The sequence below is a fragment of the Paraburkholderia lacunae genome, assembly GCF_003353175.1.
Lineage (GTDB): Bacteria > Pseudomonadota > Gammaproteobacteria > Burkholderiales > Burkholderiaceae > Paraburkholderia > Paraburkholderia lacunae.
Genome location: NZ_QHKS01000016.1, coordinates 1 through 115343, shown reverse-complemented (window position 1 = coordinate 115343; position 115343 = coordinate 1). Strand labels below are relative to the sequence as shown.

Below are 115343 nucleotides of genomic sequence, written 5' to 3'. Positions count from 1 at the left end.
ATCGTTCGACAAAGGTTTCGGTGAGCGGCGCAAAGGATTTGGACCAGCGTGCGGCCTCACAGAGCTTCAGCGACTGGAGTTGCGCACTCAGCGCGAGCAGCCACGCCCACCCATACGGACGCTCGAAGCCTCGGTTGTGCGGCAGGTCGAGATACGCGCGTTCGCCGGCCACGTTCGCGTCGGTGAAGTGCTCGTCGACCACCGCGATGATGCGCGCCGCTTCGGGAAGATCGGGAAAGCGGTCGAGCAGATGCAGGATCAGCCAGTAGCCGTGCACGCATGAATGCCAGTCGTAGCTGCCGTAAAAGATCGGATGCAACGCACGCGGACTCTGCACGTCCTGCGGACCGGCGAGGGAGTGAGTCAGCTTGTTCGGATACTCGCGTGTGAGGTGATCCAGCGCGAGATTGGCAAATTTGGACGCGAGTTCGGGAGTGAGTTGAGCAATCATCGAGCGGCCCCTCAAAAGCGGAATACGACGAGATACATCAGATCAGTATGGTATCGATCATCAACAATAGCAAAACCGCCGGCCGTCGGGCTTCGTTGGGCCTTCCTTGCTGCACTCGATTTGAACTCAGGTAAAGGGAGCAGAGCTTATGCGCTGCTGGTGCGCTGTTTTAAACGAGAATGGGGCAGCAAATCCAAAGCCGACGGCAAGCTCACAACGGTCCCAACATTTCGACAACCGCCGATTTCTCGAACTCGGGACGATTATTCTATGTCGGTACGGCGACCGGTGCCCACTCGCCGCCGGCGTCGAGCATGCGCACCGCAAAACCGTAGCAGCGCTCGATCAGTTCGGGCCGCATCATTTTGTGTGGCGTGCCCTGCGCGATTATCGTGCCTTCCGCGAGCAAAGCGATCGTGTCGGCATGGCGCGCCGCCAGATTCGGGTCGTGCACGATCGCCAGTGCGCCTATGTTCCAGCGGCGCGCCACGTCCCGGACTGTCGCCAGAAGATGGTGCTGATGCGCAAGATCGAGGGCGGCGGTCGGCTCGTCCAGCAGGAGATATCGAGGCATTGTCCCAACGTGCTCCGGACAAATATCGGCAACAGGCCAGAGCTGAGCAAGGACCCTCGCAAACTGGACGCGCGCCAGTTCGCCCCCGGACAGTGTCGTGATGTCGCGCCCGGCGAGTCCAACGGCCTCCGCAAGTGCCAGCGCCTCGCCGACAATCTCCCGATCGCGTCTTGAAGGCGCGCCGCCGCGTACATGAGGGTAACGCCCAAGCAGCACGATTTCCTCGACGCTGAACGGGAACGCGGGCTGGGAAGATTGAGGCAACACGGCGCGCAGCAGGGCGAGGCGTTGAGGCGGGATCGCACGCAGCGGTTCGCCGTTGAGCGTCAGATCGCCGCTGATGCGCAAACCACGCATTGGGCCCGCGGTGTCGAACTCTCCGGCCAGCGCCTTGAGCAGCGTACTTTTGCCGACGCCGTTGCGGCCGAGGAGCGCCGTCAAGGCACCTGGCTTCACGGCTAGCGAAAGGTTCCGTAAAATCGTGCTTGCGCCTCGCGTCACGCTCAAATGGCTCGCGATCAACATCTTATGTCTGCTCCATCGGATTCACTGAAGTGCCGCTCACAAGCCGAGTTGACCGCGGCTACGCCACAACAGCACGAGGAAGAAGGGCGCGCCGAGCAACGCGGTGAGGATGCCGAGCGGGACTTCTGCCGGCGCGGCCACCGTGCGCGCAGCGAGGTCGGCCAGCATGGTCAGGGTTGCCCCGAGCAACATGGCGCCGGGGATCACCACACGCTGGTTCGGGCCGCATGCGAGCCTCACGCAATGAGGCGCCACCAGCCCGATAAAACCGATCACACCGGTGCATGAGACTAAAGCGCCGACGCTCAGCGCGGAAGCGGCCAACATCGTGCGCTTGACCCGCTGCGTCGGCACGCCCAGGTGCTGCGCCTCGGTCTCGCCAAGTTGCAGCGCGTTGAGCGCATGACCGTTGCGCGCGATCAGGACGATGCCTGCCAGAACGAAAGGCATCACCGCGGCAAGCATCGGCCACTGTGCGCCGCCGAGGCTGCCAAGGCTCCAGAACGTCAGGGAGCGAAGTTGGGCGTCGTCGGCAACGTAGGTGAGCAGCCCGATGGCGGCGCCCACTAGCGCATTGATCGCGATGCCGGCGAGCAGCAATAGCGGCAACGCAAGCCGTCCGCGAGCGGCGGCGAGTCGGTAGACCAGCGCGGAAACCGCCAGTGCGCCGATGAACGCCGCAGCCGGCAGGACGTACAGGCCGGCTGCGGCAAAAGACACACCCAGAAGCGGCCCGAGCACGATCAGCGTGGACGCGCCCAGCGCAGCGCCGCTCGAAATGCCAATCAGTCCCGGGTCGGCCAGCGGATTGCGAAAAAGCGCCTGCAGGGCGCTGCCGGCAGCGCCGAAGCCCGCGCCGACGAGCAGGGCAAGCACCACACGCGGCAACCGGATGCTGAACAGCACAGCCTGCGCTTGCTGGAGCGCAGGAGCATTCAGCACAGCGTCCGAGCGCACCGTGAGTGCGGACCAGACCATCGCGGGTGTCATCCCGTACGCGCCCATGCAAACGGCGGCAAGCGTCGCCCCGCAAAGCGCTGCGGCGAGGCTGCACAGCAGTACGGCTGCGTTGCGACGCCGCCGACCGGCCAGGGTCGACGATTCCGCATGAGAAGCAGGGTCTGTAGGCATACGGAGATGCGCCGCGCTCGATGCGTTCATCGGATTCGCTGAAGAACCTGTGTTCGTCAAGCCTGCCCCAGACGCTGGTTGAGCGTCGCCACGGCAGCGGGCAACCGGGGACCAAAGCCGAGCATGAACAGGGTGTCGAGCGACGCGACCCTTTTCGCCCGGCCAGCAGGCGTGGCGCCGAAGCCGGGACTCGCGAGCATTTTGTCGGCACCGCCCGTTGCGCTCAGCGCTTCGTCGGTGGTAAGCACGATGTCGGGCGCCGCGCTGACCAGCGCTTCGGCCGACAACGGCCGGTAACCGTTGAAGCCCTGCATCGCGTTGCGCGCTCCGGCATAGGCGAGCATGGCATCGGCGGCGGTACGCTGCCCGGCGACAAACGCCTGATTGCCGGTGTTGTTGAGCACGAACAGCACGCGCGGCGGTTGCGTTCGCATGGCGAGTGGCGATGCGTCGACTGTCTGGCGGGCCGCCTTCCATTGCTCGTCAAAGCGAGCCTGCAGCGACTTGCCCGCCTCGCCCGCGTCGAGCGTCCGGGCAATGCCGGCAATCTTCTCGCGCACAGAGTCGACGTCGTGGCGCTCAGCAAACGTCACCACTTCTACACCCGCCTGCTTCACCTGGCTCAGTACGTTCGGCGGTCCCGCTTCCGAAGACGCCAGAATCAGGTCGGGCCGCAACGATAGCAGTCCTTCCGCCGATAGCGCTCGCTGATAACCGACCTTCGGTAAGGCGCCTGCAGCGGCGGGGAACGTGCAGGTCGTATCGGTTGCGACCAGCACGCCGCGTGCATTCGCTTGCGCGTCGAGCGCATAGACGATTTCGGCCAGCGCACCGCCGACAACGATGACTCGCCGCTGCCGCCCTCGAGCATTCGCACGTAGGGGCATTCCAGTAAACAGGAGCGCACCACTGCCGAGCACGATGGCGCGGCGAGCTCCATTCACGCGCCCGGAATTCATGCCGAAGCCTCATCGCGCAGCGCCTCGATCTCCGCGATCAATTCGCGCCACCCGTCGAGTTCAGGCGTGCCGGGTTTGCGCGTGCCGAACAGCATCGCGATGTTTTCGCCCCGCGAGTCGAAGAGCTCCAGCGACGTGACTATGCCGTCGGCCGTCGGCTTACGAACCACCCAGGCACTCGCAATCAGGTCCGTGCGCAGATGCAGGTTGAAATCCGGGTCCAGCACATTGAGCCAGGCGCCCATGACACGGATGGTCTTGATCGGGCCGCTGTGAATCTGAATCATGCCGCGATTGCCCACGAACACCATGATAGATACGGCACTTTCAGACGCGCGGACCAACAGGTTCTGCAACACTCCGGTGGCGACGGGCTGCGCATAGCGCCGTTGCGCGAGGCGCAGCGCCTGCGTGCGGGCGAGCCCGAATTTACGCAGTATGCCGAAGAATTGATGCGTGTCGCTCATCGCGTCCCACGCCGCATGAAATGCCGGCACGTCGAATTCGCTATCGTCCTTGATGACCGGGGGGGCTGCCAGTTCGCCCAGCATCAGACCCGGCACCTGCTCGGCCGCGCCCCAGCGCTCGACGAAAGCGTCGAACGCCGCGTGATCGCTGTGTTCGCGCAGGAAAATCTTGTGTACCGCGTGGCCTTGAGCATCGAAAAATTGCAGACTCTTCTGTTCACCGTGAGCCGTCGCCTCGCGCACGGCGAAGCCCGATGCCCAGTGCTGGTAGAAGACCCGCAGGTCAATTGTGCCGCCCAATACAAGGCCGATGTCGCCGTTGTGGCTCATGTTCCCGTACTGCCCGTCTTTTTCATGGACGGCAGCTTCATTGCGCGTGAGCGCCATGACTGGACCGAGCTGTGGCACTTCTTCGAACAGCTCGATAAAGCGCGGCGTCAGGCGCACGACATGCTCGCCGGCAAACGCGGCGAGTGCCTCGCCTTCGCTGATGCCGAGCGCGAGCGCGGCATCGCGATTACGCAGCTTCTTGTCGGTCTTGAGGGCGACGAAGGCATGACGCAACTGTTGCAACGAAGTGGCGTCAAGGCGAGCGGTGTTTTGCATGGCAGGCTCCTGAGATTGAGGATGGCGCAATGAAAATCGGAGAGGCCGAAGCGCTCGCCGTTACATGTCGATCTTCATGCTGACGGAGACGTTCCGCCCCGGCGCGGTATACGCGTCCTTGATCGACGAGCTGTCGGCGATGCCCCGCACGTCCGACCAGTTCCAGTATTTCCGGTCGAACAGGTTGAACACGCCGAGATACGCGGCCACGTGCTTGCTGAATCGATAGCCGCCGCGCAAGTCGACCACGAACGATGACGGTGGTGCAAAGCACGTTGCCGAACTGCAGCTTTTAGGCGTGATGTCGCTGGATCTCTTGGCCGCCTGGAACAGCAGGTCTGCCTGTGCGAACCATCGTTCGCCCGGCTCGTAACGCACACCGAATACGGCGGAGAACGGGTTGATGGTGTCCAGCGGTTGATTCGCGGCCCCGGTGTTTTCGACGCTGCCTTTGGTGAACGCCATAGCTGTCTTCACGGAAAAGCCCTTCGGCAGGAACCATTCGGCGCGACCTTCAAGGCCGTGAATGCGAGCCTTGCCAAAATTGACGTACTGGAAGACGAGAGGGTCGGTCGGCCTGCCGGTGCCGCCAACGGTCTGCTGCGAAATGAAATCCCGATAGCGGCCCGCGAACACCACCGCGCTATAACTGAGCGGTCCGAAGCCGGTGCCGAGTTTGCCGCGCAGCCCAGCTTCAATGGTGTCGCTGGTTTCCGGCTTGAGGTTCGGATTGCCGATCGACGTGTAGCCATAGAGCGGGTTGGCAAAGCTGTTGTTCACCTGGTCCGGCGACGGCGCACGAAAACCATGGGCATACTGGGCGTACGGAATGAGCGCCGGTGACACTTCGTAGAGCACGGCAAGCCGCGGCGACAGCGCGTTGTCGCTCGACGAAACCGGCGTGCCCGTGTACTGCGGGTCACCTGTCTTTGCGCTGAGCCGGTAGCTATCGAAGCGCAGGCCTGGCGTGACCGTCAACGCGCCGAAACTGATCTGGTCCTGCAGGAAGGCACCGAGAAGCGTGTAATCGGTATCCGGAAAGGCCTTGTTGGGGAAGGGCGCTTCGCCCGCACCTGGAACCGTGCCATTGCGCAGGTTGGTGATTCGGTCGACACTGCCGTCGCCGCCGTACAGGAGCTTGTGCGTGAGGACGCCCGTGTGAAAGGTGCTCTCTGCAAACGCGGAACCGCCTATGATGCGTTCGCTGTAATTGTTGTCGCGGCTTCGCGACGGTTGTGACCCGCGTGTCTCGTAGGACTTCTGGTCCTGCGAAGCGTCCTGGTAGTAGAACTGGACGTGCGCGGTCTGGAAGAATCGCGCAGCGTCGTTACTGAAGTCGTAGTCGAGGCTGTAACGGTTGCGCTCGAGGCGGTCGTTTGCCGTCAGCGCGAGCGTGGCCGGTGGATTCACCGCGGACAGCACATGGCTGTCGATACGCTGCCTGACGGTTTCGGCCGTGAACTTGAACGTGTCGCGTGCCGTGGGCTTGATCACAAGCTTGCCGAGTACCGATTCAGAGTAGGTGTCCTGCGGATTCGCCGTTCCGCGGTTCGGACCCGCCGAATTGTTCGAGCCGGTGCCGTCCAGTTCGTGGCCGCGCCGGCCATCGGCTATCACCATGCCCTGGATCATGTCGTTGCCGCCCGCGGCCTGAACGGTCGCGCCGAAGCTGCGGCCGGCCGATTCGTAACTTGGCCGTACCGAAAAGTACGTTTTTTTGCCGTAGATGTTGAGCAGATCCTGCGGGTCTTTGGTGATGAAGTTGACGGCACCGGTCAGGCCATCGCTTCCATACAATGCCGAGGCCGGACCTCGCAGAATTTCGATGCGCTTCAAGGTGCCGATGTCCGCATAGTCGCCGCGACCCGCTTCCAGCGGACCAAAGCTGAACGAATTCGGCAGACGGATACCGTCCTCCATCAGCAGGATGCGGTTGCCTTCGAGACCACGGATATTGATGCTCGAGTCGCCGTCGCGCCCTCCGGCTGCGGCTGACGAGGTCGGCCGATAGGGTGTGCGCCGGACAGTAACTCCCGGCTCGTAGCGCAGCGCGTCCTTGATGTTCTCCGCCTGCTGTTCTTCCAGTTCTTCGGCCGTGATGACGGAGACGCTGGCTGCGGTGTGGCTTGCTTTCGTTGCAGTCCGGGTCGCGGTGACCGTTACCGGGTCGAGCACGTCCGAGGTACCGCGCAACTCGGCATATTGCGCAGCGGCTTGATTGATCGCGGTAGCAGACGATTCGGTTGCCGCATGAACATGAGGCCAGAAGCCAACGACGCCATAAACGCCAGCAAGCATGGCGGACAGCGGACGCCGCGCGAGACGAGAAGGATGCACGTGAAAATCCCCGACGAAGAGACCCGACAAGCTCGCTGGGTGATTCACGGCACCTGGCTGGCAGCCCAATAGAGGTTGGGCTGGGCGTAGTTAACAGGTAAAAAAACAGGTAAAGCTAAATCAATAAAATCGTTAGCTTTACGAAAGACTGACTTTAATGGTAATGAGAATCATTGTCAACAACAATCGGCGCGTGACTTGGGGCTAGAACAACTCGCGAATCCGGTGATACATCATGCCGAGTTCGAGTGCCGGTCCGCGCAATGCCGGGCCGCCCGGAAAGCGCGCGTGGCGCAGCTGGGCGAACAGGTCGAAGGCCGCTGTTTCGCCCGCCATCGCTTTCGCCACGATGCGCCCGGCGATGCCGGTCAACGCGACGCCGTGGCCGGAAAAGCCCTGCACGTAGAAGTAGTTCGGATCGATCGAGCCGAAATCGGGCGCGCGATTGCGCGTCACGTCGACGAAACCGCCCCACGCATAGTCGATCCGCACGTCGGCCAGTTGCGGGAACACGCCGATCATGCGTTTGCGAATCTCTTCGCCGAGTTGCACGGGCGATGCGCCGGTCGAGCTCGCTCGCCCGCCGAACAGCACGCGATGATCGGCCGACAGACGGAAGTAATCGAGGAAGAAGTTGTTGTCGCAAATCGCCTCGCGTCCAGCGATCAGCGCGTCGGCACGCGCTTGACCGAGCGGCTCGGTGGCGACGATGTACGACGCGATCGGTGCGATGCGCGCAGCGACCGGCGCGGGCAACACATCGCCGATGGTCGCATTGCCGCAGGCCGCGACGAAACGGCAGCGCACTTCGCCGGTCGCGGTACGCACAATGGGTTTCGCGCCGCGCACCACCTCGATCACCGGCGAATGTGCGAACAGTTGCGCGCCTTCGCGCCGCGCCGCATCGGCGAGACCGAGACAGTATTTGAGCGGATGCAGGTGGCCTGAAAACGGGTCGTAGACGCCGGCCAGATAGCGTTGCGAAGCGACGCGCGCGCGCACTTCGTCGGTATCGAGCCACGCGAGTTTCGTATAGCCCCAGCGCTGCGCGGCCGACTCCATCCACGCGCGCAAGTCCGGCACGCGTTTCGGTTTGGTCGCCACCGTCAGATAGCCCGCGGTGAAATCGCAATCGATCCCGTAGCGTTCGATGCGCTCGCGCACCAGCGCGACGCCTTCCACCGACATCGCCCACGCGGCGCGCGCTCCGTCGAGGCCAAGTTGCTTCTCGATGATTTCGTCTTTGGCGAAGCCCACCAGCGTCTGCCCGCCGTTGCGGCCCGATGCGCCCCAGCCCGGGCGATGCGCATCGAGCACGACCACCGACAAGCCGCGCGCCCGGCATTCGAGCGCCACCGACAAACCGGAAAAACCCGCGCCGATCACGCAGACGTCGGCCTCCAGCGTGCTGTCGAGCATCGGATCGTCGACGAGAGGCCGGGCGGCGCTCGCTTCATAGTAGGAGTTGGCGATCAGCGCATCGGCGCGGCGGTCGAGCGTGTTGACAGTAGCGTTCATCAAAGCAGGTCCTTCATTCGATACCAGGCCATCGCGAGTACGAGGGCGGGGGTGCGCAGTGTAGCGCCGCCGGGGAAGTCGCGGTGACGAATCTTGCCGAACAGATCGAAGCGCGACGCCTGGCCGTCGATCGCCTCGGCGATCAGTTTGCCCGCGAGACCCGTGGTGTTCACGCCGTGGCCCGAGAAGCCCTGCGCGAAATACACCGTCGGCGAGAGGCGGCCGAAATGCGGCGCGCGATTCATCGTGATATCGACGAAACCGCCCCACGCATAGTCGATTTTGACGTCGTCGAGTTGCGGGAAGGTTTTCAGCATGTCGCGGCGCATCGCCTCGCCGAGCTTGCGCGGCGCGAAGGTCGAATAGCTGACCTTGCCGCCCCACAACAGACGGTTGTCGGGGGCAGGGCGGAAGTAGTCGAGCACGAAGCGGCTGTCGCAGACGGCGGCCTTCGCGGGCATCAGCGCTTCGGCGCGGTCGGGGTCGAGCGGTTCGGTGGCGATCACGTAGGTGCCGACCGGCATGATTTTGCTCGCCACGTCGGGCGCCAGTTTGCCGAGGTATGTGTTGCACGCGAGCACGACGAATTGCGCGTGCACCTTGCCGCGCGCCGTGTCGGCCACATGCCGGCCGTTTTCCTCGCGCAGCACGGTGACGCAGCTGTCTTCGAAAATCTTCACGCCGGCCGCGCGTGCCGCGCGTGCAAGACCCAGCGTGTAATTCAACGGGTGCAGATGGCCGCTGTCCGGATCGAACAGCCCGCCCAGGTAGCGCGACGATTCGACGTATTCGTCGAGACCTTCGCGCTCGACGTAACGGAAGCGGTCGTAGCCGAAGCGCGTGTGCGCTTCGTCGCGCCATTTGCGCAGCGCGTCCGTATCGCGCGGTTTGTTCGCCGCGGTCAGATAACCCAAAGTCAGATCGCAGTCGATTTGATGTTTCGCGACGCGTTCCTTGACGATATCCAGTGTTTCGAGGCCCATGTCCCAAACACGCTTCACGTCATCCGCCGGCATGAACTTCGCAAACGTATCGATATCGCACGCAAAACCGCCGATCAACTGGCCACCGTTGCGGCCGCTCGCCGCCCAGCCGACTTTCGAGGCTTCGAGCACGGCGACCGAATGGCCGCGTTCCGCGAGGTTCAGCGCGGTCGAAATGCCGGTGAGCCCGGCGCCGATCACGCAGACGTCGACGCTCAGCGTGTCTTCGAGCTGGGGATGGCGGGTGGTGTCGTTGGCGGTTGCTGCGTAATACGAGGCGACGTGAGGCTGCTTCGAGAATGGGAGCATAGGCAGAGCTTGCGGAAGACGCCCGAACGCGCGGCCTTCGATAAGACCGGGCCGCTCGTTCGGGCGATGCGGATTAGAACGAGTAGATGAATTGGGTCGCCAGCAGGTCGTTGGACTTGCCGTATGAACCGTCGTTCTTCAGGAACACCTGTTTGTTGGCCCAGTCGTGGCGGTATTCCACCTTGACCGTAATTTGCTGGGTCGGGTAGAACAACAGATCGAGCGAAACGTCCTGACGGGTGGCGCCCTTGCACTCGAAGCCGAGACCGCCGTTCGCCTTCGAATTGGCCAGGCAGTCCGCGCCGATACCGAAGCCGTCCGCCGTGTCCATGCCGTTCGAATTCAGCGCGATGCCACCGCCGCCGCCGCCGTTCTTGCTGTCGACGAGCAGGTCGTAGCGCACCGTGGCGCCCATTCGGCCGACCACCGGCAGATTGAACTTGCGGTGCGCGAGCAGCGACAGGCCGTACCACTGCGCCTGGCCGCCGTTGAACGCAGCGTTCTGCGCCTGGCCGTAGTCCACTTCGGCGTTGTACTGCACGTCGGCGAGCGTGTAGGCCAGGTCGGCTTCGGTGAAGAAGAACGTGCTGCCCGCGCCCGGCGCGTTGCCGCCTACGCCGTAGGTGACCGCACCGGTAGTCGCGTTGGTCGCGCTCGGCAGCGTCTGACGGCCGATGTTGAACGAACCGCCGATATCGAGTGCGCTCGACCACGTGTAGTCCGTTCGCGCCGTGAAGGTCGGGATCTTGTTGCTGGTCGTGATCGGATCGCCTAGCGAGTTGGTGCCGATCTGCGTCGTCGCGCCGTACGTGCGGTACTGCTCGTTGCCGAGGAAGAACTTCCACGCCCAGTTGCCCGACGTATAGTTCGCACCCACGCCGATGTAGCTGCCCGGATCCGAGAAGTCATACAGCAGGTTGTGCGTGAGCGTCAGCATCTGGTTCGATTGCTGCACTTCGTAGCCGCCGAAGCTCGGAATCAAACCGGCAACGAACGTCGTGGTCGCCGTGATCGGCACATTGACGACCGCCGTGTTCAGGAGGTTGTTGCCGATGTTGCCGTGCTCGTTCGTCAGCAGCGTAATACCGTTGCCGCGGTTCGGCATCAAGGTGATTTCCGCCGACGGCGCCATCGGGCCGACACCGAAGGTCTTCTTGATGTCGAGGTAGAGATCGCCGAACGTACTGTTGAAGTAGTTGTAGGCGCTCTCATGGTTCGCGAACAGGAACGACGAGCTGCTTTGTGCGCGGTTATAGATGTAGGTCGGGTCGATATAGCCCGTCACCGACAGACCCGCGATCGGACCGGTATTGGCCGCGTCCACCAGCGAGTCGACCTTCAACTGCTGGTTGGCGATCTGCTGCTTCATCGTCGTGACTTCGTCGTTGGTCAGCGTCGCGCGGGCGCTGCCGTAATCAGGCGATGAAATGTCGACCGGCGTGGCAGCCACTGCCGGGGCAGGGGCAGGGGCCGCCGTCGCCGCCTTGGGCTTGCTGGCGACTTCCGCGCGCAGTTGCTTCACCTCCTTTTGCAGCGCGTTCAGCTGGGCCTGTAGCGCCTTGATCTGGTCGCTGGTGGCATCCGCCATGGCAAAGCCCGGCAGACTCCCCGCCACCAGCAGGCAGATGAGCTTCTTTCTCATGCAAATTCTCCTTGTTGGTCGTATTGCAATGGACTTCTTATGCCCGTGCCGTATCGAGAGACTTTCGTACGGTGGCTTGTTGTGGCACGGCAGGCAATGGGTCGGCGGCTTCGGCGAGCGCGAAAGCCATCTGCATGTCGCGGTTGCGTTTGCGTTCGCGCAGCTGCATCCAGCGGTTCACGGCGATCACGCCGATCGTCACCGTGGTGATGAAGATCGTTGCCAGCGCATTCATTTCCGGATTCAGGCCGAGGCGCACCCGCGAAAACACGACGAGCGGCAGCGTGGTCGAACCCGGTCCGGACAGAAAGGCGGACAGCACGAGGTCGTCGAAAGACAGCGTGAACGACAGCAGCCAGCCGGACATCAGCGCCTGCGAGATCAGCGGCAGCGTGATCAGGAAGAACACCTTGAGGGGTGTGGCACCGAGATCGAGTGCGGCTTCTTCGAGCGACTTGTTGAGCTCCTTCACCCGCGATTGAACGATGATCGCCACGTAGGACACGCACAGCATCACGTGGCCGATCCAGATCGTGAAGAGGCCGCGGCCCTTCGGCCAGCCCAGCATCTGTTCGAGCGCGACGAACAGCAACAGCAGCGAGATGCCCTGAATCACTTCGGGAATCACGAGCGGCGCGTTGATCATGCCGGCAAACAGCGTGAAGCCGCGAAAGCGTCCGAAGCGGGCGAGCACGAAACCGGCCCACGTGCCGATCACCACCGAAGCGCAAGCGGTCAGCAGACCGATCTTCAGCGACAGCCACGCGGCGCTGAGCAGTTCGCCGTCATGCAACAGCGCGCCATACCATTTCAGCGAGAAGCCGGACCAGACGGTGACGAGCTTCGACTCGTTGAACGAATACACGATCAGGCTGAGGATCGGGATATACAGGAACAGAAACCCGAACGACAGCACGCCGACGGAAAGAGGTTTATTCGGCTTGATCATTTCGAGCCCTCCAGTTCCTTGACCTGGTAGTACTGGAACACGGCCATCGGCACGAGCAGCAGCAGAACCATGGCGACGGTGACGGCGGATGCCATTGGCCAGTCCATATCGTTGAAGAATTCATCCCACATCACGCGGCCAATCATCAGCGTGTCGGCGCCGCCGAGCAGCTCAGGAATCACGTACTCGCCGACCGCCGGAATGAACACCAGCAAACTGCCGGCGATGATGCCGTTCTTCGACAGCGGCAAGGTGATGCGCGTGAACGCGGTCCACGGTTTGCAGCCGAGGTCGTAAGCGGCTTCGAGCAGCGTCAGGTCCATCTTGACCAGGTGCGCATACAACGGCATCACCATGAACGGCAAATACGAATAAACCATGCCGATATACACGCCAATATCAGTGTGGTAGAGACGCAACGGCGAATGAATCATGCCGATCGCCATCAGCGTGTGATTGAGCAGGCCGTCGTCCTTCAGAATGCCGATCCACGCATAGACGCGAATCAGAAACGACGTCCAGAACGGCAGCATCACGCCCATCATCAGCAGGTTGCGGGTGCTCGGCTCCGAACGGGCGATGTAGTACGCGATCGGGTAGCCGATCAACAGGCAGCAGATCGTCGAGACCGCGGCCATCTTCAGCGAGCTGATATAGGTGGCGACGTACAGGTCGTCCTGCAGCAGGAACGCGTAGTGGCTCAGCTGCATCGCGAAGTGCACCATGCCGTCCTTGACCGTCACGAGATCCGTGTACGGCGGAATGCCCAGGCGCAGATCGGCGAAACTGATCTTCAGCACCAGCACGAACGGCAACGCGAAGAACACCGTGAGCCAGAGGAACGGCACGCCGATCACGGTCGAGCGGCCCGACGGCACCAGTATCGACAGGCGTTTTTTCAGCGAGCCGAGCAGGCGGCTGCCGGACGGCGCGCCGAGCGCCGCGGGGGAGGTGGTGGCGGGATTTCTCATTGCGTCAGCACCACGCCGCTAGCCGGCGACCAGTAGACGAACACGTTGTCGTTATAGGACGGCGCACCTTCGCTCATCAGGTGCGAGCTGGAAAGATTCGACACCACGGTCTTGCCGCTCGGCAGACGCACGTGATACAGCGAATAGCTGCCCATGTACGCGACATCCGAGACCACGCCGCGCGCCCAGTTGTGCGGCGTGGCGGGTTTGTCGAGCGACACCTTCACGCGTTCGGGGCGCACCGAGATGCCAACCGGCATGCCGAGCGGGCCGGTAACGCCGTGGCTCACATACATGCGCGCTTCGAGGTCGTCGCTTTCGACGAAGATATGGTCCGGCTCGTCCTCGACCACCGTGCCCTCGAACAGATTGGTCGAGCCGATGAATTCGGCCGAGAAGCGGCTATTCGGAAACTCGTACACCTGGCTGGGCGAGCCGATCTGGACGATGCGGCCTTCGCTCATCACCGCGAGGCGCCCGGCCATCGTCATGGCTTCTTCCTGATCGTGCGTGACCATCACGCAGGTCACGTCGACCTTTTCGATGATGTTGACCAGTTCGAGCTGGGTCTTCTGGCGGATCTTCTTATCCAGCGCCGACATCGGTTCGTCGAGCAGCAGCAGCTTCGGGCGCTTCACCAGCGAGCGGGCCAGCGCCACACGCTGCTGCTGGCCGCCGGAGAGCTGATGCGGCTTGCGCTGCGCGTACTTGCTCATCTGCACGAGATTGAGCGCGTCGGCGACGCGTTCCTTGATCTCGTTCTTCGGCGTGCCTTCCTGCTTGAGGCCGAAGGCGATGTTCGCTTCGACGCTCATGTGCGGGAAGAGCGCGTACGACTGGAACATCATGTTGACCGGCCGTTTGTACGGCGGCATCGCGGCGAGGTCTTCGCCGTCGACGAAGATGCGCCCGGACGTGACCGTCTCGAGCCCCGCGAGCATGCGCAGGAGCGTGGACTTGCCGCAGCCGGAGCTGCCGAGCAGCGCGAACAGTTCGTTCTTCGCGATGTTCAGGTTGACGTTGTCGACAGCGGTGCTGTCGCCGAATTTCTTCACGACGTTTTCGATGCGGACAAATTCATCCGACTTCGATTTCGTCGTCGGTGCGGTGCGGGCCATCTGGGTGGCGCCGGCGGCGCTTTGTGAGATCGTCGAGTTCATGATGTAACCATTCCTTGCGGATCGCGGGCGCAAGTGTCTCCGTACGAGGCGCCTGAAGCGGCTCGCAAGATGCGCTGCGATCGGAAACATGGGACTGCGCGCCGGTGGGACCCAATAGCACGCAGGCTGACTACAGTAGCTGCCATTCAAGCGCTCAGGGTTCGAGCGATCCCTGAGCGCGGGATCAATAATGCTTCGTCGGGTTGGCTAAAATCAGTGGCCGGTCTTGAGCTGTGCCCAAAGGCGGTTTTCGAGGCGCAGGATGTCGGTCGGCATCGGCTTCATCAGCGTCATCTTGCCCAACACCTCGTCGCCCGGATAAACGGTCTTGTCCTCGGCGACGGCCGGCGTGACGAATTGGCGCGCGGCCTTGTTCGCGGTCGGGTAGAACACCTCGTTAGTGATCGCCGCGTTGACCTTCGGGTCCGAGATGTAGTTGATCCACTTCAACGCGGCTTCAGGATGCGGCGCGTCTTTCGGAATCACCATCACGTCGAACCACAGCAGGCCGCCTTCCTTCGCGTTCGAGAATTTGATCTGATACGAGCGTTTTGCTTCAGCAGTGCGGCGGCTCGCGATGCCGACGTCGCCGGACCAGCCGAGCGCGACGCAGATGTCATTGTTCGCGAGGTCGTTGATGTAGCCTGACGAGTTGAATTGGGTAATGTACGGGCGGACTTTCTTCAGCACTTCGAAGGCGGCCTGATAGTCCGCGGGGTTCGTGCTGTTCGGGTCCTTGTGCATGTATTGCAGCGTGGCGGCGAACACGTCGACGGCCTGGTCGAGGAACGACACGCCGCAACTCTTCAGCTTCGACAGATTGGCCGGATCCAGCACGAGTGCCCAGCTATCCACCGGCGCGTTGTCGCCGAGCGCCTTCTTGACGGCCTGCACGTTATAGCCGATACCGTCGGTGCCGTACGCCCAGGGCACACCGTACTGGTTGCCCGGATCGGCGTCGGAAATCATCTTCATCAGCACGGGGTCGAGATTCGCGAGATTCGGGATCTTCGACTTGTCGAGCTTCTGGTACACACCGGCCTGGATCTGCTTGGCCATATAGTTCGACGTCGGCACCACGATGTCATAACCGGAACTGCCGGCAAGCAGTTTGGCCTGCAACGTGTCATCGCTATCGTAGTTGTCGTATTTGACGTGGATCCCGGCTTGTTTCTCGAAGTTCGGAATCGTGTCCTTCGCAATGTAGTCCGACCAGTTGTAGACGTTCAGTTCCGTGTCGGCCGCAAGGGCCGGCGTGACCGACAGCGCCGCAAAACCCGTGAAGGCGAGAAGCGCGGCCCCCGCGACCGCATGACGAAGATGACTAACGCTCATGGTTTTTTCCCTTGATGTGAAGAACCGGCATGAACATGGATCGTGGGTGTGCCCATGCCGGAACGAACTGCCGTTACGAAATTCCGAGTTGTTGTGCAGTCGCGTCGATGGCCTTTTTGGCCTTCGAAACGATTTCGTCGATTTCCAGTTTCGTGATCACGAGCGGCGGCGACAGCAGCATCCGGTCGCCGGTGGCGCGCATGATCAGGTTGCCGTTGAAGCAGAAGTCGCGGCAGATCGTGCCGACGTCGCCGCCGTTGGCGAAACGCTTGCGCGCCTTCGGGTTTTCCGCGAGTTGCAGGCCGGCCACGAGTCCCGCGCCGGAGATTTCGCCGACGATCGGATGGTTAGCGAAGGTGTCGCGCAGCTTCTTCTGGAAGTACGGACCCGTATCGCTCTTGACGCGCTCGACGATTTTTTCGTCGCGCAGCAGCTTGAGGTTGGCAATCGCGACAGCGGCGGCCACCGGATGCCCGGAGTAGGTGAGGCCGTGATTGAAGTCGCCGTTCTCGATGATCGCTTTGGCGACACGGTCATGCAGGCCGACCGCGCCCATCGGGATATAGCCGCTCGTCAGGCCTTTGGCCAGCGTGATCAGATCCGGTTCGAAACCGAAGTGCTGATGCGCGAACCACTCGCCGGTCCGGCCGAAGCCGCCGATCACTTCGTCGGCGGCCAGCAGAATGTCGTACTTGCGGCAAATGCGCTGGATTTCCGGCCAATACGTCGAGGCCGGGAAGATCACGCCGCCCGCTCCCTGGAAAGGCTCACCGATAAACGCGGCCACGTTGTCCGCGCCGATTTCGAGAATCTTCGCTTCGAGTTGTTGCGCGCGGGCCAGTGCGAATTCTTCCGGCGTCAGATTGCCTTGTGCTTCACCGAAGAAATACGGTTGGTCGATGTGCACGATATTTTCGACCTTCGACGGCATCTGTTCGTGCATGTAGCCCATGCCGCCCAGCGTGCCGCCCGCGATCGTCGAGCCGTGATAGCCGTTCTTGCGCGAGATCACGACCTTCTTCGAATGCTTGCCTTGCGTCGCCCAGTATTGATGGACGATGCGCAGCACGGTGTCGTTGCCTTCCGAACCGCTGTTGCAATAGAAGAAGTGATTGAACGGTGCCGGCGCAAGCTCCGCGAGCAGTGCCGACAACTCGATCACCGGCGGATGCGTCGTCTTGAAGAAGGTGTTGTAGTAGGACAGTTCCTGCATCTGCCGGTACGCTGCGTCGGCCAGTTCCTTGCGGCCATAGCCCACGTTCACGCACCACAGGCCGGCCATGCCGTCGATCACCTTGTTGCCTTCCGAGTCCCACAGGTACACGCCCTGAGCCTTGACGATCACGCGGCTGCCGGCGCGATTGAGCGAGCCCATATCCGAAAACGGATGAATGTGGTGCGCGGCGTCGAGCGCGCGGTATTCGGCGGTGCTGCGTTGCTGCTGTGCGGCCTGAGCCGACTGTGCCCCGGCGGCGGGCTGCGCCGGTTGCACGTAAGCGACTTCTTCTGTTCTATAGCTCATACTGCCTCCAATAGTTCTGCGTTTGCTTTTTCTTCGACGTCCATGACGGGCTTAAACCCGTCTTAGACGTGCAGCAGCAAATGCCGGCGCTCCCACGAACTGATTACGCGGAAGAACGCTTCGTATTCGGTTTCTTTCAGTGCGAGATAGGCTTTGACGAATTTCTCGCCGAGCACCTCGGCGATCGGTTCGCATGCACCCATCAGCGTCAGGCCCTCTTCGAGGTTGCGCGGCAACTGGTACGGCAATTCATAACCGTCGCTGAGCAGCGGCTCGGTGGCTTCGAGGTTCTTCGTCATGCCCAGGTAACCCGCGGCCAGTGTCGCGGCGATCGCCAGATACGGATTGCAATCCACACCCGGAATGCGGTTCTCGATGCGGCGCGCAGCCGGGCCCGAATGCGGAATCCGGAAGCCCACCGTGCGGTTGTCATAGCCCCACGCCACGTTGATCGGCGCAGCCATGAAGCGCGACAGGCGGCGATACGAGTTGATGTACGGCGCGAAGATCGGCATCAGCGCGGGGGTGTATTTCTGCAAGCCCGCGATGTAGCTCGTAAACAGGGAGGTGGGCTTGCCGTCCGCGCCGGTGAACAGGTTGTGGCCGGTTTCTTCGTCCACGAGGCTCTGGTGCATGTGCATCGCCGAGCCGGGTTCGCCTTCCATCGGCTTGGCCATGAAGGTCGCGTACATCTTGTGACGCAGCGCGGCTTCGCGCACCGTGCGCTTGAACAGGAACACGCTGTCGGCGAGCTTGAGCGGGTCGCCGTGCATGAAGTTGATTTCCATCTGCGCGGCGCCGACTTCGTGAATCAGCGTGTCGACTTCCAGTTCCTGCACCTCGCAGTATTCATAGATGTCTTCGAACAGCGGATCGAATTCGTTGACCGCTTCGATCGAATACGCCTGGCGTCCGGTTTCCGGACGGCCGGTCCGGCCGATCGGCGGTTGCAGCGGCAGATCCGGGTCCTTGTTCATGTCGACCAGGTAGAACTCGAGCTCGGGCGCGATTACCGGCTTCCAGCCTTTGGCCCTGTAGAGTTCGAGCACGCGCCGCAGCACCCGGCGCGGCGAGATGGCGACCGGCGTGCCGTCGAAGTGAACGCAATCGTGGATCACCTGAGCGGTCGGGTCGACGGCCCACGGAATGATGCGGATGGTGCTCGGATCGGGGACGCAGACCATGTCCGGATCGGTGACGCCGGTGAGCGTGCCGTCTTCCGGATAATCGCCCGTGACGGTCTGGATCATCACCGCCTGCGGCAAGCGCATGGACTCGCCGGATTCGAATTTGCTGCGCGGGATGATCTTGCCGCGCGCGATCCCGGCCATGTCCGGAATGATCGCTTCGATTTCGGTGATGCGGTGTTTCTTCAGAAAATCGTCGATGTCATGCATGATTGTTCTCTCTGTTTTGGTGCGCGACCGGCTCAGGCATGCGTGGCGGCGGCGGATGCCGCGCCATAGCCGGCCTTGGTGCGCATTCGATCGCGGCAGGCGTCGCCGAAAGCGCGGAAGATCGCGGTGGACAGCGCGTCGTTCGCGTGCTTCCACTCCGGGTGCCACTGCACACCCAGAGCGAAGGCGCGCGCGTCTTTCACGCTGACTGCTTCGATCAATCCGTCCGGGGCTGTGGCTTCGGCCACGAGCCCGGCGCCTAACCGCTCGACGCCCTGACCGTGCAGTGAATTCACACGCGCTTCACCCGTGCCGCCGGCAAGACGCTGCAACAAGCCGCCCTGCGTCAGCGTGATCGGATGCGACGGTGCGTATTGCACGTCGAGGTCGTCTTCCTTGTTCTCGCGGTGGTCATTGAAGCCCTCCACCGCGTGAACGCTTTGATGCAGTGTCCCGCCGAAAACCACGTTCATTTCCTGGAAGCCGCGGCACACCGCCAGCACCGGCACGCCGGCGTCGATTGCGGCGCGCAGCAGCGGCAGCGTCGTCGCATCGCGTGCGGCGTCGTGCAGCGTGCCCGGTGCGCTGGGATGACCGCCGTAGCGATGCGGTTCGACATTCGAATAGCTGCCGGTAAACAGCAGGCCATCGACGGTGGCGAGCACGTCGGCGGCGGACTGGCGCTCGCCGAGCGCCGGCAATAGCATCGCCAGCGCCTGTGAGCCGTCCACGATCGCAGCGATGTACTTTTCGCCGACCACGTGCGACGGGTGGACTCCCATCATCGTTCTGTCGGCGCTGATGCCGACTAGAGGTTTGGTTCGCATAACGAATAGACGTGTGTGTTCCCGCGGGACGCCGCATGAACAACGTTAAACACGGCGCGGCACGATTCCGCAGCCAGGCGCCGAGCGCCGGACCGCCGGGGTAGTGCTGGCGGTCGCCGACGACGGAGCGTACCGCGCGTGGTAATCAGGCAGGCTGTTCGATTCGATCCGCTGCGGTGCGCAACCAGTCTGATCCGCGTGAAGCGTGCAGGCGGCAGACGGCACCGCACATGCACGAACGCATGGCTCAATAGAGCGCGTTCACGCAAACGGACGAATCGAACAGCGAAAAGGGGGGAGGCGCTACGGCAGCAGCGATGCGACTTCGTCCGTGCGCACGGCAATGAAGGCGCGCGCGGAGACAGAGTTGTGACGTCGAACTGAACGGCGGGACAGGATCGTGAAGACGGACAGAAAGCGGCGAAACGCAAGGCTGCCGTTGCTGCCGTCGGCGATGGCGCCGTCAGCGCGAAGACATCTCGCCTGACTACGATTCCATCTCACCAAAGGGCCTCGGACTCTCACGATGACACTCGACTAGCGACGTTGAAAGTATTGAACGGCCTGCTCGAAAAACACACCGGGCGTTTAAATAAACAGGACGCTGGGTTGATCGCCTGAAGCGGAAGCGAAGCTGAGTCGCTACATCGCAAAACACTTTTTCGTGCTTCGTGACGTCGGCATGACGATCGCCTGAGAACCATCGTATACGAGCCAATAAAGCCGTCAAATCATTTTTATAAAAGATTTATAAGGGCTTTCCCCAAGGCGTGGCTAGAATCTCGCCCAGTGGGAACGTTCGTTGCGTCATTCATATTTCGGAATGCTTTCAGGGTTTTCCCCAAAGGCGCGACGATTAAAGTGATTAGAATATTCAACACTCGCGCACAGCGCATTGTCTCGATCCAGGCGTTCCCGATCGTCTTCCTATGTCAGAGAACTTAGCGATGTCCTTAGAAGTAGCGACCCGCCTGCAGTACATCCGTAAGAAGAATGGTCTGTCGCAGCGAGAACTGGCCAAGCGGGCGGGAGTGACCAACGGCACGATCTCGCTGATCGAGCAGAACCGCGTGAGCCCGTCGGTCGGCTCGCTGAAGAAACTGCTCGAATGCATACCCATGAGTCTTGCCGAGTTCTTTACCTTCGAAGTCGAAGTGGAGCGCTCAGTGGTGTCGCGCCGCGCGGACATGCCGAACCTCGGCAACGAGTCGATCGAGTTCTATCTGGCGGGCGCGAGTGTGAAAGACCGCAACATGGGCATTCTGCGCGAGGTCTACCAGCCTTTGTCGGATACCGGGCCGGAAATGCTGGCACACGCGGGGCACGAGGGCGGCGTAGTGGTCAGCGGTCAGATCGAATTGACCGTGGACGGCACCACGTGGCTGCTCGATCCCGGCGACAGCTACTACTTCGAAAGCCGCTTACCGCATCGTTTTCGCAATCCCAGCGCGGAGCACCTATGCGAGATCGTGTCGGCCAATTCGCCGCCCACTTTCTAAAGACTCCGCGCCAACGCGCCGCGACGCTGTTCAATGCCGCATGAAGTCGATGCCGATAGGCGTCGTGCGCACAACATTGAGGCATCCTGATGGACAAGAAAACTCTCGCCTTCTGGCAAGACAAGGCCGCTGCGCTTTCAATCGAAGGCCGTGCGTTTATCGATGGCGAATACCGCAACGCTGCCGGCGGCCGCACGTTCGACTGCCTGAGCCCGATCGACGGCAAGCTGCTTGCCAAGGTCGCCGATAGCGGCGCGGCGGACGTCGACGCCGCCGTGGCGGCCGCGCGCCGAGCATTCGATGCGGGCGTGTGGGCCGGCCTGAATCCGCGCAAGCGCAAGGCGATTCTGCTGCGCTGGGCGGCGTCGATCCGTGAGCATCTCGACGAACTGTCGCTGCTGGAAACGCTGGACGCCGGCAAGCCGATCGCCGACACGACCAGCGTGGACGTGCCGGGCGCGGCCTATTGCGTCGAGTGGTTCGCCGAGGCGATCGACAAGGTCGGCGGCGAAGTGGCGCCGGCCGATCATCATCTGGTGGGACTCGTCACGCGCGAGCCGATCGGCGTGGTCGCCGCGGTGGTGCCGTGGAATTTCCCTATCCTGATGGCGTCGTGGAAATTCGGGCCGGCGCTGGCCGCGGGCAACAGCGTGGTGCTCAAGCCTTCGGAGAAATCGCCGCTCACCGCGATTCGCCTCGCGCAACTCGCTTTCGAGGCCGGCATTCCCGCCGGCGTGTTCAACGTCGTGCCGGGTGCGGGCGAGCCGGGCAAGCTGCTGGCGCTGCATCAGGACGTGGACTGTCTCGCCTTCACTGGCTCGACCAACGTCGGCAAGCTGATCATGCAGTACGCAGGGCAATCGAACCTGAAGCGTGTGTGGCTCGAACTCGGCGGCAAGTCGCCGAACATCGTGATGCCGGATTGCCCCGACCTCGACCGCGCTGCGAATGCCGCTGCCGGCGCGATCTTCTACAACATGGGCGAAATGTGCACGGCGGGTTCGCGCCTGCTCGTGCATCGCGACATCAAGGACGTGTTCCTCGACAAGCTGATCGCGGCGGCCCGCAACTACACGCCGGGCAATCCGCTGGATCCGCAAACCTCGATGGGTGCGATCGTCGATAACGTGCAGCTCGAACGCGTGCTCGGCTATATCGAAGCGGGCCGCGCCGAAGCGAAGTTGCTGCTCGGCGGCTCGCGCGTGAAAGAAGAGACGGGCGGCTTCTATATCGAGCCGACCATCTTCGAGATTCCGGTATCCGGCGCGAAGGTCGCGCGCGAGGAGATCTTCGGGCCGGTGTTGTCCGTGATTACGTTCGACACCGTTGAGGAAGCGATCAGGATTGCCAATGACAGCGAGTATGGTCTCGCCGCCGCGGTCTGGACCGCGAACCTGACCACCGCGCACGAGGTGTCGCGCAAGCTGCGCGCGGGCACGGTGTGGGTCAATTGCTACGACGAAGGCGGGGACATGAACTTCCCGTTCGGCGGCTACAAGCAATCGGGCAACGGCCGCGACAAGTCGTTGCACGCGTTGGAGAAGTACACCGAGCTGAAGTCCACGCTGGTGCGGCTGCGCTAAAGGATTCGCAAGCCAGCGCGGCGGCGCGGGGATAACGCGCCGTTGCGTTCCCAATGAATCCGAGGCCGGACGCTGCACGTATCACCTGGAAGCACCGCGTGTGGCTCCGGCATGTTTTTCAGGTATCAGGTCCTCTATGACTGAACTCGTCTACGGCGACGGCGCGATCCGCCGGTCGTCGCTTTATGGCTCATCGATCGAAAACACCTATGCGGGTGTGTTGTCGTTCATGCGCCGCAAGTACACGCGTGAGCTCGACGGTGTCGATGTCGTCGTCTCCGGCGTGCCGCTCGATCTGGCCACCACGTTCCGCTCGGGCGCGCGTCTCGGCCCCGCGGCGGTGCGCGCGGCCAGCGTGCAGCTGTCGGAGCTGCATCCCTATCCGTGGGGCTTCAATCCGTTCGACGATCTCGCTGTGACCGACTACGGCGACTGCTGGTTCGACGCGCACAATCCGCTGACGGTCAAGGCATCGATCGTCGAGCACGCGCGCACGATCCTGCGCTCGGGCGCGAAGATGCTGACCCTCGGCGGCGATCATTACATTACCTATCCGCTGCTGATCGCGCATGTGGAGAAGTACGGCAAACCGCTCTCGCTGATCCATTTCGACGCGCATTGCGATACGTGGGCGGACGACAGTCCGGACAGCCTGAACCACGGTTCAATGTTCTACAAGGCGGTGAAGGACGGTCTGATCGATCCGAATACCTCGGTGCAGGTCGGCATCCGCACGTGGAACGACGACTTCATGGGCATCGATATTCTCGATGCCGCGTGGGTCCACGAGCACGGTGCGCGTGCCGCGGTGGAGCGGATCACGTCGATTGTCGGCGAGCGGCCCGCGTATCTGACCTTCGATATCGATTGTCTCGATCCGGCGTTTGCACCGGGCACGGGCACGCCGGTGGCGGGCGGTTTGTCGTCGGCGCAGGGGCTCGCCATCGTGCGTGGGCTCGGGGCGTTGAATCTGGTGGGCGCGGATGTCGTGGAGGTGGCGCCTGCGTATGACCAGAGCGAGATCACCGCGATCGCCGCCGCGCATATCGCGTGCGATCTGCTGTGTCTGTGGCGGCAACGCAAGGTTGCCGAGCGCTAGGCGCTTTCTATCGGCTTTACGCGGAACCGGCTCAGCCCGTCGACGACGATCGTTCGGGCTGACGCTGGCCTTCGCGCAAGCCCAGTGTGTAGGCGGCGAGTGCGCCGCTCATGATGGCCAGTTGCCACATCAGCATGTCGCTGCCCAACGCGTTCATTGCGAAGCCGGCGACGAGCGGGCCCGCAATCGAACTCCCGGTGAAGGTGAGCGAAATCAGACGCATGTTGCGTGTGAGCGCGGCTTTGTCGCTGCATGCCGCCGCGTACATGCCGAGCGTGATGAACGAACTGTTCATGCCGCCGAGTAGCAGCGCGCTGGCCGCGGCGAGCCACGAGGCGGGCGCCGTCATCGCGAAGCCGCAGATCGCCAGGGTGCTGAGCGTGGCGCAGACGATCACGGCGGCGGCCAGTCCCGCGCGGTCGGCGAACCAGCCGACCGGGAATTGCAACGCCATCCCGCCGAAGCCGAACAGTGTGAGCAAGGTCGCTGTTTGCGTAGCGGTAAGACCGTGCGCGTCGGCGAATAGCGGGAAGAGACCGTAGAGCGCGCCGTCGCCGATGCCGCCGGCCGCGACGACCACCATGCCGAGGCTCACCAGCGGGCCGATCGATTCGCTTCGTGTGAGCCGGTGCTTGGGGCTATTCGGCCGTACCGGCCGTGCTGCGCCGACAGGCGGCTTGTCCGACGCGGTCAGCCACAGCGGAAGCGCCGCGGCGAACGTGAAGGCGGCACCGGCCGCGAACGTGGTGCGTCCGTCGACTGCGCACCACGCGGCCAGCGCGGGGCCGATCACGCCGGCGGCGGCGATCAGCGCTTCATGCACGCCGACCACGCGTCCACTCGATTCAGCGGGGACGAGGCGATAGAGCCATGTTTCGTTGGCGATCCAGCGCAGGCCGATGCCGAAGCCGGTCAACACGCCGGGCACGAGCCACAGCGGCCACCACAGCGCGCTCATGGTGGCGAACGCGACGAGCGTGGCGGCAAGGCCGAGCGAGACAGTACGCTTCGCGCCGATGCGCTCCATCAGCCACGGCGCGATCAGCAAGCCGGCCAGCATGCCGGTCCACTGCGCGGCTGAAAACAGGCCGGCGCGCGGCGCGTCGAGTCCGCGATGGGCCAGCCATACCGGCAGCACCATGAAGCCGATGCCGAACTGGCCGATCTGCGACAGCGCCGACACCCCGGTCAGCGCGGCGATCGCGGGCCAGCGCGCCGGCGCGGCGGCATTCATGCGCCGCTCCGCGCGGGCATGGGCAGACCCTGTTCGTGGCATTCGACCGGGCAGCCGGCCTTCAGGCAAGGGCCGTCGTCGCAGAGGCGGCACAGTTGCATGGCGTGGGCCGGATCGCGGGTTTCGTTCCAGAGGATCTTGATCAGCAGGCTTTCGAGCACGTCGCGCTCGCTATCGTCGAGCCGGCCGACGATGCGTTGCAGGATCCGGTCGCGCGCCGCTTGCAGGCGTTTGCCTTCGCGCTTGCCGGAAGTGGTCAAAGCAAGCGCGACCGAGCGTTTGTCCGCGCCGGATTTCTTTTCGACGAGACCGGCCTCGACCAGTCCCGCAACGGCACGCACCGCGGCCGGGTGCGAAAGGTCGACCGCCTCGCGCAGTACTTCAATAGACGAGTCGGGATATTGACCGATCGCGTTGAGCATGGCGCGAGCCGTGGGGCCGGAGAGCGCGTCGACCGAAGCCTGCGCGTTCATCTCGTCTGTGACCAGCAGAGCCAGCACGCCGAGTAGATTTTCTGTGCGCTGCGTCATGGAAACACCTTAATGTGTGCAACATGCATATATGCATGTTGCACACATTAAGCGCGAAGCGCAAGGGGTTTTTTGTGACGGCAATATTCTTGGTTTCTTTGTCTTTAGCGGCGTCCTTGCGAGCGCGTCGCCAAGGCGAAGCCGATGGCTGTCGCCAGGCAAAATCGGAGCGGGCGGTTTGGGATGGACCTTGCCGGCGAGCGCGTAGCGCGAGAAGGGGCGGATGACTGCCTTGTCACAGGCACTCATGGACCACGGTGTGGTCCGGCAGGTTTCCACTACCGGTGGTTGACCGAGGTGCCCGCTTCAGAATTGGCGGTTCTAGCCGCTTTCTTTTGCCTACTTTTCTTTGCGGCCGGCAAAGAAAAGTAGGTGCCGCCCCGCACAGGGGCAACGCTAATAAACCAATAACAAAAGATAAACCCACCGCCGCAGGCGAACCAAAACAAACCAAGGCGCCGCAGGCAAAACTACTATCAACGTCCTGCAATACCTCCCACGCGCAAGCGCTCCTTATCCCCAAGCAAAGCAGCCCGCAACCTCGGCACGGCGAAGTCGATGAAACTGCGCGTTTTCAGCGGCAATGGCCCTTGCCCCGCATGCATCAGGCTGACCGGAATCGGTTCGGGTTCGAATTCCCGCAGCACCAGTTGCAGCTTGCCTTCCTCCACAGCACGCGCAGCCTGATACGACAGCACGCGCGTGAGCCCCACGCCGGCGATGGCCGCGTCGATGGCGGCTTCCGCAGTATTGACGGACAGGCACGGCTGGATCGGCACCGACTGCTGCTGCCGTGCGCCGCGCGCCGCGAAGGTCCAGATCGGCCCGGATGGCAGCGCGTCGAAATCCACACAGGCGAAGCCGGCAAGATCCCCAGGCGTCTTCGGCGTGCCGTTCTCTGCGAGGAAATGCGGACTGGCGCAGACCACCCGGGACAGGGTGCCGACCTGGCTGGCGACCATGCTGCTGTCGGGCAGTTTGCCAATCCGCAAGGCCACGTCGATGTGCTCGTCGAGCAGATGCAGCGTTCGGTCCGCCAGCATTAGCCGCACCGCGATTTCCGGAAATGTCGCGAGGAAATCGTTGACGATGGGCAGCACATGCAGGCGCCCGAACACCATTGGCGCGGTGACGACCAGATCGCCGCGCGGCGTGCTGTATTCGCCCGATGCCGCGCTTTCCGCGTCGGTCACCTGCTCGAGGATCTGCTTGCAGGCGGCAAGGTAGGCGGTGCCTGCGTCGGTCAATGTCAGCCGGCGCGTGGAGCGTACCAGCAGCCGTGCGTTCAGATGGGCTTCGAGTTCCGCCACCTTGCGGCTGACGGTAGGCAGCGGCGTGCCGAGCTTGCGGCTGGCGGCGGAAAAACTGCCGGTTTCCGCCGCTGCCACGAAGATTGACATTGCCTCCAGACGATCCATAGAGCCTCTCGATCTTCGAGATTTGATCAGTCGAAAATACAGGATTGTCAGTGCTTCTGGAAGGGCCGGCCAGATACCGGCATGGACGATGCGACGCGAGCGTCGATCGGGCGCGAGCATCGCGGCGGCGCCGGCCGGCGAGGCAGCGGCCCGGTTGCTACAATCGTCGTGCACCTACATATACAACGGAGACACGCCATGGCAAACCTTCAGCCGATCAGCCGCTACCCCGTGCCGGCGCCAGGTGAATGGCCCGACGACGTCCGGGCCCGCATCCTTGAAGTGCAGGAGAAAGCCGGCTTTGTCCCGAACGTGTTCTTGACGCTGGCGCATCGCCCGGACGAATTTCGCGCGTTTTTTGCGTATCACGATGCGCTGATGCTCAAAGAAGGAGGGCTCACCAAAGGCGAGCGCGAAATGATCGTCGTCGCAACCAGCGCGGTGAATGATTGCCTGTACTGCGTGGTCGCGCACGGCGCGATTCTGCGCATTTACGAAAAGGCGCCGCTGCTCGCGGAACAGGTCGCCGTCAATCATCACAAGGCGGACATCACCGCGCGTCAGAAGACGATGCTCGACTTCGCGCTGAAGGTTTGCCGCGAGTCCGGTGCGGTCGACGACGCCGATTTCCAGGCCCTGCGCGAGCACGGTTTTTCCGACGAAGACGTCTGGGATATCGCTGCGATTACTGCGTTTTTCGGCCTGTCGAACCGGATGGCGAACGTCATTTCCATGCGCCCGAACGACGAGTTCTATCTGATGGGCCGTGTGCCGAAAACCACTGCCGACGCGCTGCAACAGTAGCTTCATCGCTTGCTTCGGACATCTGATCGCGCGGGCACAGCACGTAGACTGCTAGCGTGTTCGCGCCGTGCTGCGTTCATGCGCTAGTCGTCCTCGCGCGCAGCGTCGGCGAGCTCACCGTGCGGTCGTCGATCGGGAAGCGCAGCATTGCCGCTACGAGTCCGGCCACGACCGTGGCCTCCCACAACAGCGAATAAGAGCCGCTCAGATCGGACACCAGACCGCCTGGCCACGCGCCTAGCCACGCGCCGAGAAACGAGCCGAGAAACGAGCCGAGAAACGAGCCGAGAAACGAGCCGAGAAACGAGCCGATCTGGTGGCTCAGAAAGCAGACGCCGAACAGGCTTCCCAGGTGGCGAGTGCCGAATCTTCGCCACCAGTCCGCTCGTCAGCGGCACGGTCCCGAGCCACGTCAGACCGATGACGGCCGCAAAAATCACGACCGAAGCGGATGATTTCGGCAGCAGAAAGAAGGCGCCGATCGTCACGCTTCTGACGTCGACCGCGTGAATGCGAAAGCCACCTACGCCGGGTACGAATTCCGAGTCGGCCGCAAAAAAATTCGCGTAGGTTGTCGATTTGCGGGAGCATCGTTCGTCGTGGCTATAGGGCGAACATGCAGTGGCAAAAACGCAGGGGAGGAAATGCGCTAACCGATCGGTCGGCCCTGCATCGCGCCCTATGTCCCTTTTCTGCAAGAGGAGATCGCTGATGACTGACGTACACGCATCCGCACAACCGCTGAAGCCGGCCAGGCTGCTGGCCGAATTGCCCGACGGTTTCCCGGGGAGAGCGCGGAATATCGCAGCGCGCGCAACGAACTGCTGGCCGAAGAAATCGAATTGCGGCGCCACATTGAACGAGTGGCCGCGCAGCGCCACGCGCTGCCGCCTGGCGGCGTCGTGCCGCAGGATTGCCGCTTCGAGGGCGAAGAGGGCGCGGTGACGCTGCCGGACATGTTCGGCACGCACGATACGCTCATCACCTACAACTGGATGTTCGGCCCGAAGCGCGCGCGGCCTTGTCCGATGTGCACCTCGTTGCTGAGCGCTTACGACGGCGAAATGCCCGACATCCTGCAACGCGTGGCTTTTGCGGTGATTGCGCGCTCGCCGATCGAAAAACTGGTCGCGTTCAAGAAGGAACGAGGCTGGCGCTATTTACGCCTGTATTCGTCGGGCGGCAACAGCTTCAACCGCGACTACGCCGCCGAAGATCCCGATGGCGACGACTACGCCGCCTTCGACGTGTTTACGCGTTCGGGCGGCACCGTGCGGCATTTCTGGGCTGAGGAGATGGGACCGTCGACGGCGGACCCCGGTCAGGACCAGCGCGGCGCACCCGACCCCATGCCGATATGGACCCTGCTCGACATGACGCCGGCGGGACGCGACAGCAACTGGTATCCGAAACTGGAGTACGGCGTCACGCGTTGACGAGTTCTGCCGTGCCGGATGGTTAGCACAGCTTCGATTTTTGCGGCCGCGTTGCGGCGCGCGCGGCCATTGCTTTGCGCATCGCAGTGCGGATGCGTTCGGTAACCCGTGCCTTGCGTAAAAGCGCAGGATAACTGAGCGGCTTGACTCGACGCATGTCGTAGGAAAATCGATCAGCAAGCGTTATCGCGTCAGAGCGCCGGACAAGACAGCACGCGCTGGGGTGCGAGCGTCGTTCCAGGTTCGCCATTTTTTGCCGGCGTGCCCTGAGTAGGTGCAGAGATCAAACGGACGCTGTTCAGACCTGCATTCGCCAGCACATATTTTTCAGCGCTATTTTCGGGCTGCCAGTACGCACGATATGTGCCGCCGTCGGCGAAGACCAGCAGCCTGCCATGCACGGTTTTTGTGCCGCCAACGAGGTCGACCGGCTCGCCGTCACGCAGCTGAAAGCTTGGCGGCATGGCTGAATTTGCCGTGCCGACCAGCGTGGCGCACGCGCCGTCGTCGGTCGCCGCGAGTGCGCAAGACGACGCGGCGAGCAGAGCCCATGTTGCAATTTCGCGAAATTTCATCTTTTTTCACTCACCAATCTTTAATGGCCACGCGCGCTGTCGACGGCGAAAACAGGCTGTTTGCGTTTTCGCCATAACATACGGGAAAAGCCTGCCAGCCGTGGCCAGCCCACGCTAAAGCACTGAAATTGCAACGGATTGTGATGCGCGGCGGCGCTTTGTAGGGCGACATAAAACCGTAAGCTCGCGATTCTTATGGCGCTTTGCGGCAAAAAAACGTCAAATTGCCGCTGGGCGGGTGATACAAGGCTTACACCCAAGGTTTGCGTGAACCCGCGCCTATGCGTTAGTGTGTCGGTCCCGGCGCAACAGATGTGGCGCCGGTTCCATGATTACCAAACGGGAAGTGCTATGAACAAACAGGAACTGATTGATGCAGTCGCCGCAGCGACGGGCGAAAGCAAAGCGGCCACCGGCCAAACCATCGACGCAATCGTCGACGCGGTAACCGCAGCAGTGGTGGGCGGCGATACGGTGCAACTGGTCGGTTTCGGTTCTTTCTCGACCGGCGCGCGTGCTGCACGCGTGGGCCGCAATCCGTCGACGGGTGCCGAGATCCAGATCGCGGCAGCCAAGACGGTGAAGTTCACCGCCGGCAAGGCGTTCAAGGAAGCCGTCAACGCTTCTTAATGCAACGCGCCTCGCGCCGGCGCATCGACGCCCGCCGCAGGAACGTGCGGCGAGCGATGCATCGGGCGTGAGGAACAACACGCAGCCCAACCCCGGTGACACACACAATCGGCGGTTGGTGCGGCGCGTGCAGCGCCTCTAGTGCGCTTACTGCGGCTTAGTGCGCTCGGTGCGCCTGGCACGCTTGCGATACGCACCCTGCCGCGATCAGCCCGCGCGCCGTTGCCGGGTAGCTTCAGCGAGCGCTTCGAGCACCGGTTCGGTCTGCGCCCAGCTCACGCACGCATCGGTAATCGACACGCCGTAGCGCAGCGGCACGCCAGGTTTCAGATCCTGACGGCCTTCTTCCAGATGACTTTCGAGCATGACGCCGATGATGCGGCGCTCGCGCTGCGACAGTTGCCGCGCGATATCCTGCACTACCTCCAGTTGACGCAAGTGAGACTTGCCCGAGTTCGCGTGCGAACAATCGATCATGACCTGCTCGCGCAGTCCGGCTGACCTGAGCGCGGCGCACGTTGCCTCGACCGACGCGCTGTCGTAGTTCGGTCCTTGCTTGCCGCCGCGCAGAATCACATGCGCGTCGTCGTTGCCGCGCGTTTCGAAGATCGCGGCCATGCCCATCTTGGTCATGCCCATGAACGCGTGACTTGCGCGCGCCGCGACGATGGCATCCGCGGCGATTTGCACGCCGCCGTCGGTGCCGTTCTTGAAGCCGATCGGGCAGCTCAGTCCAGATGCAAGCTGCCGGTGACTCTGGCTCTCGGTCGTGCGCGCGCCGATCGCGCCCCACGCGACCAGATCCGCGATGTATTGCGGGCTCAGCAAGTCGAGAAATTCGGTGGCCGTCGGCAAGCCGAGACCGTTGATGTCCAGCAGCAGTTGTCGTGCGAGGCGCAGACCCTCGTTGATACGGAAGCTGCCGTCGAGACGCGGATCGTTGATATAGCCCTTCCAGCCCACTGTCGTGCGCGGTTTTTCGAAGTAGACCCGCATCACGATCAGCAGATCGTCCTTGTAGGTGTCGGCGGCTTGCTTGAGCCGGTGTGCGTATTCGATTGCCTGATCGTGATCGTGGATCGAGCAGGGTCCGACGATCATCACGAGGCGATCGTCGCGCTCGTGCAGGATCTCGGCAATCGCCACGCGGCTTTCTTCGACGAGAGTCTGTACTGCGGGCGGTACCGGCAGTTCATCCTGCAACAGGGCAGGGGAAATGAGCGGACGTACCGCGCCGATACGAACGTCGTCGATGCGCGTGGTGTCCTGGGTGGCGTCGGCAGAGCCGACTTCCTGATCGTGCAGAGGATTGTCGATGGCGCTCAAAATGTTCTCCCGGGCCGTGATGATGAAATGGCCTCGATGGATGAAGGCCTGCTTGCTGGCTGGTTGGTTTGCCTGCCTGCTTGCTGGTTCGCTGCCGGGATTATGACACTCGCGTGGTGTTGCCGAGATGACGATGGTTCTCAGAGGCGTTTGATCAGTGCCATGGCGGCGGCCGGATTGCGTTCCTTGAAGCCGCTGATGACATACAGAAAGACGTCGCGTGCGGACGTTTTAGCGGGCGCGGCGGCAGCTGTTTGCAGGTCTTCGGGTGTTTTGCCGGCGGCAAGCTGGCGGGCGCGCTCGGCCCATGCGTCGAGGGCTTGGGTCGAATAGCCTTTGGCCTGTTTGTCTGTCGTGCCCATGATGCGGGCGTAGACGAATGGCGCGGTGATGTCGGCGATTTGCGGGTAGTCGCTGTCGCCGGACAGCACGATTGCCACCTGGTATTGTCTGGCTAGCGCAATGAACTCCGGGGTCTTGAAGCTTTCGTGGCGGACTTCGATTGCGTGCCTCAGTTTTTGACCTTCGATGCTTTGCGGGAGCAGTTTCAGGAAAGCTTCGAAGTCTTCTGTGTCGAATTTTTTGGTTGGCGCGAATTGCCAGTTGATGGGCCCTAGTTTTTGCTTGAGCAGCAATACGCCGCTGGCGAAAAATCGTTCTATGGTTTCATTGGCTTGCGCCAGGACTTTTCTGTTGGTCGCATAGCGGGGGGCTTTCAGGGAGAAGACGAAGTCTTCCGGCGTTTCCTGGTACCACTTCTCGTAGCTGGACGGCTTTTGCAGGCCGTAGAAGGTGCCGTTGATTTCTATCGATGTCAGGTTCTGGCTCGCGTATTGCAGCTCGCGGGTTTGGGCCAGGTCTGACGGGTAGAAAGTGCCGCGCCAGGGTGCGTAGGTCCAGCCGCCTATGCCGATCTTAATGGTTGGATTTTTGGCCGTTGGCATTGAGGCGCTCCTGGTGTTCTGGCTTCGCTGGGGAGGGATAGATTAGCGGATTTTTTTGCCTTTGCGACGCTGGTTTGTCAGTTTGCCAACGCCCCGGGCACAACTCTAATCCCCCGGCGTGCGCTCACCGCGCGCACCACCAGGTGCCTTCCTTGAAGACTCTTCGAACCGCCGGGTAGCTTCATCCACCTCAGCCTTGAAGCGCTGCAAAGCATTTGCTGCGACATCCGGCGGTATCAGCGCGGCCCACAAAACATCGATCAACTGATCCGCGGTCGCGTCGATATCGATATGCCGATTTGCCAATGTCGCGTCCCAAAGCACGTGTTCCATCGGCCCAAACACCATTGAACGCAATAACCGCAACGGCATGTCGGAGCGAATCTGTCTGGTCTCCTGCCCCTGCGCCAACACACGCATCAACGGCGCGGTATACCGGCGCTGCAACTCGGTCAGCGCCTCGCCAAGCTCATGATGCCGCGCCCGGCCCTCCGACAACACCAGGGCGCACAGGTCGGTGCCGTTGACCAGCATCAACCGCAAATGCGTTCGCACAATGAAAGCAAACTGCTGACGCACACTGCCGTCACGCGGCAACCCGGATTCGATCGCCGCGATGATCTCGTCATACCAGTCGCCGATCACCCGTGCGCACAACTCCCGCTTGCCGCGGAAATAACTGAATACGGTTGCCTCGGAAATGCCCAGACGCTGGGCAATCTCCGAGGTCGTCGCGCGCTCGTAGCCCCGCTCGGAGAACACCTCGCGCCCCGCCTGAAGAATCTCCTTCACGCGCTGCTGCGACTTGCGCCCGGCTGGCTGGCGGCGTGAGGCAGGCAACTCGGCTTTCAAGGCAACCGTCATATGAGTCAAGTTCAGATTTGTGAGGCAGATAACCCCGGTGACGTCGATCCTATCACGCCTGAGCAGTAGAAAAAGCACAAACACGAGTTTCTGAGTAAAACTCAAAAATACCTATTGACGTATACGTAAATCTAGCGTGAAATGCGCCTTGAACGGTTTCGCGTCTCGTGCGGGATGATGGGTGCGGCCCACAAGGCCACGCTGTCCGCTGAGCCGCACTCAGACAAGCCGGCGCCTGCCATGGCTGACCGGCCGCCAATGAACTCTGGAGACACAGTAATGAGCATCCTGCCCGGTTTGCAATTCCCGCTCGGTGAAGAAATCGAAATGCTGCGTGACAGCATCGCAGGTTTCGCGGCCAAGGAAATCGCCCCGCGTGCCGCGGAAATCGATCGCACGGATCAATTCCCCATGGACCTGTGGCGCAAATTCGGCGACCTGGGCGTGCTCGGCATGACGGTCGCGGAAGAATACGGTGGCGCGAGCATGGGCTACACCGCGCACATGGTCGCGATGGAAGAAATCTCGCGTGCCTCGGCGTCGGTCGGCCTCTCGTACGGCGCCCATTCGAATCTGTGCGTCAACCAGATTCATCGCAACGGCACGGAAGCGCAAAAGCAGAAGTATTTGCCGAAGCTGGTGTCGGGCGAACATATCGGCGCGCTCGCCATGAGCGAGCCGAACGCGGGCTCGGACGTGGTCAGCATGAAACTGCGCGCCGACAAGAAGGGCGACCACTATGTGCTCAACGGCACCAAGATGTGGATCACCAACGGCCCGGATTGCGACACGCTGGTCGTGTATGCCAAGACCGATCCCGAAGCGAATGCGCGTGGCATCACCGCGTTTATCGTCGAGAAGGGCATGAAGGGTTTTTCGGTCGCGCAAAAGCTCGACAAGCTCGGCATGCGCGGCTCGCATACCGGTGAACTGGTGTTCGAGAACGTCGAAGTGCCGGAAGAAAATATCCTCGGTCAGCTGAACGGCGGCGCGAAGGTGCTGATGAGCGGCCTAGACTACGAGCGCGCGGTGCTCGCGGGCGGCCCGACCGGCATCATGGTCGCCGTGATGGACGCGGTCGTGCCGTATATCCACGACCGCAAGCAGTTCGGTCAGCCGATCGGCGAATTCCAGCTGATTCAAGGCAAAGTCGCCGATATGTACACCACGCTGCAGGCCTGCCGCGCATATCTGTACGCGGTCGGCCGGCAACTCGATACGCTCGGCAAGGAACACGTGCGCCAGGTGCGTAAAGACTGCGCGGGCGTGATTCTCTATACCGCTGAAAAAGCGACGTGGATGGCCGGCGAAGCGATCCAGATTCTCGGCGGCAACGGCTACATCAACGAGTACCCGGTCGGACGTCTGTGGCGCGATGCCAAGCTCTATGAAATCGGAGCGGGCACGAGCGAAATCCGTCGCATGCTGATCGGTCGCGAACTGTTCGCCGAAACGGCCTGAGTCACAACGCTGCGCGTCGTGCTGCCTCGCGGATCACTGCGGGAGCACTGCGCGCTGCGGACCACTGCAGCCTGCAGCGCACTACGACGCACGACCCAATGCAGCGCGTCACTGCAGGGCTACCGAAAGCGACGATAGCAACCACCTTGCATGGGATCGGAGTAAGCGCTAAGGGACCAGAGTAAGCGCTATGGGACCAGAGTAAGCGCTGAAGCGCTAACTCTGGTCGACTGCTTTGCATGGGACCAGAGTAAGCGCTAAAGCGCTAACTCTGGTCGACCGCTTTGCATGGGACCAGAGTAAGCGCTGAAGCGCTAACTCTGGTCGACCGCTTTGCATGGGACCAGAGTAAGCGCTGAAGCGCTAACTCTGGTCGACACAGGAGAAGCCAAGCAATGCCGATCATCGAATCAAAGCTGAATCCGCGCTCGGACGATTTCCGCGCCAACGCGGCGGCGCTCGAAGCGCTGGTCGCCGATCTTCGCGCGAAGATCGACAAGCTCGCGCTGGGCGGCGGCCAGGCGGCGCGCGACAAGCACACGGGCCGCGGCAAACTGCTGCCGCGCGAGCGCATCGAGAAACTGCTCGATCCGGGCACGCCGTTTCTCGAGTTCTCGCAGCTCGCAGCCTATGGCATGTACCACAACGACGCGCCGGGCGCGGGCGTGATCACCGGCATCGGCCGCATTGCAGGGCAGGAGTGCGTGATCGTCTGCAATGACGCAACCGTCAAGGGCGGCACCTACTATCCGGTCACCGTCAAAAAGCACGTGCGCGCGCAGGAAATCGCCGCGGAAAATCATTTGCCTTGCGTGTATCTGGTCGACTCGGGCGGCGCCAATCTGCCGAATCAGGACGAGGTGTTCCCGGATCGCGATCACTTCGGCCGCATCTTCTATAACCAGGCGAATCTGTCGGCGGCAGGTATTCCGCAGATCGCCGTCGTAATGGGCTCGTGCACCGCGGGCGGCGCCTATGTGCCGGCCATGAGCGACGAGTCGATCATCGTCAAAAATCAGGGCACGATTTTTCTCGGCGGGCCGCCGCTCGTCAAAGCCGCAACCGGCGAAGTGGTGAGCGCGGAGGACCTCGGCGGCGGCGACGTGCATACGCGTTTGTCGGGCGTGGTCGATCATCTCGCGCAGAACGACGCGCATGCATTGGCGATTGCGCGCAGCATCGTCGGCAATCTGAATCGCACGAAGCAGGTACCGGTAGCGTTGCAGGAACCGAAGCCGCCGCGCTACGACGTGAAGAGCATGTACGGCGTGATTCCGGTGGATACGAGGAAGCCGTTCGATATCCGTGAAGTGATCGCGCGCATCGTCGACGATTCCGCGTTCGACGAATTCAAGGCCCGTTACGGCACCACGCTCGTGACCGGCTTCGCGCATATCTGGGGCCATCCGGTCGGCATCATCGCGAACAACGGCATTCTGTTTTCGGAATCGGCGCTCAAGGGCGCGCACTTCATCGAACTGTGCTGCCAGCGCAAGATTCCGCTGGTGTTCTTGCAGAACATCACGGGCTTCATGGTGGGCCGCAAATACGAAAACGAAGGCATCGCGCGTAACGGCGCGAAGATGGTGACGGCCGTGGCGACGGCGAAGGTGCCGAAGTTCACGGTGATCATCGGCGGCTCGTTCGGGGCGGGCAACTACGGCATGTGCGGCCGCGCGTATTCGCCGCGCTTCCTGTGGATGTGGCCGAACGCGCGCATCTCGGTGATGGGCGGCGAGCAGGCCGCATCGGTGCTGGCCACCGTCAAGCGCGACGGTATCGAAGGCAAGGGCGGTTCGTGGAGCACCGACGAGGAAGAGGCGTTCAAGCAGCCGATCCGCGATCAATACGAACATCAAGGCCACCCGTACTACGCGAGCGCGCGGCTGTGGGACGACGGCGTGATCGATCCGGCGCAAACGCGCGACGTACTCGGTCTCGGCCTATCGGCCACCATGAACGCGCCAATCGAAGACACGCGTTTCGGCGTGTTCAGAATGTGAAGCTGTGCTCAGCGCAGGAGCTCATAGCATGCAATACGAAACGCTGAATGTCGCGATCGACGGACAGATCGCCACGGTCACGCTGAATCGCCCGGACGTGCGCAACGCGTTCAACGAAACGATGATTGCCGAAGTGACCTCGGCCTTCACCGCCCTGAACGAACGCGACGAGGTGCGCGCGGTCGTGCTCGCCGCGAACGGCAAGGCGTTCTGCGCGGGCGCCGATCTGAACTGGATGAAGAAAATGGCCGGCTACTCGGACGACGAGAACCGCGCCGATGCGATGTTGCTGGCGACCATGCTGGCATCGATCTATCGCTGCAGCAAGCCGGTGATCGCGCGCGTGAACGGCGATGCCTACGCAGGCGGCATGGGATTGATTTCGGCGTGCGATATCGTCGTGGCGGTGGAGAGTGCGCGCTTTTGCCTGTCGGAAGCGCGTCTGGGCCTGATCCCGGCCACCATCGCGCCATACGTGATTCGCGCGCTGGGCGAGCAGGCGTCGCGCCGCTACTTCACGACCGCCGAGCAGTTCGATTGCGCAACGGCATGGCGGCTCGGTCTGGTGAGCGAAGCGGTCGCCGCGGAGCAACTCGATGCAACGGTCCGGCAAATCGCGGAAACGCTCTGCGCGAACGGCCCGCAAGCGGTGCGCGCGTGCAAGCAGCTCGTGCAGGACATCGCGGGCCATGAACTGAACGACGCGATGATCGAAGACACGGCGGCGCGCATTGCGCGCACGCGAGCCGGCGCGGAAGGCCGCGAAGGCGTCGCGTCGTTCCTCGAAAAACGCACACCGTCCTGGCGAAGCTAGCTCGCCTTACGATCGCCTCACGAGAAAACCCGGGCGCTTGCAGGCCTCCCACAGAACACCAGCCCCGCAACGGGACACCTCACCGAGACATCTCATGTTCAACAAGATTCTGATTGCGAACCGGGGCGAGATTGCCTGCCGCGTCGCGGCAACCTGCAAGCGGCTCGGCATCGCGAGCGTGGCCGTGTATTCCGATGCGGACGCCAACGCGAAGCACGTCACGGCCTGCGACGAAGCGGTGCATATCGGCGGTTCGACGGCGGCGGAAAGCTATCTGCGCATCGAGCGCATCATCGAAGCCGCGCGCGCCACCGGCGCACAAGCGGTGCATCCCGGCTACGGCTTCCTGTCGGAAAACGAAGACTTCGCGCATGCGTGCGAACTCGCGGGTATCGTCTTCATCGGACCGCCGGTCGAAGCGATCGCCGCGATGGGCTCGAAGGCCGCCGCGAAAGCGCTGATGCATGCGGCGGCCGTGCCGCTCGTGCCTGGCTATCACGGCGACGATCAGGACGCGCAACTGCTGCACCGCGAGGCTGACGCGATCGGTTACCCGGTGCTGCTGAAGGCAAGCGCGGGCGGCGGCGGTAAAGGCATGCGTGTCGTCGAGCGCAGCGAAGATTTCGCTGCCGCGCTGGCGTCGTGCAAGCGCGAAGCGGCGAGCAGCTTCGGCAACGATCGCGTGCTGATCGAAAAGTATCTGACGCGGCCGCGTCACGTGGAAGTGCAGGTGTTCGCGGACCGTCACGGCGGCGCGGTCTATCTGTTCGATCGCGACTGCTCGGTGCAGCGGCGTCACCAGAAGGTGCTGGAAGAAGCCCCGGCGCCGGGGCTGTCCGCCGAAATCAAACGCGAGATGGGCGAAGCGGCCGTGGCCGCGGCGCGCGCGGTGAATTACGTCGGTGCGGGCACGGTCGAATTCATCATGACCGTTACGGGCGATTTCTACTTCATGGAAATGAACACGCGCTTGCAGGTCGAGCATCCGGTCACGGAAATGGTGACGGGGCAGGACCTGGTCGAATGGCAACTGCGCGTCGCCTCGAACGAACCGCTGCCGCTTACCCAGCAGCAAATCAGGATCGACGGTCATGCGATCGAAGCGCGTATTTACGCCGAGCATCCGGCGCGCGGCTTCTTGCCGTCGACGGGTACGCTCAAGCATCTGCGCATGCCGGAAGGCGTCGAGTTCAGCATCGACGCGGCCGGCCTGGGCACGGCCGGTTTAGGCGCGGCCGGCCTGGGCGAGTCGGGACGCAAAGCGCCGGTACGCATCGACAGCGGCGTGCGCGAGGGCGACACGATCACGCCGTTCTACGATCCGATGATCGCGAAGCTGATCGTCCACGGCGCGACGCGCGACGAAGCGCTGGCGCGCATGAATCGCGCGCTGCATGCATGCGAAGTGGTCGGCCCGCATACCAACGTCGAGTTCCTGCAAAGCATCGTCACGAGCGAGCCGTTTGCGACAGGCGACCTCGATACGGGTTTGATCGAGCGTCATCATGACGCGCTGTTCGCGCCCGTGACGAAGCCGTTCAAGGAAGCGCTGGCGCTCGCCTGCGCTGCATTGCTGACGCGCGAAGGCGGCACCGCGCACGGCGCTTCGCCGTGGGATGCGCTGTCGCACTGGCGCCTGAACAGCGGCTACACGCAAACACTCGGCTGGCGCGATGTCGAGAACGACACCGCTTTCACGGTGAGCTTCGCGCGCGACGGCAGCACGCAAACGCTCGAACACGACGGCGTGCGCGAGGGCTTCAGCTGGTCGGGCGGCGCGGGCCGGCACGAATTCCGCGCGACGATCGGCGATGCGCGAGCGACAGGCCGCGTATTCGTCGACGGCGATACGTTCCACGTCTTCTGCCTGGGCGAAGCGCTCGCGTTCGAATGGCAGAATCTGCTCGCGCACGCGGCGGATGCCGAAGGCGGCGAAGGCCGCCTGACCGCGCCGATGCCCGGCAAGGTCATCGCGGTGCTGGTCGAACCGGGCGCCGTGGTGAAGAAGGGCGAGCCGCTGATCGTGATGGAAGCGATGAAGATGGAACACACCATTGGCGCACCGGCGGCCGGTACGGTGTCGGAAGTGCTGTACGCAGTCGGCGATCAGGTTACCGATGGAGCGCAGCTTCTGGTGCTGAACGTGGAATAGGGGACTTCAGGCGAGGCGCGGATAACCCAAGGCCCGCGCTTCGTTTTCCAGTTGCGTGATGCGCTCGTAGTCGACAAAAGGGAGCGCGGAAAAGCCCTTCAAACGCAGGCGTTTTGCGCGATCGGGTTGTGCGGCGAGCGCCTGGTTCAGCGACTCGCATAGTGCTTCGATAGTTGCTGAAGGCACGGTGCCGGAGGCAATCAAAGGCAAACCCGGTGACGCGGCCGTCACACCGATCTGCCGAACTTTCTCTGCCAGTTCCGGCAATTCATCGCAGACAAAGGCGAACGTCACGCAATCGATCGTGGCGACGTCAGCTTCATTGTCCACAACTGCTCGCAACGAGCCGAGATGCGAACCGGTGCGCACGATAGCGCTAAAAAATACCCCGCTAAGCGCAAGCGGCGCCACCGCATGCCGGAACACATTCATGCCGCTATTCGAATCGTCCTGATTGTAGGCGGCGCGCGCGCCACGGCAGTCCGCCAGCGAATCGAACGGCGCGTCCGCTCGCGTCACCAGCACGCTTGAATAAAGCGCGCCGTCGCAGCCCGGTGCGTCGAATTGCGGCGTCGCGATCAATTGCACCTGCTCGCGCAAGCCATGCATCAGCGGATAACCGCAAGTCTGCGAGATCAGCAGATCGGCGCGTCGCCACAGCGCGTGCAGTTCGCCATCGGGCTCGACGATACGGCACGCCGGTTCGACCGTCCGCAACACATCACCCAGCCACTCGCGCCAAACAGCGGCGAGGGCGGGCGTCACGTTATACATCGGCAGGGTGGCAATCCAGGTCATGCCCGCGATTCTGACATATCGGCCGCGCGCTATATATCCCCTGGCGCGAAGCCGGCCCCGGGCGGAGACCGCCGTGATGGCACGGTTTGGGTGCCGGCACAGCAGTGGATTCGCGCTCCGCGTCACAGGTTCGCACTCTGCAATGGCCCTGCGCGAGCGTGGTTTTATGATTGGCGCACCCCACGCTTCCGACGGATCTGCATATGGTCATTCGAACGACCGCGCTTCTGACGACGCTGCTGTGTCTGACGCCCCCCGTCCACGCCGACTGCTTTTCCGCAGCGGCTTCGTATCAGCATGTCAACGAGACGATCCTGCGTGCGCAAGATCGAGACGTCGCTGGCGTCCGATCCAGAGCGCGTCGGCGCCGCGCTCGAATCGAACAAGGAATCCGACGGCCGGCCCGATGACGGCGACGTGCGCGATATGCGATCGGTCCTGCGCCGCCACTGATATCCGCTTACTCAACTCCCCACCGGCGACGCAAGATAATCCCAGTCGTGCAGGAAGATCTGCTCGAAATAAGTCGCGGCATCGGCGTTATAGATGATCAGGCCCGCGTCGCGATTACGCAGCGTGCCGTCAGCCGACCAGTTCTGGCTGCTGACCATCACGACGCTCCCGTCGACCACGATGCCCTTGTTGTGAACGTTCGCCTGACGCCGCAGCACGGATGACGGAATGCCCGCCGCGACCAGTTTTTCTACCCATGCGTCGTTCTGGAACTGACTGGTAATCAGACGCACGTCGAGCCCCCGGTCGATGAGCGCCTTTACGGCCGCGATCAACGCGTCATGCTGCGCATCGTCGGGACGTCCGCTCGGATGGATATATTGAGTCTGCATGTAAAAACGTCGCTGGGCGGACTCGATGAGCGCCTGAACATGCGGCTGATAGTTATCGGGAGTCAGCAGCGGCTGAATCCTGATGTTGTCGGCGAGCGTCTTCGGGGCGAAGAACTGGCGCGGCGCCTTGCCGGCCGCGAGCGCTTCGATCGGCACCTCGAGGGCGGCGGCGCCGTTCCCGCCAAGCGCCGCGCCTTGTGCACTGGCCGCGACGATCGCGTCGTGAGAGACCGTATAGTCGTGCTGCAGGAAAGCCCGGAACGTGTCCGCCAACGCCTTGCTGGTGACGATGACATGCCAGTCGCGATCGTGTGTCGTGGCGAGCTTGCGCGCGGCCGTCACGTCCGATAGATCGATTTCCGGCTGATTGCTGTTGTTCCAGTTGCCCGAAGAGAGCCACAACGTATCGTCTTCGCGCACCGCCACCTTGATGTGATACGCGTTCGGATAGATCCAGACCGGGGCTTTCGGGTCGGCGTTGGTGAGCGCCCAGGTGCCGGTGAAGTGATCGCCCAGATGTTCCAGAAGATCAGCCTGCGTCTCTTCGTCTGTTTGATCGGCGGACGGGTTCTTCGCCGGATGATCGAGCGTGAGCGTCAGTTTCTTGCCGCCGGCAAGCGCATTGTCGAGGGCGGTGAGAATGTGCGCCGAGGTGAAGTCGTACATGCCGACCACCAGTTCCTCGCGAATGCCCTCGATAAAATTCGATAGCTCGGCCCATCCCGCATCGGGGCTCGCGTGCAGTACGAGCGAGACCTGTGCGGTGACAGCGTCGAGACTTGCTCCGGGAGCCGGTGTGTACGCGATCTCTTCCTTCTGTGCGCGTGCGGTGGCAAAGGCCGTCAGCGGCATCGGCGGATTCGCGTGCTCGTTGCCTTGTCCGTCGAAAAAGACTTGATCCGCGAAATCCGGTTGCCGGAGTTCGTGACGTGCTTCGGCCAGCGCGAAATATTTCGCCGGATCGAGCGCGCGCAGCGATTCCATCGGACCGGCGGCGCGCACCTCGACGGGTACACCGTCGAAGACCTTCGGCAGCGAAGCTTCCGCGGCGGCACGTTGGTCCGGCTCCGTCGTCACGACGATGGCGCGCGTGACGCCGCTCGTCAGCGTGGGCCATTGCAAGCCGCTCCGTACCGACAGGATGCCTGGTTGCCTGAAGGACTCGGCGTGCGCGTCGAGCATCGTCCGAATGTCGATCGCCTGCATGTCATGCGGTGCAGCGCTTGCGCCGGCCGCAGCGCTCCTGACGTTGGCGAGCGCCGCCGCAAACAGTGCCGCACCGGTGGGCAAGGCGCTGGCGAACATCGAGCGCCGTGCGTCGCGCCGGATCACGGCCGGCGTGCTCGCCTTGAGATGCGACAGCGAGTGCGGAAACGGCGAGAGACTGTCGACGAAGCTGCGCAGAGAACGCCCGCCCGTCAGCGATCCACCGCCGGGCTGGCCGGTCGCCAGGTCGACGATCTCGGGCGCGCCGAAATGCCGGACTTGCTGGAGTTTGTTGTTCTGCGGATTGAACCAGGTGAGGTAGCCGTTCGGCAGCACCTGGCGCGGGCGGCTTATCCGGCCACTGAAACTGTAGCGCGCGCCCGCCGTGCCGGCGGGATCGAAATAGTGCGGCGTGTAGAAGTCCGAGACGAGCACGTCGTCGATGAGATAGGCGTTGCTGGCGTCTTCGGATGGATCGCAGATCTCGACCAGGAATTCGACTTTGCCGTTGCCGTCCTGGACCTCGTTGTCGATGATCGCGACGGCGTTCGCCGCGGTGAGCCGGTTACCGCTTGGATCGACCAGCATTTCCATGACTTCGTGACTCGCCGACAGAGACCAGGTGTCGCCGGCCAGCACCACCGCGAACGGCTGATTGTGCTCGGTCAGATGAAAGCCGGCCGCGCCCGACTGAACTTCGTCCACGATATACACAGGCCAGATGCCCGGATCGAGGTGGTCGGCGGATTCGAGAGCGACGACGGCGCCCGACACATTCCAGATGGGCCCGAGGTCGCGGCTGATCTGGAGGTTGAGCGCTTGTGCGACGCGCACGACGTCGGTGTAAGGCACAGCGGCGGATTGCGAAACGATTCCAACGCGAGCAGTCAGCATGGCGTGTCTCCCTGGCGGGTTGTGGGCTGAGACTACTCAGCGTGCCGGGCTGATATGGCGTGGCAATGACAGCGAGGTCGGTATTGCGGTGCAGACAGCGCCGCGACTCGGGGTGACAGTTGGCCCGCTTACGCCGCAGGAGCAGCGAAGTGCCGTTGTGGGTCACGGCCTGCTGGTCCTGCAAGTAAGCGGGGCAGGCGCGCGCACTGTCATCCCACGCTAGCCGCTCAGGTAGTATGTCGCGTTCGCTCTTGGCCGATCTGTCGCTTACGTGAGCATTGCATGAACACCTACACCTTGCGTCTGCTGAACGTGTTCGCCGAATCGACTTTTGGCGGTAATCCGTTGTGCGTGTTCGACGACGCGCGGGGCCTGGACGATGTGACCATGCTGGCTCTTGCGGCACAGTTCAATCTCACGTCGGCGACCGAGGCAATCGCTCATCTGCGCGCGCCTATCCAGGGAGCCGGCATTTGGCGGATAAGCGGTCATACATTCTTGTCTCAGCGACAGGACAGAGCGCTTCTCACGAAAGAAAGCTGAGGCCCGCGCCAAGGGCGCCGGCTGCACACACTACCGCTGCAATGCCGCAGACAAGCCACAAGTAAGCGCCGCGAGGCCGATGCCGATGAGGTAGGGCGGTGACGCTAAGCGCGATGAGCAACCCAACCACAAGCGGCAGCATTAACGCGTTGACTACCTGCGCAGCGACGTTCAACGAAACGAGGTTCGGCGCCAGCCAGACGACGTAAGCGCTGCCGGCGACGGAGGCCACATACACCCCGTAGAACCACGGCGCACTCGCGGGCCGGTCTTCGAGCGAGCGCCTGTATCCCGCCACTTCGCCCAGCCCCCACGCCAGAGACAGCGAACAGACAATGGCCGCCACCATCGACGCGCCAAGAACTCCGGCACTGAAGAGGACGCGTCCAGCGTGTGGGCCCACTACTGTCGCGAGGGCGACGCTAATCTCGCCCACGCTTTGTAAGGCGCGTGGTTGACCATTTCCCGATAGCGTTGCTGCCGCGGCGACAAGGACCGCTGCCGTCAGTAGCTGCGTGAGGACCGCACCGATGGCCGTTTCGACCCGAGCCGCCGTGTAGTCTCGCGGAGTGAGTTTTTTATCCGCGACCGCCGCCTGCTGATAGAAGACCATCCATGGATTGAACGTCGCGCCAATCAGCGCAGCGGCAAGGTATCCGAACTGACGATTGCCGAGCGGGAGGTCAGTCATTTGCGGGAACAGGTCGTGGATGTCCGGGTGCGCCTTCCACGCCACAACGAAAAAGGTCAATTCGAAGGCCCCGATGACAATTGCGGCCTTGTCCACGCGTCTATGCGAGCCGGTGAGCACGACGGCTGTCAGCGCGACAACGGCAAGCGGCAAGGTGACGGACCGCGAGACACCATACATCTCGCCCACGCCGGCGACTCCAGTGAACTCGGTCACAAGCGAACCGAGCACGGCAATGACCAGTCCGATTGCCGATATCCATGCCCACAACGGACCGAAGTTCGAGCGGATGAGTTCACCGTGGCCTCGCCCGGTGAAAATGCCGAGTCGGACGGTGAGTTCCTGGACCATGTAAAGCAGCGGAATGAGCCCAGGAAGCACCACCAGAAGATGAAGACCCCATTGCGCGCCGGCATGCGCCGCCGTGACGACATTCCCGGCATCGCAGTCAGCGAGCATGACGAGCAGTCCAGGTCCCCATGAAGCAACCCAGCGCAGACGGGGCGAGACCTTCGGTTTTGGCAGCGGGGAACCAGTCATGCGTTCTGAAAGGAAGTGAAGGTAGTATCCGGCGACGGATTGTAGCGCGCACGGTGCCGTCGACGGGCATGCAACAGCATGAATGATCCACGCTATTGTTGCGGCAAACCATTCCCACGAGGCAAATCATGGTCCCGAGTTCCGACATTCATCTGCTCCCAGCGAAACTCACCGCATTGCGTCCTACACAGATGACGGTGGGTTACCGCGAGGTCACCGAAAAGCGCGACCACTGGAAGACACTCAGCAAGAAGGCGCGCAGTGAGGCCATTGCTTCGCACTGGTTTCCCGCCGTGCTGGGCCCGGAGCAGCGCTATTACATCGTCGACCATCATCACCTTGGGCTTGCGCTGCTCGAGGAAGGTGTCAAGCAAGTGAAGGTGATGATGCTGAAGGACCTGTCGTGGCTGGATAACACAATCTTCTGGCGCATGATGGAGCACAACCAGTGGGTCCATCCATTCGGTGCCGATGGCTCGCGATACGACTACGAACACCTGCCCAGGACCGTAACCGGACTCACGGACGACCCCTATAGGAGTCTCGCCGGCGAACTGCGCCGGGTGGGCGGCTATGCGAAGGATGCGACGCCGTTCAGCGAATTCCTGTGGGCCGATTTTCTGCGCCCACGCGTGCCGGCTGGCAAGATCAGCAAGAACTTTGCGAAGGCGGTCGATCAGGCGAAGACCCTTGCCCACACACCTGAGGCCCGGTATCTGCCCGGCTGGTCCGGGATGACGGACGGCCGTTGACGCGTCGTCCGTCTTCGCCGCCGCAGGTGTCCGGTATCCGCACAGCTACGTCGGCGCAAAGGGCGGGCAAGCGGTGCTGGCACTGTTGCGTATCAGGCGCGACGATGCGCAACGGTCCAGCGACGGGGATCCGCGATCTAGTGACGGGCGTAGAGGCTGTCGCCCGGAGTCGCGGCGGCACGGTTCGCCGATTGGGAGTGGCCGGGGACTACGCCGCCATACGACTCTTGCGAGCCGGTAGCGTCGTCGCGCTCGGCGGCGAGGGTTTGCACGCTCGGACCGCGTTGCGACGCGGGTGCGCCAACCGAGGGCCGGTAAGAGGGGGCTGGACCATAACCGCTGGCGAACGCGGGAACGGCGGCGGAAGCCGAAAGTGCGACGAGCAGTGCAACGATGAGTTTGGTCTTCATGATGGAATTTCGCTAAAAGATGTTCAGAGGGAGGCGCATGCCTTGCCGGATTGCGCCCCGCATGTCAGTTCAGTTACCGGTTCGGGCTAAACCAGGTTGACGGCGACGTCGATGTTGCCCCGGGTGGCTTTCGAATACGGGCAGATCTCGTGCGCCGCGTGCGCAATAGCCTCGGCGACCTCGCGCGCCACGCCCGGCACGCTGACATTGAAGCGGGCCTGGAGGAGGTAGGCCTCGCCCTTCTTGCCCAGATCCACCTCGACCTCAACGGAAAGATCGGACGGAAGCTTCACCTTCTTCTCCTTGGCCACGAGCCCGATGGCAGAGATGTAGCAGGCCGACCACGCACCGGCGAACAGCTGTTCCGCGGTGGGATGCGCCTGGACGGCCGCAAACGTCATGTCGCCGCCGGCGTTACCGGGCGACGAGAGCTTGAGGTCGACGCGGCCGTCACGGCCGCTTGCCGTCGTGTGGGTCTTGCCTGTGAGGAGGACAGTTTCGATCCTGGTCATGATGAATTCCTTGATGGATAAGGGGTGTTGGGTGGTTTTGCTCGTATGCGTTTAGATCGCATGCGATGCATATTGAAGGAAGCGATGCGACATGTCAATCGTATAAGATTTAATCGCATACGATTTTTAATAGGGAGAGGCAGGAATCCGGCGAGGATCAGCGTGACGCCGCTGCTCGGTCCGCTCGGGACCATCGTCGGCATGATGCACTCGTCCCAGCTGTTCGGCGGCAACGGTCTCGTCGACCCGCGCGCCGGGCTGGAGCGGCACGCTTTCTGATTGCCGTGCATCGTGAATAACCGGACCCTCCGGGCGGATCCGGACCGTTGTGGGTAGTGTCCGGGCGGCTCAATTGGGGCGGCATCAATTGCACATCCGGCCGCAAGCGCGCGCGATACATTGCGCATGACCGCATCACACTAGGGAATGCCTACGCTTGAGCCGCTGCGGCTGAGCGTCGTAAAATGGTGGCACATCGGTTTTGGGGACCAGCAATGTGCCTGGCTTCTCGTTGCGATTTCAGCCGCGCTGTCTGGCGACTCCCAGCACTTTTTCGACCCGCTCCTCGTCATGAGGCCAGCGGCCGTCGCGGCTTTGCCGTTGAATCCGCGCCATGACTCCGCTCATTTCCGTGAACAGGCTCAGCAAGAGCTTTCCCGGCGTGAGGGCGCTTCACGAAGTCCAGTTCGATCTCGTGGCGGGGGAAGTCCATACGCTGGTGGGCGAGAATGGCGCCGGCAAGTCGACGCTGATGAAAATCCTCGCCGGCGTGTACACCCGCGATTCCGGCGAAATCCTCCTCGACGGCCAGCCGGTCGAGTTCCCGAGCCCGCGTGAGGCGCAGGCCATGGGCGTGTGCATCATTCATCAGGAACTCCAGTTGATGAACCATCTGAGCGTCGCCCAGAACATGTTCATCGGCCGCGAGCCGCGCGGACGCCTCGGCCTGTTCCTCGACGAAGACAAGCTCAACGCGCAGGCGCGCGACCTTCTCGTCCGCATGCATGTGAATATCGACCCGCGCGCGGTGGTCGGCACGCTCACCGTCGCGAGGCAGCAGATGGTCGAGATCGCGAAGGCCTTGTCGTTCGATTCGCGCGTCCTGATCATGGACGAACCCACCTCGGCGCTCAACGACGCCGAGATCGCCGAGCTTTTCCGCATCATCCGGGAGCTGAAGAGCCGGGGCGTGGGAATCATCTATATCTCCCACAAGATGGACGAGCTGAAGCAGATTTCCGACCGCGTCACCGTGCTGCGCGACGGCGAATATGTGGCCACCGTCGCCGCCGCGGACACCAGCGTCGAAACGATCATCGGCATGATGGTCGGGCGAACCTTGACCGACGTCGCGCCTTCTCACAGCGTCGCGGACAAGGGCGAGGTCGCACTCGAAGTGAAGAATCTGAACGCCGGTCCGCTGGTCAGAGACGTGAGCTTCACGCTGCACAAAGGCGAGATATTGGGCTTTGCCGGCTTGATGGGCGCCGGCCGCACCGAGGTCGCCCGGGCGGTGTTCGGAGCCGATCCGGTCGAATCCGGCGAAATTGTCGTGAGAGGCGTGAAAGCGACGATCAGGCAGCCGAGCGACGCGGTGGCGCGTGGCATCGGCTATCTCTCGGAAGACCGCAAGCGCTTCGGCCTCGCGACCGGCATGGACGTCGAATCGAACATCGTGATGTCCAACTTGCGCAAATTCCTGTCGCTCAACTTTTTCTTGCGCCGCGCTCAGATACGCCGGACAGCCTCCCATTTCATCAATGTGCTCGCCATTCGTACACCGTCCGCGGCGCAGCAGGTGCGGCTTCTGTCGGGCGGCAATCAGCAGAAAATCGTGATTGCGAAGTGGCTCGAGCGCGACTGCGACGTGCTTTTCTTCGACGAGCCGACGCGCGGCATCGACGTCGGCGCCAAGAGCGAAATCTACAAGCTGCTGCGCGCGCTCGCCGAACAAGGCAAGGCGATCGTGATGATCTCGTCGGAATTGCCGGAAATCTTGCGCATGAGCGACCGCATCGTCGTGATGTGCGAGGGGCGTATCACCGGCGAACTCTCAGCTGCGCAGGCGACGCAGGAGCGCATCATGCACCTGGCGACGCAGCGCGAAACCTTGAAAGCGGCGTGAGCCTCGAGGAGCGATCCAATTTATGACACAGCCATCGGATACGTCGGCGCTGGCCAATGAGGGACAGCCGTCCGGCCTTAGAGCCCGCATCTTCGCGCCGGCCGCTCTGCAAAAGCTGCTGGCCTTCGCGAGCCTGATCCTGCTGCTGGCCTTTTTCAGCTTCGCCTCGCCCGCTTTCATGCAGACGGTCAATATTCTCGGGATTCTGCAGGCAACGGCGGTCAACGGCGTGCTGGCGATCGCCTGCACGTTCGTCATCATCACCGGAGGCATCGATTTGTCGGTCGGCACGTTGATGACCTTCACGGCGGTCATTTGCGGCGTGTTTCTGACCTTCTGGCATTTGCCGATGTGGATCGGTGTCGTGGCTGCGATCGGCACGGGCGCGATCTGCGGCACCGTTTCGGGAACCCTCACGGCGAAAATGAAGATACCGCCCTTCATTGCCACCTTGGGCATGATGCTGCTGCTGAAAGGGCTTTCGCTGGTCGTCTCGGCCGACAAGCCGATCTATTTCAACGACACCGAAAACTTCTACATGATTTCTCAGGATTCGCTGATCGGCTATGTCCTGCCGAACTTGCCTATCCCGAACGCGGTCCTGATCCTGTTTTTCCTTGCGGTCGTGAGTTCGATCACGCTGAATCGCACGGCGCTCGGCCGCTATACATTCGCGCTCGGCAGCAATGAAGAAGCCGTCCGCCTTTCCGGCGTGAATGTCGATCGGTGGAAGATCGCGATTTACGGGCTGGCCGGGGCAATTTGCGGCGTCGCGGGGCTCCTTATCGCGTCGCGCCTGAATTCGGCCCAGCCGGCGCTAGGCCAGGGTTATGAACTCGAAGCGATCGCCGCGGTCGTGATCGGCGGGACCTCGCTCAGCGGCGGTGCGGGCACGATTCTGGGCACGATCATCGGCGCGTTCATCATGAGCGTGCTGACCAATGGCCTGCGCATCATGTCCGTCGCGCAGGAATGGCAAATCGTGGTGACGGGCCTCATCATCATTCTCGCGGTGTATGCCGATATTTTGCGGCGCAAGAAAAGCTGAAGCTGGACGAACCGGACAAGAATCAGGAAAGGGAGCGCCAAGGCTCCCCCAACGGCTGAAGGTTGATGGCCACCTTAGGAGGAGCTACCCATGTTGAAAAGAAAACTAATTGGTGTCGTGGTTGGCGTCGGCGCGCTCATCGGCGGGACGAGTCTTGTCCGCGCGGACGAAGCCTACATTCCACTCATCTCGAAAGGCTTCCAGCACCAGTTCTGGCAGGCCGTCAAGGCCGGCGCTGAACAGGGGGCGAAGGAGCACAAGGTCAGGATCACGTTCGAGGGACCGGAAACGGAGGCCATGGTCGACAAGCAGATCGATATGCTTTCGGCCGCGCTGGCCAAGAAACCCCAGGCGCTCGGCATCGCAGCGCTCGACAGCAAAGCGGCCATTCCGCTGTTGAAGCGGGCGCAGGCCGCCAAAATACCGGTCATCGCCTTCGACTCCGGCGTCGACAGCGACATTCCGCTGACGACGTGCGCGACGGACAATCTTGCCGCGGCCGCGCTCGCCGCCGACAAGATGGCCGAGGCGGTCGGCAATGCCGGTGAGGTCGGCGTGATCGTGCACGACCAGACCAGCCGCACCGGCATCGATCGTCGCGACGGGTTCCTGAACGAGATGAAGGCGAAGCATCCGAACATCAAGATTGTCTCGGTCCAGTATGGCGGCGGCGACCATCTGAAGTCGGCGGAAATCGCCAAGGCGATGATCCAGGCCAATCCCAATCTCAAGGGCATTTTCGGCGCTAATGAGGGCTCGGCGGAGGGTGCCGCGATCGGCGTCAAGGAGTCGGGCAAGAAGCTCGTCCTGATCGGCTACGACTCCGGCAAGGAGCAGAAGGAGGACATCAATTCGGGGCTGATGGCCGGCGCTATCACGCAGAATCCGGTCGGCATCGGCAAATGCGTTGTCGACTCCGCGGTGAAGGCGCTGAAGGGCGAGAAGCTGCCCAAGAAGGTCGACACGGGCTTCTACTGGTACGACAAGAGCAATATGAGCGATCCGAAGATCGCCGCTGTGCTCTACGATTGAGCGCTGCCGCCAGGACGCGGCGGGAGAGGAGGGCGCGCGGCGCCTCCTCTTCTTTTCGCGACCTGCATCGCGGGGAGAGACTGTGGCCGCGCAGAGGCCATACGGAAGCCGATAGCTGTCGCCCAGGAGGGTGTTCAGATGTCCACGATTACAAAACTGTCCGTCCGGGACATTCGGTTTCCGACCTCGCGTTCACTCGACGGCTCCGATGCGATGAACGCCGCGCCGGATTACTCCGCCACCTACGTGACGCTCGCCACCGATTCGCCGGAGGCGCTCACCGGTCATGGCCTCACCTTCACTATCGGGCGCGGCAACGAGATCTGCGTGACTGCGGTACAGGCGCTTGCTCCATTGGTGGTCGGCAGAACGCTCGAGGATATCGCGGCGAACATGGGCGCTTTCTGGCGCTCGCTGACGTCGGACAGCCAGCTGCGCTGGATCGGCCCGGACAAGGGCGCCATTCATCTGGCGACGGCGGCTGTCGTGAATGCGGTTTGGGACCTGTGGGCCAAAGCGGAAGGCAAGCCGGTGTGGAAGCTGCTCGCCGACATGAGCCCCGAAGAACTCGTGCGCTGTCTCGACTTCCGCTATGTGACCGACGCGATCACGCCGCATGAAGCCATCGCGATGCTGCATCGCCATGCCAAGACCCGGGACGAGCGCGAAAAGGACATGCTGGTGCGCGGCTATCCCGCCTACACGACTTCGGCCGGCTGGCTCGGTTACGACGACGACAAGATCCGCCGGCTCGCGCGTGAAGGCGTCGCGCAGGGCTGGACGCATTTCAAGCAGAAGGTGGGCGGCAATCTCGACGAGGATGTGCGCCGGGCCCGCATCCTGCGTGAGGAAATCGGCGAAGACCTGAAGCTGATGATGGATGCGAACCAGGTATGGGATGTCGACGAAGCGGTCGCCAACATGCGGCGCCTGGCGCAATTCGATCCGTGGTGGATCGAGGAACCCACGAGTCCCGACGACATTCTCGGCCACGCGGCCATCCGTCGGCGGATTCAGCCAATCGGTGTGGCGACGGGCGAGCACTGCCATAACCGTGTGATGTTCAAGCAGTTGCTGCAGGCGCATGCCATCGACTTCTGTCAGGTGGACAGCTGCCGCCTGGGCGGTCTGAACGAGGTGATCATCGTCCTGTTGATGGCGGCGAAATTTGGCGTGCCCGTGTGCCCGCACGCAGGCGGCGTCGGCTTGTGCGAGTACGTGCAGCACATTTCGATTTTCGACTATATCTGCGTGTCGGCGTCGCTGGAAAACCGGGTGCTCGAGTACGTGGATCATCTGCATGAGCATTTCGTCGATCCGGTCGTGATCCGCCACGGCCGTTACATGCCGCCGCAACGTCCCGGCTATAGCATCGAAATGCATGCGGCGTCGCTCGATCAGTACGCCTTTCCCGATGGCCCGGTCTGGCGGCCCTGAAACAGCGAGCGCGGGAGCATGACCGATGGCGGGCAGCCGTCGGCCGTCAACGGACTGGCGCTCTCGGGCCGTGTCCCGGTCGATCATCCAGCGCAGGCTTTGCAGCCTGCTGCATGACCGCTTGCAGCGCGGTATGAGCGCTATCGAGCGGATGCCGTCCCTTGCCGACGAGACGCGCGGCCGGTGCCATCCACGGGTGAGCAAACGCGACAACTGTTGCGCCGGCTTGGTAGGCCTCATCGGCGGCCCGCCCCGTTGCGGCGAGGCATGCGTCGAGATCTCCGCTTTTGAACAGCTCCCAAACCTGGGCAACGTGATTGATCGACACTGAAGCACGCTCTTTGTTTGCGTACTGCTCGAACAGGCTTCTCGTAGGCTCAACGGCACTTTCCGCGGCACACAACACGATGATTTTTCCGCCAATGCTTGCGGCCGCGGACGCTAACGCAGCATCCGCCCTAACAATCGGAACCGGAGGATGCTCGATGTCGCTCACGGCCGGTCCAAGCGTGGCGCAGGTCAAGATGACAGCGTCGGAGCCGGCGGCCAATTCGAGGAGACAGTCGTTTGTCTGTGCCTTCAACTCGCGGGTGAATGTTCCAGCCTGATCCACTGACAGACGGAGGTCCGATCGCACTTCATGATGAAGGTACTCGATTGGCAGTCCAAGATCTTTTGCCGCTTGCTCAAAGACGTTCTTGTTGCCTTCTATCGTGTGCAAAAAGGAAATTCGCATTGCTGGTTACCCCGATTCAGTTGCATGGTTGATGGTCAGTATCGACACAAATTCATCGCGCCCGGGTCGACCGCTTCGCCGGATGACTCACTAGCATTGTTGCGATGCCGTTCGGGCGTAACAAGACAACTTCAAGTAACGGTATAGCTGGTACCACCCTCGTTCCAGGTACACCAGGGTCGGATTCTCTCCGCAGTGCGGAGAGAATTGAGCTGGACCCATCTCAAGAGCCTCCTGTATATCGACGATCCGCTCAAGCGGGATTTTTATCTCGAGTTGTGCCGACTCGAACGCTGGTCGTCACGCGTCACGGTCATGCGTGCCTTGAAGCGGCTGACGGAGCTCGGCGCGATCGAGCTCAGGCAGCGTCGGATCTGGGTCATCGACCCGTCCAGGCTTCCTGGGTGATTTGGTAACTCGCTATACAGACGGCAGTCCAGTCGCTCGAGTAGAGTGGGGTCGTTGGATTCACATTCCCCGTGCTACAGCTGATTGAAGGACTGCCATGAGCCAGATCGAGCGTCTGCGTCTTCCCGAAGACGACGCCACTTTCGGAAGCAACCGTATTTTCGACCTGTTCCAATACTCGCCCGCAGTGACGGCCAGCGGGTTGGTCTTCATCGCTGGTCAAATCGGTCTGCGGGCCGACGGGACAATTCCGGAAGACCCGAAGGAACAAATCGATGTCGCGTTCAAGCGCGTCGAAGCGGTGCTCGAGCATCTGGGTCTCGACTTCACGGATGTGGTCGAGCTGGTTTCCTACCACGTCGATGTCGGCTCGCAACTTGCGGCGTTCCGCGAAGTGAAGGAGCGCTACATCCGCTCGGACTTCCCGGCGTGGACCATCCTCGGTATCGCAGCGCTCGCGCGTCCCGAGCTCATCGTCGAAATCAAGGTCGTCGCTGCGACGCGCAAGTAAGTCGCGTCTTCGTCGGCTGCTTCCATCGGCCGGCTTCGGCTGACGTCGAAGGCAAGTTCGCCATCGATACGCCCACGATTCTGGGCATCGGCGCGTGTTGAGGTAGGTTGCGGGCGATGGTGAGGCTTTGCGGGATGGTATCGAGTCCTTGGCGCACATTCGTGGACGAACGCACCGCATGTCGGATCGGAACACAACGCATAAACGCACGCTATGTGGTCAATCGAGGATTCGTGAACCTTCAGCGGCGCCGTGGCGTGCCTGTGCCAGTCAGGCTGGGGCCGCCGTATATCGTCACTGGCCACGCATTCAGACTGCAACGATGGCTCTCAGGCAGTCTTCCGGCGCGCGCGCGCACCCAGCGCGCTCTTCGTCTTGTAGGTTACGCCGTGCTGCTCGAGGTAGCCTCGGATCAATTGTCGTACCACCTGTGAAGGCGTCAGGTCCTGCGCCGCGCACAGTTCCTCGAACGCTTCCTTCTTCACTGGATCGATCAGAATTGTGAGTCGGGCGCTTTTGGTTTCCATGATGGGAGGAACAAATCCGAATATGTTAATTCAATTATAATACATCTCCGGAACCTCCACCATCTTCAGGGTTCCGAGGCGCGCCGCAGGCCCGTACCCTTGGGCCCGGCATTTGACCGGCTCACGTCGGAAATGCGCAACGGGCGCCGCCGCGCTGTCCTAACGTTCCTCCCTCGCACGCAGAAAGTCATGTCCGGCCTGCGTAATCGATACAGTGCCTCGCCCTGGGACCGGGACAGACACGAATCCAGCATTGCGCAACTCCTGCGCCACCGACCAGTTCAGTGAAGGCGCAGCGCGTCCGTACCGCGGCTGTGCCAGGCGTTCCAGCGCCCAGATGGCCGAGTGGGTCAAGGTACTGCTTTCGTTGCCGCGTTCTGCTGTCATTTCCTCTCCTCAAGACCGCGCGTGCGTGATGGTCCGCAGCGGGCGGGTACTACTTTGTCAGGCCGATGAGCCGGATCAACATGTCTCGTCATATCGGTTCCAGTCGAATTTCCTGCCGCACTCGATGCTCATGGCTGTGGCGTGCAGATTGACCGGATGCGAGTACTGCAGCGCGCGAGCCCGGTCGAGCATCGAGGTCAAGGACGGAAGACCCTCGATTCCGTTCCACGCGAAGACGGTGACGTTGTGTTCGCTGCCTTCCGAGGGCGCCAGAGCGACCGAGTTCGCGAAAACGTTCCTCAGCGAGCGCAGGTAGGAGTGAAACTCCGGCTCATCCGTCACGAGATTGGCCACCAGGATGCCGTCGTCGCTCAACCGGCGACGACAGGCTTCGTAGAATGACCTGCTGCCCAGTTCCGCGGGCAGGCCGTCGGCATTGAAGCCGTCGAGCAGCAGCACATCGGGCGTGTGATCCGATGCGTTGATGTATCGCGCACCATCCGCACACACCACCCTGAAACGATCGTCGTCGCGTGGAAGTTGAAACAGCTCGCGTAACGCGATCACGTCGGGATTGATTTCGACTGCGGTAATGGCAGTGTCCGGCAGATGGCGATAGCAGTACTTAGCCAGCGAGCCACCGCCCAGACCGATCATCGCAATCCGACGCGGGAACGGCCGGAACAGAAGGAACCCCATCATGGTTCGCGTGTAGCCCAGCGCGAGTGCGGTGGGGTTGTGCCGCAACATGGTGCTCTGCACCCCGCGCGCATCGAAGTACAGCGAAATAACCTGATCGTTCTGTATGACCAGGGGCCTGTTCAGTTTTCTCTGTCTTTTCTTCGTGGGTTTGATTGGACGCGAATCATTGCGCGACCGATCGGCGGGTGCGTGCGTCGTTTCTGGCATGGATCACATCAGGAAGGGTCTTGCGTTCGCAGGATGTCAGACAGTGCCTGGAGCGCCATCAATTCGTCGGGACCGGCCGCAAGGATGCGTACGAGCGTGCCCGCCCGGGCCCGAAGCGATATCACCGACATCACGTCCTTGGCGTTGACCGACCGGCCGTTCGCCATGCATACGATATCGCTGGCGAAACGTGCAGCACTGACCGCAAGCCGTGCTGACCCGTGACCGTTCAATCCCCATTGGCCACCTACCTGAACCGATGCCTCGACCAACCCGCTCCCCTTCGTATGTAGTTCGTGACCCGTCGCGCGACCACTTTCACGCCTTCGCGCCTAGTGCATCGCACCCGAGATGACCTGCCCAAAGAAAACGCGCAGCAGCGGATCCCAGGTTTCATCCCGCAACGAGATCTGGAGCCTGGCGAGACGCCTCATGTCCCGGTCGAGGTAGATCACGCGAAGCGATTTCGGTTGAAGTGGGCCGACAAAGAATCGGCCGTCGTCGTCGAGAAGCAGACATGGACGCTCTCTGTATCGTGCGCCGGAGAGGGAAGTGGTGTCCTGGACATGACGGGCCGATTCCCTCGGATAGACGAAGACCACATTGATGCCGCACTCTTCCAGGCGGTCGCAAATGTCAGCAAACCGGTACAGCATCTGGAAGCCACGCTCACCCGACTTGCCCACGCCGACGACAATCAGCCCGCGGCGACCCATGACGTCGCGCACATAAAGATGCGTGTAGTCATGGGACAGCAGCGGAACACTGGTGCTAATCACATCGATCTCCCTGCGAGCACTGAAACACGGCCGTCTGGCGTGTGTTTCACCGGCAACGCGGCCATGCACACGCTCGAGCGTTTCACGTGAGGTCATTACCATCTTAACATAAGATGATGATAATAACATTATCATGCATCATGCCCGGTCACCGCCACCGTAACGGTCACGGGCTACGTGTGTTCGACGGCTCTTCCAGTACGGTGCACGGGAGCAACCGGGCGGCGAGGCGTGGCGGAGGAGGGCACTGGCGCGGCGGCGCGGGTGGCAGCAGACAGCCCCGTCGAGGCCGCCACACTCGCGGTGCTGCTTGCCCGCCAGCGTCCGGAAACAGTTTGCTGGCATCAGGCGGACAATGACACGTGTGCCTGAAACGGAATCGCGCCCGAGCGCGGACGGGGAGCACGACAACAGGCTCCCTTCCGGAATGCGCGTGGAAGGGCAGCCCGCGTTCCCGGCGTGCCTGGACATCGCCTGTGGAAACGCATGCCTAAACCTGCTAGGATGATAACGAAATTACCATTTACTGGTAACTGGATGTTCCTCGGAAAGCGTATCGGTGCGAACGCAGATGGTGCGCAGAGATACGCCGTGCGCCGTATTGGGGAGAAGTGCCATGCCGTTTGACGAATCTCTTCGGCCGTTCACAGGCGACCGTACCGGGACGGCGCGACATCGATGCCAGCGCGCAGGCCGTCACGGCACCGATGTGTCCCGATCTGTACCGGTATGAAATAAATGGAATGTCACCGCCGGATGGGACCTGTTTCGGAATATCCTTCATCCGGCACACCGGCCGTTGAACAAGACATCTGATTGCACCGGAGACAACGCCTTTGGAACATTTGCTGGTCGTCCATTACGTGCTGCTGGTGGTCGCGGGCTGGCTGTTCATTGGGGTGCTGGGACTCGTCAGCCTGCGCCGCACGCGCGTGGTCGCACACGGGTTGTTCCCGGCAGGCATGCTGTTCGGGGTGCTGCTAGGCGTGCTGGGCATTGCAGGCGTCTTTTCCGCGCCTCAAGAGGCGATCTTGCCGCTGGGGCTGCCGGGGCTGCCGTTCCATATCAGGCTCGATGCGTTATCGGCGTTTTTCCTGGCTGTGCTCGGCATGGTTAGCACAGGCGTCAGTGCATTCTCCGCCGGCTATTTCCGCAAGGGCGAAGGCACGCCCCCCGGGTTGCTCTGCTTCGAGTACCACGTGTGCCTCGCGAGCCTCGCGCTCGTCCTCGTGGCCAACGATGCCTACAGCTTCATGGTTGCGTGGGAAACGATGACGCTCGCTGCAACGTTCCTCGTCATGAGCAACCATCGCATTCCCGAAATCCGCCGCGCCGGCTACCTGTACTTCCTGATTTCGCACGTGGGCGCGCTCGCGCTGCTGCTGTGCTTCGGGCTGCTGCAGGCGGGGACCGGCGACTACACGTTTGCCGGTATGCGGCAACAGCATCTCGACGTGTTCTGGGCATCCGTTGCGTTCATGCTGGCGCTGCTCGGTTTCGGCGCGAAGGCGGGCATCTTCCCGCTGCACGTCTGGTTGCCCGAGGCGCATCCAGCGGCGCCATCGCCCGTGTCGGCGCTGATGAGCGGCTTTGTCCTGAAGGCCGGGCTTTACGGCATGCTGCGGACAGTGTTCGACCTGCTGCACCTGCAGGTCGCGTGGTGGGGTGTCGTGATGCTGGCGCTCGGTCTGTTCACCGCACTGTTCGGCGTGGTGTTCAGCGCGATCCAGACCGATATGAAGAGGCTGCTGGCGTACTCGTCGATCGACAACATCGGTCTGATGTTCGTCAGCATGGGACTTGCGATCCTGTTCCGGGCCTTCGACATGCCGGCGCTCGCCGCGTTATCGTTGACCGCGTTGCTCTACCAGATCGCAAGCCATGCGGCGTTCAAGAGCCTGCTGTTCATCTCGACGGGCTCGGTGCTGCATGCAACGGGCGAGCGCAATCTCGGACGCCTCGGGGGCCTGATCCGTTTCATGCCATGGACCGCGTGGGTCGCATTGCTCGGCGCGCTTTCAAGTGCCGGCCTGCCACCCTTGAGCGGGTTCGTGTCCGAATGGCTGCTGCTGCAGAGTTTCCTGTTTACACCGGAGCTGCCGAACTCGTTCCTGAACATGATCGTTCCGCTGGTCGCCGCGCTGATCGCACTGGTCGCGGCACTCGCCGGCTACACGATGGTTAAGTTTTTCGGGATCATCTTCCTCGGGCAGCCACGCGAGCCAAAGCTCGGCAACGCGCGGGACGCAAGCCCGTGGGAGCGTGTCGGCTTCGTATGGCTCGCAGCGATGTGCGTGCTGCTCGGGTTGCTGCCGGTACAGTTCGTGGCCGTGCTCGATCGCGTGACGCAGGCGCTGATCGGCGCAGGCATCGGGCCGGCCGTCTCCCGGAATGGCTGGCTGCTGCTCGCGCCCACGAATAGCGGGCGCGCGAGTTACATGCCGGTGGTGTTTCTGCTGTTCGTCGTGGGCTGCTGCGCACTGGCCTGGGTACTGGTGCGCCGTTTCTATCATGGCCGGCTGCGCCGCGCGATTCCATGGGCGTGCGGTCATCCGTTCGTGAACGCGCGCATGCAGGATACGGCTGAGGGGTTCGGGCAGCCGATCCGCGAAATCTTTGCGCCACTGTTCAGGATTGAACGGCAGCTTCCGTCGCCGTTCGACGCGCGTCCCGCGTATCGGGTCGTCGTAACGGACCGTGCGTGGGCGATGATCTACGAACCCATCGAACGCGCTGTCAGGCGCGTCGCATCGCTGGCCGGGATGCTGCAGACGGGCCGCATAGCCATCTATCTGATGTACAGCTTCCTTGTGCTCATCGTCCTGCTGATACTGGTGAGGCAATGATTACGCTCTCCGGATTGCTCTCCCAGGCGCTCGAAATCCTGCTGGCTCTGGCGACCGCTCCGCTGCTGACCGGCTGGGTCAACATGTGCCGCGCCTGGCTGCAGAGCCGTCGCGCACCGTCGATCTGGCAACCGTATCGGACGCTTCACAAGCTGTTCAACAAGGAGTCGGTTGTTGCCCATCATGCGAGTCCCGTGTTTCGCGGCGCTCCCTACGTGATCTGGGCCTGCATGACGCTCGCGAGTGCCATCGTGCCGACGCTGTCGACCGAGCTGCCGCTCTCGCCTGCCGCCGATGCCATTGCGCTCGTGGGTCTCTTCGCACTGGCGCGCGTCGCGATCTCGCTGGCTGCAATGGATGTCGGCACGGCGTTCGGCACACTGGGCGCGCGCCGCGAGATGCTGGTGGGCTTTCTTGCCGAGCCAGCCCTGCTGATGGTGCTGTTTTCCGCGTCGCTCATCACGCAGTCCACGCTGCTGACGCACATCGTCGAGACACTGAGCCACCGGGAACTCGCGATCTATCCGAGCCTCGCGTTCGCGGGTATTGCCTTCACGATGGTGTCGCTCGCCGAGAATGCACGTCTGCCTGTCGACAATCCGACCACGCATCTCGAACTGACGATGATCCACGAGGCGTTGATCCTCGAGTATTCCGGCCGGCATCTTGCGCTAGTAGAGTGGGCTGCGAGTCTCAAGCTGTTTGCCTACTCGTGTATCGGACTGGCTCTCTTCGTGCCGTGGGGCATTGCCGAAGCCGGCAATCCCGCCGCGCTGCTGCTGGCGATACCGGTGCTGTTTGTCAAGTTGCTGGTGGGCGGGGCGTTACTTGCCGTGGTGGAGACCACCAATGCGAAGATGCGTATTTTCCGGGTGCCGGAGTTTCTCGCCACGGCCTTCCTGCTGGCCGTGATCGGCATGCTGGTTCACTTCCTGCTGGGGGCATGATGCACGGCCTCGCGACGCAAATCATCAACCTTCTGGCCGCCGTTCTGCTGATGGTGTCGTTCGCGATGCTCAGCCAGCGGCGCATCCTGTCGCTGATTCATCTCTACACACTGCAGGGTGTCGCGCTCGTATCGGCCAACCTCGTGCTGGGCTTCGTCACGGCGGACGTTCATCTTTACGTCTCCGCCATGCTGACGCTGGTCCTCAAGGTCGGCCTGATTCCCTGGATCCTCTACCGGCTGGTGCAGCGGCTCAATGTGAAGACGGACGTCGAGCCGCTGCTCAACATTCCGACGACGCTCCTGATCGGCATCGTGCTCGTGATCGTGGCGTTCAATGTGGCGACGCCGATCAGCCAGCTCTCATCCTCGGTGGCGCGCGGCGCGCTCGGCATCGCGCTCGCGTGTGTGCTGCTGTCGTTCATGATGATGATCACGCGGGCGAAAGCGATCCCGCAGGTGATCGGTTTTCTTTCGATGGAGAACGGCCTTTTCTTCGCCGCCGCAGCGGCGACCAACGGCATGCCGATGATCGTCGAACTCGGTATCGGGCTCGACGTGCTGGTCGGCATCCTGATTCTCGGCGTCTTCATGTTCCAGATTCGCGAGCAGTTCGACAGCCTCGACATCCACCACCTCGAAAAGCTCAAAGATGACTGATGCCTGGGTCCTGCTGCTGGTTTTCGGCATTCCGCTTGTCGCCGGCGGATGTCTGGCGCTCATTGGACAGCACCGTGCGGCGCCGGACCTCAACGTAGCGTTCAGTTTCCTGACCTTCGTCGCGGCGATGCTGCTCGCTGCGCACACGGTGGCGCACGGTCCGGCTTTTGCGGCCGGCAAGCTCTTCTTCGTCGATCCTCTGAACGTGTTCCTTGTTGCGTTGACCGCTTTTGTCGGCTGGACCACCTCGATCTTTTCGCGGCCCTACATGCGCGTCGAACGTGACCGCGGCAAGATGACGGGTGCACGGATGCGGCTCTATCACAGCATGTACCAGCTGTTCATTTTTGCGATGCTGCTGGCGCTGCTCACCAACAACGTCGGCATCCTGTGGGTCGCGATGGAAGCCGCCACACTGGCGACCGTGCTGCTCGTCAGCGTGTACCGGACCGCGGCGAGTCTCGAAGCAGCGTGGAAGTACTTCATCCTGTGCGGCGTTGGCATTGCGCAGGCGCTGTTCGGCACGATCCTGCTTTATCTCGCGGCGAGCCGGCAACTCAGCGGCGGCGATGCGTTGCTCTGGACCAGTCTGAGCGCGGTCAAGGGCGCGCTCGATCCCACCATCATGTCGCTCGCGTTCGTGTTCCTGCTGATCGGCTATGGCACGAAGGTGGGCCTCGTGCCGATGCACAACTGGCTGCCTGACGCGCACGCCGAGGGGCCCACGCCGATTTCCGCCGTGCTCTCGGGCCTGCTGCTCAACGTGGCGCTCTATGCGGTGCTCCGCTGCAAGGTGCTGGCCGATGGCGCACTGCAAAACGGACTGCCTGGGCGGCTGCTGGTCGGGTTCGGGCTGGTGTCGGTGCTGGTCGCCACTTTTTCGCTGTTGCGCCAGAAGGACGTGAAGCGCCTGTTCTCGTATTCGTCGATCGAGCACATGGGCCTGATGACGTTTGCCTTCGGACTGGGCGGGCCGACCGCGACATTCGCGGGTCTGCTGCATATGACGGTGCACTCGCTCGTCAAGTCGGCGATCTTCTTCGCGGTCGGCCATGCTGTCCAGAAGGCGCGCACGCAGATGATCGACGACATTCGCGGGCTGCTGCGCGTGAGCCCGACGGTCGGATGGGGCATGATGCTGGGGGCGCTGGCCATTCTCGGCATGCCGCCGTTCGGCGTCTTCGCGAGCGAGTTCCTGATCCTGACGACGGCCATCAACGAACTGCCGTGGGCGACCCCGTTGCTCCTCATCGCGCTCGCCGTGGCGTTCGCCACCATTTTCGCGCGCGTACAGCACATGGTATTCGGTGACTCGACGGCGAGCGTGCTCGAGCACCCGCCGGCACTCCTGCCGGTATTCGTTCATCTCGGCTTCGGTCTGATGCTGGGACTTTACATTCCACCGTACCTTGCCACGTGGTACCGGCAGGCTGCGGCGATGATTGCGGGGTGACGCATGCGCATCGACGCGCTCGGACTGTCTGATCTCGTTCAGTTGGCGGCGTCTGCCGGTAAAGCATCTGCCTTTCTGGCACGGACCGACGCCGCGACGTGGGTTCGCATCGCCAGCACGATACGCGAGCAGGGCGGCCGACTGATCTCGTTGTGGGGCGGGGGCGCGGCCACTGGCACATTCGTCATGTCCGCGGCCTATGCGATGGACGATGGCTTGTTGTGGGTGCAATTGCCCGTCGCCAGCGGAGATGAAGGAGGGGGCTATCCCGACCTTTCCGCGATTTTTCCCTGCGCGACACGCATGCAGCGCGCCGTCTACGATCTGCTCGGATTGCGTGCGATGGACGCGGCGGACACGCGGCCGTGGCTGAATCACGGCAACTGGCCAGCCGACTACTTCCCGCTTCAGAAGCTGTCGTCCGGAAACGAGCGCTTCGAATCTCAGGAAGCGGATTATCCGTTCGTGCAGGTCGCGGGAGACGGTGTTCACGAGATCGCGGTCGGGCCGATCCACGCAGGCATCATCGAGCCTGGGCATTTTCGTTTCTCGGTGGTCGGCGAAAAGGTGCTGCGGCTGGAGGAGCGACTCGGTTATACACATCGGGGTATCGAGCGGCTGTTCGAGACGACGCACGTGCTGCTCGGTCAGCGTCTCGCCGGGCGGATTGCCGGCGACACGACGGTCGCATTCTCGTGGGCCTATTGCATGGCCGTCGAGCGCGCTCTTAACGTGTTCATTCCGCCGCGTGCGCAGTGGCTGCGTGCCGTGATGCTCGAGCGAGAGCGCGTCGCGAATCATCTGGGCGATCTGGGTGCGCTCGGCAACGACGCGGGCTTTGCGTTTGGGCTCGCGCAGTTCTCCCGGATGAAGGAAGACTGGCTGCGTCTGAACGACCGCGTGTTCGGACACCGCTATCTGATGGATCAGATCGTGCCGGGCGGTGTCGCGCGCGACGTGCCTGCGGAGTTCATCGAGGCTGTGAGGGACCAATGCGAGCGAATCGAAGGCGAGGTCCGTGTGATGCAGCGCATTTACGAAGAGCAGTCGGGCCTGCAGGATCGCTTTACGGGTGCAGGCAGGCTCCCGGCGAACGTGGCCGCGCATTTCAGTGTATGCGGCCTCGCGGCGCGGGCGAGCGGGCTGGGCATCGATGTACGCATCGACCATCCTTATGCGCCGTATCACGAGGTGCAGCCTCAAATGATGTGCGACAACCGGGGCGACGTGGCCGCTCGCGTCGCTGTGCGGTTCAACGAGGTTTACGAGTCGCTGCGGCTGATCCGCACGTTTCTCGGCGGTCTGCCTGAAGGCGGCATTGTCGAGCCGGTCGAAACCGGTCGGCCGCCATCTTGCGGCGTCGGCTGGGTCGAAGGCTGGCGCGGCGATGTATTCGTGGCCATCGAGACCGGCGAGAACGGGACTATTTCACGCTGTCACTGCCACGATCCGTCGTGGCAGAACTGGCCGGCGCTGGAGCACGCGATCATCGGCAATATCGTTCCCGATTTCCCGCTGATCAACAAATCGTTCAATCTGAACTACGCGGGACACGACCTGTAATGTGGCAACTTCTCAAACAGATCGCACGGACGGACATTCCGACCAGGTCAGTCCCGGCCGCGAGCGACGCGTGGATAACCGCGCAACAGCAGCAGATCCAGCAGGAGATTCTCGACGTGCTCGGCCGCGCGCTGTGCATTCGCCAGATCGATGCGGGCTCATGCAACGGATGCGAACTCGAAATTCACGCGCTGAACAACCCGTACTACAACATCGAGGGTCTCGGCATCAAATTCGTCGCGAGTCCCCGTCATGCCGACATGCTGCTGGTCACGGGGCCGCTCGCGCTGAACATGAAGGAGGCCGTGCACCGTGCCTGGGAGGCGACGCCCCATCCGAAGCTGGTGGTTGCCGCAGGCGACTGCGCGTGCACGGGCGGCATCTTCAGGGACAGTTATGCCGTGTGCGGGCCACTGTCGAACCTGCTTCCGGTGGACGTCGCCATTCCGGGCTGTCCGCCACCGCCGATTGAACTGTTGAGAGGCATTCTCACGGCGCTGCGTGCGAGGCGAGACACGCTCGCGCCGTGACTTGTGCGGCAGACATGCGCCGGAATGGGCTTGGTACCCTATTGTCCGGTTTCTTCGCCGTAGCCTGTCTGTCAACGCGGCCCTACCTGTTGAGCTCCCTGATGCTGTCCACGATCTCGGGATTCGCAAGCGTGGATACGTCGCCGGGGTCCTGATGGCTGGAGATCGCCGCGAGCACGCGCCGCATGATCTTGCCCGACCGGGTCTTGGGCATGTCGGGAACGATGATGACCTGATGCGGTCGCGCGATGGCGCCGATCCTCGCGACGACGGCTTCCGATACCTTATGCGCAATCTCGGGCGTAGGCTCCACACCCGGCTTCAACGAAACATAGAGTTCGGGGACCTTGCCCTTGATCTCATCGGCGACCGGCACGACGGCCGCTTCCGCGACGTCCGGCACGAGCAGCGCGGCCGACTCGATTTCCTTGGTGCCGAGACGGTGGCCCGCGACGTTGATCACGTCGTCGATGCGCCCGAGGATGCGGAAGTAGCCGTCGGCCGCCTCCAGCGCACCGTCCCCTGCCATGTAAGGCCAATCGCGCCAGTCCTTGCTCTGCGGATCCCTGCAGTAGCGGGCATAGTACGTCTTCACGTAGCGGTCCGGGGCCTTCCAGATCGTCTGAAACGCGCCGGGCCACGGGTTGCGGATGCAGATGTTGCCCGCCTTGCCGGAACCGCTTGCAAGCTCGTTACCGTCATCGTCGTAGATCACTGGATGAATCCCCGGAATCCCGGGGCCGGCACTGCCCGGCTTCATCGGATGCAGCGCCGGGACCGTGCTGCACAGGAACCCGCCCGTTTCCGTCTGCCACCACGTGTCGACAATGACCGCCTCGCCCTTGCCGACCGACTGGTGATACCACTTCCAGACTTCCGGCTCGATCGGTTCGCCCACGGTGGTCATGTGCTTGAAGTGGTAGTGATATTTCGCCGGCTCGTCCGGGCCGCTGCGCCGCAGCGCCCGGATCGCCGTCGGCGACGTGTGGAAGATGTTGACCCCCAGATCCTCGGCAATTCGCCACGGCCGTCCCGCATCGGGATAGACCGGCACCCCCTCGTACACGACCGTCGACGCAGCGACTGCCAGCGGGCCGTACACGATGTACGAATGACCGGTGATCCAGCCAATGTCCGCCATGCACCAGTACACGTCCCCGGGGTGAATGTCCTGGATGTTCTTCGAGGTCCAGGCAACGTAGGCAAGATAACCGCCCGTCGAGTGCTGGCAGCCCTTGGGACGGCCGGTCGTGCCACTCGAGTACATGAGGAAGAGCGGCGCCTCGGACGGCATCTGGACAGGCTCGACACGGCTGCCGCGGAATGACCTGAGAACGTCGTTGACAATGACATCGCGTCCTTCGACGAGCTTCGTCGGACTCGAGTACCGGCCGGGATAACGCTGCCAGACCAGCACCTTTTCCGCCGTGTGGCCCTTGCTGGCCGCCTCGGCGAACGCGATGTCGGCCTTCTCCTTGTGATCGATCAGCTTGCCCGAGCGCCAGTAGCCGTCCATCGTGATCAGCAGACGGCTCTCGGAGTCCAGGATGCGGTCCGCGCAGGCCGCGCCACTGAAACCGCTGAATACCTGCGAGTGAATCACGCCGAGCCGGGCGCACGCGAGCATCGTAATGGGCAGTTCCGCCACCATCGGCATGTGCAGGGTGACGCGATCGCCCGCCTTCAGGCCGCAGAAATCGCGCAACAGCGCTGCGAACTCGTTCACGCGGACATGGAGTTCCTGATACGTGATGTGCTGGACCGCCTCGTCCTCGGACTCAGGCACGAAATGGATCGCCGTCTTGTTCCTGTAGTTCGCGAGGTGGCGGTCCACGCAGTTGTAGCAGGCATTGATCCTGCCGCCGACAAACCAGCGCCAGAACGGCGGATTGCTGGCGTCGAACGTCGTGTCCCAGTACTTGTACCAGTCGAGCAGGTCTGCGAACTCCTTGAAGCACTCTGGGAACCGGTCAAGGGAAAAGCGCTCGAACACGTCCGCATCGGTCAGGTTGGCCTGGGCAATGAATGAAGCGGATGGCGAGAAGTAGCCCTCTTCAGGCCAGTGCACGGCAATCTGCGCCTCGGAGACATCGACAGCCTGTTGTCCGGCATCGGTGCGGCGCGATGACTTGTCTCGCGACATGACGATTCCTCCTTGATCCCGCGTGGACCAGAGGTGAACACAGACCCTGTGCATGAAGCTGCCGTATGGGGCGGTCAAATCACAGTCGTGTCGTTTCCCTTCGGGTCGGCGCACCCGCTGTGAAGCAGGATGGCGTAAACCCATTAAAGTCCAGGGCGGACGTGCTGCCAATCCGTGCGGGTGCCGATGGTCTGCGCCGCGTGCCCGATGAGCGTGGTCAAGCTTGCCGGCAGGCCCATCGTGAACTAGATTTTGACTGAGGCGCACCAACCGGGAGAGGGCGTCATGGACCTGCTCGTTGAACGTGTCGATGTGTGGGCGGCCACCATCGAAGATGAACCCGGCGGCCTCGCGCAGGCGTTGAGCGTTCTCAAGGACGCCGGGGCGGACCTGCAGTTTGTCGTAGCCCGGCGAACCCCGGAGTCACCCGGCAAGGGTGTCGTATTCGTCGCGCCGTTGCAGAACGACCGTGAAATCCGTGCTGCCTCGCAGGTGGGGTTCAACGTCACTCCGAGCCTGCATTCCGTGCGCGTCATGGGCGCAGACCGGCCGGGTGTCGTTGCTGAGCTGACCCGGGGGCTCGCTGACGCGAAGATCAACCTGCGGGGTGTCTCGGCCGCCGTCGCCGGCACACAGTTCGTTGCCTATCTGGCGATGGACTCGCTCGACGATACCGTTCGAGCGATCGATATCCTGCAGCAGGTATAGGCGCAGCCTCCCGCCCGTGCCGAACGGGCGGGTACGTCGGTTGACACGCCAGCTCTGCCGGCGCCAAAGCGAAGCGCAACGAAACGCTAGCAGCACCGCGGCCCGTTGCCGCCGTACTTCCGGTCGATCGCCCGCGCGCAGAACACACGTCGCGACAGCAACGGTTCGCCCGGGTGATGCGATGCCATGTGCTCGACATAGCGTTCATAGTCCGGAATCCCGAACAACTGCAGCCAGGTCTGACGAATGCTCCGCGCCATGCGTGAAACGCGCGTGCCCGGCACGTTTTCGGCAGGTCGGGCGCCTGTTGCCTGCTTCATATCGAAGAGCGTTCCCATCGCGAATCCTCCTTACGCCGGGCGTGCCACAGCCGGTGTCTCGTGAGCCGACGGCTGGGCCTGATGCAGCGCCTGCCAGCACATCCTGATCGCGAACACGCACATCGCCAGCACTAGCGCGACGAACACACCACATACTGCTGCATCAAGATAGTTGTTGAACGCAACCCGCTGCATTTCCACAATCGACTTCGCAGGCGCCAGCACCGTTCCATCGGCGGCGGCTCGGGCGAATCGGTTCGCGAGCGCGATGAAGCCGATACGCGGGTCGCTGCTGAAGATCTTCTGCAGGCCCGCCGTTAGCGTGGTGACGAGCAACCAGGCAGTGGGTACCAGCGTCACCCATACATAGCGCTCGCGCTTCATTTTCATCAGCACGCTGGTGCACAGCAGCAGCGCGATGCCGGCGAGCATCTGGTTGCCGACGCCAAAGAGCTGCCACAGCGTGTTGATGCCGCCCAGCGGGTCAACCACGCCCTGATAGAGGAAATAGCCCCAAGCCGCGACACACAGCCCGGTGCCCAGCAGGTTCGCCGGCAGCAGCTGCGTGTTGCCGAGCGGCCGGTAGACGTGACCCAGCATGTCCTGGATCATGAAGCGGCCAACCCGCGTGCCGGCATCCACCGCCGTCAGGATAAAGAGCGCCTCGAACAGGATCGCGAAGTGGTACCAGAACGCTTGCATCGCGGTACCGCCCAAGGCCTGCGCGAGAATCTGCGCCATGCCGACCGCAAGCGTTGGGGCACCGCCGGCGCGTGACAGGATGGACGTCTCACCGATTTTCGCAGCCGTCTGGCTGATCATGTCCGGCGTGATCGTGAACCCCCAGCCGGAAATCACCTGCGCCGCGTGCGCGGCCGTCGTGCCGATCACCGCGGCAGGCGCGTTCATCGCGAAGTAAACGCCCGGCGGCAGCACGCATGCGGCGGTCATCGCCATCACCGCGACGAACGACTCGGCAAGCATGCCGCCGAAGCCGATCAGCCGCATATGCGATTCACGCTCGATCATCTTCGGCGTGGTACCCGACGAAATCAGCGCGTGGAAGCCCGATACCGCGCCGCACGCGATCGTGATGAACAGGAACGGGAACAGCTTGCCCGAGAAAACCGGCCCCGAGCCATCGGTGAACTGCGTGGTCTGCGGCATCGCGAGCGTCGGCGCAACGATATAGATGCCGAGTGCCAGCGCGACCACCGTGCCGATCTTGAGGAAGGTGCTCAGATAGTCGCGCGGCGCGAGCATCAGCCATACCGGCAGGCTCGAAGCGACGGCGCCATAGAGAATGAGCGCCCATGCGAGTTGCGGACCGGTCAGCGTGAAGGCTGGCCCCCAGACTGGGTGAGCGGCAACGGTCTTGCCGATGACCAGCGCCGCAAGCAGCAGCACGACACCCAGCGCCGAAGCCTCGCCGACGCGCCCCGGACGGATGATGCGCATGTAGACGCCCATCAGCAGCGCGATCGGGATGGTCGCTGCGATCGTGAAGAGACCCCACGGGCTGGCCGTCAGCGCCTTGACGACCACGAGGCTCAGCACGGCCAGAATGATGATCATGATGGCGAGTACCCCGACCAGTGCGAGCGAACCAGGCACGGGGCCCAGTTCGATCTTGATCATCTCGCCAAGGGATTTGCCGTCGCGCCGCACCGACGCGAACAGCACGACGAAATCCTGCACTGCACCGGCGATGACGACGCCGGCGAGTATCCACAATGTGCCGGGCAGATAACCCATCTGCGCGGCGAGTACGGGACCGACCAGCGGACCGGCGCCGGCAATCGCCGCGAAGTGATGGCCGAACAGCACCCAACGGTTGGTCGGCACATAATCCATGCCGTCGTTGTAGCGCTCGGCCGGCGTCTGGCGGGTATCGTCGAGCCGCAGCACGCGCGTTGCAATGAACCTGCTGTAAAAGCGGTAAGCAATGAAATAGACGGTGAGGGCGGCTGTCACGAGCCAGACGGCGTTCACGCTTTCGCCGCGCCCGAGCGCGAGCGTCGCGAAAGCAAAGGCGCCGAGCGCCGAGAGTGCTCCCCAAAGAACAATGGACGCGAGCCTTTTCATGGCACCTCCCTGCAGACGCGCTGCCGGACGGCACCCCTTCGTTTGCCACGCAGGCGCGGATTGCTGCGTAGTAGCCCGATCACCGTCGGCGAATGAGACAACCCGGTGCCGACATACGGAAACGCTACACGTGCACCAGGTACACCGCAAACTGCGGTCCAGCAAATTTCTGTCAGATCAGACAGAAGCGACACGAGCAGCCGGCCGCCCGGTGTCGAGCGCATGAGGTGGCGGCGCGCGATCGCCTGTGCCTGACCTGCGCGATGCGCTCTACCCGGAGCCGGCATCCCGCTGGCTCCGGGCAAGCGAGGTCGGCGCATCGAAAGGTTTATGTAATCAGTATAGGTGTGCTGCGGTTCCAGTAAAGCCGGGAACCGCGCTCAAAGCGCATGGCAGCGCTGCCGTTATCCGGTGGTCTGACATTACAACCAGTCTGTGGATATGGGCCGGCATCGAACTTTTCTGGCGGTGCCGCCAGCGGGCCTGTTCGTCGTGTAGATCCGGATGCGACAGGCCGGCCATGAAGAGGGCAGGAGTGAAAATGCGGGCCACGTTACTTCCCCGCATCCATATTGGCCGTGACGACCGCTACGGGCGCGATCGATACCGTGCCCGCGCAAAACGCGCATTCCGTGATCTCACAGGACAGTTATGGATTCGCACTGCAGTTGGGCGCCACCGGCAGAGTTGCGGGGATGGACATCCACTTGACGGCGGGGTGTCAGCGGCGATTTTGCCAACACCCGTTCTCAGCCGATGCTGCGACCAATGAACAGTTTCTTGGGATGGGTGCGCCGCGCGGGGTGTGGGTTGGCTTGCGGTATGCGTGGAAGTTGAGCAGGGAGGGTTCGTGGCATGCGTGCGCCAACCAGAGCATCCGGAGCGGCCCTCATGCCGCTCCGGACGTTTACGCGTTAGAAGAAGCCGAGCGGCTCCTCGCTATAGCTGACGAGCAGGTTCTTGGTCTGCTGATAGTGATCGAGCATCATCTTGTGAGTCTCGCGGCCAATGCCGGATTGCTTGTAGCCGCCGAACGCCGCATGCGCCGGATACGCGTGATAGCAGTTCGTCCACACGCGGCCCGCCTGGATCTGCCGGCCGAAGCGATAGGCACGCGTGCCGTCGCGCGTCCACACACCGGCGCCGAGACCGTAGAGCGTATCGTTGGCGATCTCCAGCGCCTCTTCTTCGGTTTTGAACGTGGTCACCGACACCACCGGCCCAAAGATCTCTTCCTGGAAGATGCGCATCTTGTTGTGGCCACGGAACACGGTCGGCTTCACGTAGTAGCCCTTGCTCAGTTCGCCGCCCAGCGTGTTGCGTTCGCCGCCGATCAGACATTCGGCGCCTTCCTGCTTGCCGAGATCGACATAGGAGAGGATCTTCTCGAGCTGTTCCTGCGAAGCCTGCGCACCGATCATCGTTTTCGTATCGAGCGGATGACCCTGCGTGATCGCGGCGACGCGCTTCAATGCGCGCTCCATGAATCGATCGTAGATCTTTTCGTCGATCAGCACGCGCGACGGGCACGTACACACTTCGCCCTGATTCAGCGCGAACATCGCGAAGCCTTCGAGCGCCTTGTCGAAATAGCCGTCGTCCTGATTCATCACGTCGGCGAAGAAAATGTTCGGGCTCTTGCCGCCGAGCTCGAGCGTCACCGGAATGATGTTCTGGCTCGCGTACTGCATGATCAGCCGGCCCGTGCTGGTCTCGCCGGTGAAGGCGATCTTCGCGATGCGTTTGCTCGATGCGAGCGGCTTGCCGGCTTCGAGGCCAAACCCGTTCACCACGTTCAGCACGCCCGGCGGCAACAGGTCCTGGATCAGTTCGATCAACACCAGGATCGACGCAGGCGTTTGCTCGGCGGGCTTCAGCACAATGCAGTTCCCCGCGGCCAGCGCGGGCGCTACCTTCCACACGGCCATCAGGATCGGGAAATTCCACGGAATGATCTGGCCGACCACGCCCAGCGGCTCGTGGAAATGATAGGCCACGGTATCCGCATCGATCTCACAGACCGAACCTTCCTGTGCGCGGATGCAACCGGCGAAATAACGGAAGTGGTCGATCGCGAGCGGGATATCGGCGGCGAGCGTTTCGCGGATCGGCTTGCCGTTGTCGATCGATTCGGCAAACGCGATGCGCGACAGGTTCTGCTCCATGCGGTCCGCAATGCGGTTCAGAATAGTCGCGCGCACGCCCGGCGCGGTGTCGGCCCACGCCTTGCGGGCGCGGTGAGCCGCATCGAGGGCGAGCTCGATATCTTCTTCCGTCGAGCGGGGAATCGACGTGAAGGGTTCGCCGGTGATGGGCGACACATTGTCGAAGTATTCGCCGCGCACCGGAGGAACCCATTCGCCGCCGATGAAATTGGCGTACTGCCGCGCATACGGAAATTCGACATCGAGAAACTGCATATCTGCGTGATTCATGCTGGACTCCTCCAAGGATTGTGTGACTGGTCTCGATGGTGAAAGCATGCGTTGCCTCGACGCATCCGCAGTGCTGACGCTCTTCATCGTGCGCAGCGTTCAGCGAGAAGCATGCCATCGGGCATTGGCCAGATCGCGATAGGCGTCAGTCGTATCCGGATGCCATGCACCGCGTGCGACGCACTCGGCGCGGCGAGTGGATCGAGCACAGGCGTGGTTCGATTCACCTGCGTAGCAACTGTCATTTTTAGCAACACATCCTCGCTCGACTGCGCCAGTGTGCAACACCGGTTGTCACGCTGCGGCGGCCGCCTGGCAGCGCTCCATGCTCGTCCTTCATGAGCCGCTACGGCTTGCGGCGACGCGACTGCCAGTGGCACGCGACTTGCCTTGAACGGCACAGCAGCCAGTCTGCGTTCACTAGACGATGGTGCCGCCGCGCGGCCTCGCGTCGACAACTCAACAGCAACCATGTTGCATGGGACCAGAGTAAGCCGCTAAAGCGGCAACTCTGGTCGACATAGGAGACAAGCATGAAAGCACGTTTAACTTCGGCGACGCGGCCCACGGCGCTAGCGATGGGCGTGGCCGCTGCCGTCAGTCTGATATTCGCGTCGGCGGCAGCGGCCGACGACTATCCCGCGGTCACCTATGAACGGTTGACCGCGGCGCAAAGCGACCCCGGTTGGCTCACGTATTACCGCACCTATAACGGTCAGGCGCATTCGCCGCTCAAGCAGATCGACGCAGCCAATGTGAAGAACCTCAAACAGGTCTGGAGCTACAAGTTTCCGGCGGACTTGCAGCAGGGTTTCGAAGCCACACCGATTGTCAATGGCCGCTACCTGTTCGTGACCACGCCGAAGGACAACGTGTACGCGTTCGATGCCGCAACCGGCAAGCAACTCTGGAAGTTCGAGCCCAAGCTCGGCGCGGAGTCGTTCAAGACAGCATGCTGCGATGTGATCAACCGCGGTGTGGCGTTATACGGCAAGAACGTTTACGTCGCCATGCTGAGCGGCGACGTCGCAGCGCTCGATGCGCAGACAGGCGGGCTCGTCTGGCGCAAGCAGATGTTCGAGCCGGGTCTGGGCTACGCGTTCTCCCTTGCGCCGCTCGCGCTCGACGGCGCACTGGTGGTGGGCAGTGCAGGCGGGGAATACGGCGCGCGCGGTTTCATCGCGGCATTGAATCCCGACGATGGCAGCGTGCTGTGGAAGCGCTTTACGGTGCCGGCAGCCGGCGAGAGGGGCAGCGACACGTGGCCGAACGGCATGCAGGAACATGGCGGCGCGCCGGCCTGGCTGACCGGCACCTATGACGCCGCCTCGAAGACGCTTTACTGGGGTGTCGGCAACCCCGGACCGTGGCTCGCCGATCTGCGGCCGGGCGACAACCTGTACTCCGACTCGCTGCTCGCACTCGATCCGAAAACCGGCAACCTCAAATGGCATTACCAGTACACGAAACATGACACGTGGGATTACGACGGCGTCAATACACCGGTGCTTGCCACGATCAAGTACCAGAACAAGGAGTACGACGCCATCATCCATGCCGACCGCAACGGCTTTTTCCACGCAATCGACCGCGGCACCGGCAAGCTGATCTACGCGAAACCCTTCGTCACGGCAACCTCGGTCACCGGCTATACGCCGGACGGCTCGCCGATCCAGGATGCGTCGAAATATCCGAAGGCGGGCACGACGATCGAAACCTGTCCGAGCTTCCTCGGCGGCAAGAACTGGTGGTCGGTTTCGTACGATCCGGAGAAGCACCTCGCTATCGTTCCCGCGCTGCATGCGTGCATGTCGCTGTCGGGCAAGTCGGTGAACTACATGGAGGGCCTGCCCTACCTCGGCGAGGGGTTCGAGATCAAGCCGGAGCCGGGCAGCAAGGGCTATGGCGAACTGCAGGCGATCGACGTCGATACCGGCAAGAAAGTGTGGAGTCACTGGAGCAAGCTGCCGTGGAATGGCGGCGTAGCGACCACGGCGGGTGGCCTCGCCTTTAGCGGCTCGCTCGACGGCCATCTGTACGCGTTCGACGAGGCGACCGGCAAGGTGTTGTGGCAAAGCCCGAAACTCGCCAGCGGGGTCATTGCGCAACCGTCGGTGTTCGAAGTCGACGGCCAGGAGTATGTCGCGATCCTCGCCGGCTATGGCGGCGCCAATCCCATCTGGGGCGGTCCGATGGCGAAGGCGGCAGAGAAGGTCCCACGTGGCGGCACGCTGTACGTGTTCGCGCTCAACCATAGCTGATGTTCATGGGGTCGCCGCGTCAGGTTGCTCAGCGCACATTGGCGCGGGCAATCCGGTCGTGGCGGCCCGGCCTTTCCCGGAAGCAGGATCATGAAAACTCGACTTAATTCGTTTGCTCTGGCCAGCGTGCTGCTAGGTAGCGCCGTGCTCGCGCCAGGAACCGCTAGCGCCGGCGTGCGCGTCTGCACGTTTCCCGGCAGTCCGTCTACCGCGCTCGACGAGGCGGTGGCGCGTGAAGCGTTTCGTACGGCGGGGATCGCGATGTCGCTCGCACCCGGCGGATTCGAGGGTAGCGACGACGACGGCGTGTCGCTGAAGGAACTCAACAAGGCGCTTGCTCGCAAATGCGATGTCATTGCGGGCTTTCCGCGCTCGGCACTCGCGGACGGCTCCGGCAGCAAGCTGACCTTCTCGCGTGGCTATCTGCAGTCCGGCTATGTGAGCGTCACTTCGCGCGGATCGTCAGCGCAGGCCAGCAGCGCGGAGGTCGTCGCGGCAACCTACGCGAGTCCCGCGCAGTTGATCGCCGTGCAGCAAGCCGGCGTCAAGCTCGACCTGGAGAACACGGCACAACTCACGGTCGACGCCGTCGCAAGCGGACGCGCCCAACGCGCGATCGTCTGGTATCCGGCCGTTGTGGCTTATGCGATGGAGCATCCGCAGCGGCACTTCGAGATTGCGGGTGCCGCCTCGCCGTATGCCGACTGGAATCTCGTGTTTGCATTCGGCAAGAACGGTGCGGCGTTGCAGCCGCGCATCGACGCTGCGCTGGAGAAGATGGCGTCCGACGGCAAGTTGGCGGCGTTGACCCGCGCCTGGCGGTTGCCGGAATCGGTGCAGGCTGCAGGGCTTCACGCGGGCACATTTGCCTACCGCGATGGCTCTGGCCGTAGCGATGCGGCAGCGTTGCGAATGACACTGGCCGGCAATCGCCAGTCGCCGCAGGGTCGCTTTATCAAGGTCGATGCGAGCGCGCCAGCCGAGGCCCCCGGTTTCGACCGCGCGCAGGTTGCGCACGGCAAGACGCTCTACTCGAGTGCGTGCGCCAAGTGCCACGGTCCCGACCTGCAAGGTCTGAATGCGCCCGCGTTGCGTGGTCCGTCCTTCGCGCCGGCCGCCAACTCCAAGCTCACCATCGGCGGCGTGTATGGATACATGGCGAACAATATGCCGGCAGACCGTCCTGGCAAGATGAAACCCCAGGACTATGCGGACATCATGGCATTCCTGTTGTTTTCGAACGGCTACAGCGCCGGCAAGACCAAGTTGACGGACGACAACGCCAAGGCCTCGTCGACACCGCTCACCGCGCACACCCCGCAATAGCGAACGTTCCGGCGGTCTCCGGGTACTTCACGGAGATCGCCGGGCATCAACGAGGGGATGGAGTGTTCAGGAAGGGAAGGGACGCGACGTACGAGCGAAAGACAGGGCGACGTACCTTTCCAGTCACCTGCCATCCAAACATCCAAACTAGACCGCCGTGCTACCCCAGAAGCAACGAGTTGTCCCTGCTGCGGAAAATCAGCGGCTTGGCCTCGCTCTCACGTACCGGCCGCCGCGCGAGCGTCACCACCTGCCCGATTTGCCCATGATGCTCGGACTTTGCGCACACCGGGTCGGCGGCCGCGGCATCGCCGGTCAGCAGATACGCCTGACAGCGGCAGCCACCGTGATCGGTGTCCCGCTCGTCGCAACTCCGGCAAGGCTCGCGCATCCAGCCGTCGCCGCGAAAAGCATTGAACGCATGACTGTCGTACCAGATATCCCTGAGCGAAGCGTCGTGCACGTTGGGCAGCTCGAGACCCGGCAGCGAGCGCGCCGCGTGGCACGGCAGCGCGGTGCCGTCGGGCGCGATGCCTAGAAACACCGAACCCCAGCCGTTCATGCAGGCCTTCGGGCGTGTCTCGAAGTAGTCGGGAACCACGAACAGGATGCGGCACCGGTCGCCGAGCCGTTCCCGGTACCGGTTGACGGTCGCCTCGGCTTCCTGCAACTGTTCGCTGGTCGGCATCAACTGCTCGCGATTGAGCATGGCCCACCCGTAGTACTGGGTGTTCGCCAGTTCGAGGTAGTCGGCACCCATGTCGAGCGCCATCTCGATGATCTGTCCGACGTGCGGGAGGTTATAGCGGTGCAGCACGCAATTGAGCACCATCGGGTAGCCATGCGCCTTGATCAGGCGCGCTACGCGTTGTTTCAGCTCGAAGGTCTTCGTGCTGGACACGAAATCGTTGACTTCGCGCGTCGAGTCCTGAAACGAAAGCTGGATGTGATCGAGACCGGCGTCTTTCAGACCTGAGATGCGTGTCTCGTTGAGTCCAACACCGGACGTGATCAGATTCGTATAGAAGCCCAGTCCGCGGGCATGCGCGACCAGTGTTTCGAGGTCGTCGCGCACCAGCGGTTCTCCGCCGGAGAAACCGATTTGCGCGGCGCCCATCCGCCGGGCTTGCGTGATCACATCGCACCATGTCCCGGTATCGAGTTCCGTGCCGTGCTTGGCGAAGTCGACCGGGTTGTAGCAGAACGCGCAGTGCAGTGGGCAACGATACGTGAGTTCCGCCAGCAGCCACAACGGCGGGGATGGGCGAGCGCCTGGGGTGTCGGTCGCGGTAATCATGTCAGTCCAGCCAGCCGCGTTGCCGCGCATGATCGATGAAGCGATACACGTCGGCGGCAAGGTTCGATGCACTGAACAGATCTTCCAGTTCGCCGATGATGTCGTCCAGTTCGCGGGTTCCGTCGCAGCGCGCGAGAATTTCGCCCGCGCTCGGATTGAGCTTGACCATGCCTTCGGGATACAGCAGCACATAGGCATCTTGCGCGTCTTCCCATTGCAGACGGAACATCGCGCGCAGACGTGGACGCAGGCAGGCCTGGTGGTCGGGATGGGGGGCGTTCATACGGGGTACGCCTTTTCAATGGCGTCGAGCATCGACCACAGAATGTCGAGCTTGAAGCGCAGGATATCGAGGGCACGCTGTTGCGCGTCGGGTGTCTTGAAGTACTTGAGCGTGACGTCGAGCCCGTGCTCGACATCGCGCTGGGCGAGCGGAATGCGGCTGCGAAAGTACTGCAGCCCCTGCGAATCGATCCACGGATAGAGGTCCGGCCAGCCGGCCAACCGGTCGCGATGGATCTGCGGCGCGAACATCTCCGTGAGCGACGAGCAGACGGCTTCCTGCCACGGCGAGCGCCGCGCGAAATTGACATAGGCGTCGACCGCGAAGCGCACGCCCGGCAGCACGTGTTCGAGCGACCACAATGCATGACGGTCGATGCCGACGGCGTCGGCGAGGTGCGCCCATGCTTCGATACCGCCGGGGTTGTCGCCGTAGCCATCGTGATCGTGCAGCCGCTCGATCCATAGGCGGCGCGTCTGCCGGTCGTCGCAATTGGACAGGATCGCGGCGTCCTTGAGCGGGATATTGATCTGATAATAAAAGCGGTTGGCAACCCAGCCGCGAATCTGCTCCGGCGAACACTGGCCGCTGTTCATTCGCCGGTTGAACGGATGATGAATGTGATAGTGCGCGCCGAGCGCGCGCAGGCGCGCTTCGAATTCGTCCGGCGGCCAGGGGGCGGTGTGGGCAACAGCGGTGGGCAGCGAGGCGTTCATGGCTAGACCTGAAATTGCATTCCGTCGCGTCCCACTTCGATGCCGCGTGCGCGTATCACGGCATGTTCGGCGGAATGCGGATCGAGAATCGGATTGGTGTTGTTGATGTGAATCAGCACCTTGCGCGTTGCACTGGGCAGTGTGTCGAGCAACTGAACCATGCCGGGCTGACCACGATAGCCGCACTGCGCGAGATGACCCATGTCGGCCGCGTGATGCCTGGACAGACCGAGGTCGATCATCTCCGTCGCGGACCAGAAGGTGCCATCGACCAGCACGAGTTGCGCAGAGCGCATCGCTTCGAGCACGGGTTCCGGCGCGGCCGCGAGACCCGGCGCATAGAAAACGCGCGCACCGGTGGCGACGTTCTCGATCAGCAGCGCGATATTGTCGCCAGGCGCGGCTTCGGCGCGGCGTGGCGAATAGGGCGGCGCCTTGCTCTCGATCGGCAACGCGGTGAAGCGGATGCCCTGCGCCGGCGCGACCGTGAAGGGTTGATCGAGCGCGATCTCGTGACGCTCGACGCCGCAGTAGTGGTCGAGCAGCGGAACGAGCGGCAAGCCGGTGGAGAGATCGTCGAACACCGGCGCGCAGGCATACAGCGGCAGTGGTGTCGTGCGTTCGCGCAGCATCAGCAAGCCGGTGACGTGATCGATCTGCGCGTCGATCAGGATGACGGCGGCGATGCCGCTATCGCGGATCGAGCGGGCGGGCTGCAATTCCGGATTCGCGCGCAATTGGGCGAGCAGGTCCGGCGATGCATTGATCAGAATCCAGTCGACGCCGTTCCCGCTGACTGCAATCGATGATTGGGTACGCGGTAACACCTCGCCGGCGCGGTTTCGGGCCTGGGTGCAGTTCGCACAATTGCAGTTCCATTGCGGCAGTCCGCCGCCTGCACCCGAACCAAGAATCTTGATCTTCATGGGCGATGCTCCGGGCGCCGCCGCGCACGCTTACAAGCTGCAACGGGCGGCGGCGCTGCGTCGTTGCTTCAGCGATTGGCGATGTACATCGTGATTTCAAAACCAAAGCGCAGATCGGTATAGGCGGGGGTAGTCCACTGCATGGCTGTCTCCTTGAGTACGGCATGTGATAAGAAAAACCGCATGGGTAAAGCGGTCAGTTCATTCAACGCAAGCTCTGTGCCGGGGAGGTCGAGCGGAGCGATCGGAGCAAACCCGCACAAGGCGATGGCATTGCGTCCTGAATGAATGCGCTTTCACCCATGAGTACGCGCTTCGCTGTGCAGACTTTGACCGGCAGATAGCGCCATGTCGACAGCGTGCTGCTCAATTCTAGGACACCGCTGTTGCAATATGGAGCACGCGTGAAACACATTCTGTTTTACGAAGTTCGCAGCGAGACGCTGCTCTCCCAACTCGCACACGGCATCAGTCCGGCTGCTTTCCGAACTCGTCCACTCCGTCGTCCGCGCCCGCCAACGCCGGCAATTTCCGGTAGATGGTGTTGCGCGAGACGCCCAGCGCACGAGCCGCTGCCGAGACGTTGCCGCGATGCTGGGCAACCGCCGCCGCGATCGCACAGGCAGTCACGTCCTGCAAGCGCCCGCCCTGCAATGGGGCTGCTTCGGCCGTGCCCGCGGCCGGCCCGGCGGCACTGCGCAAATCGTCGAAGAAATCGTCGGGCAGGTGTTCCCGTCGGATCTCGCTGTCCTCATCCACCATGACGGCCGCCGTACGCAGAAGATTGCCGAGCTGGCGGAAATTGCCTGGCCACGCGCATTGTTCGAACAGCGTCATCACGTCGCTTGCGACGCTCAGGGGCGGGCCGTCGGCCTCATCCAGCGACGCGCTTTGCAGCATCTTCCGGATCACGGCGGCCAGATCCGTGCGCTCGCGCAGCGGCGGTAATTTCACGACAAGACCGTTCAGGCGGTAATACAGGTCCTCGCGGAAACGGTTCTGCGCAATCATTTCGCGCAGATCGCGATGGGTCGCGCAGATGATCGCGATATCGACGGGAATGGACTTCGTGGAGCCGAGCGGATTGACGAGACGCTCCTGCAGCACGCGCAGCAGCCGCACCTGGAGCGGGTAGGGCATGTCGCCGATCTCGTCGAGAAAGAGCGTGCCGCCGTTCGCTTGCAGCAGTTTTCCAGTGGCGCCTTTGCGGCGCGCGCCGGTGAACGCGCCTTCTTCGTAGCCGAACAACTCGGATTCGATCAGGCTCTCCGGGATCGACGCGCAGTTGACCGCGACGAACGCGCCCGACCTGCGCGGCGAATCGTTGTGGATCGCCTGGGCGAGCAGTTCTTTACCCGTACCTGTTTCGCCTGTGATCAGGATCGGGATGTCCTTGCCGAGCACCTTGCGGACCTTGGCGATGACCGCCGCGATCTGCGGATCGCCCGTGTCCAGATAGCTGAGTTTCGACAGCTTGTCTGCGTCGACAGCCGCGGGCGGCGGGTCGGCACGCAGCACTGGCTTTGCCGCACCGTACGCCTGCGGCAACAGGCCCTCGTCGGCGAGTGTGGCGCGCCGAAACTCGACGTGCGCACAAATGACCGCGCCGCTATTGAGGTTCAGTGACAGATGGCGATCGCGGCTTGTGCGCAGGCGGTCGATCAGTTGCGCGCTCGTCAGGCCGAACAGCGACGACAGCGTATGCGCGCGCAATGCCGCGAGCGGCATGCCCAACTGGAACTGCGCACTGCGGTTGGCCGACAGGAAGCGGCCATCGCAGGTGAATGCGACGATGCCTTCCATCAACGTGCCGAGAAACTCGGGCCGGCCGTGAAAGGCGATTTGCAACGTCTCGCGAAAGGTACTGGTAAACAGATGATTTTCGATCATCTGCACGGACATCTTGGCCAGCGCCATCGTGTGCTGGTGGTAGCTGTGGTGATCGCCCGTGACGTCGAGCACGCCGATCAGGTCGCCATACGGATCGAGGATCGGCACGCTGGAGCAGGTGAGAAAGCGGTTGGCGGCCAGGTAGTGCTGCTCGCCATGAACGACCGTGGGAGAGCATTCGGCGATGGCCGTCCCGATAGCGTTCGTTCCTTGCCGCTCCTCCGCCCAATTCGCGCCCGGACGCAGCGCAACCTTTTCCGCCCGCCTCAGAAAATCGTCGTCGCCGATGGAATGCAGAATGAGCCCTTCAGCGTCGGTCAGCACAATCATGCTTTGCGTATTGACGATCTGATCGTGCAGCGTTTCCATCACCGGGGTGGCATGCGCGCACAGGATCCGGCTTTGTTCCAGCTTCAACGCCAGCTCCGCGGCCGGCAGGACGTCATAGTCCGGCCGCATCGAGGCGCTCAAGCCGAATGTTTGCGACCGCTCGTGCGATTTCTGAATGGATGGCGTGAGCCAGGCCGCTTCACGCGGTGCGATTGCCGTCGCGGCGTGATGGACATCAGCGCGCATTGTCTCCTCCTGCGAGTCAGGTCTGGTCGTTTGCCAGAACCGTGTGGGCACAATCTGAAGCAATTCGCGCGCCAGATTCGACGTCCCATTCGGGAGAACCGGGGTTATTGGCGGCTTGGAGCGGCTTCGTGACTCCGATGCGTTCGAGAGGCGAAGCATTCGACCGGTGGGCCGAGAAGACGCCCTTCTGGACACCAGGCGATGCATTGCATGTTCGCCCCGAACGGGACGACGGGCTTGATCTGAATCAAGGCACGACGCATTGGCGGCCTCCGCGGCACGGTGAGACCGGCGAGACGTTGGGGCTCCTGGGGACGAAACGGCGGTGCCGCGAAAAAATAAGCTACTGGCGCGTCCCGGACTAGACCCGCATCATCGCGTAATAAGGGTGGTCTCAGGGCCGCTTTCGATTGAAGCGGTCCCGCACCGAGGCCTGCCCGTATTCTTCTGGAGGAACACATGTCTAGCCCGTCTCCTATCCGAATCGGCATTCTCGACGACTACCAGAACGTCGCGCTCGACGTGGCCGACTGGTCCCCACTGAAGGGCCGTGCGGACCTCACCGTCTTCAACGACCACGTGGCGGACACCACGCAGATTATCGAGCGCCTGAAGCCATTCGACGTGCTATGCGTCATGCGCGAACGTACGCCACTTACGCGCACGATTATTGAGCAACTTCCCAATCTCAAGCTGATTGCCTCGACGGGGCCGGTCAACGCGTCGATCGACACGGACGCGGCGGCTGAGCGCGGCGTCAAGGTCGCTCACACCGGATACTCGTCTACACCGACCATCGAAATGACATGGGCGTTGATCCTGGCCCTGGCCCGCAATATTCCAGTCGAGAACCAATCATTGCGCGAAGGCGGTTGGCAGCGCACGCTCGGAACGCAACTGGCCGGCAAGACGCTTGGCCTTCTGGGGCTTGGCCATGTCGGGTCGGCGGTCGGCGTGATCGGCCGCGCATTCCGGATGAATGTGATTGCGTGGAGCCAGAACCTGACGGCTGAGCGTGCGGAATCGAAAGGCGTACAACGGGTGGACAAGGACACGCTGTTCGCGACTTCCGACTTTCTTTCGATCCACCTTCAGTTGAGCGACCGGACGCGAGGTCTGGTCGGCGCAGCAGAGCTCGCGAAAATGAAGCCGACAAGCCGCATCGTCAACACGTCACGCGGTCCGATTGTCGATACCGCGGCGTTGACTGCTGCGCTCAGGAGTGGGCGGATCGCAGGTGCGGCACTCGACGTCTACGATACCGAACCGCTCGATCCGACGCATCCGTTGCGAACGCTGGACAACGTGCTCGCCACAGCGCATATCGGCTATGTGACGCGTGAGATGTATGAGACGTTCTATGGCGATACGGTACGCAATATTGTCGATTGGCTCGATCAGAGACAGTAGCCAGCACGAAGTCCGTGCGTGCCGAGCGCCGCCGCGCCGAAGCGTTGAACCGCGCACGCCGTGGTTCTGTTGAGTCACCGGCGCGCTGACCAGCAGGGAGCGGGTGATCGCGCTGCCCGGTGCCGGGCGACACGGAGGATCACCGCGCGCTTTCAATCCCGCTTGCAATCCCGCTTCGCCAGGCTTACCGGTAACGAACGACGAAAGACGTATGCCTGATGGTTGCGGAGCGAATCCTACGACTCAGAACGACGTGCCGATCTGAAACTGGAACTTCTGATACTTATCCGTCGCGTGCTTGACGACCGGGAATCCGAGCGACAGCTTCAGCGGCCCGATCGGCGAAATCCATTCCAGTCCCGCGCCGTAGCTGTAGCGCAAGCCGTTAGCGCCGGTGCTGTTGCCTTCGTCGCCCCAGACATTGCCCGCGTCGAGGAACGTGAAGACGCGCAGCGTCCGGTCCCATCCGCTGCCCGGCAACGGGAAGGTCATCTCGACATTCGCTACGACCATGCGCGAGCCGCCGATCGGGTCGCCGGTCGTCTTGTCGGTCGGGCCGAGCGAGCCGGATTCATAGCCGCGCACCGAGCCGATGCCGCCCGCGTAGTAGTTCTTGAAGATCGGATACGCCTTGCCGGCGAAGCCGTTGCCATAACCGCCCTGAAGGTTCAGGCCGAGAATGTAGCCGCGCGAGAACGAATAGTAGTACTGCGCCTGCACGTCCGTCTTGTAGTACTCAGTGCCGCCGGCCGGCGTACCGACTTCGCCGTTGCCTTGCAGGAAATAGCCGCGGCTCGGCACCAGCGCGCTGTCGCGATTGTCGCGGGCCCAGCCCACCGTGGCGGGCACGTTGTTCACCACGTGGCCGAATTCGGCCACGTAGTCCTTATAACTCTGCGGCGTTGAGGAATCCGTCGTAAGCCGGTTCTGTTCGATCCCGAGGCCGAAATAAACCGTGTCCGATTCGGAGAACGGAATGCCGAATTTCAGGTCCGCGCCGACGGTGACGATGCGAAAGCTCGTATCGGTGTAGTAATAGAGCGGATAGCTCGTGCGGTAGTAGACGTCCGTGATCCGCTTGATGCCGTCCACCGTGAAGTACGGATCGGTTTGCGTCACCGTCAACGTACGGTACGTCTTGGCGGTATTCACGTTCATCGCGAGACTCGTGCCCGAGCCGAATACGTTGTCCTGCGAGATGCCGGCCGAGAGCACCACCTTGTCGGTCGACGAAAAGCCCGCACCCAGCGTGATCGCGCCGGTCGGTTTTTCGGCCACCTTGACGTCCACGTCGACCTGGTCCGGCGAACCTTCCACCGGCACGGTGGTCACGTCCACATCGGTGAAGTAGCCGAGGCGGTTGACCCGGTCTTTCGACAGCAGGAGGCGGTTCGCGTCGAACCATGAGCTTTCGAGCTGGCGCATTTCGCGGCGTACCACTTCGTCGCGCGTGCGCGTGTTGCCGATCACGTTGATATGACGGATGTAGACGCGGCGGCTCGGGTCCACCTGCAGCGTCAGGTCGACCGTGTGATGCTGCTGGTCGATTTTCGGCAGCGCATTGACGGTGGCGAACGCATAGCCGTATTCGCCGAGTTTATCGACGACTGCCTTGGTGGCGGCCTGCAGTTTTTCCGCGGAGAAGCGCTCGCCCGCCTTGATGTTGATCAGCTTGTTCAATTCGGCCTCGCGATCGAGCAGATTGCCCGCGAGTTTGATCGATGAGATCGTGTACGGCTCGCCTTCATGCAGCGTGACCGTCAGATACATGTCTTTCTTGTCCGGCGTCAGCGATACCTGGGTCGACTCGATGTTGAACTCGAGGTAGCCGCGATTCAGGTAGTACGAGCGGACATGTTCCAGATCGCCGGTGAGCTTGTCTTTCGCGTACAGGTCGTTCCTCGTGTACCACGAGAACCAGTTCGGCGTGGACAGCTGCATCTCGTCGCGCAGCGTATCGGTGCTGAACACCTCGTTGCCGATGAGGTTGACCTGGCGGATCTTCGCGCTCGGCCCTTCGGCCACCGAGAACAGCACCGCCACGCGATTGCGGTCGATCGGCGTGATCGTGGTGGTGACTTCGGCGGCGTAGTAGCCGCGCGTCAGGTATTGGCGCTTCAATTCCTGTTCGGACTTGTCGACCAGCGCCTTGTCGTAGTAACGGCCTTGCGACAAACCGACCGAACTGAGCGCCTTGGTGAGATTTTCCTTGTCGAATTCGTGGATGCCCGCGAAGTCGATCGTGCCGACGGCTGGACGCTCCTGAACGCGAACGATGACGACGTTGCCCTCGGTCGAGATCTGCACGTCGTTGAAGAAGCCCGTGGCGTAGAGCGCGCGAATGGCTTCGGAAGCCTTGTCGTCGGTGAACGTGGTGCCCTGCTTGATGGGCAGGTAGGCGAACACGGTGCCGGGCTCGGCGCGTTTCAATCCCTCGATGCGGATGTCCTGTACCACGAACGGCGGGGCGGCATGTGCCGTGCCGGTTGTCAGCGTGATGCCGGCGAGCGAGAGCGCGCCGGCCAGTCGGCTCGTTAAAACTTGAAGGTTCATCTTGGGTTTTCAGTCCTGATGCAGCGCGCGGAGCGCAGATGACAACGCTCGAAGGCAAAGGTCGAAAAGAAAGCGATGCGTTCGAAATGACGTTCCATGGCTCTGGAAAGCGCGAAGTATAGGGACGTGTTTGCCGCCGATCGTTACTGAAAACTTTCTGCCCATTAAGGTTGATAACGTGACTGGCGTGCCGGATGCGCGAGCCGCTGCGCATCACAGCGTTTGCGCCGAAATAATGGGTTACAGAACCGAAGGATGCGTAGGGCGCGTGTAACCCAGCGGCGCGCTTGCGCTGATATCGTCAAATTGTCGATTCCGCTACCTGCGTTACGCGATTTGGAGAAGTGGTCATGATTGAATTACTGTCCCCGGCAGTTCTTGCAGCGGTCTTGCGCGTCAGTTCAGCACCGATCTTTTCAGCACAGCTCGCCATGGCGTCGCTGTTCACGTCGCGCTACGCCGGGCGCACGGCGAGCGTGGCGCAAAGCAGGACGCCGGCCCGCGCCGCGAGCACGCAGGAGGGTGCCTGGCATGTCTGACGCGACCTTCATGTTGAATTCGATCACCAATATGCAATTGACCGCGGACGGCCAATATCTGCTGATTCACGGCGATCAGCCCACGGCGGCGTTGCACCGTTCGGTGCTCAACGATCTGCTGGTGGCGCTGCCGAATGCGATCGAGCACGCCGACCGCGTGATTCATAACAATCAGCAAATGGGCTTCGCGCTGCATTGTCAGGGCTGGGAAGTCGGGCGCCTCAACGGCATGGAAATGGTCGTGATCCGCTTTCGCCTCTCCGGCAGCGCGGGGTTGTCGTTCTCTTTGCCGGCCGGCCAGATTCCCTATCTGCTGCAGGCGCTGGGCGGCGCGGCGGGCGTGAGCGAGTCCCCCTCGAGCGACGTCACCTTGCAGTAACAGCGTATGCGGACCACGTGGTCGACACGGTGGTCAAGACGGGCGCACGCCCAGGTTTTTCTTCGCGCCGACGCGTTCTTTCCCCTTTCCGATACTTACCTGTTTTGACATCGCGCAGTGTATTTCGACGTCTCCGTTTAAGACCACTCGTTTCGCTCATGCTCTGGACGTCCGGATGCGTGCCGCTCGCCGGCCATGCGCAGCTGTCGGGCGCGTCCGCGATCGCGGAATCGCTCGATGGCGTCTGGGGCCTGCGGCTTGCACCGCAATTGAGCGAACAGCCCGTGCGGGCGGGCGACAAACCCGCCACCGCGGCCATTGCCGATTCGGTGACGACCACCACCGACACGGATGTTTCGCTCAAGGGCCACGCGCAACTGCGGCGTTATGCGTCGATCGTGAAGGGCGACACGCTGCATTACGACGTGGGCAGCGACAAGGTCGACGCCTACGGTCACGTGCAGCTGGTCGACAACGGCAATGTGTTCGCCGGGCCGGACGCGCACTTCTACGTGGAGGCGAATGAAGGCTACATCAGCGTGCCGAAGTACCGCTTTCATCTGACGGGCGGGTGGGGCAGCGCGCAGCGCGTCGACGTGGTCGACAACGAGCGCACCGTCGTCCATCGCGGCACCTATAGCACCTGCCAATGCGAGTCGGCGCCGGCGTGGTATCTGAAGGCATCCGAATTCGATATCGACAACGGCAATGACGAGGGCGTTGCGTACAACGGCGTGCTGTTTTTCCAGGGCGTGCCGCTGCTGGCGAGCCGGTGGCTGTCGTTTCCCTTATCGGGCGCGCCGCGCAGCGGTATTCTGCCGCCGACGTTTTCGATCGGCTCGACCAACGGCGTCGACGTCGCGCTGCCGTATTACTTCAACCTCGCACCCAACTACGATCTCACGCTGACGCCTCGCATCATGTCGAACCGGGGCGCGATGCTGACGGCGGATTACCGCTATCTGCGGCCGAACGATTCCGGCACGATCTCCGTGGCATGGCTGCCGCACGATGCGCTCACCAAAACCGACCGCTATTCGATCGCGCTGAAACAGAACTGGAATCTCGGTTCGGGCTTCGGCGCCTACGTCAACTACAACCGGGTCTCGGATTCGACGGTCGTGACCGATCTCGCTTCGGGCGTGGCGTTTCCGACTGGTTCCACCACGCTGTATCAACAGGAAGCCGGCTTGACGTATTCGAACGGGCCGTGGAGCGTGCTGGCCCGCGAGCAGCGCTGGCAGGCTTTTTCGAGCGATTCGACTTATAACCGCGAGCCGCAGGTCAACGTCCATTACGCGCGCTACAACGTGGGCGGCTTCGACTTCGGCGCGGAAGCGGACGCCACACGCTTCACGATCTCGACCGCGGATATGACGCAAGGCAGCCGTTTCGTTTTCAACCCTTACGTTGCCTATCCGATCGAGCGTCCCGGCTGGTTCATCACGCCGAAGCTCGCATGGCACTTTGCCGCGTACGACCTGACGTCGATCGGCACCGACGTGCCCTCCGGCGAGCCGAAGTCGTTCAGCGTCAACGTGCCGACTTTCAGCCTCGACTCGGGCATGCGCTTCGAACGGAGCGTGCGGCTGTTCGGGCAATCGTATATCCAGACGCTGGAGCCGCGGCTCTTCTACGTGTACACGCCGTACCGCAATCAGTCGTACGCGCCGTTGTTCGATACCGCCACCGCCGATTTCGGGCTGGCGGAACTGTTCATGCCAAACAGCTTCGTCGGCAACGATCGCGTGTCCGATGCGAACCGCGCCACGGCGGCGCTGACCACGCGCTTCATCGACGCCGCGAGCGGCGACGAGCGCGCCCGCTTCGTTCTCGCGCAGCAGTATGACTTCACCGCGCCGCACGTGACGCTCGGCACGAGCGATTCGCTGGCGACGGTGGCGCGCACGGGTGTGATCGTAGGGGCTTCGTACAAGCTCGGCCCGGGTTTCTCCGCGGAACAGGCGGTGGAATACAGTCAGGCCAATCATTACCTCACCCATGCGGAAGCCGGCTTCGGCTGGGCGCCGGGCGTCAGGCAGGTATTGAACGTGGCGTATCGTTATACCCGCGCCAATAGCACGCTCGATTATCAACCGGTCAATCAGTTCATCGTGTCCGGGCAATGGCCGCTCATGCGCAATGTCGTCAGCGTCGCGCGAGTGAATTACGACATGCGCGCGCACCGGTTGATCGCGGGCTTGCTAGGGCTTCAGTACGACGCGGATTGCTGGTCACTGGGTCTCGCGTTCGAAAAGTACACCAACGCCACCAGTTCGACGACGTCGCCGAGCACCGGCGCGCGTGTGATGATGCAGCTTCAGCTGAAGGGTTTTTCGCAAGTGGATAACGGTTTGCTCAACCAGTTTCGCGCGAACGTGCCGGGCTATACGCCGGTGGCGACGGGAAGCGATCCGGTGTCGAGGTTCAGCGACTATCCGTAACGTGATTCCGTTTCAGCGCGCGAGCATGAAGGGCCGCCTCCTCAATGCGACAAAACCGCAGCCAAAAACTCAAGGACACAGATGAAGAAGACCGCACTCGCAATGCTTTCGCTGGCCATGCTCGGCGCAACTGGCGTAGCTCACGCACAAAACAGCGTCACGCTGTACGGCATCATCGATACGGGCTTGACGTACGTCTCCAACGACGGCGGCAAAAAGTCGATCAGCATGTCGTCGGGTAACGAATCCGGCAACCGCTGGGGCCTGAAAGGCTCGGAAGACCTCGGTGGTGGTCTGAAGACGATCTTCACGGTGGAAAGCGGCTTCAACTCGACGAATGGCAAGCTCGGTCAGGGGAGCCGCCTGTTCGGCCGCCAGGCGTTCGTCGGTCTGAGCAGCGACAAGTGGGGTACCGTCACGGCTGGGCGTCAATACGATCCGCTGGTTGACCTGGTTCAGCCGGTTCAGGGCGATGGCTTCCTCGGTGGCGTATTCATCTCGCCGGGCGACATCGACAACGCCGACAACAGCGCGCGCGTTAACAACTCGATCAAATACACTTCACCGTCCTGGTCCGGCCTCCAGTTCGAAACCATGTACTCGCTGGGTGGGGTGGCAGGTGCGCTGGGTTCGGGTCAGAGCTATGCCGCTGCAGCCGCGTACAGCAATGGTCCGGTCAACCTGGCAGCGGGCTACTACCACATGAGCAACGGCAGCGGCACGAACCGCGGCACGACGACGTGGGACTCGCTGTTCAACTCGTCGGTCAACGCCGCGTATTCCACCGCCGCGTCGATCAACAATGCCCGTATCGGCGGCAACTACGTATTCGGCGCGGTGACCTTGGGCGGCTACTACAGCTACGCCGAATACACCGCAGACGCCAGTTCGACGTTCAAGAAGGCGGAAAAGTACAACACGGGTTCGGTGTACGCCGTGTGGCAGGTCTCGGCACCGCTGCAAACCGAGATTGGCTACGTGTACCTGAAGTCGAGCGGCAACTCGTCGGCGAAGTACAACCAGTTCGCTGTCGCAGCAGACTATTCGCTGAGCAAGCGTACGGATGTCTATGCGTGGGCAGCGTACACGACTGCATCAGGAACACAAGACTCGTCGGGCACTGCTGCTGTAGCTGTCATCGGTTCGGCGACGGGCGATTCGGGTTCCAGCAAGCAGGCTACCGTGACCGTGGGTATCCGCCACAAGTTCTGATCGACGTTTGATAGTAGTAAAGCCCGCTACCGCGGGCTTCAGACTGCTGACCAACCCCACGTTTTTCGGAGCGTGGGGTTTTGTTATTCAGGCGTGGAGAATCGCCCCGTGGGGCGAGGCGCTGCGGGTCAGGAAGGCCAGTATTTGTTGTTGCTATTGCGCGGCTAGTCGTGCTCAAGCGATTTTTCCGCATACCCGAGCCGCTGGGTGGTGCCGTCCAGCTTGTCGAGCAGCGTCACCATGAAGCACCGGCTGCCACGCCGGTCCGACTACGGCAGGCACGCGCAGGTCAAATAGCCGATCGAGATAACGTTATCGGAATCGCTTGATTCTCAAGGCGCGTTGCAGTCGCTACGCTGGCGCTTCTATTGCAAGCGAGGGCATATGGCCGCTTCTGTTTCCACGACTTCTTCCATGCGCCGGCGCACGCTGAAACTGCTCGGCGCGGTTCCCGCGCTGGCCGTCGCCGGTATCGCGCCTTCGGGCGGCGCGCACGCCGCCGGGTTAGCGTCGACTACGCTCGTGCTCGGCGATCAGGCCGGCGGCACACGTGCGCTCGCCGAAGCCGCGAAGGTGCTCGACGGCGCACCGTATGCTTTTCGCTGGGCCAACTTTCAGGGCGCGGCGCCGCTCTTCGAGGCGCAACGCGCGGGCGCCGTCGATCTCGCGCCGGCAGGCGACTTGCCGGTGCTCGCGGCGGCGCTCGGCGATCCGACCTTGAAAATCGTCGCGACGCGCGTGGGCTCGGGCGCGCAACTCGGCATTCTCGTCGCGCCGGACTCGAAGATTCGCAGCGTTGCCGATCTGAAGGGGCGCACAGTGTTCGTTTCGTCGGCGCGCGGCAGTATTTCGCAGTTCCAGTTATATGGCGCGCTTGCCGAAGCGGGTCTTTCCAGGGAGGACGTCACGGTCCGTTTCATTCTTCCCGTCGACGCCTTCGCCGCATTTGCGTCGGGATCGATCGAAACATGGGCGACGTTCGATCCTTACTACGGCATCGCCGTGCAGCGCGGCGCGCGGATTCTGCGCGACGGCACGGGCATCAATAGCGGTCTGGGCTTTATCACCGCGTCGGGCGCCGCGCTCACGGACGCACTCAAACGCGCTGCGATAGCCGACGTTCTGCTTAGGTTCCAGCGCGCCGGCGACTGGGCGCTCGCGAACCCCGACGCCTACGCGCAGATCTACGCGACACTCACGCGCTCGCCGCTCGATGCCGCGAGGCTGATCACGCGGCGCGCTTCGCTGAAACAGCATTTTGTCAACGATGCGGATATCGCCGCGCTTCAGAAAGTGGCCGACAGTGCGAATCGCGACGCCATCCTGCCGCGCCGCATCGACGTCCGCGCGATTTCCGACACGCACATCGCGAATGTCTGAAGCATGGAGCCGCTTGCGCGGTTGCGTGGCCGTGTCGTGACGCGGGCGTGAGCAAGCAGGACCAATGGCGCAAGGCGCGAGGGATAGCCACCCCCAGCTTCGACAGTTCGTTCGCTTCTGAAGACCAGACCATCCAGCAACCGGAGCAGCAGGTCGACGAGCCTGAAGGGGTGTCGCAGGGCACGCTGAATAATGGGGTGTAGCGACGGCCGTCGATCGCAACTATGGAGGGGGAGGCACCGGCTCGCCCCTGCCGCTTGGCTCGCAAACCGACACGCGCGCCGTTATCGATGGCTACGTGAAGTTTGGCACCTCGACTTTCGGCGCGGGATTCCTTCATCGGTGAATAGTTGTTTGGTCGGTCAGGATGCGATGGAGTCGCAACCTTGGTGGATGATCAGATTACTGTGCGATTCGGGAACACCGTTGTGCTCACTGCGATCTTGATGCGGGCCACATTCTCAGAGCGAAACGGTCGACGGCTGAGTCCTTCTTGCCTGTATCGGCAGGAAGCCTCGGCCGCTTTGTTTTGTGTTCGGCCGCCAATCTTATTCCTGATGCAAGGCCTCGCTTTCCGGCCGCTGCTGACGCATGCGGGACCTACCCACCACAGCGATGGATGTGCTCGTCGCGGGCGACCGTTCTAGCGCTGCCGGTTCAGATCTTCGAATCCTGCCACGAGCGCATCCAGCAAGTGACGGACGGCCGGAACCATGCCTCGGCGCCTGGGAAAGATCGCATGGACGAGGCCCGGCGTGCTAGCCAGACCTGGCAGCAGGTGGTGCAGTCGGCCGGCCTGAATATCGGCCTCAACCAGTTCCCTGGGCAGCATTGCCACGCCGACGCCCGATATCGCAGCGACCTCGTCGAGCTGCCGGCGCGATCGATCTCTTTTGTGTGACGCAAGCGCGTCGTTGGATGGCACCGAGCTCGTGAAGGCCGATCAGCGAAGCGCCTTCGCGTGATGGTCGAGATGTTCGCCGATGAAAGTGGCGATGAAGTAGTAGCTGTGATCGTAACCCGGTCGCAGGTTCAGTTGGAGCGGGTGCGCGGCTGCCTGGCAGGCGGCGCGCAGGAGTTCCGGTTTCAACTGGCTTTCCAGGAATTCGTCACCGGTGCCCTGGTCGACCAGCAGCGGCAGTCTGCTGGTCGTGGTTGCGATCAATTCCACGGCGTCGTGCTGCTTCCATGCTTCACGATCGGTGCCGAGATACGCGGTGAACGCCTTCTCGCCCCACGGCGCCTGGCTCGGTGCGACGATCGGCGAGAAAGCCGATACGCTGCGATAGCGTTCGGGATTGCGCATAGCAATGGTCAGCGCGCCGTGCCCTCCCATCGAATGCCCGCTGATTGCCCGAGCATCGCTCGCGGGAAATTCGGACTCGACCAATCTCGGCAACTCGTCGACCACATAGTCGTACATGCGGAAGTGCCGTGCCCATGGCTGCTGCGTCGCGTTGACGTAGAATCCGGCACCTTTGCCGAGGTCATAGCCCGGGTCGTCGGGCACATCGTCGCCGCGCGGACTGGTGTCCGGCGCGACGATGATGATGCCGTGCCTCGCGGCGTATTGCTGCGCACCGGCCTTGGTGATGAAGTTCTGCTCGGTGCAGGTCAGGCCGGAGAGCCAATACAGAACGGGACACTTCCTGCCGTGCAGTGCTGCGTTCGGTAAATAGATGCCGAACCGCATTTCGCATCCAAGGGTGACGGAAGCGTGTTTCCACACTTCCTGGTATCCATCGTGGCTCGCGTGCCGCTCGATTCGCTCCATGGCGATCAGGCCTCCCGGTAAGTCGTTTTGGCCTTGGCTGCATGAGCAGACATGTTCATTCTCCTATGCAAGGCTTCAGTAGTGGACGACGGTTCGGATCGACTTGCCCTCGTGCATCAGATCGAATGCCTCGTTGATGTCCGAAAGCGATTTCGTATGAGTGACGAACGGCGCGAGCTGAATCTTGCCGTTCATCGCGTCTTCGACCATGCCTGGCAACTGCGATCGGCCCTTGACGCCGCCGAAGGCCGTGCCGAGCCAGCGCCTGCCGGTGACGAGCTGAAACGGACGCGTCGAGATTTCCTGGCCGGCTCCGGCCACGCCGATGACCACCGATTGTCCCCAGCCGCGATGAGCGCATTCGAGCGCCGCGCGCATGACGTTGACGTTGCCGATGCATTCGAAGCTGTGGTCTACCCCCCAGCCCGTCATCTCGACAATGACTTGCTGGATCGGCTTGTCGAAATCCTTGGGGTTCACGCAGTCGGTGGCGCCGAAGGCGCGCGCCAGATCGAACTTGCCCGGATTGGTGTCGATGGCGATGATGCGGCCTGCCTTGGCAAGCTTCGCGCCCTGGATGACCGCGAGACCGATTCCGCCAAGTCCGAACACGGCCACAGTGTCGCCTTCTTGCACCTTGGCCGTGTTCTTCACTGCACCGAGCCCCGTCGTCACGCCACAACCGAGCAGGCAGACCTGTTCGTGATTGGCCGACGGATTGATCTTCGCCAGCGATACCTCCGCCACGACGGTGTACTCGCTGAACGTGGAGCAGCCCATGTAGTGGTAGACGGGTTTGCCGTTGTAGCTGAAACGGGTTGTGCCGTCGGGCATCACGCCTTTGCCCTGGGTGGCGCGCACGGCTACGCACAGGTTGGTCTTGCCGCTCTTGCAGAACAGACATTCGCCACATTCGGCAGTGTAGAGCGGAATCACGTGGTCACCCGGTTTGACGCTGGTCACGCCTTCACCGACTTCCACGACAACGCCGGCGCCTTCGTGGCCCAGAACGACAGGGAACAGACCCTCCGGATCATCGCCCGAGAGCGTGAAGGCATCCGTGTGGCATACGCCGGTGTGGGTGATCTTCACCAGCACTTCGCCCGCACGGGGCGGCTCGACGTCGATCTCGACAACTTGCAGGGGTTCGCCGGGCGCGAACGCAATGGCAGCACGCGATTTCATGTCAGTCCTTTGGACGAGAAAGAAAGGGATTCGACAACCGGCCATTCGGACGGCCGTCAACGTATTCAGCGGAAGTAGGAACGCACCAGGGAGACGACTTCGTCGATGGATTTCTGCGAGCTTTCGGTTGTTTCAGCAACATGGGAAAACTCCTCTCGCAGATGGCTTTCAAGGACGCCGGCCATCAATCCATTGACGGCGCCGCGGACGGCGGCGATCTGCTGAAGAATCGGTCCGCATTCGGCGCCTTCTGCCAGTGCACGCTCGAGCGCATCGATCTGTCCTCTTACGCGGCGTACGCGTGCCAGAACGCGCTTCTTTTCCTCGGGAGTGTGCGGCATGTCTTCCTTCCATGGGAACTGGGCGGGAGTATATATCGGATACTGGTGGGGAGTATACCTGGCAATTCATCCGATCTTGGGGATCGCTGTGACCAGGCCAGCCTTGACACTTCGTCCAATGTAACGGCGGACATTGCTCGGTGGCACGGCATGCACGGATGTCGGTCTCATGACAACTATGGAGGCGTAGCGTGTTGCCTCACGAAAGAATGTTACCCGACGGATTGTTGTCGTTTCGCTTTCTTTCTTCTCTTCTCTTCTTTCGTGGTTTGCCGGGTGCGGAGCGCCCGGCCCCCGGCGACTTTCAACTTTTCCGCAACTCACACTTCGGCTGGCGCATCAGCGGACTTTCGCAGGCCGCCCAGAATCAGTTCTTTTACGCGCTCTGCTCGCCACGCCTTGACCCGGCGCTGTAGCGTTCGTAGTTGTGCCTGACTTGCGTACGCTTCTGGAAACATCCCGGCCAACCGATCCATCAGTACGTTGGCCGGCGCAGGCACCAGGTTATCTGTGGCGATGCGTTCGAGCGGCAGTTGAACGTCCGTTTCGACAGTCATGAGCGCCCGCACCAGGCCGGGTACCGGCAGCGTGCACGATGCACCGATCGTCAGGCAAATGGCTGCGCGGTTCTACGCTGGAATACAGCTCTACTCGCGCCGGCCTCACAACCAGCCGGTTTCAAAGCTGCACAAGGTGAGCGGCACGCAACCGCTCTCGGTGAGCACCACCTGCTGCTCCAGCTTCACGCCTTGATTTCCTCCTTCTGCGCCGATATAGCTCTCGACGCAAAGCGTCATGCCGATTTCAAACTGACCGTCGTAGCCGCCGCTTTCCCAATCAACCTGATGCGCGATGGACGGATATTCGTCGACCATGCCGTTGCCGTGCGCCACGCAGCTATATCTGTTCTTCAGATATAGCTCCGGCATCTTCCAGGCCTTTTCCGAGAATTCCCGGAATGTCATACCGGGGCGCAACAGATCCATGTTGAAATGGACTTGTGAATAGGCAGCCTCATAGAGCCTGCGCTGCTCGTCGGACGGTCGGGTATGGCCTACCGTCCATGTCCGGGAGATATCCGAGCAGTAGCCATTCGGTCCGACCATGTCGGTATCGAACGCTAGCAACTCGCCGTGCTGCAGAACCCGCGAGGAGCATTCATGCATCCATGGATTGGTCCGGTCTCCCGAGGCGAGAAGGCGGGTTTCAATCCACTCGCCGCCGTGCCGGATATTCTCGTGGTGAAGGTTTGCCCAGAGGTCCTGCTCGGTCATGCCAGGCTGAAGCTCGCGATGCATGCGCTCAATCCCTTTCTCGCATGCGCGTAGGGACTCGTTCATGAGCACGAGCTCGCCTGACGACTTAACTGTCCGGGCCATCTCCATCATGGCCTGTCCGTCCAGAAGGGTCAGGCCGTTCCTGATCAGATAGGCGGCGCCGATGGGGTCGAGCCGGTCGACCGCCAGACGGCGCTCGTTCGGTGCACGCTTGCTCAGCACATCGACAATCTCGGCCCCCCACACGTCAGCGCGGCGCTCGGCTTCGGTGCCCGCGCTGAAGAAGGTCCAACTGACAGCACTGCGCATTTCGAGGCCCAGATTCAGGCCATCCCACACATGCTCGCAACTGTGAAACTCCCAGGCGATGACGCGACCGTCGGCAAACACCATCACATATCGCGACGGATTGCGTCCCGTCCAGATTTGCATGTTCGATGTGTCCGTTGCGTAACGGATGTTCACCGGATCGTAAAGCAATATCGCGGGGCAGTTGTTCTTATGGAGTTGTTCCCGCACCCGGGCCAGCCTGTGGGCCCTGACGTCGGGCAACGTATTGTTCGTCCGTGTCGGATTGGCGGCAGTACTCGTATCAATCGTCTCACTGGCAGACATGCAATTCCTCCGGGGAACCATCTCGCTTTATATGAAACTCGAATCTGGCGTGCTCCGGTTGCCGGGCGACCGGACAGGGGACTCGCCTTCCCGGAATGCAACTGTCGCCGCAGAACACTCAGCGCGCGACGTTGCCCGTTTCATGGAATGGTCGGTCAGAGTTCCAGCACCAGATCGGAGGTAGGGCGGCTGCAACATAGAAGGCGGAAACCCTTCTGGACGTCTCTGTCTCGAATCCCGCCGTTGTGATGCATATCCACGGTGCCTTCGAGTACCCTGGTTTTGCAGGTGCCGCACATACCCTGACTGCAAGAGGATGCAATTGCGACTCCCGCTTTTTTTGCAGCCGCAAGCACGGTATCCGACGGGTTCATCGTGAACGTCCTGGCGGAGCGGGCAAGCTTTACCGTGAAGGTTTCCTGAGCTGTCATGCTCTCTTGCGGGGCAGGGCCAGGGGCAGGGGCAGGGGCAGGGGCAAGTACCGGTGCAACAATAAAGACTACTGCGCAGCGCAAAGTTCAATCGCACCGGCCTCACGCCCAAAGCGTGAAACCACTCATCCCATCCCATCCAGCCTTCCGAAGTGGAATCCGACTCGATGAGGGCGGCGTGGGCGACGTCCTGCAGCGATTCTGGCGCGCCTCGCGATTTCACCCAATTCGGCGAGCAGACAGGAAAGACCTCTTCGTCAAAGAGGAAGGTTGCCTTGCCATCTCCCCATCGTCCGTTTCCGAATCGTACGGCGACGTCAATTTCTTTGGGGCGGAGGTCCGCGGTGAACATCTGCGTGGAGAGGCGAAGCTGAAGATTCGGCTGAGCCTTCTTGAGGGACCCCAGCCGAGGCAGGAGGCGAAAATGTGAGAATGCAGACGTTGCCGCAAGCACCAGTTCCTGTTGGACCGGGCCGCTGGCTAGTCGGTCGAACACGCCTGCAATTTTCTGCATCGACTCGGCGACGATAAAATACAGGGCCTCACCTTCCTCAGTGAGTTTGATTGAACGATGCAGACGGTCGAAGAGCCGAATCCCGAGCGTTTCCTCAAGAAATTTGACCTGCCGGCTTACCGCGGCCTGGGTCACACCTAGCTCATCGGCCGCCAGAGTGAAGCTCCCGTGCCGCGCGACCGCCTCGAACTCGACGAGCGCTGTCAGCGAAGGGACAAGTCGCCGGTATCCCTTAGTCCGTGCGGTTGCCGGTTTCATTTCGCCCCTCCAGTCAAAATAGGGCAGCGGTGTATGAATATTTTCGACAAAGGCATGACGAGCGGATTTAACAATTTCCGCTCAGCATGCCGCTCAGCGCTGATGGTCAACACACTCCCGTGACTCAGGGGCGCGTGGCTTGTGGTTAAGAAACTATCGTCGACCCGGTATGAGCGACGACCAGTACCGTACAGCCGTCTTGCGAGAAGGTACTGTGCCGCGATCCGGCCGGGTAGGACACCGTCTGTCCCGGCAGGAAATCCGTGCCGTCGTCATCCGTGAACACCCCGTCGAGAACAAGAATCAGCTCGGTCGAGTCGTGCTGGTGCTCGAACGACCGCGCCCCTGGTTGCAGACGCATCCAGTAGCTGCTCCACGCACCGTTCTCATCATCGGCAACAGGAATCCACAGAAAGCCAGGTAGCACTGTTTCGCCGATTTTCATAGGCTGCCAGTCGCGCTCATCGATGGAATAACAGCGTCGCCCATTCTTGACGTTCAATCCAAAAAGAACCATTTCATCGTGCGCGGTAGTCATGATCTGCGGTATCCAGTGTCGGTTAAGGGGAAGTCCTGCCTGTCGTGCCTCGGCCGCTCGCTGTTCGGGAAGCCGGGCCGCTTGCATGCCATGTTCATGGTCCAGTTGGCCACGCGCTACCCGGCGGCCAGCGTTGGCGCGTCGCTCTGCGGTCGAGCCACGCGATAGGCGTTCGGCGATTCGCCATATTGTTTTCGGAACTCACGGCCAAGATGCGAAGCGTCGGAGAAACCGCAGGACGTTGCAATATCGGCCACCGTCCGGTCAGAACTCGTCAGCAGCCAGGATGCCGTGCGTATCCGGATCTGTCGCCCGTACGCGTGCGGCGACTTGCCCGTTTCCGCGGCAAACAGCCGCTCGAGCTGTCGGACGGACATCTCGAGACGTCGGGCAAGTTCTCCCAGGCTCAACGGCTGACCCATGTGCTGTTCCATCAACAGGATCGCGCGCCTTACCTTGGGGTGTGTCGCGGGTTCGAGTCCCGGAGGATGCGGCTGCGGGGCATTGCCTTTCTGGGCGTCATCCACAAGCATGATACGCAGCGCCTTCTGCACGACTGTGGCCTCGACATGGCGCAGCAGGATAGCCGCTGCCACATCGATCGAGGCCCGTCCGCCTGAGCAGGTAATCCGGCGTCGGTCGATGACGAACAGCCGGTCCGCAACAAGATTACGTTCGTCAATGCCCGGAAAGCGCTCGACGAAATCCCAGTAGTGGAACCAGCTCACGCATAGGCGATATCCGTCCATCACTTCGGCCCGCATCAAGGCAAATACCCCTGTGCAAATGCCGACCAGGGTGGCGGACGTTTTCGCGGCCTCACGAATGAACTGGAGCGTGGCTTTGCTTGCGGACGGCCCGGAGTGCAGCAAGCCGCCGACGATCACGACGTAATCGAAGGGTCTGGCTTCCTCAAAGGTTGTCCACGGCGTGACCTGGATGCCACAGCTTGCCCGCACGGGCGTAGAAGATTCGCCGACGATGGTCCACGAACAGCGGACTGGCCTGCTCATGTCGCCTTCGTCACTGGCCAGCCTGAGAAGGTCGACGAAACCGGAAAATGCGGTCAGTGTGAAATTGGGCAACAGCACGATTCCAAAGCGGAGCGGCCGGGCGGTTCCGCGATGAATGGGGTCGTTAAACATGGGACTGCCTGCATTAACGCTGCATTAACGCTGTAGAAGCACTCGAGAAGCGCTCTGGAAGCCGCCGAGGAGAGTCGTCTTTCGACGGACCTGCTCATGCTGGTCGAACGGGTGTCAGCAAGAGCTAACTGGTGGTCTGCGCTTCGACGCCTCGCCATTCGCGCATCATCGCGCCGACTTCCTCACCGAGCCATTCACGGAACTGTCGATACTCCGGTCGAAGCTTCGCGTTCTTGTGCGTGATCAGGTAGTGATGACGGTCGTGGAACTCGAGCGCGTCCTGCACCGGCCGAATCAGGCGGCCCTGTTCGATCTGGCGATGGACAAGGTGATGCCAGCCGAGCAGGGTGCCTTCGCCCGCTTCGGCCTGGGCGACAAGGAGTCGATAGTCGTTGCTCTCGAAGTGTTCGTTTTCGGTGACCCTGTCTGTGCCATCACCTTGCTGAAACCAGTTTCGCCACACGCGCCAGTCGACATGTTCACACACCTGGGCCCGTCCCAGCAGCGAGAGGTTCAACGTGGGCTGCGATAGCAGGTCGAGCGGCTTCAACGACTGCCCGCGAAAATGTTGCTCGAAGAACGGCTGACTACAGACGGGATACACCACGTCGTGGAAGAGAGGCTCGACTTCGTACTCCGGTTCGCGCGGCGGATTCTTGGTAATGATGACGTCAGGTTGCATGAGCTCGTCCAGCTCCATGAAATGCTCGGTCACCATCACGACCAATCTGATATCCGGGAACCTTTTGCGGAACGCGGGCAGCCTGAACGACAGCCACAGAGCCGAGAACGTATGCGAGACGCAAATGGTCAGCGCGCGCTTGTCGGAGCGACGCACCGCTTCGGCGGCCTCCGCGATATTCATGATCGACAGATACGACGCGTTGTAGAGAATGCGGCCCGCATCGGTGAGCGCAATATGCCGCCCGGTGCGCTCAAACAGGGCCACATCGAGTGAATCTTCGAGTTCCTTGATTTGCCTGCTGATTGCGGCCTGCGTGACGCAAAGCACTTCTGCCGCCTGCGTGAAGCTTTCGTAGCGCGCCGCGGTGACGAAGCATCGCAGCGCCCGCAACGACGGCATCTGGGCGAGGAGTCTGTCAGCGAATAAATGCTTCTGTTGCATCGTTGTCACCTTTTCACGCGCAAGCGCGTGGTTCTGTCCGAGGACTGCGGAGCTACGCCGCCCAATTTGCCTCGGTGCAAGGCGGCTACCCCGGTCATGAGACAGGGGTATCTCAACTGGAATAGTGTGCGAGTCTCCTTGCTCGCTGGCAAGAGAGGTCAACCCGGGGACAGCGTCGCTCCCGGCGGCGTTAAATGTGGCGTTAAATGCGGCGTTAAATGTGGCCTTATAGGCGACCTTGAATCCTCACCAACACCCGGTCGAGAGCCTCGGCGAAATGTGCGTACGTCCCGCGTTTCGAGAGCTCGTTGTGAACCTGTTCGTTGATGCCACCCGGCGTCATGCAGTGCTCGATCAGCCCCGTAAACGATTTCCCGCTTCTGGTCGTATCGTGTGCGAGACCAACAGCGTAACCCGACAGAAATGAGCGAGCGGCATCGTAATCCAGGCCCTGGCGGACCAGCCATGACGCCTGGGCTTCCAGCACCGCATAGAAGCTCGCCATCGTCGCGGTTACGGCCGACAGTGCGTCGAATTTGGCCTCGTCGTCGACTTCGACAGCTTGCCCCAGTGCCGAGAACAAGGATGTCGCCACGCGGTCCGCGGGACAGATTGCCGTGCTTCCCTTGCCCTCGGCCACTGCCGGCAACGGTATCGCGCGAACGACCTTGCTGCGCGCGCGGACGAGCCTGCGCACTTCGTCGATTGACATTCCCGCGATGAAGCTGATGACATGATGGCGCGAATCAAAATGCAGTTCGCTCAACACGTTGGCAGCGATTTGCGGCACGACTGCAAGACAGACAACGTCGGACGCCTCCAGCACTTCCTGATTGCTTTTGCCTACCTGCACTCGCCTATCAAGCGCGGCAAGCGCCGCAGCAGTTTCCGCATTGCGGGGCGACAGCGAAATGCGGTCAAACGGAAAGTCGAACCGAAGCAATCCGGTGACGACTGCCTGCGTGATGGTGCCGGTCCCGATGAATCCAAGTCGCATTGGGTCTCACATAGCGTTGAAGCGCGGCAGCGTCAAACGCAGCCGCGTCCGGAAAGTCAATAGCCCGGCGTGACAAGCCGGGCTCCCGCTCGAATCGAATTGCCTCAGTCCAGCTTGAGCCAGGTGGTCTTCAGCTCGCAATACTGGTCGTGCGCATAGACCGATTTATCGCGGCCACCGAAGCCCGATTGCTTGAATCCACCAAAAGGGGTCGAGAGGTCGCCCTCGCCAAAACAGTTCACCGTGACCGTACCCGCCCTGATCCGGGCGGCAATCTTGTGAGCGTTGTTGACGTTGTCGGTCCATAGCGATGCAGCGAGTCCATAGCAGGTGTCGTTGGCAATCCGGACGGCCTCGTCGACGTCCGCGTATTCGATGAAGCAGACGACTGGGCCAAAAACTTCCTCGCGGGCGATGCTCATCTGCGGGGTGACGTTGTCGAAGATGGTCGGCTCGACAAACCACCCGCCGGTTTCAGTGCGCGTGGCTTTGCCGCCGCACACGAGGCGCGCGCCTTCCGCCTTCGCTTTCTCGATGTGGGCGAGTACTTTTTGATAATGCTTCTCTTCAATCAGAGAACCGAGCTTGACGTCGGGGTCGAGCGGGTCGCCCGTCTTCCATCCTTGCAGAACGACCAGAACCTTTTCGAGCAACTCGGCTTTGGTAGTCGAAGGAACCAGAATTCGGGAGCCCGCGCTGCAGTTCTCGCCCATGTTCCAGAAGGCGGCGGCGACTGCCTGCTCCGCGACGGCGTCCAGGTTCGCAACGTCGGGCAGAACCACTTGAGGATTCTTGCCGCCGCACTCCAGCACGACTCGCTTCAGGTTCGTGTCCGCCGAGTAATGAAGGAATCGCTTGCCGGTTTCCGTGGAGCCTGTGAAAGCAACCAGGTCGACATCCGCATGGCGGCCCACGGCCTGGCCCGCGCTTTCACCAAAACCGGTTACGACGCTGAGGACGCCCGCGGGCACGCCGGCTTGCGTTGCGAGGTCGGCGATGCGCAGTGTGGAAAGCGACGTCTGCTCGGCGGGTTTCACAATGACGCTATTGCCCACCGACAGCGCAGGGCCGATTTTCCAGGCCAGCATGAGCGCGGGGAAGTTCCACGGCAACACCGCGCCCACGACGCCGATCGGCTCGCGCGTAATCATACTCACGACGCTCGCGCCCGACGGCGACAGTGCGTCGTACCGCTTGTCGGTCACTTCCGCGTGCCAGCGGATACAGGCTGCGGATTCGGGGATGTCCAGTCCCAAGCATTCGCTGATTGGCTTGCCCGCCTCGAGTGCTTCGAGAAGCGCCAGTTCCTCAGCGTTTTCCTCGATCAGTTGCGCGAGCCGCAGAAGCACCGACTTTCGCTGCGCCGGCGCTGCCTTCGACCACACGCCGGACTCGAACGCCTCTCTCGCCGCCACAACCGCGCGGTCGACGTCTTTCGTATCGCACTTTGCGATACCGGCGAGTACTTTTCCCGTCGAAGGATTGAGCGTCTGGAACGTCTCGTTCGACGCAGCCGGACACCGTTGCCCCGCGATAAACGCTCTTCCATCGAGTGAGAAGGTTTCAGCTTTCTGCTGCCATTCCTGATAAGTCGTCATGTCCTGTCCTCACAAATTTAAAGCTCGGCCCCCGCCGAAAATTCCTTCATCCAGATAGCCGCTGAAACCGCTACGTCCGCAATCGGGCGGACCGGCAGCGAGCGCGGATGCGGCTGATTCAAAAGCTGGCGAATGAGTTCGTCGGATTGGCCGAGTGCATATTCGGCGATGAGCTTGCCGGATGCCGACCCTCTGCTCAGACCGAGGCCATTGCATCCGATCGCCTGAAAGACGCCATCGTCTCGGCGTCCAAACAGCGCACCGTTGTTCGCGGACAGACACAACGGGCCGCCCCATGTGTATTCCAGTTCGACGTCCTTGAGCATCGGAAAGCGCCGGTCGAACGACCGTTGATGCATACTCTTCGCCTTCGCCAGGTCGGCTTGCGAAAGTTCGAGGCTGGGTCGAAAGGCGAAGTGGTTGCGAACGCAGATGCGGTCCGTAATCAGACGGCGAACGGTCGAGCCCATGGGGTCGGCGGGAATCAATGCCCACGACCGCGTACCGCCGAGCCTCGCGACTTCCTCCGGGTTCATTACCCGCGTCATGGAGGCGAACGTATAGACAGGCAGCAGACCATTCGGATGCCCGCCGAAGGTCGCCGCATACGCGTTGGTGCATAGAATCACGCGCTTCGCCACAATCGTGCCGCAGTCGAAGCTCAGGACCTTCCCCTGACGCTGGTCTTCTATTCCCTTGACCGCGCTAAGTTCGAAGATCTTCACATTCTCCGGCAACGTCGCCGCGAGACCGCGCATCAGCGCTGCGGGTTGAACCGTACTGCAACCCGGCGTAAATAGCGCGCCCTGATAGAAATCCGTTCCGGTCACGCTTGCAATGGCTGTCTCGTCCAGCCACTCGAAGCCTTCGTCGATGCGAGCGAGTCCTTCTGCAAAGTGGCTCAGTGCGGCGTGGCCTTTCCTGTTTACCGAAGCGTGAAACTTGCCGTCGTCCCGCCAGTCGCAATCGATGTTGTACCGCTTGACCGTCGAGCGCACATAGTCAATGCCGTGACGTTGAAACCGAACATCGGCCTTATCGGCTTCCACACTGCGCGAGTAGCTTTCACTGCTTATGTCGTGGGGTAAATCGACGAAGAATCCGGAATTTCGTCCCGCCGTGGTGCGCCCGATACGGTCCGCTTCGACCAGCGCGATCGTGGCATCAGGCGCAAGCTCCGCCAGACGCCGCGCAGCACACAGCCCCGTAATACCACCGCCGACAACGACCCAGTCATATCGATGCCCGGCAGACACCGTATTGGCGGGCGAGGGCGGTGGCAGACTTTCCCACCAGCCGTTCACGCCGTCTGGCGCCGGGAACCGCGCGAATTCCAGTTTCGAGGTCATGCAGTTACTGCGCGCTGCGCAACATAGGTTGAGCGAGCTGGCCAAACGTGCTGCGCTCGTTGTCGGTCAGCGTGCCGAGCGGCGCGCGGGCAACACCGACAGGCATGCCGGCCAGCTCACATCCGTAGCGAACGTACTGGATGAATTTCCCACTGCGCTCCAGCAGTTCGAGTACCGGCAGCAGTTGCGCCATCAACTTGCGGCCAGTTGCGAAGTCACCTTGCTTGACGCATGCGTCGAGGAGCGCGGTGTGCGCTTCGGGCAGAAAGTTGGAAGCACCGGCGACCCAGCTCCTTGCACCCCATACGAAGAACTCGAGCGCCTGGTCGTCCATGCCGCAGCTCAGTACCAGCCTGTCACGGAAATGCGTGGCGAGGTGATGCAGATGCGAAATGTCGCCGGTGCTTTCCTTCATCGCGATGAAGTTCGGCCGCTCGAGCAGCCTGGTCAGCACGTCATCGCCGATGTCCGTGCCAGTGCGAGCCGGGAAGTTGTACAGCATGATGGGCATGTCGAGGCTGTCGTCCACCGTCAACATGTGGTTCAGCAGCTCTTCCTGCGTCGGTTGGGCGTAGTACGGAGCGGCGAGCAACAATGCGGACAGACCGGCGCGTTTTGCTTCCTGACCCAGACGGATGACTTCCTTCGTCGTGGTCGCATTGATGCCTGCAGTCAGATACGTCTTGCCGCCTGCCGCCTCGGCGACCGTGTTGAACGTCTGAACCCGTTCTTCGAAGCTCAGCGCATAGTATTCGCCCGTCGTCCCGCCGACCCCAAGGCCCGAAACGCGACCGGCAAGATTGGCGGCATGCCTGCCGAGAAGATCATGGTCGATTTCTCCGTCCGGCTTGAACGGCGTGACCAGTGGTGTGTGTACTCCCTCGAAGCTCATTTCGAATTCTCTCTTGTATAAAAGGTGCAAAGCGCTGCCGGGATAGTCGGCAAGAATCGTTGGCAATTCGTTGACGAACCGCTGGCGGATTACACGAGTGCCTCAGCATGTGAGTAAATCGGAAACTGGCTGCACAAATCTCTTACGCGGCTGCGGACCGCACGTTCGACCTGGTCATCGCCGTTGGGCTCCTGTTCGAGCGCCGACAGGACCTCCAGAATCATCTGGCCGACCTGCTCGAACTGGTCGGTACCGAAGCCTCGCGTTGTTCCAGCGGGCGTGCCGAGGCGGATTCCCGAGGTGACTGTCGGGCTTTCCGTATCGAACGGAATGCCGTTCTTGTTGCAGGTGATGCCCGCACGCTCCAGCGCCTTTTCAGCCTGGGTGCCGGTGAGCCGCTTGCCGCGCAAGTCGACTAGCAACAGATGGTTGTCGGTTCCGCCGGTGACGAGGCTCAGGCCGCCCGACGTCAGGACGTTGCCGAGCGCATGGGCGTTACGCAGCACCTGGTCGATATACGTCGTGAATTCCGGACGAAGCGCTTCACCAAAGGCGACCGCTTTGCCTGCGATGACGTGCATGAGCGGGCCGCCCTGCAGGCCCGGAAATACGGCCGAGTTGATCTTCTTGGCTATGTCGCCGTTATTGGTGAGGATGAAGCCGCCGCGCGGTCCGCGAAGCGTCTTGTGCGTCGTGGACGTCACCACGTCCGCAAATCGAACGGGGTTTTCGTGTCTGCCCGCTGCGACGATCCCGGCAATGTGCGCCATGTCGACCATCAACAATGCACCCACGCTATCGGCGATTTCGCGAAAAGCGGCAAAGTCCAGCGCGCGCGGGTAGGCCGAATAGCCCGCAATGATGAGTTTGGGGCGATGCTCTTCGGCAAGCCGACGCACTTGCTCATAGTCGATGCGGTACGTTTCGGGACTCACGCCGTACTGGACCGCGTTGAACCATTTGCCGGAAAGCGCGGGACGCGCGCCATGCGTCAGATGTCCGCCGGCATCGAGCGACATGCCCATCACCGTGTCGCCCGGTTTGACCAGCGCGAGCATCACCGCGCCATTGGCCTGGGCACCCGAATGAGGTTGCACGTTCGCGTATTCGGCATCGAACAGCGCTTTCACGCGGTCAATGGCCAGTGCTTCAATCCTGTCCACGTGCTCACAACCGCCGTAATACCGCTTTGACGGATACCCTTCCGCGTATTTGTTGGTGAGCACGGTGCCCTGAGCTTCCATCACCGCGGCCGAGACAATGTTCTCGGAAGCGATCAGTTCAATCTGGGTTTGCTGGCGACGCAACTCCAACGCAATCTCTGATGCGATGACGGGGTCACGGCTCTGGAGAGTTTCAGCAAAAAAGCGTGAGTTCTCGTTCACGTGGTCACTCCGGAATTAGATCGTGTGAGACATGTCATGCAACGCCGTGAGCGGCCATTACACCTCCGCCCACGGCGAGAACAACGTGATTTATTGCTGCAACCAGGCCTTCAGCTTGTCCGGATGCGCGTCGACGAATTTCTTCGCTGCCGTCGCATAGTCGTTCGTGGCGTTGCCCTCGAACTCGATGGCCTCGACGTCAGCGAGAGTCAGCTTGAAATGCTTGAAGAAAACGTCCGCCTGCGGAAACTTGGTGGCGAACTGTTTGGATGCGAAGGCGTGAACCTGCTCCTCGCCACCCAGCGTGCCTTTGGGGTCCTTGAGGTAACGCATCTGCCACTTCTGGAACAGCCAATGAGGGCTCCAGACCGTGGCCACAATCCATTGCTTCGACTGATAAGCTCGCTGCACGCCTGCGAGCATGCCGGCTTCGCTCGACGATTGCAGGTTGTAGCCGTTCAGGTCGTACGCCTTGATGGTCTTTTCGGACGCCTGCATCAGACCGCCGCCGGGCTCGATACCCTGAACGGTGCCGTTCAGCTTGCTCTTGACGTCGGGCTTCTCCAGATCGGAAATCGACGAGAGCTGGGACTCGGGAATGTACGCCGGCACAGCCCAACCGTTCTTGCCGCCGGTATAGATGACGCTGACGTCGTCCATATCGTTCTTGTACTTCGCGTAATACGTTGCATGAGTCACCGGCAGCCAGCCCCCCACCATGATGTCGAGGTCGCCGCGGGCCACGCCCTGGTACTGGATGCCGATATCGGCCTGAACAAACTGCACCGGCTGCTTGAGGTTCGTCTCCAGAGCGTATTTGGCCACATTGGCCACCGCCAGAACGTCGGCCCAGTTGGTGACCGCCATCTTGACAGGTTCGGCCGCGACCGCCGACCCCACACCGGCAACCATCGTAACGACCGCCGACACCGCCAGTTTCGCAACCAGCGACTTCAACACATTGCTGTTCATACAGTACTCCTACGTGATAATGAAATTTTCTTGAAAATTTGACGGCCGCTGCAATAGCGTGTCTGGTCTCCGAACTCCCTACTACCTACTGCCTGTGGCGATCGCACCGCATTCGCGATGCGATACTGCCGGTCAGGTACGCGCCGCGGCGTTTGTGCCGGCCTTTGCCGTTCCCGCGCCGGGCGTGACTCCGGGTGTGACGCGTTTGGCCTTCTTTGTCTTCTTCGCCTTCACGCCGAAACTTTCCGTCAGGCGGTCGAGCACGATGGCAAGCAACACGACGCCGAGTCCACCTTCGAAGCCGATCCCGATGTCGAGACGCTGGATGCCGCTCAGCACGTACTCGCCCAGTCCGCCGGCGCCGATCATCGACGCCACCACGACCATCGAAAGCGCCATCATGATGGTCTGATTCACGCCGGCCATGATTGACGGCAGCGCATTCGGCAGCTGGATTTTCCAGAGAAGCTGCATGTCCGTGCTGCCGAAGGCGCGACCTGCTTCCAGCAACTCCTCGCGCACCTGCCGGATACCCAGGGTCGTGAGGCGCACGACCGGCGGCATGGCAAACACGATGGTGGCAATCACCGCCGGGACGCGTCCCAGGCCGAACAGGATGACCGCCGGGATCAGATAGACGAAGGCGGGCATCGTCTGCATGAAATCGAGCAGCGAACGCAGAATCATTTCCACCCGTTTGTTGCGCGCGCCCCAGATGCCGAGCGGCACGCCCACTACCAGGCTGAAGAAGGTCGCTGCGATAACGAGTGCCAGGGTTGAAACCGTTTGAGCCCACAGACCCATGTATTGAATGGCGAGAAGTGCAAGACCGACGAAGACCGAAAACACGATACCGCGCCGCCACAACGCAAATGCCACGAGGATGACGAGCATCGCAACAAACGGAATCGCAGCCAGTCCGTCCTGCAGCAGTTTGATTACCGCACCCAGTGAGGCGGAGAAAGCGTCGAAGCCGCCCCGGAAATGCTGAAAGAGAAAATTGACGCCGTCTTCTGCAATTTTCCCGATGACTGACGAGTTCATGCTGCTCTCCGTTCCATAACCTGCTTGAGTATCGTCCGGCAGGACACCACGCCTGCGAGCTTTCCGGCCGTGTCGGTGACGGGCACGTCGTGATCCTGGCTCAACGCAACGGCAGCCAGTTGATGCAGGTCCGCATCCAGCGAAACCGCATTCACGTCCGGGAGCAGGGCGTCGCGCACGGGGCGCGTACCGGCCTTATGCAGAGAGGCTGGCGTGACGCAGCCCTGATATCGGCCTGATTCGTCGCAGACATAGCCGCATTCGACGCCGCTATCGATGAGCGGATTGAGGTAACGTTCCGAGGATGTGCCGACGTCGCAGGAAATGAGACCCCGGTCGATCTTTGTCATGAGGCTGGAGGCCTTGAGGAACCGGGAAACGTCGACGTTGCGGAAGAAGTCCCGTACGTAGGTGTCCGCGGGCGACTGGATGAGCTCCGCAGGCGTGCCGACCTGAATCAGGCAGCCATCCTTCATGATGCCGATCCGGCCGCCAATCTTGATGGCTTCTTCGATGTCGTGTGAAATGAAGACGATGGTCCGCTGCTCTTCTTTCTGAAGCCGCAGAAGTTCGCATTGCATTTCGAACCGGATCAGCGGGTCCAATGCCGAGAACGCTTCGTCCATCAGAAGGACTGCGGGATTGACGGCGAGCGCACGTGCGAGGCCTACCCGCTGCTGCATGCCGCCGGATAGCTCGCTGGGAAGCAGCTTTTCGTACGAGCCGAGACCGACTCGCGTGAGCGCGGTACGCGCGATTTCGTAGCGCTGCGCTTTCTTGATGCCGGCGACTTCCAGTCCGTACGCGATGTTGTCGAGGACCGTGCGGTTCGGCAGAAGCGCGAATGACTGGAACACCATCGCCATCTTCTTGCGGCGCACGTCACGTAATTCCAGCGTGGACATGGGCGCAATGTCGCGGCCTTCGAGAATGACCTGGCCGGACGTCGGCTCGATCAGCCGGTTGAGCAGTCGAACCAGCGTTGACTTGCCGGAACCCGAGAGACCCATGACAACAAAGATTTCGCCCGCCTTAACGCTGAGGCTGACGTCGTTGACCGCCACCATGTTGCCGGTCTGCTCGAAAATCTCGTTGCGGCCAAGACCTTGCTTGATTAGCTCGGCGGCACGCTCGGGCTTCGGCCCGAAGATTTTCGACAGGTTTTTAACCGTAAGAATGCCGGTCCCGGAAACCGCGACACGTTCGACTGCCGCTGCAACGTCTTCCGCTTCCATTGTGCCCGGGCTCAACATATCTCCCGGCGCAAATGTCAGGTTAGGGTTCATTCTGTCTTCCCAACTGGCGAGTTCAAGAAATCAAGCCCGCGATCTCGTCTTCCAGACTCACCCCACACTTGGGGCCAGGATCGCGTCTGACTGAACATCCCCGGCAAGCTTCAGCACGCAACGGGATACCGCTGTCGAATATGAAAGCTGCAAGGCAGCCGGGCGAACAGCAAAAGATGATTCGTCGCATAAAAGAAGAAATATGTCGACCGGGTGCTGCCCGCCTCCGCTTGATGCATGAGGTGCAGCGTATCAAGCCAATTTGATCGATCCAGCTACATTTTCTGCCTGCTTTTCCCTACTTTTGGTAATGCAAGGCCGAGCGTGTCGTGGTGGACGAAGAGGCGCTTCAGCCAGAAGTGCCGCGCAACGTCGGCTTTATCAGGGGTTTATAGAAAAAAGGTGGGGTTTCAGCCAGTCTTTGAATATTTAACGAGGAACCTTGTTATAGGGAATGTCCTGGGCTCGGCGAAATGCTTTGCATAACCAAAAGTCGGGCAAAGCATGGAGAAAACATAGCGGGATATGAGATTTGGCTTGATAAGCTCCGATCCGACTATTCGTGCGAATGGGTCAAAGCTGCACAACAACCATCTGATGGAAGAAGTGTCTTTGGCGGAGCAATGCCGGAGGGTAGTGGAGAAGGCTTCCGTTGCTGACCGGGTCAACGAGCGGTCATGGCGGATAAATCGATGTTAATCATAAATCTAATATTCTTGCTTGGGATCTTTACTATGCGAAATATAAAGCTGCGGGCGTCGGCATTGACGATGACGCTTTCGGTACCGGTCTTTGCGCAGAATACGGTCACGTTATACGGGGTGATCGACGAAGGCATTAACTACCCGAACAACACTTGAACGGGACACGCGTATCAACTGCAAAGCGGCTATGTGCAAGGGAGCCGCTGGGGCTGAAAGGTGCCGCCGACGTGTCGTCGACGAATTCGCAATTCGTCCTGCGGGTAGCACTGCGCCACAAGTTCCGAGTGGGAAGACAGAGCTGGATCTGCGCACCGTAGCCGATGATATAGCCGGCTTTCTCCAGACGCTTGACCCGGATCAGGCAAGGGCTGGGAGAAAGGCCGACCGCATCGGCAAGCTCGACGTTGGTTATGCGGCCTTTCTTCTGCAACTGAGAAAGTATGCGCAGATCAATCCGGTCCAGCTTGCAGTCGCTGCTCATCGTAACGTCGTCGCTCTGCCGATTGGGGTAAGTGGCTGGGGGTGCCCTTTACTCTAGCATGCGGTGGCATGAGTTTTGTCCCTGAGAGCGGCCCGGACATCGGCTTGCGCGAGTACGTCGTCGAGGGTTTTTTCGAGTCGCTCGAACATCAGATCGAACTCCGCCTCGGTGTACGACAGCGCCGGTGCAAAGCCGAGAATGTTGTCGCCAAACGCGCGGAAGATCAGGCGGTTTTCATACGCGGCGGCGGCGATCCGGTCGGACAGTTTCAACGCAGGATCGAAGCCCGCCTTGCTGTCCTTATCCGCAACCAGTTCGAGCGCGCCGAGCAGGCCGCGATGGCGCGAGTCGCCCACCAGCGGATGCTCGAGCAGCGCATCCAGGCCGCGGGCGAAACGCGGAGCGCGCGCCACGCCGTTGGCGAGCAGGCCGCCCTCGTGATACAGGCGCATCACTTCGAGGCCGATCGCCGCGCTGACCGGATGCGCCGAGTACGTGTGGCCGTGACCGACGATCGCTTCGGCGTCGCCGTCGGCAATGCCCTGGTAGATTTCGTCAGACATCAAGACCGCGCCCATCGGCGCATAACCGGCGGTCAGTCCTTTCGCCACGGTCATCAGATCCGGTTCGACGTTTTCGCCCTGGCACGCGAACAGCGGACCGGTGCGGCCGAAGCCCGTGATGACTTCGTCCGCGACGAACAGGATGCCGAGCTTGCGGCAGGCTTCGCGCATCGCTTTCAGCCAGCCGACCGGCGGCACGATCACGCCACCCGAGCCCTGAATCGGTTCGCAGAAGAAGGCCGCGACATTATCTGCGCCGAGCTCCGCCACCTTCGCTTCGAGGGCCGCGGCCGAGGCGGCGATCAGCGCGGCGTCGTCGGCGAAATGATTGCGGTACGCGTACGGCGACGGCAGATGATGCTGGTTCGGCAGCGGCAGATCGAAGTTGCGATGGAACGCGGGCAACGCGGTGAGCCCCGCGCCCATCGACGATGAGCCGTGGTAGCCGCGCTGCAGCGCGATGATGTGCTTCTTCGTGGGACGGCCCGTTGCATTGAAGTAATGCGTGATGAAGCGGATCGCCGAATCCACCGCATCGGAGCCGCCGAGCGTGAAGTAAACGTGCTGCAACGAAGCGGGCGACACCTCGACCAGCTTTTGCGCCAGTTCGATCGCCGGCGCCGAGCCGAAATGGAAGTAGCCGGTCGCGTAGGGCAGCTTCTTCATCTGCGCCGTGGCGGCGTCGACGATGCTCTGCTGGCCGTAACCCACGTTCACGCACCACAGGCCCGAGAACGCGTCGAGCAGCTCGTTGCCGGCCGCGTCGCGCAGGAAGGCGCCGCTGGCCGACTCGAGGACGGTGACGCCGCGGGCTTCGTGCGCGCGGTAGTTGATGACCGGGTGAATCAGATGCTTGCGGTCGGCTTCGATGAGCGAATGAATCGGCATGGTGGTTTCTCGTCGCGGGAAGGAGCTGTTGACCGTTCCATACTACTGATCTGCGACGAGTGCCCGCTCACCTAAACAATTGCCGGAAAAGCGCGCGCCACGCGTTTTGATACGTGGTCTTGGCATTTTCTGCTGCGAACACTGAAAAGCGCCGCCGCGCGGGCGTTTCGTTCCGCGCGGTGCTCAATAGCCTTGAGTCCGGTCGATCTGGCCGAGCATCGGCACACCTTCGCGATGGCGGCGCAGATTATCGAGCGCCACGTCGACAGCGTGTCCGGACGCGTCCATTGCGCGCCGCGCGCCGGGTCGGCTTTATAGAGGAAGGCGATGATGGTCAGCAGATTGCCTGGTTGATGATGCCGTATTGCAGGTAATGCGTATCCTGTCCGGCGTTCGCGGGCTCGCCCGGCGTGGCGGAACGGACCATTTTGACGACCGTGTCCACGCGCGGCAAGCCCAACTGTGCCAGCCACTCCGTGAGACCGCTTTCGCCCGGGGTGTCGATACGCACGAACACGCCTTCGTTCAGCGCTAGCCAGTGGCTGATGAGCGCTTTGGCGCGGCTCGAATCCTCCGACGCGGGCGCGACCACCGGACCGATCGCAAAGCCGTGTCCGAAGCGGCGAAACAGCGCGAAGCCGATCAGTTCGCCGTCGCGGTCGAGCGCGATGCCGTCGGCCGCGCTTAATAGTGCAGGCAAGACTTCTTCACGGTCCAGCCCGCTCGCTTGCGACGCCAGTTCGACCAGCCGTGCCGTATCGCTCGACCCGAGTGGGCGCAGGCGCTCACCGGGCGGCAAGGAAACGAGAGGCGGCTGGAATGCCGTGCCCTGATGCTGGTCGAGCGTGCCGACTGCGCTAAACCCGAGCTTTTCGTATAAAGGCTGTCCGGCCGCGGTGGCGTGCAGGAACGTGACCCGGCTGCCGAGTTCTTCCAGCACCAGATCCATCAGCTTTCTACCGATGCCGCGCCCTTGCTGCCCGGGGGACACGATCACCATCCCGAGCGAGGCGCGGTCGGCGCCGTACTTCCAGCACAGGGCGGTGCCGATCACGCCACTCGCGTCTTCCGCGACGAAGCCCCCGCCCAGAAGCGCCACGAATCTCCAGTCGTCCGCGCGATGCGGCCATTTGAGCTCGACCGTCAGCGCGTGCGCGGCGGCGACGTCGTCGTGGGTGAAGGGTCGATAGGTAATCGAATCGGACACACCGTACTCCTGAATGACTGAAGATTTACGCCGTCACTCTGTCATCCGGTGCGCGGTGTGACTAGGACGATCTTTCTATCCGCGGCGCTCGAAAGGGCCGCATCGAAAATCGATGCAAAACGCCAGGTTTCTTCGCTCATTACGGGCGTGTTCTGCTGCGCGGCGATTTTTATCGGCGACATATGCCGCGCCGACGGCTCTATGATTTCGTCATCGCCGCGGCGTTGTCAAAAAGCCCCCGCGTGGACCCTCAGCCAATCACACAGGAAACCTTGCCCATGGACAGCTTCAATCCGGACGACGTCGCGATTCGCAGCGGGCATTTCATCGGCGGTGAGTATGTGGACGGTGACCTGCGCAGCGGCGGGCGCCGCATCGAGGTGGCGCGCCCTTCGGACGGCGTGATCTATGCTTGGGTGCCACTCGCCGATGCCGGAACGGTGGATCGCGCGGTGGAGAACGCGTGGCAGGCTTTCAGAACGAGCGGCTGGGCACGCATGGCGCCGCGCGAGCGCGCCAAAATCCTGCGCCGTTTCGCTGAGCTGGTCGAAGCCGATGCGCCGTTCCTGGGCCGTCTGGAAGCGCTCGGTTCGACGCGTCCGATTGCTCAGGCAATTGGCTGGGACGTGCCGTTCACCGCCGAGGGCATCCGCTTCTACGCGGAGTTCGCCGACAAGCTGGGTGGCGACGTGGCCGCGACCGATCACGACCACCTCGGCATGACGATCGCCGAACCGTACGGCGTGATCGGCGCGATCGCACCGTGG

Annotated in this window: 100 protein-coding genes and 7 pseudogenes (1 of these 107 running past the window's edge); 38 read left to right on the top strand and 69 right to left on the bottom strand. The window is 62.1% G+C overall.

All coding sequences use genetic code 11. The features are described 5' to 3' along the window. The 17 genes from DLM46_RS23790 to DLM46_RS40475 all read right to left on the bottom strand — a co-directional run. A protein-coding gene (locus DLM46_RS23790; protein ID WP_115104472.1) for a DUF2891 domain-containing protein crosses the window boundary here: on the bottom strand, positions 1-451 show its 5' end (the start). Its footprint begins 560 nt before the window's first position; the window shows 451 of its 1011 coding nt (coding positions 1-451); the start codon lies at positions 449-451; its stop codon lies beyond the left edge, outside the window. A 268-nt stretch (positions 452-719) separates the two neighbouring features. Then, entirely contained in the window at positions 720-1550 is an 831-nt protein-coding gene (locus tag DLM46_RS23785; protein WP_115104469.1) for a heme ABC transporter ATP-binding protein, read from the bottom strand. Positions 1551-1586: 36 nt separating this feature from the next. Next, entirely contained in the window at positions 1587-2711 is a 1125-nt protein-coding gene (locus DLM46_RS23780) for a FecCD family ABC transporter permease (RefSeq protein WP_115104467.1), read from the bottom strand. Between the two features lie 26 nt (positions 2712-2737). Next, positions 2738-3640 (bottom strand): heme/hemin ABC transporter substrate-binding protein, encoded by a 903-nt coding sequence (locus tag DLM46_RS23775; protein ID WP_115104465.1) that lies wholly within the window; start codon positions 3638-3640, stop codon positions 2738-2740. Continuing rightward, entirely contained in the window at positions 3637-4713 is a 1077-nt protein-coding gene (locus tag DLM46_RS23770; RefSeq protein ID WP_115104462.1) for a hemin-degrading factor, read from the bottom strand. Before DLM46_RS23770 ends, DLM46_RS23775 begins: the two co-directional genes overlap by 4 nt. 60 nt (positions 4714-4773) lie before the next feature. After that, positions 4774-7050, bottom strand: a complete 2277-nt coding sequence (locus DLM46_RS23765; protein WP_425274010.1) for a TonB-dependent hemoglobin/transferrin/lactoferrin family receptor — start codon at positions 7048-7050, stop codon at positions 4774-4776. Positions 7051-7254: 204 nt separating this feature from the next. Further along, on the bottom strand, positions 7255-8568 hold the full coding sequence (locus DLM46_RS23760; RefSeq protein ID WP_115104458.1) for an NAD(P)/FAD-dependent oxidoreductase: 1314 nt from the start codon (positions 8566-8568) through the stop codon (positions 7255-7257). After that, positions 8568-9860, bottom strand: coding sequence for an NAD(P)/FAD-dependent oxidoreductase (locus DLM46_RS23755; protein WP_115104456.1), 1293 nt, complete (start codon positions 9858-9860; stop codon positions 8568-8570). Before DLM46_RS23755 ends, DLM46_RS23760 begins: the two co-directional genes overlap by 1 nt. A gap of 73 nt (positions 9861-9933) precedes the next feature. Continuing rightward, positions 9934-11502 carry a DUF3138 family protein gene (locus DLM46_RS23750; protein ID WP_115104453.1) on the bottom strand — a complete coding sequence of 523 codons (1569 nt, stop codon included), beginning with the start codon at positions 11500-11502 and terminating at the stop codon, positions 9934-9936. Between the two features lie 37 nt (positions 11503-11539). Next, the gene (locus DLM46_RS23745; protein WP_115104451.1) at positions 11540-12451 is read right to left on the bottom strand and encodes an ABC transporter permease subunit; all 912 of its coding nucleotides are present in this window, start codon (positions 12449-12451) and stop codon (positions 11540-11542) included. Further along, positions 12448-13422 carry an ABC transporter permease subunit gene (locus tag DLM46_RS23740; RefSeq protein ID WP_115104449.1) on the bottom strand — a complete coding sequence of 325 codons (975 nt, stop codon included), beginning with the start codon at positions 13420-13422 and terminating at the stop codon, positions 12448-12450. The genes DLM46_RS23745 and DLM46_RS23740 overlap by 4 nt, the downstream gene beginning before the upstream one ends. Beyond that, a complete protein-coding gene (locus DLM46_RS23735) occupies positions 13419-14582 on the bottom strand; it encodes an ABC transporter ATP-binding protein (protein WP_115104446.1) in 1164 nt (387 codons plus the stop codon). The genes DLM46_RS23740 and DLM46_RS23735 overlap by 4 nt, the downstream gene beginning before the upstream one ends. A gap of 213 nt (positions 14583-14795) precedes the next feature. Continuing rightward, complete coding sequence (locus tag DLM46_RS23730; RefSeq protein WP_115104443.1) at positions 14796-15917, bottom strand: polyamine ABC transporter substrate-binding protein; 1122 nt, start codon at positions 15915-15917, stop codon at positions 14796-14798. A 73-nt stretch (positions 15918-15990) separates the two neighbouring features. Further along, complete coding sequence (locus DLM46_RS23725; RefSeq protein ID WP_115104441.1) at positions 15991-17439, bottom strand: aspartate aminotransferase family protein; 1449 nt, start codon at positions 17437-17439, stop codon at positions 15991-15993. A 62-nt stretch (positions 17440-17501) separates the two neighbouring features. Beyond that, entirely contained in the window at positions 17502-18836 is a 1335-nt protein-coding gene (locus DLM46_RS23720) for a glutamine synthetase family protein (RefSeq protein WP_115104439.1), read from the bottom strand. Between the two features lie 32 nt (positions 18837-18868). Then, positions 18869-19663 (bottom strand): gamma-glutamyl-gamma-aminobutyrate hydrolase family protein, encoded by a 795-nt coding sequence (locus DLM46_RS23715; protein WP_115104437.1) that lies wholly within the window; start codon positions 19661-19663, stop codon positions 18869-18871. 303 nt (positions 19664-19966) lie between these two features. Then, on the bottom strand, positions 19967-20188 hold the full coding sequence (locus DLM46_RS40475; protein ID WP_244306345.1) for a hypothetical protein: 222 nt from the start codon (positions 20186-20188) through the stop codon (positions 19967-19969). Between the two features lie 422 nt (positions 20189-20610). Here DLM46_RS40475 and DLM46_RS23705 point away from each other — a divergent pair, with 422 nt between their 5' ends. From DLM46_RS23705 to speB, 3 genes are all read left to right on the top strand, one after another. Beyond that, positions 20611-21162, top strand: a complete 552-nt coding sequence (locus DLM46_RS23705) for a cupin domain-containing protein (RefSeq protein WP_115104432.1) — start codon at positions 20611-20613, stop codon at positions 21160-21162. A gap of 89 nt (positions 21163-21251) precedes the next feature. Continuing rightward, positions 21252-22745 (top strand): aldehyde dehydrogenase, encoded by a 1494-nt coding sequence (locus tag DLM46_RS23700; protein ID WP_115104430.1) that lies wholly within the window; start codon positions 21252-21254, stop codon positions 22743-22745. 136 nt (positions 22746-22881) lie between these two features. After that, positions 22882-23844: an agmatinase gene (speB, locus tag DLM46_RS23695; protein ID WP_115104427.1), complete on the top strand. Its 963-nt coding sequence runs from the start codon at positions 22882-22884 to the stop codon at positions 23842-23844. 31 nt (positions 23845-23875) lie between these two features. On the opposite strand, the gene DLM46_RS23690 is transcribed toward speB, so the two are convergent. The 3 genes from DLM46_RS23690 to DLM46_RS23680 form a co-directional block, all read right to left on the bottom strand. Further along, a complete protein-coding gene (locus DLM46_RS23690; protein WP_115104425.1) occupies positions 23876-25078 on the bottom strand; it encodes an MFS transporter in 1203 nt (400 codons plus the stop codon). Beyond that, positions 25075-25608, bottom strand: a complete 534-nt coding sequence (locus DLM46_RS23685) for a MarR family winged helix-turn-helix transcriptional regulator (protein ID WP_115104422.1) — start codon at positions 25606-25608, stop codon at positions 25075-25077. The genes DLM46_RS23690 and DLM46_RS23685 overlap by 4 nt, the downstream gene beginning before the upstream one ends. A gap of 476 nt (positions 25609-26084) precedes the next feature. Continuing rightward, a complete protein-coding gene (locus DLM46_RS23680) occupies positions 26085-27026 on the bottom strand; it encodes a LysR family transcriptional regulator (RefSeq protein ID WP_115104420.1) in 942 nt (313 codons plus the stop codon). A gap of 198 nt (positions 27027-27224) precedes the next feature. On the opposite strand from DLM46_RS23680, the gene DLM46_RS23675 reads away from it, so the two are divergent. Further along, positions 27225-27830 (top strand): peroxidase-related enzyme, encoded by a 606-nt coding sequence (locus tag DLM46_RS23675; protein WP_115104417.1) that lies wholly within the window; start codon positions 27225-27227, stop codon positions 27828-27830. 76 nt (positions 27831-27906) lie between these two features. On the opposite strand, the pseudogene DLM46_RS23670 reads toward DLM46_RS23675, so the two are convergent. After that, positions 27907-28354 (bottom strand): annotated as a pseudogene (locus DLM46_RS23670) (hypothetical protein); the annotation flags it as partial. Between the two features lie 187 nt (positions 28355-28541). Here DLM46_RS23670 and DLM46_RS23665 point away from each other — a divergent pair. Next, positions 28542-29266, top strand: a pseudogene (locus DLM46_RS23665) (DUF899 family protein). 191 nt (positions 29267-29457) lie between these two features. Here the strand turns inward: DLM46_RS23665 and DLM46_RS23660 are convergent. Further along, positions 29458-29841, bottom strand: coding sequence for a hypothetical protein (locus DLM46_RS23660; RefSeq protein WP_115104415.1), 384 nt, complete (start codon positions 29839-29841; stop codon positions 29458-29460). Positions 29842-30192: 351 nt separating this feature from the next. Here DLM46_RS23660 and DLM46_RS23655 point away from each other — a divergent pair, with 351 nt between their 5' ends. Further along, positions 30193-30471 carry an HU family DNA-binding protein gene (locus tag DLM46_RS23655; RefSeq protein WP_115104412.1) on the top strand — a complete coding sequence of 93 codons (279 nt, stop codon included), beginning with the start codon at positions 30193-30195 and terminating at the stop codon, positions 30469-30471. Between the two features lie 207 nt (positions 30472-30678). Here DLM46_RS23655 and DLM46_RS23650 read toward each other — a convergent pair whose 3' ends face one another. The 3 genes from DLM46_RS23650 to DLM46_RS23640 form a co-directional block, all read right to left on the bottom strand. Next, positions 30679-31797 carry a 3-deoxy-7-phosphoheptulonate synthase gene (locus DLM46_RS23650; RefSeq protein WP_115104410.1) on the bottom strand — a complete coding sequence of 373 codons (1119 nt, stop codon included), beginning with the start codon at positions 31795-31797 and terminating at the stop codon, positions 30679-30681. 140 nt (positions 31798-31937) lie between these two features. Continuing rightward, positions 31938-32741 carry a DUF72 domain-containing protein gene (locus DLM46_RS23645; RefSeq protein ID WP_115104407.1) on the bottom strand — a complete coding sequence of 268 codons (804 nt, stop codon included), beginning with the start codon at positions 32739-32741 and terminating at the stop codon, positions 31938-31940. A gap of 105 nt (positions 32742-32846) precedes the next feature. After that, a complete protein-coding gene (locus DLM46_RS23640) occupies positions 32847-33605 on the bottom strand; it encodes a TetR/AcrR family transcriptional regulator (RefSeq protein ID WP_115104616.1) in 759 nt (252 codons plus the stop codon). A 279-nt stretch (positions 33606-33884) separates the two neighbouring features. Between DLM46_RS23640 and DLM46_RS23635 the strand changes: the two genes are divergently transcribed. The 4 genes from DLM46_RS23635 to DLM46_RS23620 all read left to right on the top strand — a co-directional run bounded on the left by DLM46_RS23635 (position 33885) and on the right by DLM46_RS23620 (position 40035). Next, on the top strand, positions 33885-35066 hold the full coding sequence (locus DLM46_RS23635; protein ID WP_115104404.1) for an isovaleryl-CoA dehydrogenase: 1182 nt from the start codon (positions 33885-33887) through the stop codon (positions 35064-35066). A 395-nt stretch (positions 35067-35461) separates the two neighbouring features. Continuing rightward, positions 35462-37069, top strand: coding sequence for a carboxyl transferase domain-containing protein (locus tag DLM46_RS23630; RefSeq protein ID WP_115104402.1), 1608 nt, complete (start codon positions 35462-35464; stop codon positions 37067-37069). 28 nt (positions 37070-37097) lie between these two features. Then, on the top strand, positions 37098-37883 hold the full coding sequence (locus DLM46_RS23625) for an enoyl-CoA hydratase/isomerase family protein (protein ID WP_115104399.1): 786 nt from the start codon (positions 37098-37100) through the stop codon (positions 37881-37883). A 94-nt stretch (positions 37884-37977) separates the two neighbouring features. After that, entirely contained in the window at positions 37978-40035 is a 2058-nt protein-coding gene (locus DLM46_RS23620; RefSeq protein ID WP_115104397.1) for an acetyl/propionyl/methylcrotonyl-CoA carboxylase subunit alpha, read from the top strand. Positions 40036-40041: 6 nt separating this feature from the next. On the opposite strand, the gene DLM46_RS23615 is transcribed toward DLM46_RS23620, so the two are convergent. Beyond that, on the bottom strand, positions 40042-40833 hold the full coding sequence (locus tag DLM46_RS23615) for a phosphate/phosphite/phosphonate ABC transporter substrate-binding protein (RefSeq protein ID WP_115104395.1): 792 nt from the start codon (positions 40831-40833) through the stop codon (positions 40042-40044). 318 nt (positions 40834-41151) lie between these two features. Between DLM46_RS23615 and DLM46_RS40995 the strand changes: the two genes are divergently transcribed. After that, positions 41152-41286, top strand: coding sequence for a hypothetical protein (locus tag DLM46_RS40995; protein ID WP_279635217.1), 135 nt, complete (start codon positions 41152-41154; stop codon positions 41284-41286). A gap of 11 nt (positions 41287-41297) precedes the next feature. On the opposite strand, the gene DLM46_RS23610 is transcribed toward DLM46_RS40995, so the two are convergent. Further along, a complete protein-coding gene (locus tag DLM46_RS23610; RefSeq protein ID WP_115104392.1) occupies positions 41298-43778 on the bottom strand; it encodes a phospholipase D-like domain-containing protein in 2481 nt (826 codons plus the stop codon). Between the two features lie 282 nt (positions 43779-44060). Here DLM46_RS23610 and DLM46_RS23605 point away from each other — a divergent pair. Beyond that, positions 44061-44207, top strand: a pseudogene (locus tag DLM46_RS23605) (PhzF family phenazine biosynthesis protein); the annotation flags it as partial. Positions 44208-44304: 97 nt separating this feature from the next. Here the strand turns inward: DLM46_RS23605 and DLM46_RS23600 are convergent. After that, a complete protein-coding gene (locus tag DLM46_RS23600) occupies positions 44305-45471 on the bottom strand; it encodes an NRAMP family divalent metal transporter (protein ID WP_244306344.1) in 1167 nt (388 codons plus the stop codon). Between the two features lie 209 nt (positions 45472-45680). On the opposite strand from DLM46_RS23600, the gene DLM46_RS23595 reads away from it, so the two are divergent. After that, entirely contained in the window at positions 45681-46304 is a 624-nt protein-coding gene (locus tag DLM46_RS23595) for a ParB-like protein (RefSeq protein ID WP_115104388.1), read from the top strand. 137 nt (positions 46305-46441) lie between these two features. Here DLM46_RS23595 and DLM46_RS23590 read toward each other — a convergent pair whose 3' ends face one another. Together DLM46_RS23590 and DLM46_RS23585 are read right to left on the bottom strand one after the other, a co-directional pair. Continuing rightward, positions 46442-46714 carry a hypothetical protein gene (locus DLM46_RS23590; protein ID WP_115104386.1) on the bottom strand — a complete coding sequence of 91 codons (273 nt, stop codon included), beginning with the start codon at positions 46712-46714 and terminating at the stop codon, positions 46442-46444. An 86-nt stretch (positions 46715-46800) separates the two neighbouring features. Then, the gene (locus tag DLM46_RS23585; protein WP_115104383.1) at positions 46801-47226 is read right to left on the bottom strand and encodes an Ohr family peroxiredoxin; all 426 of its coding nucleotides are present in this window, start codon (positions 47224-47226) and stop codon (positions 46801-46803) included. A gap of 613 nt (positions 47227-47839) precedes the next feature. Between DLM46_RS23585 and DLM46_RS23575 the strand changes: the two genes are divergently transcribed. From DLM46_RS23575 to DLM46_RS23560, 4 genes are all read left to right on the top strand, one after another. Next, positions 47840-49351, top strand: coding sequence for a sugar ABC transporter ATP-binding protein (locus DLM46_RS23575; RefSeq protein ID WP_115104380.1), 1512 nt, complete (start codon positions 47840-47842; stop codon positions 49349-49351). Between the two features lie 22 nt (positions 49352-49373). Then, positions 49374-50399, top strand: coding sequence for an ABC transporter permease (locus DLM46_RS23570; RefSeq protein ID WP_115104378.1), 1026 nt, complete (start codon positions 49374-49376; stop codon positions 50397-50399). A gap of 90 nt (positions 50400-50489) precedes the next feature. Beyond that, entirely contained in the window at positions 50490-51431 is a 942-nt protein-coding gene (locus DLM46_RS23565) for an ABC transporter substrate-binding protein (RefSeq protein WP_115104375.1), read from the top strand. A gap of 138 nt (positions 51432-51569) precedes the next feature. Next, positions 51570-52868: an L-fuconate dehydratase gene (locus tag DLM46_RS23560; protein ID WP_115104373.1), complete on the top strand. Its 1299-nt coding sequence runs from the start codon at positions 51570-51572 to the stop codon at positions 52866-52868. Between the two features lie 46 nt (positions 52869-52914). Here the strand turns inward: DLM46_RS23560 and DLM46_RS23555 are convergent, their stop codons facing one another. Then, positions 52915-53604: an arylsulfatase gene (locus tag DLM46_RS23555; protein WP_115104371.1), complete on the bottom strand. Its 690-nt coding sequence runs from the start codon at positions 53602-53604 to the stop codon at positions 52915-52917. A gap of 147 nt (positions 53605-53751) precedes the next feature. On the opposite strand from DLM46_RS23555, the gene DLM46_RS41310 reads away from it, so the two are divergent. Both DLM46_RS41310 and DLM46_RS23545 read left to right on the top strand, forming a co-directional pair. Continuing rightward, on the top strand, positions 53752-54012 hold the full coding sequence (locus DLM46_RS41310) for a DUF1016 N-terminal domain-containing protein (RefSeq protein WP_425274012.1): 261 nt from the start codon (positions 53752-53754) through the stop codon (positions 54010-54012). Between the two features lie 97 nt (positions 54013-54109). Continuing rightward, on the top strand, positions 54110-54523 hold the full coding sequence (locus tag DLM46_RS23545; RefSeq protein ID WP_115104368.1) for a RidA family protein: 414 nt from the start codon (positions 54110-54112) through the stop codon (positions 54521-54523). A gap of 329 nt (positions 54524-54852) precedes the next feature. Here the strand turns inward: DLM46_RS23545 and DLM46_RS23540 are convergent, their stop codons facing one another. From DLM46_RS23540 to DLM46_RS23520, 5 genes are all read right to left on the bottom strand, one after another. After that, positions 54853-55050, bottom strand: a complete 198-nt coding sequence (locus tag DLM46_RS23540; RefSeq protein ID WP_115104365.1) for a ribbon-helix-helix protein, CopG family — start codon at positions 55048-55050, stop codon at positions 54853-54855. Between the two features lie 159 nt (positions 55051-55209). Next, on the bottom strand, positions 55210-55437 hold the full coding sequence (locus DLM46_RS40470) for a hypothetical protein (protein WP_115104363.1): 228 nt from the start codon (positions 55435-55437) through the stop codon (positions 55210-55212). A gap of 75 nt (positions 55438-55512) precedes the next feature. After that, positions 55513-56346 (bottom strand): fused MFS/spermidine synthase, encoded by an 834-nt coding sequence (locus DLM46_RS23530; RefSeq protein WP_115104361.1) that lies wholly within the window; start codon positions 56344-56346, stop codon positions 55513-55515. Between the two features lie 8 nt (positions 56347-56354). Next, complete coding sequence (locus DLM46_RS23525) at positions 56355-56618, bottom strand: HPr family phosphocarrier protein (protein WP_115104359.1); 264 nt, start codon at positions 56616-56618, stop codon at positions 56355-56357. 60 nt (positions 56619-56678) lie between these two features. Further along, complete coding sequence (locus DLM46_RS23520) at positions 56679-57125, bottom strand: hypothetical protein (RefSeq protein ID WP_115104613.1); 447 nt, start codon at positions 57123-57125, stop codon at positions 56679-56681. Positions 57126-57961: 836 nt separating this feature from the next. On the opposite strand from DLM46_RS23520, the gene hyfB reads away from it, so the two are divergent. The 6 genes from hyfB to DLM46_RS23490 are packed head-to-tail and all read left to right on the top strand — an operon-like array spanning position 57962 to position 65123. Further along, positions 57962-59971 (top strand): hydrogenase 4 subunit B, encoded by a 2010-nt coding sequence (gene hyfB / locus DLM46_RS23515; RefSeq protein ID WP_115104357.1) that lies wholly within the window; start codon positions 57962-57964, stop codon positions 59969-59971. Beyond that, complete coding sequence (locus DLM46_RS23510) at positions 59968-60918, top strand: respiratory chain complex I subunit 1 family protein (RefSeq protein ID WP_115104354.1); 951 nt, start codon at positions 59968-59970, stop codon at positions 60916-60918. The genes hyfB and DLM46_RS23510 overlap by 4 nt, the downstream gene beginning before the upstream one ends. Then, complete coding sequence (locus DLM46_RS23505; RefSeq protein WP_115104611.1) at positions 60918-61577, top strand: formate hydrogenlyase; 660 nt, start codon at positions 60918-60920, stop codon at positions 61575-61577. The genes DLM46_RS23510 and DLM46_RS23505 overlap by 1 nt, the downstream gene beginning before the upstream one ends. After that, positions 61570-63030, top strand: a complete 1461-nt coding sequence (locus tag DLM46_RS23500; protein ID WP_115104351.1) for a hydrogenase 4 subunit F — start codon at positions 61570-61572, stop codon at positions 63028-63030. Before DLM46_RS23505 ends, DLM46_RS23500 begins: the two co-directional genes overlap by 8 nt. A 3-nt stretch (positions 63031-63033) precedes the next feature. Beyond that, entirely contained in the window at positions 63034-64593 is a 1560-nt protein-coding gene (locus DLM46_RS23495) for a hydrogenase large subunit (protein ID WP_115104349.1), read from the top strand. Beyond that, positions 64593-65123 (top strand): NADH-quinone oxidoreductase subunit B family protein, encoded by a 531-nt coding sequence (locus tag DLM46_RS23490; protein WP_115104347.1) that lies wholly within the window; start codon positions 64593-64595, stop codon positions 65121-65123. Before DLM46_RS23495 ends, DLM46_RS23490 begins: the two co-directional genes overlap by 1 nt. A gap of 82 nt (positions 65124-65205) precedes the next feature. Here the strand turns inward: DLM46_RS23490 and acs are convergent, their stop codons facing one another. Beyond that, the gene (acs, locus tag DLM46_RS23485; RefSeq protein WP_115104344.1) at positions 65206-67266 is read right to left on the bottom strand and encodes an acetate--CoA ligase; all 2061 of its coding nucleotides are present in this window, start codon (positions 67264-67266) and stop codon (positions 65206-65208) included. Between the two features lie 285 nt (positions 67267-67551). Here acs and DLM46_RS23480 point away from each other — a divergent pair, with 285 nt between their 5' ends. After that, positions 67552-67974 (top strand): ACT domain-containing protein, encoded by a 423-nt coding sequence (locus tag DLM46_RS23480; RefSeq protein ID WP_115104342.1) that lies wholly within the window; start codon positions 67552-67554, stop codon positions 67972-67974. Between the two features lie 86 nt (positions 67975-68060). Here DLM46_RS23480 and DLM46_RS23475 read toward each other — a convergent pair whose 3' ends face one another. From DLM46_RS23475 to adh, 3 genes are all read right to left on the bottom strand, one after another. Continuing rightward, on the bottom strand, positions 68061-68312 hold the full coding sequence (locus DLM46_RS23475; RefSeq protein ID WP_115104340.1) for a YbdD/YjiX family protein: 252 nt from the start codon (positions 68310-68312) through the stop codon (positions 68061-68063). A gap of 12 nt (positions 68313-68324) precedes the next feature. Then, positions 68325-70379, bottom strand: coding sequence for a carbon starvation CstA family protein (locus DLM46_RS23470; protein WP_115104338.1), 2055 nt, complete (start codon positions 70377-70379; stop codon positions 68325-68327). A gap of 914 nt (positions 70380-71293) precedes the next feature. Then, entirely contained in the window at positions 71294-72814 is a 1521-nt protein-coding gene (gene adh / locus DLM46_RS23465; protein WP_115104335.1) for an aldehyde dehydrogenase, read from the bottom strand. 533 nt (positions 72815-73347) lie between these two features. Between adh and DLM46_RS23460 the strand changes: the two genes are divergently transcribed. Next, a complete protein-coding gene (locus tag DLM46_RS23460; protein ID WP_115104332.1) occupies positions 73348-75075 on the top strand; it encodes a methanol/ethanol family PQQ-dependent dehydrogenase in 1728 nt (575 codons plus the stop codon). A gap of 90 nt (positions 75076-75165) precedes the next feature. Continuing rightward, entirely contained in the window at positions 75166-76401 is a 1236-nt protein-coding gene (locus DLM46_RS23455) for a c-type cytochrome (protein WP_115104329.1), read from the top strand. Between the two features lie 160 nt (positions 76402-76561). Here DLM46_RS23455 and pqqE read toward each other — a convergent pair whose 3' ends face one another. The 6 genes from pqqE to DLM46_RS23425 all read right to left on the bottom strand — a co-directional run bounded on the left by pqqE (position 76562) and on the right by DLM46_RS23425 (position 82089). Continuing rightward, a complete protein-coding gene (pqqE, locus tag DLM46_RS23450) occupies positions 76562-77728 on the bottom strand; it encodes a pyrroloquinoline quinone biosynthesis protein PqqE (RefSeq protein ID WP_115104327.1) in 1167 nt (388 codons plus the stop codon). Further along, positions 77700-77981, bottom strand: coding sequence for a pyrroloquinoline quinone biosynthesis peptide chaperone PqqD (gene pqqD, locus DLM46_RS23445; RefSeq protein WP_115104326.1), 282 nt, complete (start codon positions 77979-77981; stop codon positions 77700-77702). Before pqqD ends, pqqE begins: the two co-directional genes overlap by 29 nt. Next, entirely contained in the window at positions 77978-78697 is a 720-nt protein-coding gene (gene pqqC / locus DLM46_RS23440; protein WP_115104325.1) for a pyrroloquinoline-quinone synthase PqqC, read from the bottom strand. Before pqqC ends, pqqD begins: the two co-directional genes overlap by 4 nt. Positions 78698-78699: 2 nt before the next feature. Next, positions 78700-79623 (bottom strand): pyrroloquinoline quinone biosynthesis protein PqqB, encoded by a 924-nt coding sequence (gene pqqB, locus DLM46_RS23435; protein ID WP_115104324.1) that lies wholly within the window; start codon positions 79621-79623, stop codon positions 78700-78702. Between the two features lie 68 nt (positions 79624-79691). Continuing rightward, positions 79692-79766, bottom strand: a complete 75-nt coding sequence (gene pqqA, locus DLM46_RS23430) for a pyrroloquinoline quinone precursor peptide PqqA (protein WP_006410019.1) — start codon at positions 79764-79766, stop codon at positions 79692-79694. Between the two features lie 325 nt (positions 79767-80091). Beyond that, positions 80092-82089, bottom strand: coding sequence for a sigma-54-dependent Fis family transcriptional regulator (locus tag DLM46_RS23425; RefSeq protein ID WP_115104323.1), 1998 nt, complete (start codon positions 82087-82089; stop codon positions 80092-80094). A gap of 459 nt (positions 82090-82548) precedes the next feature. Between DLM46_RS23425 and DLM46_RS23420 the strand changes: the two genes are divergently transcribed. Beyond that, entirely contained in the window at positions 82549-83499 is a 951-nt protein-coding gene (locus tag DLM46_RS23420) for a D-2-hydroxyacid dehydrogenase family protein (RefSeq protein WP_115104322.1), read from the top strand. Positions 83500-83742: 243 nt separating this feature from the next. Here the strand turns inward: DLM46_RS23420 and bamA are convergent, their stop codons facing one another. After that, positions 83743-86052, bottom strand: a complete 2310-nt coding sequence (gene bamA / locus DLM46_RS23415) for an outer membrane protein assembly factor BamA (RefSeq protein WP_208866318.1) — start codon at positions 86050-86052, stop codon at positions 83743-83745. A 350-nt stretch (positions 86053-86402) separates the two neighbouring features. Here bamA and DLM46_RS23410 point away from each other — a divergent pair, with 350 nt between their 5' ends. From DLM46_RS23410 to DLM46_RS39600, 6 genes are all read left to right on the top strand, one after another. Beyond that, on the top strand, positions 86403-86591 hold the full coding sequence (locus DLM46_RS23410) for a hypothetical protein (protein WP_115104321.1): 189 nt from the start codon (positions 86403-86405) through the stop codon (positions 86589-86591). Next, positions 86584-86970 (top strand): hypothetical protein, encoded by a 387-nt coding sequence (locus DLM46_RS23405; RefSeq protein ID WP_115104320.1) that lies wholly within the window; start codon positions 86584-86586, stop codon positions 86968-86970. The genes DLM46_RS23410 and DLM46_RS23405 overlap by 8 nt, the downstream gene beginning before the upstream one ends. A gap of 158 nt (positions 86971-87128) precedes the next feature. Then, a complete protein-coding gene (locus DLM46_RS23400) occupies positions 87129-89414 on the top strand; it encodes an LPS-assembly protein LptD (RefSeq protein WP_115104319.1) in 2286 nt (761 codons plus the stop codon). Between the two features lie 81 nt (positions 89415-89495). Next, positions 89496-90626 (top strand): porin, encoded by a 1131-nt coding sequence (locus DLM46_RS23395; RefSeq protein ID WP_115104318.1) that lies wholly within the window; start codon positions 89496-89498, stop codon positions 90624-90626. A gap of 384 nt (positions 90627-91010) precedes the next feature. After that, positions 91011-92006 (top strand): ABC transporter substrate-binding protein, encoded by a 996-nt coding sequence (locus DLM46_RS23390; RefSeq protein ID WP_115104317.1) that lies wholly within the window; start codon positions 91011-91013, stop codon positions 92004-92006. 47 nt (positions 92007-92053) lie between these two features. Beyond that, on the top strand, positions 92054-92209 hold the full coding sequence (locus DLM46_RS39600) for a hypothetical protein (RefSeq protein WP_165848051.1): 156 nt from the start codon (positions 92054-92056) through the stop codon (positions 92207-92209). 440 nt (positions 92210-92649) lie between these two features. On the opposite strand, the gene DLM46_RS23380 is transcribed toward DLM46_RS39600, so the two are convergent. Beyond that, on the bottom strand, positions 92650-92808 hold the full coding sequence (locus tag DLM46_RS23380) for a hypothetical protein (protein ID WP_244306350.1): 159 nt from the start codon (positions 92806-92808) through the stop codon (positions 92650-92652). Between DLM46_RS23380 and DLM46_RS40465 the strand changes: the two genes are divergently transcribed. Beyond that, positions 92746-92907 (top strand): hypothetical protein, encoded by a 162-nt coding sequence (locus DLM46_RS40465; RefSeq protein ID WP_244306353.1) that lies wholly within the window; start codon positions 92746-92748, stop codon positions 92905-92907. The two genes, DLM46_RS23380 and DLM46_RS40465, sit on opposite strands and share 63 nt — an antisense overlap. A gap of 42 nt (positions 92908-92949) precedes the next feature. On the opposite strand, the gene fghA is transcribed toward DLM46_RS40465, so the two are convergent. From fghA to DLM46_RS23290, 18 genes and pseudogenes are all read right to left on the bottom strand, one after another. Then, on the bottom strand, positions 92950-93780 hold the full coding sequence (gene fghA / locus DLM46_RS23375; RefSeq protein ID WP_115104316.1) for an S-formylglutathione hydrolase: 831 nt from the start codon (positions 93778-93780) through the stop codon (positions 92950-92952). Positions 93781-93855: 75 nt separating this feature from the next. Further along, positions 93856-94965, bottom strand: a complete 1110-nt coding sequence (locus tag DLM46_RS23370) for an S-(hydroxymethyl)glutathione dehydrogenase/class III alcohol dehydrogenase (RefSeq protein ID WP_115104315.1) — start codon at positions 94963-94965, stop codon at positions 93856-93858. 65 nt (positions 94966-95030) lie between these two features. Continuing rightward, a complete protein-coding gene (frmR, locus tag DLM46_RS23365; protein ID WP_115104314.1) occupies positions 95031-95306 on the bottom strand; it encodes a formaldehyde-responsive transcriptional repressor FrmR in 276 nt (91 codons plus the stop codon). Between the two features lie 320 nt (positions 95307-95626). Further along, entirely contained in the window at positions 95627-95863 is a 237-nt protein-coding gene (locus tag DLM46_RS23360) for a hypothetical protein (protein ID WP_244306341.1), read from the bottom strand. Between the two features lie 105 nt (positions 95864-95968). Continuing rightward, positions 95969-97198, bottom strand: coding sequence for a M24 family metallopeptidase (locus DLM46_RS23355; protein ID WP_115104313.1), 1230 nt, complete (start codon positions 97196-97198; stop codon positions 95969-95971). Positions 97199-97353: 155 nt separating this feature from the next. Beyond that, positions 97354-97629 (bottom strand): annotated as a pseudogene (locus tag DLM46_RS23350) (2Fe-2S iron-sulfur cluster-binding protein); the annotation flags it as partial. 61 nt (positions 97630-97690) lie between these two features. Beyond that, positions 97691-98401: pseudogene (locus DLM46_RS23345) on the bottom strand (LysR family transcriptional regulator); the annotation flags it as partial. 145 nt (positions 98402-98546) lie between these two features. Further along, complete coding sequence (locus tag DLM46_RS23340) at positions 98547-98939, bottom strand: cupin domain-containing protein (RefSeq protein ID WP_115104607.1); 393 nt, start codon at positions 98937-98939, stop codon at positions 98547-98549. Positions 98940-99055: 116 nt separating this feature from the next. Next, positions 99056-100084 (bottom strand): GlxA family transcriptional regulator, encoded by a 1029-nt coding sequence (locus DLM46_RS23335; protein WP_115104312.1) that lies wholly within the window; start codon positions 100082-100084, stop codon positions 99056-99058. A 124-nt stretch (positions 100085-100208) separates the two neighbouring features. Next, positions 100209-101210: a LysR substrate-binding domain-containing protein gene (locus DLM46_RS23330; RefSeq protein ID WP_115104311.1), complete on the bottom strand. Its 1002-nt coding sequence runs from the start codon at positions 101208-101210 to the stop codon at positions 100209-100211. Between the two features lie 226 nt (positions 101211-101436). Continuing rightward, on the bottom strand, positions 101437-102207 hold the full coding sequence (locus DLM46_RS23325) for a pyrroline-5-carboxylate reductase (RefSeq protein WP_115104310.1): 771 nt from the start codon (positions 102205-102207) through the stop codon (positions 101437-101439). Between the two features lie 104 nt (positions 102208-102311). Beyond that, the gene (locus tag DLM46_RS23320; RefSeq protein ID WP_115104309.1) at positions 102312-103805 is read right to left on the bottom strand and encodes an aldehyde dehydrogenase; all 1494 of its coding nucleotides are present in this window, start codon (positions 103803-103805) and stop codon (positions 102312-102314) included. A gap of 17 nt (positions 103806-103822) precedes the next feature. Next, complete coding sequence (locus DLM46_RS23315; protein WP_115104308.1) at positions 103823-105154, bottom strand: NAD(P)/FAD-dependent oxidoreductase; 1332 nt, start codon at positions 105152-105154, stop codon at positions 103823-103825. A 4-nt stretch (positions 105155-105158) separates the two neighbouring features. Continuing rightward, positions 105159-106046: a dihydrodipicolinate synthase family protein gene (locus DLM46_RS23310; protein ID WP_115104307.1), complete on the bottom strand. Its 888-nt coding sequence runs from the start codon at positions 106044-106046 to the stop codon at positions 105159-105161. Between the two features lie 89 nt (positions 106047-106135). Beyond that, positions 106136-107431 (bottom strand): serine hydroxymethyltransferase, encoded by a 1296-nt coding sequence (glyA, locus tag DLM46_RS23305; protein ID WP_115104306.1) that lies wholly within the window; start codon positions 107429-107431, stop codon positions 106136-106138. 90 nt (positions 107432-107521) lie between these two features. Continuing rightward, positions 107522-108403, bottom strand: a complete 882-nt coding sequence (locus DLM46_RS23300; RefSeq protein WP_115104305.1) for a glycine betaine ABC transporter substrate-binding protein — start codon at positions 108401-108403, stop codon at positions 107522-107524. A gap of 132 nt (positions 108404-108535) precedes the next feature. Continuing rightward, complete coding sequence (locus DLM46_RS23295; protein ID WP_244306340.1) at positions 108536-109447, bottom strand: ABC transporter permease; 912 nt, start codon at positions 109445-109447, stop codon at positions 108536-108538. After that, complete coding sequence (locus tag DLM46_RS23290; protein ID WP_115104304.1) at positions 109444-110733, bottom strand: quaternary amine ABC transporter ATP-binding protein; 1290 nt, start codon at positions 110731-110733, stop codon at positions 109444-109446. The genes DLM46_RS23295 and DLM46_RS23290 overlap by 4 nt, the downstream gene beginning before the upstream one ends. 734 nt (positions 110734-111467) lie before the next feature. On the opposite strand from DLM46_RS23290, the pseudogene DLM46_RS41305 reads away from it, so the two are divergent. Then, positions 111468-111590, top strand: a pseudogene (locus tag DLM46_RS41305) (porin); the annotation flags it as partial. A gap of 142 nt (positions 111591-111732) precedes the next feature. Here the strand turns inward: DLM46_RS41305 and DLM46_RS23280 are convergent. The 3 genes and pseudogenes from DLM46_RS23280 to DLM46_RS23270 all read right to left on the bottom strand — a co-directional run. After that, positions 111733-111918 (bottom strand): annotated as a pseudogene (locus DLM46_RS23280) (winged helix-turn-helix transcriptional regulator); the annotation flags it as partial. 53 nt (positions 111919-111971) lie between these two features. Further along, entirely contained in the window at positions 111972-113369 is a 1398-nt protein-coding gene (locus tag DLM46_RS23275) for an aspartate aminotransferase family protein (protein WP_115104303.1), read from the bottom strand. A gap of 334 nt (positions 113370-113703) precedes the next feature. Next, positions 113704-114576 (bottom strand): GNAT family N-acetyltransferase, encoded by an 873-nt coding sequence (locus tag DLM46_RS23270; protein ID WP_115104302.1) that lies wholly within the window; start codon positions 114574-114576, stop codon positions 113704-113706. Positions 114577-114854: 278 nt separating this feature from the next. On the opposite strand from DLM46_RS23270, the gene DLM46_RS23265 reads away from it, so the two are divergent. Continuing rightward, the coding region (locus tag DLM46_RS23265; RefSeq protein WP_115104301.1) for an aldehyde dehydrogenase family protein at positions 114855-115343 on the top strand (489 nt) is incomplete at its 3' end.

Bases quoted from the DNA above. Each gene is read 5' to 3' on its own strand.
- DLM46_RS23600 (WP_244306344.1), bottom strand. From the start codon at position 45,471: ATGCTCGCTGACTGCGATGCCGGGAATGTCGTCACGGCGGCGCATGCC.
- DLM46_RS23420 (WP_115104322.1), top strand. From the start codon at position 82,549: ATGTCTAGCCCGTCTCCTATCCGAATCGGCATTCTCGACGACTACCAG.
- DLM46_RS23785 (WP_115104469.1), bottom strand. From the start codon at position 1,550: ATGTTGATCGCGAGCCATTTGAGCGTGACGCGAGGCGCAAGCACGATT.
- adh (WP_115104335.1), bottom strand. From the start codon at position 72,814: ATGAATCACGCAGATATGCAGTTTCTCGATGTCGAATTTCCGTATGCG.
- DLM46_RS23425 (WP_115104323.1), bottom strand. From the start codon at position 82,089: ATGCGCGCTGATGTCCATCACGCCGCGACGGCAATCGCACCGCGTGAA.
- DLM46_RS23715 (WP_115104437.1), bottom strand. From the start codon at position 19,663: ATGCGAACCAAACCTCTAGTCGGCATCAGCGCCGACAGAACGATGATG.
- DLM46_RS23645 (WP_115104407.1), bottom strand. From the start codon at position 32,741: ATGCCAACGGCCAAAAATCCAACCATTAAGATCGGCATAGGCGGCTGG.
- DLM46_RS23625 (WP_115104399.1), top strand. From the start codon at position 37,098: ATGCAATACGAAACGCTGAATGTCGCGATCGACGGACAGATCGCCACG.
- DLM46_RS23310 (WP_115104307.1), bottom strand. From the start codon at position 106,046: ATGAGCTTCGAGGGAGTACACACACCACTGGTCACGCCGTTCAAGCCG.
- pqqC (WP_115104325.1), bottom strand. From the start codon at position 78,697: ATGAACGCCTCGCTGCCCACCGCTGTTGCCCACACCGCCCCCTGGCCG.
- DLM46_RS23730 (WP_115104443.1), bottom strand. From the start codon at position 15,917: ATGAGCGTTAGTCATCTTCGTCATGCGGTCGCGGGGGCCGCGCTTCTC.
- DLM46_RS23330 (WP_115104311.1), bottom strand. From the start codon at position 101,210: ATGCAACAGAAGCATTTATTCGCTGACAGACTCCTCGCCCAGATGCCG.
- DLM46_RS23740 (WP_115104449.1), bottom strand. From the start codon at position 13,422: ATGAGAAATCCCGCCACCACCTCCCCCGCGGCGCTCGGCGCGCCGTCC.
- DLM46_RS23745 (WP_115104451.1), bottom strand. From the start codon at position 12,451: ATGATCAAGCCGAATAAACCTCTTTCCGTCGGCGTGCTGTCGTTCGGG.
- pqqB (WP_115104324.1), bottom strand. From the start codon at position 79,623: ATGAAGATCAAGATTCTTGGTTCGGGTGCAGGCGGCGGACTGCCGCAA.
- DLM46_RS23690 (WP_115104425.1), bottom strand. From the start codon at position 25,078: ATGAATGCCGCCGCGCCGGCGCGCTGGCCCGCGATCGCCGCGCTGACC.
- DLM46_RS23490 (WP_115104347.1), top strand. From the start codon at position 64,593: ATGTGGCAACTTCTCAAACAGATCGCACGGACGGACATTCCGACCAGG.
- DLM46_RS23295 (WP_244306340.1), bottom strand. From the start codon at position 109,447: ATGAACTCGTCAGTCATCGGGAAAATTGCAGAAGACGGCGTCAATTTT.
- DLM46_RS23315 (WP_115104308.1), bottom strand. From the start codon at position 105,154: ATGACCTCGAAACTGGAATTCGCGCGGTTCCCGGCGCCAGACGGCGTG.
- DLM46_RS23755 (WP_115104456.1), bottom strand. From the start codon at position 9,860: ATGCTCCCATTCTCGAAGCAGCCTCACGTCGCCTCGTATTACGCAGCA.
- DLM46_RS23760 (WP_115104458.1), bottom strand. From the start codon at position 8,568: ATGAACGCTACTGTCAACACGCTCGACCGCCGCGCCGATGCGCTGATC.
- DLM46_RS23320 (WP_115104309.1), bottom strand. From the start codon at position 103,805: ATGACGACTTATCAGGAATGGCAGCAGAAAGCTGAAACCTTCTCACTC.
- DLM46_RS23460 (WP_115104332.1), top strand. From the start codon at position 73,348: ATGAAAGCACGTTTAACTTCGGCGACGCGGCCCACGGCGCTAGCGATG.
- DLM46_RS23565 (WP_115104375.1), top strand. From the start codon at position 50,490: ATGTTGAAAAGAAAACTAATTGGTGTCGTGGTTGGCGTCGGCGCGCTC.
- DLM46_RS23395 (WP_115104318.1), top strand. From the start codon at position 89,496: ATGAAGAAGACCGCACTCGCAATGCTTTCGCTGGCCATGCTCGGCGCA.
- speB (WP_115104427.1), top strand. From the start codon at position 22,882: ATGACTGAACTCGTCTACGGCGACGGCGCGATCCGCCGGTCGTCGCTT.
- DLM46_RS23590 (WP_115104386.1), bottom strand. From the start codon at position 46,714: ATGAAGACCAAACTCATCGTTGCACTGCTCGTCGCACTTTCGGCTTCC.
- fghA (WP_115104316.1), bottom strand. From the start codon at position 93,780: ATGGAGCGAATCGAGCGGCACGCGAGCCACGATGGATACCAGGAAGTG.
- DLM46_RS23325 (WP_115104310.1), bottom strand. From the start codon at position 102,207: ATGCGACTTGGATTCATCGGGACCGGCACCATCACGCAGGCAGTCGTC.
- frmR (WP_115104314.1), bottom strand. From the start codon at position 95,306: ATGCCGCACACTCCCGAGGAAAAGAAGCGCGTTCTGGCACGCGTACGC.
- DLM46_RS23495 (WP_115104349.1), top strand. From the start codon at position 63,034: ATGCGCATCGACGCGCTCGGACTGTCTGATCTCGTTCAGTTGGCGGCG.
- DLM46_RS23555 (WP_115104371.1), bottom strand. From the start codon at position 53,604: ATGCGAATTTCCTTTTTGCACACGATAGAAGGCAACAAGAACGTCTTT.
- DLM46_RS23780 (WP_115104467.1), bottom strand. From the start codon at position 2,711: ATGAACGCATCGAGCGCGGCGCATCTCCGTATGCCTACAGACCCTGCT.
- DLM46_RS23275 (WP_115104303.1), bottom strand. From the start codon at position 113,369: ATGCCGATTCATTCGCTCATCGAAGCCGACCGCAAGCATCTGATTCAC.
- pqqE (WP_115104327.1), bottom strand. From the start codon at position 77,728: ATGCGCGGCAACGCGGCTGGCTGGACTGACATGATTACCGCGACCGAC.
- DLM46_RS23700 (WP_115104430.1), top strand. From the start codon at position 21,252: ATGGACAAGAAAACTCTCGCCTTCTGGCAAGACAAGGCCGCTGCGCTT.
- DLM46_RS23290 (WP_115104304.1), bottom strand. From the start codon at position 110,733: ATGAACCCTAACCTGACATTTGCGCCGGGAGATATGTTGAGCCCGGGC.
- DLM46_RS23595 (WP_115104388.1), top strand. From the start codon at position 45,681: ATGGTCCCGAGTTCCGACATTCATCTGCTCCCAGCGAAACTCACCGCA.
- DLM46_RS23620 (WP_115104397.1), top strand. From the start codon at position 37,978: ATGTTCAACAAGATTCTGATTGCGAACCGGGGCGAGATTGCCTGCCGC.
- acs (WP_115104344.1), bottom strand. From the start codon at position 67,266: ATGTCGCGAGACAAGTCATCGCGCCGCACCGATGCCGGACAACAGGCT.
- DLM46_RS23405 (WP_115104320.1), top strand. From the start codon at position 86,584: ATGTCTGACGCGACCTTCATGTTGAATTCGATCACCAATATGCAATTG.
- DLM46_RS23575 (WP_115104380.1), top strand. From the start codon at position 47,840: ATGACTCCGCTCATTTCCGTGAACAGGCTCAGCAAGAGCTTTCCCGGC.
- DLM46_RS23655 (WP_115104412.1), top strand. From the start codon at position 30,193: ATGAACAAACAGGAACTGATTGATGCAGTCGCCGCAGCGACGGGCGAA.
- DLM46_RS23360 (WP_244306341.1), bottom strand. From the start codon at position 95,863: ATGACTGTCGAAACGGACGTTCAACTGCCGCTCGAACGCATCGCCACA.
- DLM46_RS23680 (WP_115104420.1), bottom strand. From the start codon at position 27,026: ATGGATCGTCTGGAGGCAATGTCAATCTTCGTGGCAGCGGCGGAAACC.
- DLM46_RS23725 (WP_115104441.1), bottom strand. From the start codon at position 17,439: ATGAGCTATAGAACAGAAGAAGTCGCTTACGTGCAACCGGCGCAGCCC.
- DLM46_RS23390 (WP_115104317.1), top strand. From the start codon at position 91,011: ATGGCCGCTTCTGTTTCCACGACTTCTTCCATGCGCCGGCGCACGCTG.
- DLM46_RS23630 (WP_115104402.1), top strand. From the start codon at position 35,462: ATGCCGATCATCGAATCAAAGCTGAATCCGCGCTCGGACGATTTCCGC.
- DLM46_RS23570 (WP_115104378.1), top strand. From the start codon at position 49,374: ATGACACAGCCATCGGATACGTCGGCGCTGGCCAATGAGGGACAGCCG.
- DLM46_RS23505 (WP_115104611.1), top strand. From the start codon at position 60,918: ATGCACGGCCTCGCGACGCAAATCATCAACCTTCTGGCCGCCGTTCTG.
- DLM46_RS23720 (WP_115104439.1), bottom strand. From the start codon at position 18,836: ATGCATGACATCGACGATTTTCTGAAGAAACACCGCATCACCGAAATC.
- DLM46_RS23585 (WP_115104383.1), bottom strand. From the start codon at position 47,226: ATGACCAGGATCGAAACTGTCCTCCTCACAGGCAAGACCCACACGACG.
- pqqD (WP_115104326.1), bottom strand. From the start codon at position 77,981: ATGAACGCCCCCCATCCCGACCACCAGGCCTGCCTGCGTCCACGTCTG.
- DLM46_RS23660 (WP_115104415.1), bottom strand. From the start codon at position 29,841: ATGAAATTTCGCGAAATTGCAACATGGGCTCTGCTCGCCGCGTCGTCT.
- DLM46_RS23510 (WP_115104354.1), top strand. From the start codon at position 59,968: ATGATTACGCTCTCCGGATTGCTCTCCCAGGCGCTCGAAATCCTGCTG.
- DLM46_RS23770 (WP_115104462.1), bottom strand. From the start codon at position 4,713: ATGCAAAACACCGCTCGCCTTGACGCCACTTCGTTGCAACAGTTGCGT.
- DLM46_RS23530 (WP_115104361.1), bottom strand. From the start codon at position 56,346: ATGCCAGAAACGACGCACGCACCCGCCGATCGGTCGCGCAATGATTCG.
- DLM46_RS23455 (WP_115104329.1), top strand. From the start codon at position 75,166: ATGAAAACTCGACTTAATTCGTTTGCTCTGGCCAGCGTGCTGCTAGGT.
- bamA (WP_208866318.1), bottom strand. From the start codon at position 86,052: ATGAACCTTCAAGTTTTAACGAGCCGACTGGCCGGCGCGCTCTCGCTC.
- DLM46_RS23545 (WP_115104368.1), top strand. From the start codon at position 54,110: ATGAGCCAGATCGAGCGTCTGCGTCTTCCCGAAGACGACGCCACTTTC.
- DLM46_RS23750 (WP_115104453.1), bottom strand. From the start codon at position 11,502: ATGAGAAAGAAGCTCATCTGCCTGCTGGTGGCGGGGAGTCTGCCGGGC.
- DLM46_RS23705 (WP_115104432.1), top strand. From the start codon at position 20,611: ATGTCCTTAGAAGTAGCGACCCGCCTGCAGTACATCCGTAAGAAGAAT.
- DLM46_RS23610 (WP_115104392.1), bottom strand. From the start codon at position 43,778: ATGCTGACTGCTCGCGTTGGAATCGTTTCGCAATCCGCCGCTGTGCCT.
- DLM46_RS23615 (WP_115104395.1), bottom strand. From the start codon at position 40,833: ATGACCTGGATTGCCACCCTGCCGATGTATAACGTGACGCCCGCCCTC.
- DLM46_RS23775 (WP_115104465.1), bottom strand. From the start codon at position 3,640: ATGAATTCCGGGCGCGTGAATGGAGCTCGCCGCGCCATCGTGCTCGGC.
- DLM46_RS23480 (WP_115104342.1), top strand. From the start codon at position 67,552: ATGGACCTGCTCGTTGAACGTGTCGATGTGTGGGCGGCCACCATCGAA.
- DLM46_RS23370 (WP_115104315.1), bottom strand. From the start codon at position 94,965: ATGAAATCGCGTGCTGCCATTGCGTTCGCGCCCGGCGAACCCCTGCAA.
- DLM46_RS23675 (WP_115104417.1), top strand. From the start codon at position 27,225: ATGGCAAACCTTCAGCCGATCAGCCGCTACCCCGTGCCGGCGCCAGGT.
- DLM46_RS23470 (WP_115104338.1), bottom strand. From the start codon at position 70,379: ATGAAAAGGCTCGCGTCCATTGTTCTTTGGGGAGCACTCTCGGCGCTC.
- DLM46_RS23475 (WP_115104340.1), bottom strand. From the start codon at position 68,312: ATGGGAACGCTCTTCGATATGAAGCAGGCAACAGGCGCCCGACCTGCC.
- DLM46_RS23410 (WP_115104321.1), top strand. From the start codon at position 86,403: ATGATTGAATTACTGTCCCCGGCAGTTCTTGCAGCGGTCTTGCGCGTC.
- DLM46_RS23500 (WP_115104351.1), top strand. From the start codon at position 61,570: ATGACTGATGCCTGGGTCCTGCTGCTGGTTTTCGGCATTCCGCTTGTC.
- DLM46_RS40470 (WP_115104363.1), bottom strand. From the start codon at position 55,437: ATGACAGCAGAACGCGGCAACGAAAGCAGTACCTTGACCCACTCGGCC.
- DLM46_RS23560 (WP_115104373.1), top strand. From the start codon at position 51,570: ATGTCCACGATTACAAAACTGTCCGTCCGGGACATTCGGTTTCCGACC.
- DLM46_RS23540 (WP_115104365.1), bottom strand. From the start codon at position 55,050: ATGGAAACCAAAAGCGCCCGACTCACAATTCTGATCGATCCAGTGAAG.
- DLM46_RS23340 (WP_115104607.1), bottom strand. From the start codon at position 98,939: ATGACTACCGCGCACGATGAAATGGTTCTTTTTGGATTGAACGTCAAG.
- DLM46_RS23640 (WP_115104616.1), bottom strand. From the start codon at position 33,605: ATGACGGTTGCCTTGAAAGCCGAGTTGCCTGCCTCACGCCGCCAGCCA.
- DLM46_RS23635 (WP_115104404.1), top strand. From the start codon at position 33,885: ATGAGCATCCTGCCCGGTTTGCAATTCCCGCTCGGTGAAGAAATCGAA.
- DLM46_RS23735 (WP_115104446.1), bottom strand. From the start codon at position 14,582: ATGAACTCGACGATCTCACAAAGCGCCGCCGGCGCCACCCAGATGGCC.
- DLM46_RS40465 (WP_244306353.1), top strand. From the start codon at position 92,746: ATGGACGAGGCCCGGCGTGCTAGCCAGACCTGGCAGCAGGTGGTGCAG.
- DLM46_RS23400 (WP_115104319.1), top strand. From the start codon at position 87,129: ATGCTCTGGACGTCCGGATGCGTGCCGCTCGCCGGCCATGCGCAGCTG.
- DLM46_RS23300 (WP_115104305.1), bottom strand. From the start codon at position 108,403: ATGAACAGCAATGTGTTGAAGTCGCTGGTTGCGAAACTGGCGGTGTCG.
- DLM46_RS23355 (WP_115104313.1), bottom strand. From the start codon at position 97,198: ATGTCTGCCAGTGAGACGATTGATACGAGTACTGCCGCCAATCCGACA.
- DLM46_RS23335 (WP_115104312.1), bottom strand. From the start codon at position 100,084: ATGTTTAACGACCCCATTCATCGCGGAACCGCCCGGCCGCTCCGCTTT.
- DLM46_RS23685 (WP_115104422.1), bottom strand. From the start codon at position 25,608: ATGACGCAGCGCACAGAAAATCTACTCGGCGTGCTGGCTCTGCTGGTC.